Annotated in this window: 96 protein-coding genes and 1 pseudogene; 40 read left to right on the top strand and 57 right to left on the bottom strand. The window is 56.4% G+C overall.

All coding sequences use genetic code 11. The features are described 5' to 3' along the window. From OUO13_RS20020 to OUO13_RS02220, 3 genes and pseudogenes are all read left to right on the top strand, one after another. A pseudogene (locus OUO13_RS20020) lies at positions 1-363 on the top strand (transposase); the annotation flags it as partial. A gap of 209 nt (positions 364-572) precedes the next feature. Then, positions 573-1,301: a pentapeptide repeat-containing protein gene (locus tag OUO13_RS02215; protein ID WP_283172212.1), complete on the top strand. Its 729-nt coding sequence runs from the start codon at positions 573-575 to the stop codon at positions 1,299-1,301. 38 nt (positions 1,302-1,339) lie between these two features. After that, positions 1,340-1,555 carry a hypothetical protein gene (locus tag OUO13_RS02220; protein ID WP_283172213.1) on the top strand — a complete coding sequence of 72 codons (216 nt, stop codon included), beginning with the start codon at positions 1,340-1,342 and terminating at the stop codon, positions 1,553-1,555. 744 nt (positions 1,556-2,299) lie between these two features. Here the strand turns inward: OUO13_RS02220 and OUO13_RS02225 are convergent. The 4 genes from OUO13_RS02225 to ppsA all read right to left on the bottom strand — a co-directional run bounded on the left by OUO13_RS02225 (position 2,300) and on the right by ppsA (position 8,102). Then, complete coding sequence (locus OUO13_RS02225; protein WP_283172214.1) at positions 2,300-3,223, bottom strand: NAD(P)-dependent oxidoreductase; 924 nt, start codon at positions 3,221-3,223, stop codon at positions 2,300-2,302. Between the two features lie 584 nt (positions 3,224-3,807). Further along, a complete protein-coding gene (gene rraA, locus OUO13_RS02230; protein WP_283172215.1) occupies positions 3,808-4,302 on the bottom strand; it encodes a ribonuclease E activity regulator RraA in 495 nt (164 codons plus the stop codon). 129 nt (positions 4,303-4,431) lie between these two features. After that, positions 4,432-5,541 carry an alpha/beta hydrolase gene (locus tag OUO13_RS02235; RefSeq protein ID WP_283172216.1) on the bottom strand — a complete coding sequence of 370 codons (1,110 nt, stop codon included), beginning with the start codon at positions 5,539-5,541 and terminating at the stop codon, positions 4,432-4,434. Positions 5,542-5,732: 191 nt separating this feature from the next. Then, the gene (gene ppsA, locus OUO13_RS02240) at positions 5,733-8,102 is read right to left on the bottom strand and encodes a phosphoenolpyruvate synthase (RefSeq protein WP_283172217.1); all 2,370 of its coding nucleotides are present in this window, start codon (positions 8,100-8,102) and stop codon (positions 5,733-5,735) included. A 201-nt stretch (positions 8,103-8,303) separates the two neighbouring features. Here ppsA and ppsR point away from each other — a divergent pair, with 201 nt between their 5' ends. Then, the gene (gene ppsR, locus OUO13_RS02245) at positions 8,304-9,119 is read left to right on the top strand and encodes a posphoenolpyruvate synthetase regulatory kinase/phosphorylase PpsR (protein WP_283172218.1); all 816 of its coding nucleotides are present in this window, start codon (positions 8,304-8,306) and stop codon (positions 9,117-9,119) included. Positions 9,120-9,987: 868 nt separating this feature from the next. On the opposite strand, the gene OUO13_RS02250 is transcribed toward ppsR, so the two are convergent. The 6 genes from OUO13_RS02250 to OUO13_RS02275 all read right to left on the bottom strand — a co-directional run bounded on the left by OUO13_RS02250 (position 9,988) and on the right by OUO13_RS02275 (position 16,175). Continuing rightward, on the bottom strand, positions 9,988-10,338 hold the full coding sequence (locus tag OUO13_RS02250) for a RidA family protein (RefSeq protein ID WP_283172219.1): 351 nt from the start codon (positions 10,336-10,338) through the stop codon (positions 9,988-9,990). 122 nt (positions 10,339-10,460) lie between these two features. Continuing rightward, positions 10,461-11,396 (bottom strand): metallophosphoesterase, encoded by a 936-nt coding sequence (locus OUO13_RS02255; RefSeq protein WP_283172220.1) that lies wholly within the window; start codon positions 11,394-11,396, stop codon positions 10,461-10,463. Then, entirely contained in the window at positions 11,393-11,677 is a 285-nt protein-coding gene (locus OUO13_RS02260; RefSeq protein ID WP_283172221.1) for a TMEM134/230 family protein, read from the bottom strand. The genes OUO13_RS02255 and OUO13_RS02260 overlap by 4 nt, the downstream gene beginning before the upstream one ends. Positions 11,678-11,794: 117 nt before the next feature. Next, positions 11,795-12,841, bottom strand: a complete 1,047-nt coding sequence (locus OUO13_RS02265; RefSeq protein ID WP_283172222.1) for a DctP family TRAP transporter solute-binding subunit — start codon at positions 12,839-12,841, stop codon at positions 11,795-11,797. A gap of 711 nt (positions 12,842-13,552) precedes the next feature. Continuing rightward, on the bottom strand, positions 13,553-15,085 hold the full coding sequence (locus tag OUO13_RS02270; protein WP_283172223.1) for a GTPase family protein: 1,533 nt from the start codon (positions 15,083-15,085) through the stop codon (positions 13,553-13,555). Next, positions 15,069-16,175: a YcjF family protein gene (locus OUO13_RS02275; protein ID WP_283172224.1), complete on the bottom strand. Its 1,107-nt coding sequence runs from the start codon at positions 16,173-16,175 to the stop codon at positions 15,069-15,071. The genes OUO13_RS02270 and OUO13_RS02275 overlap by 17 nt, the downstream gene beginning before the upstream one ends. A gap of 245 nt (positions 16,176-16,420) precedes the next feature. On the opposite strand from OUO13_RS02275, the gene OUO13_RS02280 reads away from it, so the two are divergent. From OUO13_RS02280 to fdhA, 3 genes are all read left to right on the top strand, one after another. After that, positions 16,421-17,197 carry an alpha/beta fold hydrolase gene (locus OUO13_RS02280; RefSeq protein WP_283172225.1) on the top strand — a complete coding sequence of 259 codons (777 nt, stop codon included), beginning with the start codon at positions 16,421-16,423 and terminating at the stop codon, positions 17,195-17,197. Between the two features lie 157 nt (positions 17,198-17,354). Next, entirely contained in the window at positions 17,355-18,263 is a 909-nt protein-coding gene (locus OUO13_RS02285) for a DMT family transporter (RefSeq protein ID WP_283172226.1), read from the top strand. A gap of 527 nt (positions 18,264-18,790) precedes the next feature. Next, positions 18,791-19,984 carry a formaldehyde dehydrogenase, glutathione-independent gene (fdhA, locus tag OUO13_RS02290; RefSeq protein WP_283172227.1) on the top strand — a complete coding sequence of 398 codons (1,194 nt, stop codon included), beginning with the start codon at positions 18,791-18,793 and terminating at the stop codon, positions 19,982-19,984. A 154-nt stretch (positions 19,985-20,138) separates the two neighbouring features. Here fdhA and OUO13_RS02295 read toward each other — a convergent pair whose 3' ends face one another. The 3 genes from OUO13_RS02295 to OUO13_RS02305 all read right to left on the bottom strand — a co-directional run bounded on the left by OUO13_RS02295 (position 20,139) and on the right by OUO13_RS02305 (position 22,660). Beyond that, on the bottom strand, positions 20,139-20,384 hold the full coding sequence (locus tag OUO13_RS02295; RefSeq protein ID WP_283172228.1) for a hypothetical protein: 246 nt from the start codon (positions 20,382-20,384) through the stop codon (positions 20,139-20,141). A gap of 345 nt (positions 20,385-20,729) precedes the next feature. Then, positions 20,730-22,118 (bottom strand): TRAP transporter large permease, encoded by a 1,389-nt coding sequence (locus OUO13_RS02300; RefSeq protein WP_283172229.1) that lies wholly within the window; start codon positions 22,116-22,118, stop codon positions 20,730-20,732. Continuing rightward, complete coding sequence (locus OUO13_RS02305; RefSeq protein WP_283172230.1) at positions 22,118-22,660, bottom strand: TRAP transporter small permease; 543 nt, start codon at positions 22,658-22,660, stop codon at positions 22,118-22,120. Before OUO13_RS02305 ends, OUO13_RS02300 begins: the two co-directional genes overlap by 1 nt. A 926-nt stretch (positions 22,661-23,586) precedes the next feature. Here OUO13_RS02305 and OUO13_RS02310 point away from each other — a divergent pair. Genes OUO13_RS02310 through OUO13_RS02325 form a run of 4 tightly spaced genes read left to right on the top strand, consistent with a single transcriptional unit; the run spans position 23,587 to position 28,215 of the window. Next, positions 23,587-24,081, top strand: a complete 495-nt coding sequence (locus OUO13_RS02310; protein ID WP_283172231.1) for a (2Fe-2S)-binding protein — start codon at positions 23,587-23,589, stop codon at positions 24,079-24,081. Next, positions 24,078-26,510: a xanthine dehydrogenase family protein molybdopterin-binding subunit gene (locus tag OUO13_RS02315; RefSeq protein ID WP_283172232.1), complete on the top strand. Its 2,433-nt coding sequence runs from the start codon at positions 24,078-24,080 to the stop codon at positions 26,508-26,510. Before OUO13_RS02310 ends, OUO13_RS02315 begins: the two co-directional genes overlap by 4 nt. Positions 26,511-26,522: 12 nt before the next feature. Next, complete coding sequence (locus OUO13_RS02320) at positions 26,523-27,578, top strand: XdhC family protein (RefSeq protein WP_283172233.1); 1,056 nt, start codon at positions 26,523-26,525, stop codon at positions 27,576-27,578. After that, positions 27,568-28,215: a nucleotidyltransferase family protein gene (locus OUO13_RS02325; RefSeq protein ID WP_283172234.1), complete on the top strand. Its 648-nt coding sequence runs from the start codon at positions 27,568-27,570 to the stop codon at positions 28,213-28,215. Before OUO13_RS02320 ends, OUO13_RS02325 begins: the two co-directional genes overlap by 11 nt. A 427-nt stretch (positions 28,216-28,642) precedes the next feature. Here OUO13_RS02325 and OUO13_RS02330 read toward each other — a convergent pair whose 3' ends face one another. From OUO13_RS02330 to OUO13_RS02370, 9 genes are all read right to left on the bottom strand, one after another. After that, positions 28,643-28,840, bottom strand: a complete 198-nt coding sequence (locus OUO13_RS02330; protein ID WP_283172235.1) for a hypothetical protein — start codon at positions 28,838-28,840, stop codon at positions 28,643-28,645. Continuing rightward, complete coding sequence (locus OUO13_RS02335; protein WP_283172236.1) at positions 28,813-29,343, bottom strand: c-type cytochrome; 531 nt, start codon at positions 29,341-29,343, stop codon at positions 28,813-28,815. Before OUO13_RS02335 ends, OUO13_RS02330 begins: the two co-directional genes overlap by 28 nt. 138 nt (positions 29,344-29,481) lie before the next feature. Then, a complete protein-coding gene (locus tag OUO13_RS02340; RefSeq protein WP_283172237.1) occupies positions 29,482-30,054 on the bottom strand; it encodes a BLUF domain-containing protein in 573 nt (190 codons plus the stop codon). Positions 30,055-30,628: 574 nt separating this feature from the next. Beyond that, entirely contained in the window at positions 30,629-32,056 is a 1,428-nt protein-coding gene (locus OUO13_RS02345) for an ATP-binding protein (RefSeq protein ID WP_283172305.1), read from the bottom strand. A gap of 5 nt (positions 32,057-32,061) precedes the next feature. Beyond that, positions 32,062-32,724: a response regulator gene (locus tag OUO13_RS02350; protein WP_283172238.1), complete on the bottom strand. Its 663-nt coding sequence runs from the start codon at positions 32,722-32,724 to the stop codon at positions 32,062-32,064. After that, positions 32,721-33,653 (bottom strand): FAD:protein FMN transferase, encoded by a 933-nt coding sequence (locus tag OUO13_RS02355; protein ID WP_283172239.1) that lies wholly within the window; start codon positions 33,651-33,653, stop codon positions 32,721-32,723. Before OUO13_RS02355 ends, OUO13_RS02350 begins: the two co-directional genes overlap by 4 nt. Before the next feature lie 37 nt (positions 33,654-33,690). Further along, positions 33,691-35,175 carry a DUF3570 domain-containing protein gene (locus OUO13_RS02360; protein ID WP_283172240.1) on the bottom strand — a complete coding sequence of 495 codons (1,485 nt, stop codon included), beginning with the start codon at positions 35,173-35,175 and terminating at the stop codon, positions 33,691-33,693. Continuing rightward, positions 35,166-35,387, bottom strand: a complete 222-nt coding sequence (locus OUO13_RS02365) for a DUF4266 domain-containing protein (RefSeq protein WP_283172241.1) — start codon at positions 35,385-35,387, stop codon at positions 35,166-35,168. Before OUO13_RS02365 ends, OUO13_RS02360 begins: the two co-directional genes overlap by 10 nt. Then, positions 35,387-35,836: a TlpA disulfide reductase family protein gene (locus OUO13_RS02370; RefSeq protein ID WP_283172242.1), complete on the bottom strand. Its 450-nt coding sequence runs from the start codon at positions 35,834-35,836 to the stop codon at positions 35,387-35,389. Before OUO13_RS02370 ends, OUO13_RS02365 begins: the two co-directional genes overlap by 1 nt. A gap of 137 nt (positions 35,837-35,973) precedes the next feature. Between OUO13_RS02370 and dsbD the strand changes: the two genes are divergently transcribed. Then, positions 35,974-37,797: a protein-disulfide reductase DsbD gene (gene dsbD, locus OUO13_RS02375; RefSeq protein WP_283172243.1), complete on the top strand. Its 1,824-nt coding sequence runs from the start codon at positions 35,974-35,976 to the stop codon at positions 37,795-37,797. A 37-nt stretch (positions 37,798-37,834) separates the two neighbouring features. Here the strand turns inward: dsbD and pap are convergent, their stop codons facing one another. Further along, positions 37,835-39,328: a polyphosphate:AMP phosphotransferase gene (gene pap, locus OUO13_RS02380; RefSeq protein WP_283172244.1), complete on the bottom strand. Its 1,494-nt coding sequence runs from the start codon at positions 39,326-39,328 to the stop codon at positions 37,835-37,837. A gap of 104 nt (positions 39,329-39,432) precedes the next feature. Further along, complete coding sequence (locus OUO13_RS02385; RefSeq protein ID WP_283172245.1) at positions 39,433-40,578, bottom strand: MFS transporter; 1,146 nt, start codon at positions 40,576-40,578, stop codon at positions 39,433-39,435. Positions 40,579-40,730: 152 nt separating this feature from the next. On the opposite strand from OUO13_RS02385, the gene OUO13_RS02390 reads away from it, so the two are divergent. Further along, the gene (locus OUO13_RS02390; protein ID WP_283172246.1) at positions 40,731-40,970 is read left to right on the top strand and encodes a hypothetical protein; all 240 of its coding nucleotides are present in this window, start codon (positions 40,731-40,733) and stop codon (positions 40,968-40,970) included. A gap of 162 nt (positions 40,971-41,132) precedes the next feature. Here OUO13_RS02390 and OUO13_RS02395 read toward each other — a convergent pair whose 3' ends face one another. Then, positions 41,133-41,369 (bottom strand): GrxA family glutaredoxin, encoded by a 237-nt coding sequence (locus OUO13_RS02395; RefSeq protein ID WP_283172247.1) that lies wholly within the window; start codon positions 41,367-41,369, stop codon positions 41,133-41,135. 332 nt (positions 41,370-41,701) lie between these two features. Between OUO13_RS02395 and OUO13_RS02400 the strand changes: the two genes are divergently transcribed. The 6 genes from OUO13_RS02400 (at position 41,702) to OUO13_RS02425 (ending at position 52,671) form a co-directional block, all read left to right on the top strand. Further along, positions 41,702-42,736 (top strand): efflux RND transporter periplasmic adaptor subunit, encoded by a 1,035-nt coding sequence (locus OUO13_RS02400; protein ID WP_283172248.1) that lies wholly within the window; start codon positions 41,702-41,704, stop codon positions 42,734-42,736. A gap of 2 nt (positions 42,737-42,738) precedes the next feature. Then, positions 42,739-45,951 carry an efflux RND transporter permease subunit gene (locus OUO13_RS02405; RefSeq protein ID WP_283172249.1) on the top strand — a complete coding sequence of 1,071 codons (3,213 nt, stop codon included), beginning with the start codon at positions 42,739-42,741 and terminating at the stop codon, positions 45,949-45,951. A 256-nt stretch (positions 45,952-46,207) separates the two neighbouring features. Continuing rightward, the gene (locus OUO13_RS02410) at positions 46,208-47,221 is read left to right on the top strand and encodes a hypothetical protein (RefSeq protein ID WP_283172250.1); all 1,014 of its coding nucleotides are present in this window, start codon (positions 46,208-46,210) and stop codon (positions 47,219-47,221) included. Positions 47,222-47,629: 408 nt separating this feature from the next. Beyond that, positions 47,630-48,124 carry a MarR family winged helix-turn-helix transcriptional regulator gene (locus tag OUO13_RS02415; RefSeq protein WP_283172251.1) on the top strand — a complete coding sequence of 165 codons (495 nt, stop codon included), beginning with the start codon at positions 47,630-47,632 and terminating at the stop codon, positions 48,122-48,124. A 303-nt stretch (positions 48,125-48,427) separates the two neighbouring features. After that, positions 48,428-49,522 carry an efflux RND transporter periplasmic adaptor subunit gene (locus OUO13_RS02420; RefSeq protein ID WP_283172252.1) on the top strand — a complete coding sequence of 365 codons (1,095 nt, stop codon included), beginning with the start codon at positions 48,428-48,430 and terminating at the stop codon, positions 49,520-49,522. Positions 49,523-49,524: 2 nt separating this feature from the next. After that, positions 49,525-52,671 (top strand): efflux RND transporter permease subunit, encoded by a 3,147-nt coding sequence (locus OUO13_RS02425; RefSeq protein ID WP_283172253.1) that lies wholly within the window; start codon positions 49,525-49,527, stop codon positions 52,669-52,671. An 828-nt stretch (positions 52,672-53,499) separates the two neighbouring features. Here the strand turns inward: OUO13_RS02425 and OUO13_RS02430 are convergent. The 8 genes from OUO13_RS02430 to OUO13_RS02465 all read right to left on the bottom strand — a co-directional run bounded on the left by OUO13_RS02430 (position 53,500) and on the right by OUO13_RS02465 (position 62,714). Continuing rightward, on the bottom strand, positions 53,500-54,300 hold the full coding sequence (locus tag OUO13_RS02430) for a cyclase family protein (protein ID WP_283172254.1): 801 nt from the start codon (positions 54,298-54,300) through the stop codon (positions 53,500-53,502). A gap of 81 nt (positions 54,301-54,381) precedes the next feature. Beyond that, positions 54,382-55,602 (bottom strand): MFS transporter, encoded by a 1,221-nt coding sequence (locus OUO13_RS02435; RefSeq protein WP_283172255.1) that lies wholly within the window; start codon positions 55,600-55,602, stop codon positions 54,382-54,384. Positions 55,603-55,613: 11 nt separating this feature from the next. After that, positions 55,614-56,744, bottom strand: coding sequence for an FAD-dependent oxidoreductase (locus OUO13_RS02440; protein WP_283172256.1), 1,131 nt, complete (start codon positions 56,742-56,744; stop codon positions 55,614-55,616). Between the two features lie 83 nt (positions 56,745-56,827). Beyond that, positions 56,828-57,226, bottom strand: coding sequence for a Rieske (2Fe-2S) protein (locus tag OUO13_RS02445; protein ID WP_283172257.1), 399 nt, complete (start codon positions 57,224-57,226; stop codon positions 56,828-56,830). Between the two features lie 3 nt (positions 57,227-57,229). Next, on the bottom strand, positions 57,230-58,186 hold the full coding sequence (locus OUO13_RS02450; protein ID WP_283172258.1) for a VOC family protein: 957 nt from the start codon (positions 58,184-58,186) through the stop codon (positions 57,230-57,232). A 14-nt stretch (positions 58,187-58,200) separates the two neighbouring features. Continuing rightward, positions 58,201-59,370, bottom strand: coding sequence for an alpha/beta hydrolase family protein (locus tag OUO13_RS02455; protein ID WP_283172259.1), 1,170 nt, complete (start codon positions 59,368-59,370; stop codon positions 58,201-58,203). A gap of 79 nt (positions 59,371-59,449) precedes the next feature. Continuing rightward, a complete protein-coding gene (locus tag OUO13_RS02460; RefSeq protein WP_283172260.1) occupies positions 59,450-60,805 on the bottom strand; it encodes a DUF1329 domain-containing protein in 1,356 nt (451 codons plus the stop codon). A gap of 67 nt (positions 60,806-60,872) precedes the next feature. After that, entirely contained in the window at positions 60,873-62,714 is a 1,842-nt protein-coding gene (locus OUO13_RS02465) for a DUF1302 domain-containing protein (RefSeq protein ID WP_283172261.1), read from the bottom strand. Positions 62,715-62,955: 241 nt separating this feature from the next. Between OUO13_RS02465 and OUO13_RS02470 the strand changes: the two genes are divergently transcribed. The 4 genes from OUO13_RS02470 (at position 62,956) to OUO13_RS02485 (ending at position 65,407) form a co-directional block, all read left to right on the top strand. Next, complete coding sequence (locus OUO13_RS02470; RefSeq protein WP_283172262.1) at positions 62,956-63,876, top strand: LysR family transcriptional regulator; 921 nt, start codon at positions 62,956-62,958, stop codon at positions 63,874-63,876. 765 nt (positions 63,877-64,641) lie between these two features. After that, entirely contained in the window at positions 64,642-64,863 is a 222-nt protein-coding gene (locus OUO13_RS02475; RefSeq protein WP_283172263.1) for a TA system antitoxin ParD family protein, read from the top strand. Continuing rightward, on the top strand, positions 64,856-65,146 hold the full coding sequence (locus tag OUO13_RS02480; protein WP_283172264.1) for a type II toxin-antitoxin system RelE/ParE family toxin: 291 nt from the start codon (positions 64,856-64,858) through the stop codon (positions 65,144-65,146). Before OUO13_RS02475 ends, OUO13_RS02480 begins: the two co-directional genes overlap by 8 nt. An 81-nt stretch (positions 65,147-65,227) precedes the next feature. After that, the gene (locus OUO13_RS02485) at positions 65,228-65,407 is read left to right on the top strand and encodes a hypothetical protein (protein WP_428982311.1); all 180 of its coding nucleotides are present in this window, start codon (positions 65,228-65,230) and stop codon (positions 65,405-65,407) included. A gap of 101 nt (positions 65,408-65,508) precedes the next feature. Here OUO13_RS02485 and OUO13_RS02490 read toward each other — a convergent pair whose 3' ends face one another. Beyond that, a complete protein-coding gene (locus OUO13_RS02490; RefSeq protein ID WP_283172265.1) occupies positions 65,509-66,036 on the bottom strand; it encodes a hypothetical protein in 528 nt (175 codons plus the stop codon). Between the two features lie 411 nt (positions 66,037-66,447). On the opposite strand from OUO13_RS02490, the gene OUO13_RS02495 reads away from it, so the two are divergent. Beyond that, positions 66,448-66,702: a type II toxin-antitoxin system Phd/YefM family antitoxin gene (locus tag OUO13_RS02495; protein WP_283172266.1), complete on the top strand. Its 255-nt coding sequence runs from the start codon at positions 66,448-66,450 to the stop codon at positions 66,700-66,702. After that, a complete protein-coding gene (locus tag OUO13_RS02500; RefSeq protein ID WP_283172267.1) occupies positions 66,695-66,961 on the top strand; it encodes a Txe/YoeB family addiction module toxin in 267 nt (88 codons plus the stop codon). The genes OUO13_RS02495 and OUO13_RS02500 overlap by 8 nt, the downstream gene beginning before the upstream one ends. Positions 66,962-67,054: 93 nt before the next feature. Here the strand turns inward: OUO13_RS02500 and OUO13_RS02505 are convergent, their stop codons facing one another. Further along, positions 67,055-68,272, bottom strand: a complete 1,218-nt coding sequence (locus tag OUO13_RS02505) for an MFS transporter (protein WP_283172268.1) — start codon at positions 68,270-68,272, stop codon at positions 67,055-67,057. A 122-nt stretch (positions 68,273-68,394) separates the two neighbouring features. On the opposite strand from OUO13_RS02505, the gene OUO13_RS02510 reads away from it, so the two are divergent. The 3 genes from OUO13_RS02510 (at position 68,395) to OUO13_RS02520 (ending at position 70,461) form a co-directional block, all read left to right on the top strand. After that, a complete protein-coding gene (locus tag OUO13_RS02510; RefSeq protein ID WP_283172269.1) occupies positions 68,395-69,258 on the top strand; it encodes a LysR family transcriptional regulator in 864 nt (287 codons plus the stop codon). After that, entirely contained in the window at positions 69,248-69,568 is a 321-nt protein-coding gene (locus OUO13_RS02515) for a hypothetical protein (protein ID WP_283172270.1), read from the top strand. The genes OUO13_RS02510 and OUO13_RS02515 overlap by 11 nt, the downstream gene beginning before the upstream one ends. A 164-nt stretch (positions 69,569-69,732) precedes the next feature. Then, a complete protein-coding gene (locus OUO13_RS02520) occupies positions 69,733-70,461 on the top strand; it encodes a suppressor of fused domain protein (RefSeq protein ID WP_283172271.1) in 729 nt (242 codons plus the stop codon). 64 nt (positions 70,462-70,525) lie between these two features. On the opposite strand, the gene OUO13_RS02525 is transcribed toward OUO13_RS02520, so the two are convergent. Continuing rightward, positions 70,526-71,020 carry a DUF1294 domain-containing protein gene (locus OUO13_RS02525; protein WP_283172272.1) on the bottom strand — a complete coding sequence of 165 codons (495 nt, stop codon included), beginning with the start codon at positions 71,018-71,020 and terminating at the stop codon, positions 70,526-70,528. A gap of 214 nt (positions 71,021-71,234) precedes the next feature. On the opposite strand from OUO13_RS02525, the gene OUO13_RS02530 reads away from it, so the two are divergent. After that, positions 71,235-71,996, top strand: coding sequence for an SDR family NAD(P)-dependent oxidoreductase (locus OUO13_RS02530; RefSeq protein WP_283172273.1), 762 nt, complete (start codon positions 71,235-71,237; stop codon positions 71,994-71,996). A gap of 24 nt (positions 71,997-72,020) precedes the next feature. On the opposite strand, the gene OUO13_RS02535 is transcribed toward OUO13_RS02530, so the two are convergent. Both OUO13_RS02535 and OUO13_RS02540 read right to left on the bottom strand, forming a co-directional pair. After that, positions 72,021-73,916 carry a B12-binding domain-containing radical SAM protein gene (locus OUO13_RS02535; protein ID WP_283172274.1) on the bottom strand — a complete coding sequence of 632 codons (1,896 nt, stop codon included), beginning with the start codon at positions 73,914-73,916 and terminating at the stop codon, positions 72,021-72,023. Between the two features lie 159 nt (positions 73,917-74,075). Beyond that, on the bottom strand, positions 74,076-76,976 hold the full coding sequence (locus tag OUO13_RS02540; protein WP_283172275.1) for a DUF2339 domain-containing protein: 2,901 nt from the start codon (positions 76,974-76,976) through the stop codon (positions 74,076-74,078). A gap of 617 nt (positions 76,977-77,593) precedes the next feature. Between OUO13_RS02540 and OUO13_RS02545 the strand changes: the two genes are divergently transcribed. Beyond that, a complete protein-coding gene (locus OUO13_RS02545) occupies positions 77,594-77,992 on the top strand; it encodes a rhodanese-like domain-containing protein (RefSeq protein WP_283172276.1) in 399 nt (132 codons plus the stop codon). A gap of 438 nt (positions 77,993-78,430) precedes the next feature. On the opposite strand, the gene OUO13_RS02550 is transcribed toward OUO13_RS02545, so the two are convergent. Beyond that, positions 78,431-79,171, bottom strand: coding sequence for an NUDIX domain-containing protein (locus OUO13_RS02550; protein ID WP_283172277.1), 741 nt, complete (start codon positions 79,169-79,171; stop codon positions 78,431-78,433). Between the two features lie 158 nt (positions 79,172-79,329). On the opposite strand from OUO13_RS02550, the gene OUO13_RS02555 reads away from it, so the two are divergent. The 3 genes from OUO13_RS02555 (at position 79,330) to OUO13_RS02565 (ending at position 84,108) form a co-directional block, all read left to right on the top strand. Further along, positions 79,330-80,397 (top strand): bifunctional nicotinamide-nucleotide adenylyltransferase/Nudix hydroxylase, encoded by a 1,068-nt coding sequence (locus OUO13_RS02555; protein ID WP_283172278.1) that lies wholly within the window; start codon positions 79,330-79,332, stop codon positions 80,395-80,397. A 789-nt stretch (positions 80,398-81,186) separates the two neighbouring features. Then, the gene (locus OUO13_RS02560) at positions 81,187-82,569 is read left to right on the top strand and encodes a nicotinate phosphoribosyltransferase (protein WP_283172279.1); all 1,383 of its coding nucleotides are present in this window, start codon (positions 81,187-81,189) and stop codon (positions 82,567-82,569) included. A gap of 288 nt (positions 82,570-82,857) precedes the next feature. Further along, positions 82,858-84,108, top strand: a complete 1,251-nt coding sequence (locus OUO13_RS02565) for a dicarboxylate/amino acid:cation symporter (RefSeq protein WP_283172280.1) — start codon at positions 82,858-82,860, stop codon at positions 84,106-84,108. A 61-nt stretch (positions 84,109-84,169) separates the two neighbouring features. Here the strand turns inward: OUO13_RS02565 and OUO13_RS02570 are convergent, their stop codons facing one another. The 4 genes from OUO13_RS02570 to OUO13_RS02585 form a co-directional block, all read right to left on the bottom strand. Next, on the bottom strand, positions 84,170-84,691 hold the full coding sequence (locus tag OUO13_RS02570) for a hypothetical protein (RefSeq protein WP_283172281.1): 522 nt from the start codon (positions 84,689-84,691) through the stop codon (positions 84,170-84,172). 100 nt (positions 84,692-84,791) lie between these two features. Continuing rightward, positions 84,792-85,454, bottom strand: a complete 663-nt coding sequence (locus OUO13_RS02575) for a hypothetical protein (protein WP_283172282.1) — start codon at positions 85,452-85,454, stop codon at positions 84,792-84,794. Positions 85,455-86,588: 1,134 nt separating this feature from the next. Further along, positions 86,589-87,491: a methylenetetrahydrofolate reductase gene (locus OUO13_RS02580; RefSeq protein ID WP_283172283.1), complete on the bottom strand. Its 903-nt coding sequence runs from the start codon at positions 87,489-87,491 to the stop codon at positions 86,589-86,591. 128 nt (positions 87,492-87,619) lie between these two features. Beyond that, complete coding sequence (locus tag OUO13_RS02585; RefSeq protein WP_283172284.1) at positions 87,620-88,423, bottom strand: AraC family transcriptional regulator; 804 nt, start codon at positions 88,421-88,423, stop codon at positions 87,620-87,622. A gap of 115 nt (positions 88,424-88,538) precedes the next feature. Here OUO13_RS02585 and OUO13_RS02590 point away from each other — a divergent pair, with 115 nt between their 5' ends. After that, positions 88,539-89,732 carry a YbfB/YjiJ family MFS transporter gene (locus OUO13_RS02590; protein WP_283172285.1) on the top strand — a complete coding sequence of 398 codons (1,194 nt, stop codon included), beginning with the start codon at positions 88,539-88,541 and terminating at the stop codon, positions 89,730-89,732. A gap of 514 nt (positions 89,733-90,246) precedes the next feature. Here the strand turns inward: OUO13_RS02590 and OUO13_RS02595 are convergent. Both OUO13_RS02595 and OUO13_RS02600 read right to left on the bottom strand, forming a co-directional pair. Further along, positions 90,247-90,987, bottom strand: a complete 741-nt coding sequence (locus tag OUO13_RS02595; protein WP_283172286.1) for a carbonic anhydrase — start codon at positions 90,985-90,987, stop codon at positions 90,247-90,249. Between the two features lie 235 nt (positions 90,988-91,222). After that, a complete protein-coding gene (locus OUO13_RS02600; protein ID WP_283172287.1) occupies positions 91,223-92,374 on the bottom strand; it encodes a hypothetical protein in 1,152 nt (383 codons plus the stop codon). A gap of 114 nt (positions 92,375-92,488) precedes the next feature. On the opposite strand from OUO13_RS02600, the gene OUO13_RS02605 reads away from it, so the two are divergent. Beyond that, positions 92,489-92,905: a VOC family protein gene (locus tag OUO13_RS02605; protein WP_283172288.1), complete on the top strand. Its 417-nt coding sequence runs from the start codon at positions 92,489-92,491 to the stop codon at positions 92,903-92,905. A gap of 6 nt (positions 92,906-92,911) precedes the next feature. Here the strand turns inward: OUO13_RS02605 and OUO13_RS02610 are convergent, their stop codons facing one another. Beyond that, positions 92,912-93,808, bottom strand: a complete 897-nt coding sequence (locus tag OUO13_RS02610) for a LysR family transcriptional regulator (RefSeq protein ID WP_283172289.1) — start codon at positions 93,806-93,808, stop codon at positions 92,912-92,914. Between the two features lie 301 nt (positions 93,809-94,109). Between OUO13_RS02610 and OUO13_RS02615 the strand changes: the two genes are divergently transcribed. Next, positions 94,110-94,649 carry an SEL1-like repeat protein gene (locus OUO13_RS02615; RefSeq protein ID WP_283172290.1) on the top strand — a complete coding sequence of 180 codons (540 nt, stop codon included), beginning with the start codon at positions 94,110-94,112 and terminating at the stop codon, positions 94,647-94,649. A 149-nt stretch (positions 94,650-94,798) separates the two neighbouring features. Here the strand turns inward: OUO13_RS02615 and OUO13_RS02620 are convergent, their stop codons facing one another. Next, positions 94,799-95,284, bottom strand: coding sequence for a GNAT family N-acetyltransferase (locus tag OUO13_RS02620; RefSeq protein WP_283172291.1), 486 nt, complete (start codon positions 95,282-95,284; stop codon positions 94,799-94,801). A 227-nt stretch (positions 95,285-95,511) separates the two neighbouring features. Here OUO13_RS02620 and OUO13_RS02625 point away from each other — a divergent pair, with 227 nt between their 5' ends. After that, positions 95,512-96,867 (top strand): extracellular catalytic domain type 2 short-chain-length polyhydroxyalkanoate depolymerase, encoded by a 1,356-nt coding sequence (locus OUO13_RS02625; protein ID WP_283172292.1) that lies wholly within the window; start codon positions 95,512-95,514, stop codon positions 96,865-96,867. Further along, positions 96,807-97,112 (top strand): hypothetical protein, encoded by a 306-nt coding sequence (locus OUO13_RS02630; RefSeq protein ID WP_283172293.1) that lies wholly within the window; start codon positions 96,807-96,809, stop codon positions 97,110-97,112. Before OUO13_RS02625 ends, OUO13_RS02630 begins: the two co-directional genes overlap by 61 nt. A 31-nt stretch (positions 97,113-97,143) precedes the next feature. On the opposite strand, the gene OUO13_RS02635 is transcribed toward OUO13_RS02630, so the two are convergent. Continuing rightward, positions 97,144-97,794, bottom strand: coding sequence for a nucleoside/nucleotide kinase family protein (locus tag OUO13_RS02635; protein WP_283172294.1), 651 nt, complete (start codon positions 97,792-97,794; stop codon positions 97,144-97,146). Positions 97,795-97,985: 191 nt separating this feature from the next. On the opposite strand from OUO13_RS02635, the gene yegD reads away from it, so the two are divergent. Further along, positions 97,986-99,350, top strand: coding sequence for a molecular chaperone (yegD, locus tag OUO13_RS02640; RefSeq protein WP_283172295.1), 1,365 nt, complete (start codon positions 97,986-97,988; stop codon positions 99,348-99,350). Between the two features lie 70 nt (positions 99,351-99,420). Here yegD and OUO13_RS02645 read toward each other — a convergent pair whose 3' ends face one another. The 4 genes from OUO13_RS02645 to OUO13_RS02660 all read right to left on the bottom strand — a co-directional run bounded on the left by OUO13_RS02645 (position 99,421) and on the right by OUO13_RS02660 (position 101,696). Then, entirely contained in the window at positions 99,421-99,783 is a 363-nt protein-coding gene (locus tag OUO13_RS02645) for an AzlD domain-containing protein (protein WP_283172296.1), read from the bottom strand. Further along, positions 99,780-100,523, bottom strand: coding sequence for an AzlC family ABC transporter permease (locus OUO13_RS02650; protein ID WP_428982312.1), 744 nt, complete (start codon positions 100,521-100,523; stop codon positions 99,780-99,782). The genes OUO13_RS02645 and OUO13_RS02650 overlap by 4 nt, the downstream gene beginning before the upstream one ends. Positions 100,524-100,528: 5 nt before the next feature. Continuing rightward, the gene (locus OUO13_RS02655; protein WP_283172298.1) at positions 100,529-101,077 is read right to left on the bottom strand and encodes a helix-turn-helix domain-containing protein; all 549 of its coding nucleotides are present in this window, start codon (positions 101,075-101,077) and stop codon (positions 100,529-100,531) included. 241 nt (positions 101,078-101,318) lie between these two features. Next, positions 101,319-101,696, bottom strand: coding sequence for a hypothetical protein (locus OUO13_RS02660; RefSeq protein WP_283172299.1), 378 nt, complete (start codon positions 101,694-101,696; stop codon positions 101,319-101,321). Between the two features lie 445 nt (positions 101,697-102,141). On the opposite strand from OUO13_RS02660, the gene OUO13_RS02665 reads away from it, so the two are divergent. Further along, a complete protein-coding gene (locus tag OUO13_RS02665; protein ID WP_283172300.1) occupies positions 102,142-103,155 on the top strand; it encodes an IS110 family RNA-guided transposase in 1,014 nt (337 codons plus the stop codon). 460 nt (positions 103,156-103,615) lie between these two features. On the opposite strand, the gene OUO13_RS02670 is transcribed toward OUO13_RS02665, so the two are convergent. From OUO13_RS02670 to OUO13_RS20025, 5 genes are all read right to left on the bottom strand, one after another. Further along, a complete protein-coding gene (locus OUO13_RS02670; RefSeq protein WP_283172301.1) occupies positions 103,616-103,942 on the bottom strand; it encodes a hypothetical protein in 327 nt (108 codons plus the stop codon). Positions 103,943-104,071: 129 nt separating this feature from the next. After that, on the bottom strand, positions 104,072-104,551 hold the full coding sequence (locus tag OUO13_RS02675; RefSeq protein WP_283172302.1) for a DUF6714 family protein: 480 nt from the start codon (positions 104,549-104,551) through the stop codon (positions 104,072-104,074). A 90-nt stretch (positions 104,552-104,641) separates the two neighbouring features. Continuing rightward, on the bottom strand, positions 104,642-105,358 hold the full coding sequence (locus OUO13_RS02680) for a DUF429 domain-containing protein (RefSeq protein WP_283172303.1): 717 nt from the start codon (positions 105,356-105,358) through the stop codon (positions 104,642-104,644). Positions 105,359-105,448: 90 nt separating this feature from the next. After that, complete coding sequence (locus tag OUO13_RS02685) at positions 105,449-105,973, bottom strand: hypothetical protein (RefSeq protein ID WP_283172304.1); 525 nt, start codon at positions 105,971-105,973, stop codon at positions 105,449-105,451. A 5-nt stretch (positions 105,974-105,978) separates the two neighbouring features. After that, a complete protein-coding gene (locus OUO13_RS20025) occupies positions 105,979-106,062 on the bottom strand; it encodes a hypothetical protein (protein WP_428982302.1) in 84 nt (27 codons plus the stop codon). Positions 106,063-106,068 lie beyond the last annotated feature (6 nt).

Genomic DNA, 106,068 nt, shown 5'->3' on the forward strand with positions numbered 1-106,068 from the left:
GAAATCGAACGGCCTTCTTTACCGGAAAATTGTCGGACTGCCGGATCTGCCCGATCAAGGACAAATGCATGGTCAACCCGGAATCAGCCAATCACAGAAAAGGCTCCGGCAGACAGGTCTCATTCTAGGTTTATAGTGCCACGCCGACCTACACCGACTGGATGAAAGCCCGAATCGACAGTGACGAAGGCAAGAGAATCTACAGCCATCGGATGTCGACGGTGGAACCGGTGTTTGCCAACCTGGAACACAATAAAGGCTTGAAGCGGTTCGGTCTGCGGGGTAAAANAGAAGGTACAAGCTCAATGGCAGTTATATGCCATGGTACACAATATTGAGAAACTGATACCTCAGATCAGGTGATCAAAGGAAATATCAGGATAAGGAGGTCAAATATGCAGTTGTATCGTGAATTATCCATTTTCGGTTGTTTCGATTGTTTCGATTTTTTTGAGCGAAGCTGTGGTTGCTGATTTTCAATGGCTTTGGGATATGAAGGAAATATCCGCTCCGAAAATAGTTTTTCTACAGTCTCGTTAGCCGCAATAGAGTTCTATGCACCAAGGAGAAACATGACTAGAAATTCAAATCCTCTTCGCTATAGCTATATATCGAAAGATGCATCAAAAGCAAATTTTCAAAATAAAAACTTTAATAAAACAGAGAGTTACAATTCCAAGTTCATTGAAACCAAGTTTGTTAACACTTCATTCGTAGGATCCAAGTTTAAATTTTGCAATATGAGTCAGGCCATATTTGATGACTGCTTAATTCAAGGGGCTTTGTTCAGGAAATGCATCTTGTCTGGAGCTCGATTTAATCGCTGCATCATTATTTCAACTCAGTTTGATCGTACGAAACTGAGGGGTTGCGTGATAGAAAATTCAATAGTTTTGTCTTCACCACTCGGAGATGGATTTAGTAAAAACAATCTAATTTCGACTGAGGTCATTCAAGGTTATTATCCAGAGACCGGGTTTAGTGAAGAGCTTTTGCATCGTGCTGAGTTATTGAGAAACAATCAGTTTATTAACAGATCATCCGTATTGCACCGCAAGAAAGGCAGGCTAAATACTATTTCCTTAAAGTGGCTCGCTGATGAATTCGGCGAGTCATTTTTAATACAAAACCTTCCGTTATTGGAAAGCCTTGTTGTTAAGGATTTCCATACTTTGAGCTACCTAAAAGTGATATTGCATAAGCTAAGCCTTAGTGATAGTGTTGTTCAACCCGGCCCACTACAGCATAGAAAATACCTACGTGAGCATGCAGAGACTTGTCTACGGACCGACGCGGGTTGAACGTCAATGCGCTTATAATGTTTGTGGAGGTGATGCCTATGGTGTTGGATTTTATGACAGTTGCAGCATTTGTTTTACTTTGTGCCTATAAACTTGGACTAACTCTCCTTTCTATGTCTGCTAGTGTGGTTGCCAGCCCAAAATATAGTAAATTCCTGCAAGAATCGGCTAACAAGTCAAAGCACTCGGACTTGATAAAGCTGTCACCTTTTTTGTTCCAAAAAATCCGCCAACTTCACCAAGCCGGTGTTTGAGGCGTTGAAGCTGTAGAAAAACCCCACTCAACCGCCTCTCTGCGGTAAAATCCTTGGCAGCCGCGAGGGCGCGATATGCCAAGGCACAAACATTACGATTACAACCAGACTTCGATGGCGCTGATCAATTTTGAAGAACAAATTCAGCTAGGTACATTCGAGTATGCCCTGCATCACTTGATATCAGATCGGCTGGATTTACCCCCTCTCGATGACTCGTACTGCAATGATGGCAAGTCCGGTGGGTGATCTTGCCCCGCTTTAACAGCCCGACCAGGGACAAGGACCCCAAGAGGGCATGCAGCCCGGCAAATTAACAAGCCGAGTGTAAAAACCGCTGCATTCCAACGCAGGAGCATTGGAACGAGATAAAAATTTATCCATCCACACCGAGTTCACCCAGCGTAGCTGGCTACAGAATGCCCATCTGGGCGAGCCGGTATGAGCCGCAACGGCCGACCCGGCCGGGGCATGGATGCCCCGCCAGCTCAGTTGGCACAGGGATGTGCCATCTGAGCGGGGTCGAATAGCCGTTGTCGGTGAATACCGGAGATACGAGCCCAGTCGGGCAAAAGCAGGGGGAGGCCCGCCCGGCCGGGGGACAAGGTCCCCCAAGAGGGCATGCAGCCTGGCAAATTAACAAGCCGAGTGTAAAAACCGCTGCATTCCAACGCAGGAGCGTTGGAACGAGATAGACGCCAGACGCCGGACTCAGATCCGATCGCGGATCGCCAGGCCAATCATTCAGCTCGCCAGCAGGCGATCTATATTGGCCGCTGTCAGCTCAATAATCCGCTGCCGCGCCTGCGGAGAAATCCAGGCATTGTGCGGTGTCACCATCAAATTCAGCCCCTGCCCAAGGGCATCCAGCAGTGCATGCCCCTGCACCGGCGGCTCTTCCGGCAACACATCCACCGCCAGGCCACCCAGACGACCATCACGCAGCGCCTGCAGGCAGGCCACTTCATCGATAATGCCGCCACGGGCGCAGTTCACCACCAGACAGCCAGGGCGAATCTGTTGCAGGCGTTCGGCATTGAGCAAATGACGGGTATCGGCGTTCAGCGGACAGTGAAAACTCAGCACATCCGCATGGGGCAGCAACTGATCCAGGGTTGGGCGGTCATCCTGCTCGGCACCCGGCCGGGCACAGAAACTGACTTCCATACCAAAGGCGCTGGCCAGTTTTGCCACGGCACTGCCCAATACTCCGGACCCTACCATCACCAGACGTTTGCCCAGCAACTCGGTGGTGGAATGATTAAGCAAACAGAAAAACGGGCTTTGTTGCCAGGCACCGTGCTGAAGATCGTGCTGATAAGCAGGCAGCCGCGCGGCCAATGCCAGCATCAACATCAAGGTATGCTGGGCCACCGAGGCGGTGCCGTAGTTCAGCACATTCATAACCGGCAGCCCCAGTGCGCGGGCGGCATCCATATCAACGTTATTGGTGCCGGTCGCCAGAATCAGAATGCCTCGGCGATTCACCATCACCTGTGCTGGTATTTTCACCTTGTTGGTAATGATCAGGTCAGCATCACCAAGATGCTCATCCAGCTGCTCCGGGCTGGTGGTGCCATACACCCGCAGCTCACTGACGCGGCTGCGAATGGGCTCCAGATCAATGCCATCGCCCATGGTGTCGAGATCCAGCAAAACCGCTTTCATGCCTGTATTCCTTGCCAATAAAAACGCCATGATAGCGCCCGGCACGGGCTGAATGGAAATCGAAAGAAAGGATAAAAAGGCAATAAAGACAAGTTAAAACTTTATAGAAAAAGATTTAAATAATCACTCTAATCATTTGATAAAAAACAAAAACTGGATTTATTTAAACCCGATCAGTTAAGGGATTCTCAACACTGAGGACATCATGATCATCTCCAGCCAAAGCCTGATCATCGATTGCTGAATTTGCCCAGCGCAGCTGGCTGCACCATGCCCATCTGGGCGAGCCGGGATTCACCGCAATGGCCGACCCGGCCGGGGCATGGATGCCCCGCCAGCTCAGTTGGCACAGGGATGTGCCATCTGAGCGGGGTCGAATAGCCATTGTCGGGGAATTCCGGAGAAACGAGCCCAGTCGGGCAAAAGCAGGGGGAGGCCCGCCCGGCCGGGGGACAAGGTCCCCCAGGAGGGCAAACAACCTGGCCAATTAACAATCGCTGCAGATCGAGCGACTGCTACTTAACCGATCAACATCAGGGCATAAGCCGTTTTTTGTTCAGAGCAGTCAATGCGTCAACACGCAATCACTCTTCTGGCATTTCCAGAGCCTGAGGAGACACGATGATGCCGTTGTTGTCGGCATAAACGTAGTGACCTGGCTTGAACACCACACCACCGAATTTCACATCCACGTTGATATCACCGATACCACGCTTGTCGGTTTTCAGCGGGTTGGTACCCAGCGCCTGTACACCCAGTTCGGTTTCCATGATCACGTCAACGTCACGAATGCAGCCGTAAACGATGATGCCTTCCCAGCCGTTTTTCTCGGCTTTTTCAGCCAGCATGTCACCCAGCAGGGCGTGGCGCATGGAGCCGCCGCCATCAACCACCATCACTTTGCCAGTACCGTTGGTGTCCACCAGCTCTTTGACCTTGGAGTTGTCTTCGTGGCACTTCACGGTAACGATTTCACCACCGAAAGAGTCGATACCGCCGTAGTTGCTGAACATAGGTTCAACCACTTGCACCAGCTCCGGGTAGGCATCACAAAGATCAGGGGTAACGTATTTGGTCATGGTTTTTGGCCTTTTATGTGAGTTTGGGGCGGTTATAAAACATCTGGTCAGACCACACCACCCCACTTTAGACCAGCATGCCCCCTGCTTTGGCCAGTCAGGCCATTCGGGGGCAACGCCGACGTACGCTCAGTCGGCAAATTCCGTGACGATCTGACAGGCTTTTAACCACACCAGCAGACGTGGCCAGATTTCCTGCTGGGCAACATCACCGTTCACCAGCGCGTTGCTGTCGAGGTCAGAACCAAACACCAGATGCTCACGCAAGGCTGAGGCGGCGCTACCCGCTTCAGAATCCATAACGGGCAACTCCGCTGCGTCCTCGACGTCGTCGGTGCCATTCTCCGCTTCCGCCATGTTCTCTTCGGCAGCATCGGCAGTAACACTCGGGCCCGCGGCATCACTGGCGAGGCTGCCATACAGATCAAAGAAACGCTGGCAGGCGTCGGCCGGAGCCAACTCGTCAGCGGCACCGGAAATCATCAGCAGCGGCAAACGAGCAGAACGCCAGCCTGGCAGCAACAGGCGTTTTTGCTCACGCAGCTGCCATTTGCCGAACAGGCCCTGACGACGCAGGTATTCGTTGACCACACCCACCGGTTCGTTTTCCGGGCCTTTGCCGGCTTTTTCGCCGTCAATTTCGCCTTTGATTTTCATCATGGTACGCAGACTGACGCCACTGAGTGGCAGCCACATAAACCACTGACGTTTGAGCACCTGGGTGCCAAACAACACGGTGCCCGCGCAGTTATCAGGGGTCAGCAGACTGGCGGCCACCGCCGTTGCCAGCGCCAGACCACCCAGCGAATGCCCCAGCCACAGCGGTTTACGACCGGTCTGCTCCTGCACAAATGCGTTCACTGCCGGAATGTCGTAACAGGCGCATGCCTCGGCAGTGTTCTGCTGGTATTCCTTGTTGCGTGGTGAATAACCATGGCCACGCATTTCCATCAGCCAGACATCAAATCCCTGATCAACCAGCCAACCGGCCAGCCCCTCGCCTTGCAAACCCAACCACTGATTCCGGTTCTGGAAGGCACCGTGCACCAGCACTAGCGGTTGACGGGAACCCGGTGCAGGCTGGGCCTGACCAAATCCCGGACTCAGGTGCGAAACCGCAATCTGCACCGTCTTGTCACGGTCAGTATTGTGTTTGACGAGGTAAATATCGTCCGCGTATTGCCCCAGACTTTCGGCACGGGCCAACGTAACGGGAAACAGCTCACTGCTGCTTTTCATGAACAACGACTCCAGGCCAAAAACCGGCCTTTATATTCTCTCGGGGTTTTTCAGATGCTGGACACAGGGTGTAAGCAGAGCCTGTGCAATAGACAAGTCAGTCCAGTGATGACGACATGTGAACTGGCGCGCAGTGTACAAGAAGATACCCGGCGGGGGGCAGCCCCCGCCGGTATCAGGATGACAGTTTTTTAGTGGGCTTTGTCAGCGAGGAAGAACCAGGTATCCATCACCGAATCCGGGTTGAGGGAGACGCTGTCGATGCCGTGTTCCATCAGCCAACGGGCGAAGTCTGGATGGTCCGATGGGCCCTGGCCACAGATACCAATGTACTTGCCCTGCTTCTTGCACGCCTGAATAGCGTTCTCCAGCAGGATCTTGATCGCCGGGTTACGCTCGTCAAACAGGTGGGCAATGATGCCGGAATCACGGTCCAGGCCCAGGGTCAGCTGGGTCAGGTCGTTGGAACCAACCGAGAAACCATCAAAGAACTCGAGGAACTGGTCGGCCAGAATGGCGTTGGCTGGCAGCTCACACATCATGATCAGGCGCAGGCCATTTTTGCCACGTTCCAGACCATTTTCCTTGAGCAGACCAATCACCTGCTCCGCTTCGCCGAGGGTACGCACAAACGGCACCATGATCTCGACGTTGGTGAAGCCCATTTCATCACGCACCTTGCGCATGGCACGGCATTCCAGCTCGAAGCAGTCGCGGAAGTTCTTGGAGATGTAACGGGAGGCACCGCGGAAACCCAGCATCGGGTTTTCTTCTTCCGGCTCGTACAAACGGCCGCCAATCAGGTTGGCGTATTCGTTGGATTTGAAGTCGGACAGACGGGTAATCACGCGTTTTGGCCAGAACGCCGCCGCCAGCGTGGCGATGCCTTCCACCAGTTTTTCCACGTAGAAATCCACCGGACCAGCGTAACCGGCAATACGGCGTTCGATGGTAGGTTTCAGCTCTTCTGGCAGATGATCAAAGTTCAGCAGGGCTTTTGGATGCACACCGATCATACGGTTGATCACAAACTCCAGACGGGCAAGGCCCACACCTTCGTTCGGCAGCGCCTGGAAGTCGAAGGCACGATCCGGGTTGCCAACGTTCATCATGATCTTGAACGGCAGATCCGGCATGGAATCAACGCTGTTGGTGCGAATATCAAAGTCGAGCGCACCTTCGTAGACGTAACCGGTATCCCCTTCCGCACAGGACACGGTCACTTCCTGACCATCCTTGAGGGTTTCGGTCGCGTCTTCACAACCAACCACCGCCGGAATACCCAGTTCGCGCGCAATAATTGCGGCGTGACAGGTACGACCACCACGGTTGGTCACAATCGCGGCGGAACGCTTCATCACCGGTTCCCAGTCCGGGTCGGTCATATCCGCTACCAGCACGTCGCCTTCCTGCACCTGATCCATCTGGTCGATGTCGTGCACGATACGAACACGGCCCTTGCCAATGCGGTGGCCAATACTGCGGCCTTCGGCCAGCACTGTACCGGTTTCCTTCAGCAGGTAACGCTCCATAACGGTTTTGGAGGCACGGCTTTTTACGGTTTCCGGACGCGCTTGTACGATGTAAAGCTTGCCGTCGTCACCGTCTTTGGCCCATTCGATATCCATCGGACGGCCATAGTGTTCTTCGATGATCAGCGCCTGACGCGCCAGGTGCGCCACTTCGTCATCGGTAATGGAAAATTTCAGGCGATCGGCACGATCCACGCGCTGGGTTTCGACCGAACGGCCCACGGCGGCCGATTCGGAGTACACCATCTTGATGGCTTTGGCACCGAGGTTACGACGCAGAATCGCCGGGCGATCGGCGCGCAGGTTGTTCTTGTGAACGTAGAATTCATCCGGGTTTACAGCACCCTGAACCACGGTTTCACCCAGACCGTAAGAGGCGGTAACAAACACCACCTGATCAAAACCGGACTCGGTATCAATACTGAACATCACACCGCTGGAGGCAGTTTCACTGCGCACCATACGCTGTACACCAGCGGACAGTGCAATTTTGCTGTGATCAAAACCCTGATGCACACGGTAGGCAATGGCACGATCGTTAAACAGGGACGCGAACACATCACGAATGGCGTGCAGAACGTTTTCGATGCCAACAATATTCAGGTGGGTTTCCTGCTGACCCGCAAAGGAAGCATCCGGCAGGTCTTCTGCGGTGGCCGAAGAGCGCACGGCTACGGCCATACGTTCATTGCCTTCCTGCAGGCGCGCAAAGGCTTCGCGAACCGCGGCTTCCAGCGCTGGCGGCAGTGGTGCATCCAGAATCCAGCGACGAATGGCGCTACCGGTATCGGCCAGCAACCGCACGTCATCAACATCCAGGCCTTCGAGTACATCGTTAATACGTTCGGCCAGTCCTTCGTGGGACAGGAATTCACGATAAGCATCGGCTGTGGTGGCGAAACCGCCGGGCACAGTGACTCCGGTGCTGGCCAGGTGGCTGATCATTTCGCCGAGAGAGGCATTCTTGCCGCCAACGCGTTCTACGTCAGCCATCCCGACCTGATCAAACCAAAGTACATAGTCAGTCAATGTTGTTCTCCTGTACCATCACTCGTTCTGTTATTTGCCGCAATTTCGGCCAGCAGGTGAAAAAGTCCAACCCGGACTAACCTGAAACTGGCTGCGGACTGAATCCGCCCGATCGCTCTGAGGGGGCCCGTAATACCGGCGCCCGGTATGTCCCGGACCAGGCGCGGCGTAATACTAAGTGCAGGTTTACCAAATTTCCATATGAAGCGATACGCCTACTTTATCTCTGATGGCACCGGCATCACGGCTGAAATGCTGGGGAACAGCCTGCTTGCCCAGTTCGAATCCATTGAGTTTGAGCGGGTCACCTACCCGTACGTCGACTCGGCAGAGAAAGCCCGCAAGGTGGTGGAAGAAATAAACCGCAACTCAGCCGATGAAGCGGTAGCGATTATTTTCGACACCATCATCAATAAAAGTATTCGCGCTATTATGGACGACGCAATCGGTTTGAAAATTGACATTTTCGGGGCATTTCTCGATCCAATGGAAAAAGCCCTGAGGGTGGAATCGTCCTACAGCGTGGGTAAATCCCACTCTGCCAAGGATACCGGCTACCTGAATCGTATCGAATCCATCAACTTTGCCCTCGCCAACGACGACGGCGGGCGTAATCGTCACTATAAAGAAGCGGATGTGATTCTGGTGGGCGTATCGCGCTGCGGTAAAACCCCGACCTGCCTGTATCTGGCGATGCAGTTTGGGATCAAAGCGGCCAACTATCCGCTGACCGAAGACGATATGGAAAGCATGAACCTGCCCGCCGCACTGGCACCGTATCGCAAGAAACTGTTCGGCCTCACCATCGACCCCGACCGCCTCGCCGCCATTCGCAACGAACGCCGCGCCAACAGCCGGTATGCGTCATTGAAGCAGTGTTACCACGAAGTTGATGAAGTTGAGCAGCTGTACCAGCGCGAACAGATCCCGTTTATCAGCACCACCGACCGCTCAATCGAAGAAATCTCAACCCGCATCATGGCCGAAACCGGCCTGCACCGCCGAATGCGTTCCTGAGCAGGCCGCCTGATGTCGGGCGTCGGGCGTCGGGCGTCGGGCGTCGGGCGCGATTTTTTGTGGGCATAAATGCCCACCCTACAACAGAGCATCTATTTACATCGATTTAACCCACCGAAGGTGGCCGCCCAATGCCCATCTGGGCGAGCCGGGATTCACCGCAACGGCCGACCCGGCCGGGGCATGGATGCCCCGCCAGACCCGTTGGCACAGGGATGTGCCATCGGGTCGGGGTCGAAAAGCCGTTGTCGGGGAAGACAGGGTAAACGAGCCCAGTCGGGCAAAAGCAGGGGGAGGCCCGCCCGGCCGGGGGACAAGGTCCCCCAAGAGGGCAAGCAGCCTGGCCAATTAACAAGCCGAGCTGGCGTCGGACGTCGGGCGTCGGGCGTCGGGCGTCGGGCGTCGGGCGTCGGGCGTCGGGCGTCGGGCGTCGGGCGTCGGGCGTCGGGCGCGATTTTTGTGGGCATAAATGCCCACGCTACAACAGAGCATCTATTTACACCGATTTAACCCACCAAAGGTGGCCGCCCAATGCCCATCTGGGCGAGCCGGGATTCACCGCAACGGCCGACCCGGCCGGGGCATGGATGCCCCGCAAGGCCCGTTGGCACAGGGATGTGCCATCGGGTCGGGGTCGAAAAGCCGTTGTCGGTGAATACCGGAGAAACGAGCCCAGCAGGGCTAAGCAGGAGGAGGCCCGCCCGGCCGGGGGACAAGGTCCCCCAAGAGGGCAAGCAGCCTGGCCAATTAACAAGCCGAGCTGGCGTCTGGCGTCTGGCAAGCAGCTTCTCATCAGAAGCCAGCCGCCAGCACAAACAAAAACGCATGCCGAAGCATGCGTTTTTTACCATCACAGCGCCAGAACGAATCAACCTTTAACCGCCGCCACAAACGCAATTTCCACCAGCCAGGATGGATCAGCCAGCTCAACACGAACACAGGCACGGCTTGGCGCACACCCTTCTGGCAGCCAGGCATCCCACACTTCATTAAAGGCCGCCAGATTGGCGAAGTTGGTGATATAGATGGTGGCAGACAACAGGCTGCGCTTGTCAGTACCGGCCCGAGCCAGCGTCGCTTCAGCCTGCGCCAGAATCTGGCGTGCCTGGGCGGCCATATCCGCTGCGTCACCTTCCGGCACTTCCACAAAATGGGCAATACCGTTGTAGATGGTGACGTCAGACCAGCGAACTTGCGGGTTGATACGTTCAATATTCATACAAGAATGTTTCCGAATTTCGTAAATACAAGGCAATTGTAACAGTGCGGCACGGAGCGTCCGGCCCCGCTGCGTCAACGTCATGGTTGGTTACGACCAACGCAATGGCGCACCGGTCAGCATCAGACAAAAGCAGGCACCCGATTCCAGCCCACAAGGCGTGCAGGCCCGCCGTCAGTTACTTCAACCGTGGCCCCCACCAACTGGCCACCGGCGGCCACGCTGTAATCCAGACACCAGGCATGCGCATGAGTTTCCGGCTCACGGAAATGGCGCTGCCAATAATGACCAAAAAACAGCGGCACATCATCGTGATATTCAAACTCGGCCGCCGCCGTCAGGACTTCACTCATATCATGCCCATGCAACAAGGCTGGCGGCACGGCAAACGCTCCCGGCGACCCCTTGGCCAGTTTCCACCAGTTGATACGGGCGCGGGTACGGCGCTTGCCATCCTTGTCTTCAAAAAAGACATCGGCTGGCAATTGGGTTTCCGGGCCTTTTAACAACACCTCAATGGCATCGTAGATCAGCCCTTTTTCGCCATATGCCAGTAACACATCGTCATTCAGTCGCTCTGAAGTTAACCAAGGCTCCAGCAACTGCATGGATGGCTGATGCCAGCAGGCATGAATCACCCGCAAGGCGCCGGTATCCAACCACAATGGCAAGGTACGGAAGAAATCCAGCGCCTCGGCATGGGCTGCCGAACCAAACGGAAAGGCCGCCAGAAAGGCTTCATGCTGGTGGCGATTGACGTCGTTGTGTGGACGTACAAACCCACCACCCGCTTTGGGCTTGGCAAAACACAATGCGTTAAATTCGTGATTGCCCATCACCACCACCGCATCGCCACCATCGCGCATGGCACGCACCAGCTCCAGCACGCGCCGTTGCTGCGGGCCACGATCAATCAGGTCGCCCACCAACAGCAACTGGTGGCCGTCCTGGCGGTATCCCCGACCATGCGGCTGATACCCCATCTGTTCCAGCAAACGCTCCAGCGCGTCGGCATGGCCATGGATATCCCCCACAATGTCGAAGTAGCGGTGAGTCATTTGCGGTTGTTCCAGATACGCGCTACCGCGCGATCAGTGCCCAACGTTGCCACCACCACGCAGCAAAGTCCTGCGAGGGTAAAGACAACGCCCGGCATCAGGCTGGCAAGCAGACCGGCATAAATCGCCACCAGCACACAACCGGTTGCCAGTACCAGAAACAGCAGGCCAACCACCATCAGAATCTTGCGGAACGAGGGTTTGTATTCATAAGGGCCGTTGCCGCTATCCAGCGAGTTCAGCAAAGGAGCAAACAACGAACGGAGAGGATTGTTTTTCACATCGATTCCAGTCAGGCAAATTTGATCATGCCTGTACCTTAACGCGTTGATTCAAAAGGGCCAACAGGATTTGACCGGATTACCCGACGACCTTGCGCCGGGCAATCCGCAGAGCACTTATGGTTTGTTGTTGGATGCCAGTGCAGCATCAATCAGGTCCTGACCAATCACACCGGAAAACTGCTTCCAGACAGGACGCATGGCCTGTACCCATTGCATACGCTGGGACGGTGTCAGGGTCATCACATTGGTTTCACCACTGGCAACAATACGCTCACGGTCCTGGGCGTTTTCTTCCGCCGCCTTCTGGTTACCCCACTCGATGGCTTCATTCAGGGCAGCTTCCAGTTCCGAACGCATGGCGGTTGGCAATTTATCCCAGAACGCGGTGGAGGTAATCACCATGTAATCCAGCACACCGTGGTTGGTTTCGGTGATATGCGATTGCACCCGGAAAAAATGGGTTGTGTAGTTGTTGGACCAGGTATTTTCCTGGCCATCAATTTTTTTGGTTTCCAGCAGATTGAACACTTCACCGAATGGATACTTCTCAGCACGTGCACCAATCACATTAAACTGCGCATCCAGAACATCCGAACTCATGATGCGGAACTTCAGACCCGCGGCATCCGCTGGCTGCAGCAGCGGCTGGTTGGCTGACAGCTGTTTCATACCGTTGTGCAGATAACCCAGACCACGAATACCGTGACCTGCCAGGCTATCGAGCAAGCCACGACCGGCCGGGCCATGCTGAAAGCGGTCTACCGCGCCCATGTCATCAAACAGGAATGGCAGGTCGTATACCTGCAGACTGGATGTGTATTTGGTGAATTTGGAAACCGCCGGTGCAGCCATTTCCAGATCACCTTTCAGGATGGCATCCACCACCTGATCGTCTTCATACATCATGGCGCGTGGATAAACCTTTACCACCACCTGACCAGGTAAACGTTTTTCCGCCAGTTCCTTGAACTTCAGAGCCATCTGCCCCTTAGGCGCCTTGCCGGAAACAATGTGGGAGAAACGGATAACAACAGGCTTGGCGGCTTCATCGGCTTGTGCCGGTAAAACCAGACAGACACTGGTCAGAACCAGGGCAGACATACCGACAATAGCGAGTTTGGACAGGCGCGAGCAGCAGGATTTGACGGTTGCAATGAACATTGCAGGCTCTCCTCAAGGGATCGTTATTATTGTTTCCACCGGATGCACAAGATCATGACAATCGGATGGTCAGTTTCTATCGCAATAATCACGCCATTCTGAACACTTCTTCGGAAGTACAGCCAGATACGACCTTTAACAATAGTAAAACTGTTTTAAAAACATACCCTTGTGAGACTTATCCTGCCCGCATGACACATTGATTACAAAAGCCTCAAAAAACTGTAAATGAGTGTTTTATTATCCATTGCTAAATTATAAAAGGGTGCAAATCCACCCATAGACAAATTTCAGCCACTTTACAATTCCGGCATACGCCTATGCCGATCAGTGAAGCAACACACAGCTTTCCTTCTACACGATCTGCACGGCTTGTTAATTTGCCAGGCTGCTTGCCCTCTTGGGGGACCTTGTCCCCCGGCCGGGCGGGCCTCCCCCTGCTTTTGCCCGACTGGGCTCGTTTTCCCGGTTTTCACCGACAACGGCGTTTCGACCCCGGCCCGATGGCACATCCCTGTGCCAACGGGCCTTGCGGGGCATCCATGCCCCGGCCGGGTCGGCCGTTGCGGTGAATCCCGGCTCGCCCAGATGGGCCTTGAGCAGCCAGCTACGCTGGGCACATTCGGTGGTTGATGAGCAGGGGATGGCTGATAGCCACACAACAGGAGACGCACTCTGATGCCGACTGCTGCTTAACGGATCGACATCACGTCAAACGTCCGGTTTTTTCAATAACCGGAACAGGCTGCGCGTTCCACTGACCACCCGTCCCAGTTGCTCTCCCAGCGATGCATTACCCGCCGCCAGTCGGCGCTGGTTGAGCTGGGTATTGATTCCCTCACGGAAGCCCTGATCCAGTTGTATTTCCAGCGCTTCCAGATTCCAGTGTTCAGCACCCGCCGCCGTAACCAATGGCAGTATCACATCCGGCTCCAGCAGCTCGCGGTTGTAGTCCATGGCTTCCTGAATTTTCTGAATCTGCGGATGATTCGCCTGTTCAGCACCAACCGCTGCTTGCCACTGCCCACGGGCAAACAAACGATCGACCTGATTCAACACCACAATCAGCTGCGGACGTTTACGCGCCTGGTTTTGCGGGCAGGCATACCAGTCATCCAGCTGTTTACGAAAAGCCACGTCGGCTTCCCGGGCCGGCTGATTGGCGCGCAACACCCACACCAGAATATGCGCATGAGTCACCTCTTCCAGCAGTTGTTGCTGGCGTTGCGCCTCCTGAGTCAAACCGGGCAGATCCACCAGCTGCATAACGCCAGTGCCATCCAGCGCCCATTCATAGGCCAGCACATCACGAGTGGCTGGCAGCGGGCTGGTTTCAGCCACCACATCCCCCAATAAGGCATTCACCAGGCTCGATTTGCCCGCACTGGTTTGTCCCAGCACCACCACCCGCACCGGCTCAGGGGCAATGGCAGATGCAACTGCTGGCAATGTCGCGGTAGGTAATTCCTCATCCGCGAACCGGAAACGGCCGCTATAAAGGTCAATCGCCACTGCGGCGACATCCAGCAACAAGGCTTGTTTCAGACGCAATTGCAGGCGTTCGTTCACATCACCCAGCACTTTGGCTAACAGCTGGCCCCGTAACTCACTCAACCAGCCAGCGGGTGTGGTCACACGTGCCAGCCGCCAGGTGTTCCAGAGCCAGCCACCAACCTTGCCAGCCTGGCCAAAACGATCCCGATTGACCACGCCACCCCGAATCACCGCACAGGAAAGGTGTTCAATCCCCGGCACATTGGCTAGCAGCAGACGTCGATAACGACGACTGACTTCTTCACTCATGCGCAACAGTTCCGGTACGGAAAACCCCCACTCGCTTTTGCCGTACAGACGTGCCGCCGACGCCACCAGCTGCCAACCATGCTCCTGCAGATCTTCCCATTCACCGGCCGTCGCCAGACGCTCATCAATTTCAGCCTTGAGTGCCTCATAGGCCTGTTGTTCACGCTGCCCCCAATCGGCTGGTGGCTCAACCAGCGGCACAACACCATCAAGACGACTGCCATTGGGAGCCCTCTGGCGTTTGTCCTGATGTTCAAGCCACCACCACAAGGGCAACAGCAGCAGGGTTACAGCGGCCACCGCAATCGCCAGCGGCAACCAGTACTGGTCGCGAATTACCAGCCACAAGCCAAAACCGGCCAGCACCAATACCGGTAATAAAAACAGCAGGGCTGCCAGCAACCAGCGTCTGGCCAGCCCTGTTTCAGTGGGTGTTGTCATGATCGGTTACTCGTTTGATGGAACGGAAAGCCTCGCGGTACAGCGCCTGAATATCGGCATCCTGCACCGGTTGGCCATGCTGGCGCTGATAGAGGTAATAACAGGCAACACGACCGATGGCGTAGGTGCTGGCAAATGACAGCGCCGCCGAGGTCGCAGCACCCACCGTCTGGCCGTACACCGGAATCAGCTTGCCCAACTGGCGCGCGCCGAGGCTGCCCAGATACTGCATGCTGAAACCCGCGCCCAGCGTACCCACAAACTCCGCCAGCTGCTGTCGGCTCCAGCCAGAACCGTAATAACTGGCGAGGCGATACAGCATCCGCCCCTGCACCGCCGGAACCGCGACCAGCCCCAGAGCGGGCAAGGCGTCAGCAGCACCGGCGCTACCGGCATACCAGAGAATTTCGCGGCGATACTGCAAAAACTGCTGTTCTTCACGGCTGCCCTGCTGTTGTTGCTGCACCACCAGACTGACCATCGGCAACAGCTTGCACAGCGCGTCCACCAGCGGCTCATAACCCTCAAACAGGTTGGAGTCCGGTACAAAATCCACCGCCACAGATTCAAACGGAGCGGGCCACAGCGCCGCCAATTGCTGACGTTGTAATGTTTGCAAGGCATCACGCTCGGCGGGGTCATACTGCCCGGAGCAGGTTTGCACCAATAACAGCTCTTTGATGGTGCCATCCGCACGAATCTGCCGCAGGGCATCCAGCACCGCCTGCTGGTCGGTTTCACCGGTATTCATCACCACCAGCAGGGCATGACTGCCCTTGCCGAGGCTGGCGATATCCTCCGCAGCGGAATAACCGGCCTCTGCCAGACCACGGGTATCGAGAAAACGCAGCAAAGGTTGCTGCAGGGGAAAATCGTAAACACTGGACGATTGGGTACAGGGGCGAAAGCCGTTACCAATCTCGGCCCGGCTGTCGCCGGTTAACACCTGAATCAGGGTCGATTTGCCCGCCCCGGTTTTTCCCAGCAGCCACAATGTGGGTAATTGTTGTGCCCACGCCGCCCCGGCCTCGGCTACCTGCGGTGCTTCTTCGGGGTTCAGAAAACGGTAAACACGATCCAGCCAGCCCATACATCACCTTTTTGTTCACCCCGCCGACATTCACCAGACACTGGTGAACCCCGCAAGGTTCAGATATCCATCATTGCCGGAAGTATTGCCCAGCGGCAGGCAGCAGAGCCAGCATTCTGGCAACAGTGTGACCCGGCCAATCGACCAATCGCTACTGGCTTACCCAGCCCCAACCGGATTATTGTTGCCGACCGATCACAAACATCCCGGTGGTTGTTAATTCCATTTCACAAGCAGGACGCCCTATGAATCCCTATATTGACGTGGTTGGTCAGGGCCAGCCGATGATTCTGGTACACGGTTCGTTTGCCACCACCTCCACCTGGAAAGGCATGGTGAAACAACTGGCAGAACATCACCTGTGTATTCTGGTGAAATTGCCCGGCCATGGTGGCAGCCCGGATATTACCGACACCAGCAATGCCAATGTCGAAACCGAACTGGCCATTATCGAACAGGCGTGGCGCGACTATGCCAACGGTGAACCCGTGCATCTGGTCGGGCATTCCTTTGGTGGCGTTGTTGCACTGGCACTGGCGCTCAAGGGTTCTGTTCCGATTCGCCAGCTCACCCTGTTTGAACCGGTAGCCGCCTGGTTATTGCCACAAGTGGAGGATCATTTTGCTTATCAGCAGGTGATGGATTTTGTCGCCGATTACCAGGATGCACTGGAACGCAACGAACCGCGTGCTGCAGGCCGTGTGGTGGATTTCTGGGGCGTACAAGGCAGCTTTGCGACCTTGCCGGAACACATTCAGGACAGCCTCGCACCACTGATTCCACACAACCTGCGCCACTGGAAAATCTGCCAGAACGTGCCCTGGGGCGTGCGCGAAATCCGTCAGCTGGCCATGCCGGTCCAACTGATCTGTGGTGGCGACTCCAACCCGGTAACCCACCGGATCGCCGAGCATATTGCGCGTCTGGCACCCAACGGCAGCAAACAGCAGGTCGCGGGTGCCAGCCATATGCTGGTAACCAGTCACGCCAATGAATGTGTTGCCGCCATGATGGCCGACTGAACAGGCGTCACGTTCGCCTCCCCCATCCCTCCGCGTTAACCACTCCGACAGCCCTTTCGCAGGCTGTCGGATTCAATGTCACTTTTGTCGCAGCCTAAACCATTCTCATTTCATAAACAGGCTAGCGTGGCACACCTTCCCTGCACTGAGGTGTGCTGTGACGACCAAACATTACTGGACGGGTGTTTCGCTGGTGGTTGGCTCGGCGGTGATCTGGAGTACCGCTGGCTTGTTTATCCGGATTGCCGATGTTGATGTCTGGACGCTGGTGTTCTGGCGCTCAGCATTTGCGGCTCTTGCCATGGGCGCGGTAGTCGCCTGGCAACAGCGAAATCGTCGACAACGAGCAGCCCGTTCTCCGCAGCTGGCACTGCAGTATCGGCCGTTGCGATTTGGCAAACCGGAGCTGTTATCCACCATCAGCTCCTGCGCAGCCTCGGTGTTTTATGTGTTTGCGCTGGAATGGACCAGCGTCGGCAACGTCATGACGGTATACGCCAGCCTGCCGTTTCTGGCCGGGCTATTTGCATTCCTGTGGCTGAAAGAAGCCGTCAGCCAACGCTTTCTGCTGGCCGGTCTGCTGGCGTTAATCGGCGTATCCATCGCCATGGGCGGCTCGGTCAGTACCGAGGATACCCTTGGCTATCTGGCGGCACTGGCCATGACGGGTTCATTTGCCATCCAGCTGGTACTGGCGCGCCGTTATCGTGAACTCAACACCACCTTCTGCACCCTCACCGGTGCGCTGTTCTCCCTGCCCATCGCCCTGCCCTTTATGCCGCTGGAAATACCGTCGGCACAGGCACTGTTTGGCTGCGCCATGTACGGCATTTTCAGCACCGGCGTGGGGTATCTGCTGATTCTGGCAGGCAGCCGGATTATCGGTTCAGCCGAAAGTGGCCTGATTTCCATGCTCGACGTGGTGCTGGCACCCATCTGGGTGTGGTGGTTGCTGAATGAACAGACCAGCGCCCAGACCATGATTGGCGGCAGCCTGGTATTGCTCGGAGTGTTCTGGTTCCTAGGAGGCAATATGCAGCGTCAGCATCAGACACAGGTTCAGTAACGGCCAGCAAATCCGCAACGCCGATCAGTCGGCGTTCTTACGCGTAGTTCCCACATCGGATGGCGGCATAATCGGCACAGCATGTTAATTGGCACAACCGTATGCCCTCTTGGGGGACCTTGTCCCCCGGCCGGGCGGGCCTCCCCCTGCTTAGCCCGACTGGGCTCGTATCTCCGGTATTCACCGACAACGGCGTTTCGACCCCGGCCCGATGGGCATGGTGCAGCCAGCTACGCTGGGCAACGTCAGCAATCCACGATGAAGCTACTGCTCGGAGAATGAATCACACACGTAGTTTGATGACAGCACCTCCCACACCCACCACGCACAACCCCGCAGCCACTCTGGCTCGATATGTCATTCACGACATTTTCGTAAAAGTCTTTATCAACCAAACCCGGATTTTGGTCATCTGGAGGTCTTTTTCTGGCAAGTCGCCTCCAGGCAAGGGGCGTACGTTGTTATTTGGCCAGTTTGTAAGGCCGATCTTCGCGCAATAACAACAAAACAAGTCTGGAGTAACATCTATGAGCGCTACTAACCGCGGTGTGGTCTATAAGGGCCCGGGTGAAGTTGCTGTTGAATCCATCGCATTCCCGGAACTGACACTGGGCAACCGCAAGTGCGACCACGGTGTCATCCTGAAGGTGATCACCACCAACATCTGTGGCTCCGACCAACACATGGTGCGTGGCCGTACTACCGCACCGTCCGGTCTGGTGCTGGGTCACGAAATCACTGGCCAGATCATCGAATGTGGTCGTGACGTCGAATTCCTGAAGGTCGGCGATTTTGTTTCCGTACCGTTCAACATTGCCTGTGGCCGCTGCCGCAACTGCAAAGAAGGCAAAACCGGTATCTGTCTGAACGTAAACCCTGCCCGTCCGGGTGCCGCTTACGGCTACGTGGACATGGGTGGCTGGGTAGGTGGTCAGGCCGAATACGTCATGGTGCCGTACGCCGACTTCAACCTGCTGAAATTCCCGGATGCTGACCAAGCGCTGGAAAAAATCCGCGACCTGACCCTGCTCTCCGACATTCTGCCAACCGGTTTCCACGGCTGTGTGACCGCCGGTGTAGGCCCAGGCTCTACCGTGTACATCGCCGGTGCGGGCCCGGTTGGTCTGGCTGCTGCTGCGTCTGCACAACTGCTGGGTGCTGCTTGTGTGATCGTTGGCGACATGATCCAGTCCCGTCTGGACCAGGCACGCAGCTTCGGCTGTGAAACCATCAACCTGAAAGAAGATGGTGATATCGAAGACAAACTGGAACAGATCCTCGGCGAACGCGAAGTGGATTGTTTCGTAGACTGCGTAGGTTTCGAAGCTCACGCCTGTGGTTGCAACTCTCACGTTGAAGCCCCGGCTACCGTTCTGAACTCCGCCATGTCCATCACCCGCGCCGGTGGTCAGATTGGTATTCCAGGTCTGTACGTGACTGAAGATCCGGGTGCCGTCGACGACGCCGCCAAGAAAGGTGCTCTGAGCATGCGTTTCGGTCTGGGCTGGGCGAAATCCCACTCTTTCCACACTGGTCAGTGCCCGGTAATGAAGTACCACCGTCAGCTGATGCAGGCGATCCTGTTCAACAAGATCAAGATTGCTGATGCGGTTAACGTACAGGTGATCAGCCTGGACGAAGCCCCACAAGGCTACGCAGATTTCGACGGCGGCGCCGCCAAGAAGTTTGTGATCGACCCACACAGTGCTGTAACAGCCTGACACTCAGGCGTTTGCTGGTAACAGCAATCAGGATTTATTCCCGAACCCGGTTCGGGGATAAATCCCCTCACTCCCGAATTTCTGACAGTCGTTTCAACCATTCTGCACCGACAGGGCTCGTGCAGCCCGAACAACCGCACACCAATAACCCACTTTATATCTGAAACCCGTACAGCTGATTCGGGTAATACCGGCAGTCGACCTCCACACCATCCACCACCATTCCCACCAGAATATTCGAGTAACTCTCGACGATGGCTCGGCCGACCAGATCGGTATGAACCTCTGGCAACAGGCAACGATGCCCACCTTCGAAATAGACGCCTTGCAGGGTAACGCCCTTGATATCCCGACCGTGGCAATCCACCACATGGAAATAAAAACTGTGTTCTTCGCGCATCCAGCTCCCCCCTGTTCCAGCCCGACCGTTGCAGGCACTCCTGTAAACTGTAGCGGATTGGCAGGCAGGAACCGGATTTCGCAGAGTATCACCGACGCTTATTCGACGTGAGTGATATCCGCTGCGCTCATATTCACAATACCGTTAAGAGCTGAATAATCGCAGGATGATTGCCACATCAGGATCTGACTCCGGCATCACAGCAACAACCGCTGTCGCCAGATAACAGGCACAAAAAAGCCCGGCGAACCGGGCAAAAAAACCACTGTGAAAAAACCACCAATCACAGCAGAACGGAAGTGGCTGCGCGGGCATTGCGCAGCCGGGCCTCGAACAGGAGAGGTATCAGAGAGATTCCAGGTAGTTCGGCAGAGCCAGAGACAGTTCTGGAATAAAGGTAATGAACATCAGGCACACCAGCATCAGCAGCAGCCATGGGGCACAGGCTTTAACCGCCCAGCCAATGCTCTTGCCGGTGATACCCGCTGTTACGAACAGGTTCAGACCAACCGGCGGAGTCAGCATACCCAGCTCCATGTTCACCACCATGATGATACCCAGGTGAATCGGGTCGATACCCAGCTGGGTAGCGATTGGCAGCAGGATTGGCGCCATGATCAGGATGATGCCGGACGGCTCCATGAAGTTACCGGCCATCAGCAGCAGAATGTTCATCACAATCAGGAAGCCCCAGGCTGGCAGGCCCCACTCAGTAATGGTGTGTGCCAGGAAGTGCGGAATCTGTTCAGTGGTCAGTACGTGAGCGAACAGCATGGCGTTAGCAATGATGAACAGCAGAGTGATACTCACACGGGCAGAATCCTTGATCACCGCAGTAATTTCAGGGTGCGCAACCGACTTGATGATACCCACTGGCAGAATCACCAGGTTACGAACAGTGGCAGCCACCAGAGACTCGCCTTCTTTACGCCAAGGCTGATCTTTCAGAGGACCAATGTCACGGTAACCCCACAGCGCCACCAGGTAAGCGTACACAGCCGCCACCGCAGCAGATTCAGTTGGCGATGCGATACCACCGTAAATAGAACCCAGAACCAGAACAATCAGCAGCAGACCGCCAGAAGCGCTGAACGCGTTACGGGCAATAGTGCCCCAACCGGCAAACGGTTCGGCAGGCAGGTTCTTGCGACGGGCCACAATGTAAATGGTGATCATCAGGATCAGACCAATCAGGATGCCAGGCACAAAACCGGCCATGAACATACGGCTGGCCGATACTTCAGTGGCAGCAGAGTAAACCAGCATCACGATCGATGGAGGAATCAGAATACCCAGAGTACCGGCAGTTGATACCGCACCGGCCGCAAATGACAACGGGTAACCCGCACGCACCATACCCAGCAGCACGATAGAACCTACCGCCGCAACCGTGGCCGGAGAAGAACCGGAAACCGCTGCGAACAGCATACAGGCCATTACCGATGCCATCGCCAGACCACCACGTACGTGGCCGATAGACGCATTGGCGAACTCGATCATACGACGCGCCACACCACCACCGGACAGGAAGGCAGAGGACACAATAAAGAACGGAATCGCCAGCAGGGTGTAGTGCTGGGAAGCCGCTTCAAACAGCTTCAGGGAGATCGATGCCATGGAGTCGTTGGTGAACAACAGAATGGCTGTGATCGATGAAAAGCCCAGAGCAATAGCGATCGGCAAACCGAGCGCCATGCAGATCAGAAGCAGACTGAAAAGGGTAAGTGCGGCCATTATGCTTTGTCTCCGGCGCTGAGGTTGCTGTCGTCGTCATTGTCAGAGAATTGGGATTCCTGATGTTCGTGGAAACCATCGGCTTCGCCTTTCCATACTTGCCAGGCCAGTTCCAGCAAACGCAACACCAGCAGACCAAAACCCACCAGCAGACCGGATACCACCACCCATTTGGGCACCGGCACATCGTCCAGCTTGATACCAATCATGTGCAGTTTGCTCACGTATACCCATGAGCTTTGCAGGAACAGACCGCAGTACACCAGAGCTACACCAATTGACAGCAGCACAACCCACTTGCGGGTATTGGGAGAAAATTTGTCGATCAGAGCATCCACACAAATGTGGGCTTTTTCACGCACGTTCCAGGCACAACCCAGCATCACAAACCAGCCGGACATAATGATGATCACATCCTGCGACCAATGCAGACCCATGTTGAATCCGAAGCGGAGCACCACTTCAAGAAACACCATCAGAGTAATGGCAACCAGAAGGCCGCCTATCAAGATATCTTCCAGACGATTCAGGAACTTCATCATCTGATCTCCTTTTATTGTTATGACCAGATTGGCCGAGGGGAACGAATGAGCTCTATCTAGCAAGGTGAATGCCAACTGATTAACAATTTTCACAAACAGCTGAAATTTCCTCAGCTTAAACATGAAAATTCTTTTTAAATCAGCCAGATACAAGAATTCAGAACGATAGAAATCGAAACTACGGCAAGCGCCGGAGCCAGGCGATCACGGATTGAGTATAGATTTGAGAAGAGACCGGGAAGCGTTCCACCCGGAAAAAAGGACGAATGGGCGGAAATCCACCCATTCCACCACCAAGCACCGGCGCACTCCGGAAATTGGTGGTCTGAATACCCTGCGGAGGGATAAAACCAGGATTAATCAGGGGGTATGACCGGAGCTTTTCAAAAAAGTGCGGAAATATTTCACTAATTTTTCCAACACCAATGATTAGACCAGATTTTTATGGCCGTATATGTCCCATAGCCATCCGGATATCCATAAAACGATCTATGCGAGGAGTAACAATCCCCCCGTTTTACTGCTCCAACTCTCCGCGGATCAAACATGAACAGGGATCGTTCTGACCTATGGGGGGTGGTCCCCCCAACCCGACATAGGCACTGTGTAGTGGTCAACTATTTCCGTACCAGCCGACCCTCCTCCCCCTGTTTCGATTCATGAACCTCATGAATCGTACTGATCACCTGACGGGCATATTCATAACCGTTACTGCGCTGCAAAAATCATCCCCGGTGCCCGTGCTTTCCCGCCCGCCCGCTGGTGCAAATCACCACCGTAGGCGGCGTTTGGACAAGTGCCCACTCTGGCAAGGCGTGAAACGCCATTCAGGAACAGCTGGATCACCAGCCGGTCGACTCTGGGTAACCCCGCGGTTGCCATGAGCCTGGCCATTCTTCCAACAACAGCCAAATCAGGATTCCATCATGATGTCACTGACCATTAACGGCGAACCCGTTGCGCTGGATGCCGCCGCCGATACCCCGCTTTTGTGGGTGCTGCGCGACTACCTCAACCTCACCGGAACCCGCTTCGGCTGCGGGATGGCGATGTGTGGCGCCTGTACCGTGCATATCGATGGCAACCCGGTGCGCTCATGTCTGACACCGGTATCGATGGCGCTGGGCAAGTCGATTTCCACCATTGAAGGCATGGCGAACGACCCGATTGGCCAGCAGGTTCAACAGGCCTGGATGGACGAAGCCGTGGCCCAGTGTGGTTACTGCCAGAGTGGTCAGATCATGAGTGCCGTGGCGCTGCTGAAGACCAGCCCGAACCCGGATGACGCCACCATCGACAGTTTTATGAGCGGCAATATTTGCCGTTGTGGCACCTATCCACGCATTCGCAAGGCGATTCATCGCGCCGCCGGGCAGCTGAATGCCCAACAGAACAGTCTGTTCACGGAGGTAAAAGCATGAAGCCAATGAATCCTTCCGCCGATTTTTCCGGCCTGCAAACCCAGGCTCAGAGCCAATCCGAAGACGCCAGCGAAAACAGCCCGATGCTGCTGGCCAACGTCAGCCGTCGTGGTTTCCTGCGCGGACTGGGTGCCGTCGGTGCGCTGGTACTGGCCGCCCGCTGGGATTTTGCCAGTGCCGAAGAAGCCGCCAAATACGGTGCCGACGCCATGCCTAACGGCTGGGTCGATAATCCGACCGTGTTTATCAGCATTGCCACCGACGGCACCGTCACCATCGTTAACCACCGTGGTGAAATGGGTCAGGGCATCCGCACCAGCGTAGTGATGGTGATGGCCGATGAAATGGGCGCATCCTGGTCACGAGTACAGGTCGAACAGGCCACCGCCAACGAAGAAAAATACGGCAACCAGAACACCGACGGCTCACGCTCCATGCGCCACTGGTTCGGGCCACTGCGCCGCGCCGGTGCGGCCGCCCGTACCATGCTGGAACAGGCCGCCGCCCAACACTGGCAGGTGCCAGTCGCCGAATGTGTGGTCACCGTGCACGAAGTGCTGCACAAACCATCGGGCCGCAAGGCCGGGTTTGGTGAGCTGGCAAGCATTGCTGCCGGTCTGGCGGTGCCAGCCCGCGAACAATTGCGCCTGAAAACCCCACAAGAGTGGCGTTACATCATGCGTGATCCGCAGCAGTTTCCAGCCACACAGGATGCTTCTGCACCATCACCACAGGCCAACCATGCCGCGCAGCCACTGGCCATCGACGGCTGGGACATTGTCTCCGGCAAAGCCCTGTATGCCGCCGACGTACACTGGGACGACATGCTCTACGCCGTGATTGCACGCCCGCCATCGTACGGTGCCGCCGTCAAAACCTACGATGCCAGCAAGGCCCTGCTGGTGCCGGGTGTGGTACAGGTGATTGCCCTCAACACCGCCACCCAACCATCCGCATTTGAGCCACTGGGCGGTATCGCGGTACTGGCCAGCAATACCTGGGCCGCGATTCAGGGGCGTAATGCCCTCAGCATCGAATGGGACTTCGGCCCCGCCGGTGCCAACGCCGCTTATGATTCGGTCACCTACCGGGCCGAACTGGAAAAACGTGCCGAACAACCGGGCGTCGTCGCCCGTTCCGTCGGCGATTTCGGCAAGGCCAAATCCTCGGCTGCTCAGGCGCTGACCGTTAACTACTACGCACCGCATATGGCACAAGCGCCGATGGAGCCCATGGCCGCCGCCGTGCGTATCGTTAATGGCAAAGCCGAGGTCTGGACCTCTATCCAGAACCCGCAACTGGCCAAAATGGGCGTCGCCAAACGTCTCGGCCTTGATCCGGCCAACGTCACGGTCTCCTGTGGCCTGATGGGCGGCGGCTTCGGACGCAAAGCCAAACCCGATTACGTGTTTGAAGCGGCCGACCTCAGCAAAGCCATGAACGGCCGTCCAGTCCGGGTGCAATGGACCCGTGAAGACGACCTCCACCACAGCTACTTCCATACCGTCGCCCTCGAACACCTGTCCGCCACACTGGATAACCACGGCAAGGTCAGCGGCTGGTTGCACCGTTCACTGGCGGCCAGTATTTCGTCGGTATTTGCGCCGAATGCCGATCACCAGTCAGCACTGGAACTGGCACAAGGCATTCGCAACATGCCGTTTGCCATCCCCAATATCCAGCAGGAATCCGGCGCCGCCGAAGGCCATGTGCGGATTGGCTGGTTCCGCTCGGTGTACAACATTCCCCATGCCTTTGCGATTCAGAGTTTTGTTGCAGAACTGGCCTATCTGGCCAAACGTGACCACAAGGACTTCTTGCTGGAGCTGCTGGGGCGCCCGCGCAAGATCGACCCTCGCACCCAGCAAGAAGCCTGGAACTACGGCGAAAACCCCGAGCTGTACCCGATTGATACCGGCCGTTACCGCGACGTGATAGAGCGCGCCACCCGCGAAGCGGGCTGGGGTAAAACCCTGCCAGCCGGACGTGGCCTGGGCCTCGCGGTGCACCACAGCTTTGTGTCGTACTGCGCGATTGTCGCCGAGGTAGAAGTCACCAGCAGCGGCACGGTGATTGTGCATCGCATGGATGTGGCGTTTGACTGCGGCCCGCAGATCAACCCCGACCGCGTGCGCTCCCAGCTCGAAGGTGCCTGTGTCATGGGCACCGGTATCGCCCTGATGACCCAGATTACCGCCAAAGATGGCCGTATCCAGCAGGACAACTTCCACCAGTATCTGGTGCCGCGTATCAACGAAGCCCCACGGGAAATTCACATTCATGCGGTGAACAACCATCTGGAAGTGCCCATGGGTGGTGTCGGTGAACCGGGCTTGCCGCCGGTAGCTCCGGCCATTTGTAATGCGATTTTTGCCGCCACCGGCAAACGTATTCGCACCCTGCCGATTGGCGACCAGCTCAAAGGCTAAACGGAGGCGCTTATGCAACATCTGGATCAACAGGTAGTGCAGCAGGCCCTCGACTGGTTACAGCAGGGCCAGACTGTCTGGCTCTGCACCGTGTTGTCGACCTTCGGGTCGTCACCTCGGGAACCGGGAGCCATGATGGTGGCGCGCGCCGACGGTCAGCATGTCGGCTCGTTATCGGGCGGCTGTGTCGAAGACGACTTTCTCGAACGCCTGCAACAGGGCGAATTCCACCAGAGCATGTGGCTAGAGCGTTACGGCGACAACCGCGATGCCCAACGCCCGCAAGTGCAATTGCCCTGCGGCGGTATTCTCGAAGTGCTGGTCGAACGCCTGCAGCCCGATACCCCGGCATTGCTATCTACCGCCGAACCGGCCTGCCCGGTTTACAGCACCGATGCAGCCACCCTCGCCGCCGCCCGCAGCGCCCGGCAACAGCTGCAACACTTGCTGGCAGCCTTACAAGGCCAGTATTGCCTGCTGCGCGAAATCGACCTCAACAACCAACAGCAACAGCTGTTGCCAGCACCCGCCGAGTCTGGCCCCAGAGTCAGCCTTGCACACGGCCGCTGGCAAATCCGGGTTGGCCCCACCACCCGCCTGATTATTGCCGGGCTATCAAGTGTGGCACGCCACTGCGCGCAATTTGCGGTCACCCTCGGTTACGAAGTCATCGTTTGTGAACCGCGCGAAGAAGAGTACCGGGAGTTCGCCATACCCGGCGTGCGCCTCGAACGGGTAATGCCCTCGGCGTTTATTCACCGCCCCGGCAACAGCCACGCCCAGACCGCCATCGTCGCCATGACCCACGACCCGCGTATCGACGATCTGGCCATGATCGAAGCCGTCAAAACCAGCGCCTTCTATATAGGGGTGATGGGCTCGCGCCGCACCTCCGATGCCCGCGCCGCCCGCCTGTTGCGCAGCGGCGGCCTCAGCACCGACCAGATCGAACGTATACATATGCCGATTGGCCTGGCACTGGGCAGCAAAACCCCGGCCGAAATCGCCCTCGCCATTCTGGCCGACGTACTGCGCTGCCAACGAGGAGTCAAACGCGATGCCATTTGATAACCCCGCGCACGATCTGCACCCGCCACAGAGCAACGGCACACTGGCCATGGTCATGGCGGCCGGTTATTCACAGCGCTTCGGCGATCAGGACAAACGGCAAGCCACACTCGCCAACGGCGAAGCCTTGCTTACCACCACCCTGCAACGCCTGCTGCCGGAATTTGAACAACCACGCCATACCAGCATGGCGGTCGTCATTCGCCCCGACGACCGCCGCCTCGACCTTGGTATTCCGAAAAACTGCCATGTATTACGCGCCTGGAACGCCGAACTCGGCCTCGGCGCCAGCATCGCCGACGGCATCGCCCAGATCGCCATCGACCCACGCTGGAGCCATATCCACAGCCTCGCGATATTTCTCGGCGACATGCCCAACATCCACCCCACCAGCATCCAGCAACTGATCGCCCACGCCAGCCCACAACACATCATCCGCCCCTTCTACCAGAACCAACCCGGCCACCCCGTTATCATCGGCCGCGAATTCTGGGGCGAACTCGCCGCCTCCCCCGGCGAAGACAGCGCCCGCCGGGTGATACAACGCAACCAGCAACACCTGATACGCCTGCATCTCGAAGACCCCGGCGTTATCGACGACATCGACACCCAGGAAGACTGGCAAAGGCATCGATAGACGTCTGACGTCGGACGTCGGGCGTCGGGCGTCGGGCGTCGGGCGTCGGGCGTCGGGCGTCGGGCGTCGGGCGTCGGGCGTCGGGCGTCGGGTGCCCAGTATTTGTGGGAGGGAATTTATTCCCGAAACAGCATCGCGAATAAATTCGCGTCCACAACACACAACATCGGATTTACCCAGCGCAGCTGGCTGCCGAATGCCCATTGGGCGAGCCGGGATTCACACCACGGCCCGACCCGGCCGGGGCATGGATGCCCCGCTAGCCCAGTCGGCACAGGGATGTGCCGTCTGGGCGGGGTCGATCAGGCCGTAGGTGTGAATTCCGGGAATACGAGCCCAGCAGGGCTAAGCAGGGGACGGCCGCCCGGCCGGGGGACAAGGTCCCCCGGGCAGGGCAAGTAGCTTTGCGCCGGAAGCTGGACGTCGATCAAGTAAAAAACGCAGCATTCCCACGTGGAACGTGGGAACGAGAAAGAGTGGCCGCCAGATCCGATCGCGGCCCGGCCAGACGCCAGACGCCAGACGCCAGACGCCAGACGCCAGACGCCAGACGCCAGACGCCAGACGCCAGACGCCAGACGCCAGACGCCAGTCGAATTAATCTTTCTTGAAACGCTTGTGGCAACTGCTGCAGGTAGAACCTGCCACCTGATACAAATCAGCAACCGACATCGATTGCAGCTGGCTGTCGGTCATATCCGCCACGCGCAATTTGGCAATATCAGCTTTGCTGAGGGTAGCTTTGCCAAGGCCGTTGCTGGCGTTGTTGTCCATGGCCTTGCCCACCCGCTCCATATCGTTGGCCCATTGGCTGAAGGTTTTCCAGTCTTCCCGCACCAGCGGTTTGGCTTCGCTCGGTTTGGTGAATGTGCCTTCCGGATACAAAGTCAGCATATGTTCGCCGGAGGCTTTGACCAGGCGTTGGGCCTGGGCTTTGACGGTGTCGGCGTTGTAATCGGTTGAGCCCGCCACGATGGGTTTCAGTTCCTTCATGGCGGCTTTCATATCTTTCATTTCGTGCATGCGGTCGTGCACCACTCCGGTGGCACCGCCGTGGGCAAATGCCAGGGCCGGAACCAGCAAGGCGGCCAGTAACCAGCCTGCGCGACGTGCCTGTAATTTTTTCATTTCGGTTCTCCTGTGGGCCAAAAACGTCCCGCTCTGACAACAGCAATCGCGGAAACTGGGGCAATACTAAAGCCCCGAGCCTGAACCGTGGCTGAAAAATTCCGGAAAAATCGCCGGAGCGACAATTAACCGCGGACGTTATGCCGATTTACGCAGGCCGAGGCCACTGAGTACCCGTTTGAACACGCCACCACTCTGAGTGCTGCCCTGACTGCTGCTGGCGGGTTGAGCGGCCACTTGCGGGCGGTCAACCGGCTCTTCTCGTATACCGGGCAGGTCAAAGTTCATGGGCATTCGCAGCTGGTGAAAGAACATAACCAGTTCATCAACCATGCGCTCGCTGAAGCGGAATGGGTTAAACACGGGCATGTCTTGCTGGCGCAGGAATTCGCGGACTTCTTTTTCAGCCGGTACAAACTTCATCGACCAGTCTTCGAACAGGCGGCTGGATGCCGGGCCCTGTTTCAGGATGGTAGGAAAGCGATGGCGGCTGTCGAGGCAGATTTTCTGGTAGGTAGCCTCAACGACGTCTTTTTCGCCTTCGAGGCATTGGAAAAAGAAACCGTCGCCGTAGAACAGTACCCCACCAATACCCAGGCGGGTGTTATTGCGGCGCGATTGCATCAGGATGCTGCCGACCACGGGGTCGATAGCGCCTTCCTTGAGGGCATTGGATTGGCTGGCGTATACCAGGCGGTAAAGTGTGCTCATGGGTCGTCTCCCTTGTAGTGCTACAGTAGTTATACAAGAGTTATTCAAAATTTTCCATTTTGCACAAGAAAATATCTATTCCAGAAGTTAACAGAATCAATCAGTTATTGATGATTATGTTTGTACAAGGTTTTAGCAACCCGAAGTGGAGTTCTTGTACAGGATATGTCGGACGTCTGAGGTCTGGCGTCGACCGGGCCGCGTTCGGATCGGGCGAACAGCATCCACCAGCACACCGATTTCACCCAGCGCAGCTGGCTGCTCAATGCCCATTGGGCGAGCCGGGACTCACCGCAACGGCCGACCCGGCCGGGGCATGGATGCCCCGCCAGACCCGTTGGCACAGGGATGTGCCATCGGGTCGGGGTCGATCAGCCGTTGTCGGTGAATTTCGGAAAAACGAGCCCAGTCGGGCTAAGCAGGGGGAGGCCCGCCCGGCCGGGGGACAAGGTCTCCCAAGAGGGCAAGCAACGTAGCAAGTTAACAAGCGGAGTAGCCGCCAGACGCCAGATCCGATCGCGGCCCGGCCAGACGCCAGACGTCGGCCTGGCAAATTAACCAGCCGTGCAGATTGTCACTCGCCGGGGTTAGCGGTGCCGACTTTGGGGAACCAGAGGATAGCACTGAGGCCTTGGCCAGGTTGGCTGCTGAGTTCCAGTTCACCACCTAAGGCTTCCATGATTTTCTGGATGATCGACAAACCGAGGCCTGCGCCACCGCCGTCCTGACGGCCATTACGGAAGAAAGGTTCGGTCAGGCGGGCGAGGCTTTCGGCGTCAACGCCAGGGCCGTGGTCGCGGACTTCCAGACCAATCATGCCCATACGACGAAAGCCACCGTCACGCAGCTGCACCTGCAGCTGACCACCGCCGTACAACATGCCATTACACAGCAGGTTGCGAATGGCGATGCCCAGTAACACCGGGTTGATATTGACCGGGGCGCTGAACTGGTCGAGATCGATTTCCAGCTCACCACCATCATCCAGAACGCGGCTGTAGTGCTCCACCAGCACCCGCCTGACGGTTTCAGCCAGATCGAGGGTTTGCGGTTTCAGGTTTTCGACTGCAACCCCGGCCGCCCCCCGCTCCAACCGCGCCAGTAACAACAGTTGCTCAACGATATGGCCACCACGCTGGATACCGGCCATCAGGCCATCGAGCAGATGGCCAGCGCCCTGCTCCGTTGCCAACCGTTGCAGTTGCTGGGCTTCCAGCTGCATCACGGCCAGTGGCGTGCGTAACTCATGAGCGGCGTCTGCAACAAACCGGCGCTCGCGTTCAATGCCGTCGGTCAGGCGTTCAAACAGATGGTTAAGGCTGTGGATCACCGGTTGCAACTCCGGCGGTTCGGGTCGCAGCTCCACCGGTTGCAGGTTGTCGAGAGTACGCTGACGCAAGCGCTCGCTCAGTTGCTCCAGCGGGCGCAGGCCCGACTCAATCGCCGAGGCCAGCATCACGGTGGCCAGCACCAGTGCCAGTAAACCGCTAACCAGCATGATGCCAAACAGGGATTCGTTGATTTCGTCGCGAGCGTCGGGGATTTCCGCCACCATCAGCCAGGCGTCCATTTCCGGGATTTCAGCCACAAATACATCCCAGCGCCCTTGCTGGTAATCCATACGGAACATGCCTGCTTGTAACGGAGCCAGGGCGTGATCGGGGCTTTGTGGCGAGCGGAATAACATACGGCTGCCGTCACGGCTCCAGAGCTGTAACAGCATTTTCTTTTCATAGTGCTGAATGTTGTCGGAGACCTGATCGAGATCGGCAAACAGGTTATCGAGGCCCGCGTCGAGATGGTTGCCACCAGCGTCGTGTAATTTGAGGATCAGGGTTTTTAACATGCGGGTAGAGGTCACCAGCTGGGCGTCGAACACCTCGTCGACTTCGTGGCGAACGATAAAACTGCTGAAACCGCTGTTAAACAGCAACGCGAACAACAGGGTTAACAGCAGCGTGCGCCATAACTGGCGGCGAATTGATGGCGGCCCCGACCACATACGTTTCAAAGCGCGTCTCCGAGCCGATAACCAAGGCCGCGCACGGTGGTAATAACCCGGTTATCGAGCTTTTTGCGCAGATGGTGCACATGTACTTCCACCGTGTTGCTGCCGATGTCGTCGTCCCAGCCGTACAGGCTTTCTTCCAGTTGCTGACGGGTAAAAATCTGGCCGGGGCGTTTTACCAGCACTTCCAGCAGCATGAATTCTCGCCGCGACAGGCTGATCGCCTTGCCAGCAAAGCGCACGATACCGGTAGCCGGTTCCAGACTCAGCGCACCGTGGCTCAGTGTGGTAGCCGCCTGAGTGGTGCGTCGGCGGCCAAGGGCCCGAATGCGGGCACTGAGCTCTTCCAGATCAAAGGGTTTGAGCAGGTAATCGTCGGCACCAGCATCCAGCCCACGCACGCGGTCGTCGAGGCTGTCGCGGGCAGTCAGAATCAGCACCGGCAGCACCTGCCCGGCCCGCCGCGCTTCGGTGAGGATGCTCATGCCGTCCTTGCCGGGCAAACCGAGATCAAGAATCAGCAGGTCGTACGCCCCGCCGGGCAAACGCTGGTTGACCTTGTCACCCCGATTTTCCCAATCCACCGTGTGGTAGTCCTTTTCGAGGGCGGCCTTGAGGCTGGCCCCCAGCATGGCATCGTCTTCCACCAGCAGGATTTTCATCGCTTCAGAATCCAGTAACGGGTCTGTTGTTGGCCCAGAAAGGCATCAGCGTCAGCCCCCATTAACGACGCCAGGGTCGCCAGCATTCCGGCCTGGGTACAGGTCGGAGCGGCGACGGTGACCGAATCCGGGGCGTTGGGAACCGGCCAGCCGCTGCGCGGATCGAGGATATGACTGTAGCGAACGCCGTCTTTTTCAAGATAGCGGAAACGATCACCACTGGTGGCCAGCGCCCCCTGCGCCAGTTCCATCAGTACCGGTTCGGCATTGGCCGGATGTTCAATGGCTACCCGCCAGGCCTGACCGTTGGCACGCGGGCCACTGGCCAGCAAATCGCCACCAAAGTTGACCAGCACGCTGATCCGGTCGGGATTGTGATCGGCCTGTTGTAACAGCGCCATCACCCGGTCGACGGCGTATTCCTTGCCGATGCCTCCAAGATCCAGCTCCATCCCAACTGGCAGGCAGATCACCGGCGCTCGATCGGCGCTGGCGCGCCATAACACGCGCTGCCAGCCAATCAGCGGCAGCAACTCATGAATACGGGAGGGTTGTGGCAGACGGTCGGAACCATCAAAGGTCCAGACCTTGCGCAGCACTCCGGACGTAATGTCGAAACGGCCTTCCGACATCTGGAATAACTGCTCGGCAAAATCCAGCAGACGCGCGGTTTCATCATCAACCTCAAACGCTTGTCCGGCATGCGCCTGAATCTGGTGGATGATGCTGTCGGCGCGGTAACGGGAAAAACGCGCTTCAATACGCTGGGCTTCGGCACGCGCCAGCAAGCCCAGTTCCAGCGCCAGCCGTGGATCACGGGTGTCCAGCAGCAACTCACACGGGCAAGCCATGGCCGGGAACACGACCCGGAAATAGTCATCCAGTTCGGCCAGTTCCAGCCTTGTGTTTATGGCGTTGCCCTTGCCCATGCGAGTTTCCTTTTTGGTTGTTGCCACCAGCAGCGGATTACCAGGTGAGACTGTAACGGGCTTGCAGCCACCAGGCATCGGTGCCGGCAAACTGGTCTTGCCCATACAGGTCGGAACCCACCGGAACATCCACCGTACGGTTATCACTGAACTGACGATAACGGTTTAACGCAAGGCTGAACTCATTACCCGTTTCAAAGGTATAACCAACTTTCATGCCGGTGGTGATGGCATGGAACGCCGCCAGTCGGGCATCCGACGAAGCGTAATCAATGTGATGGGTTAACGAGCTGCCGTTCACATCAACATCGACTCCGTCTTGCAGGAACGGACGATAAAAATCCGCCGCCGTTTGCTGGTAGTGGCGTACTCCGGGTTCAACGAACCAGCCGCTGTGGCCCAGCTGCCAGTGGTAGTCCAGATCGAAGGTGTTGGACTGAATCCCCCAGTCGTCGCTCATGTAACGCCAGGCGATATCCACCGAATCGTCGTTAAACACCGCCACCTTGTTTTGCCAGTAGGTGTACCACTTCTGGCGCTGTTCCGGGCGTTGTTCAAACAGATACACGTAGGAACTGCTATCGGTGGCATCGGTAATCAGGTTGCCATCGCGGGCTACGGTCAGAATCTTGTACGGATCCGACTGGTAACCGCTGGCATTGCTGAGGCCAAGGTTAAAGCGGGTAACCCAGCGGCGGTTCATGATCTGGCTGACACTCAGCATCACGTCCTGCACGTTTTTGGTTTTTTCAGCGCCGTCGGTTGTATGGTCGGTGTAACGGCTCAGCCCCACCGGCGCACCGCCGTGCGGATTGATGTAGTCGAATTCGAGGTTAACCCCGAGTGATACCGTGGTGTTTTTCTGGTTGAACTCGCGCCCGATCGCGCCGTTCATGCTCACTGAAGTGAAATCGCTTTCGACCGAAAAACCACCACCTGCCGACGCCAGCCATTTGTCGGCCGGTTTACCCGACCAACCGGCGGCGACCACGTAACGGTTGTCCATAAAGGATGGATCGAGTGGACGTTCCCCCGCTCGGGCAGTGTAACTGCCAGAGCTGCCGCCCTCATCGTCGTCATCCTCGTCTTCCCGCTCGCGTTCACCACCGCCGCCCGAGGCACCGGCCGCCGATGGCGAGGTAAAGGTCTGGGCGCGATTGGCCGCCATTGCACCATTGGGCGAGGCACCACTGAGGCTGTCGTATACCAGATGCAGGCTGATCTGGTTGTCTTCATCCAGCTGTTTGCTGAAGTTCAGCTCCGGCTCCACCGCCAGTACCTTGGAACCGTCTTCCTTGTAGATCAGCACACCGGAGTCCACTTTCCATGGCTCGGCAGCCTCGGAGTTATGGCCCAGCAAACTGGCCGTGGCGAGGGCCAACTGGCCAATAATCGGCACCAGCGGGCGTTTGTTGCCGCTATTCTGGCTGGCACCGTGACGGGCGTTGGCACTATGGTCAGCGCCTGAATATTCGGATTCTGACGGCAGAGCCACGTCAGACACAGATTGAATCAGTTGCATCCGCAGCCACCTCCGCCAAAACCACGCCCACCAGAGCTGGCTTCCTTACTGAAATAGATATGGTCTTCAAACCCGGCCTGAATCGGATCACCGTCCAGCTGCATTTGTGGCTTGGCCAGCAAATCACGCTCCCAGGGTTTGACGGCGGTGCAGCCGCCCAGCAGCAGGCTGCCCGCCAGCACCAGCGCGCCGATGCGCATCAATGCCTTCATTATTTTTCCTCCAGCAGCTGGCGGATTTCCTGTTCGTAACCCTGGCTGCGATCGTTATGGAAACCGAGATGACTGAAACGGGCATTGCCCTGACGGTCGATGATCACGCTGGTCGGCATGGTTTCGACCTTGAAGTAGGTGGCCAACTCGCCTTTGGGGTCGGTTTCGATACGGAAACCAACCGGGAATTTTTTCAGGAACGCCTGCGCCAGCGCAGGTTCCTGATCGAGGTTCACCGCAATCACTTCGAGGCCCTGGTCCTTGTAGTGTTGGTGCATTTTTTCCATCCACGGGAAAGATTCACGGCACGGCCCACACCAGGACGCCCAGAAATCCAGATATACCACCTTGCCCTTTAACTGGTCGAAGTCGATTTCAGCGCGCGCCGGGCTGGCGGCAAACATCAACAGCAGTAACGGCACCTGAATAAGCAGCCAGACTCGTTTCATAACGGTTTCTCGTTGTTAGACATGTCACCACTCTAGGCAGGCTTGCTTAACGCATCCTTAAGGATGACTTAAGAAAGCCTTAAGTCTGGGCAGCCACCATGGTTGCCATATTCCCGTTACGGTCGAGAGCGCCTGTGATGCCTGTGATGCCTGTTTACCTGTTTGCCCTGCTCAGCCTGCTGTTGTCGTTTACCCAATCCGCCAGTGCCGGGTTGCCCTCTCTGGCCAATATGGAAACCAAAGGCAGTTTCCTGCCGGTGGAACAGGCCTTCAAACCCCGTGTTGAACGGGTGGATGACCATTGGGCAGTGCATTTTGATATCGCCGAAGGCTATTACCTGTACCAGCAGCGCGCATTTACCACGCCCCAGCTGGATGAAACCCATCTGCAGTTTGTGCAGACGCCCTCCACCAAGATGGATAAAAACTTCGGCCAGGTAGCGATTTTTCATGACCAGCTGGATCTGCGCCTGATCATCCCGGCCAACCAGCCGCTGACTCTCACTTATCAGGGATGTTCAGAGCAGCAGCTGTGTTATCCGCCCCAAACCCTGACCATCCAGAGTGCCAGCGCAACAACCGATACCACCCCTGCGGCAGCGGCCAGCAGCGCCAACAGCCCCGTATCCGGCGGGTTTGATTCCGGCCGTTTTGCCGCCGACAGCCTGGGTTCTGGCTCCCACAGCCTGTTGTGGGTACTGCTGAGTTTCCTCGGCCTCGGTTTTGGCCTGTCGTTAACCCCCTGCGTGTTCCCGATGGTGCCGATTCTGGCCAGTATCATTGCCGGTCAAAGCAGCAAGTCGATGAGTGCAGGCCGTGGTTTTGCTCTGTCGCTGTCGTACGTTGTGGGTATGGCCAGTTCCTACGCCATGATTGGTGCGCTGGTCGCCGCCTTCGGAGCCAAGGTAAATATGGCCGCCATCACCCAGACACCGCTGGTGATTGGCCTGTCGGCCCTGCTGTTTGTGGTGCTGGCGCTGTCGATGTTCGGGCTGTTTGAAATCCAGCTGCCTGCGGCCATTCGCAACCGCCTCTACAGCTGGTCACAACAGCAACAAGGCGGCCAGTTTATGGGCAGTTACCTGATGGGCTTTTTCTCGGCCCTGGTTGTCTCGCCCTGTGTGTCGGCACCACTGGCGGGCGCACTGATTTACCTGAGCACCACCGGTGATGTACTGACCGGTGCCAGCGCCCTCTTTGCACTGGGTATGGGTATGGGCATTCCGCTGCTGCTGATTGGTGTCAGTGGTGGTCGCCTGTTGCCAAAATCCGGCAACTGGATGCTGGTGATCCGTTCGGCATTCGGCGTCGCCCTGCTGGGTGTGGCGGTTTTCCTGATGATTCGCATCATTGGTAACGGCCCGGCGATGGCGCTGGCCGGTGTATTGGCACTGGGCGTTGCAGTGTTCCTGAAAGTACTCGAACGCCCAACCACCAACCCGGAACGCCTGGCACGTACACTCGGCATCGCCGCACTGGTGATTGGTATCCTGTGGCTGGTGGGCGCCGCCCGTGGCAGCGAAAACTGGCTACAACCACTGGCCGACCCAACCGTTAACCGCCGTGAAGCCGTGACCCCATCGAACGATACTTACACCTCGCCCGTGGCACTGATGCAGGCCATTCAGAACAGCAGCGACAACCGCCCGGTACTGGTGGATGTATGGGCAACCTGGTGCGCCAGCTGCCGCGAAATGGACGAATTGCTGAAATCCGGAGCCGTCACCCCGGCTCTGGGGCAATACCGGTTACTGCGGCTGGATATCAGCCGCAGCACACCGGACCAGCTCAAACTGCTGACCGAACTGGGCGTGTTCGGCCCGCCAGCCCTGCAGATGTACAACCGCAACGGCGACATCCTCGCCCCCGCCCTGCAGGGATTACCGGAAACCGATGGCCTGGTGCAGTGGTTAAACAGCCAGGGCAAAGTACTGCCGAAAGGGTTGTCGGAGTTGAAGTAATGGTGGAAAAACAAGGGGATCCGTTCACAAGCCTGGCTTACTCCCCTTTCCCCAACCGCTTCTCCAGCGCCTCACACCAGGCCTTGATCGCCTTGATCCGCGCATAACGCTTATCGTTGGCCTCAATCAGCGTCCAGGGCGCAAACTCCGTGCTGGTACGCTCCACCATATCGTTCACCGCCTGCTCATAGGCAGGCCAGCGTTCACGGTTACGGTAATCTTCCTCGGTGATCTTGTACTGCTTGTAGGGAATGGCTTCACGCTCGCGGAAACGTTTCAGCTGCTCGTCCGGGTCAATGTGCAGCCAGTACTTCATCAGCACCGCACCTTGTTCCTGCAGCTGCTCTTCGAAGTCGTTGATTTCGCCATACGCGCGCATCCACTCGGCGGGTGTGGCAAAACCTTCCACCCGCTCCACCAGCACCCGGCCGTACCAGCTGCGATCGTAAATGGTGATCTTGCCGGCGCGCGGTACATGGCGCCAGAAACGCCATAAATAATGGTGCGCCCGCTCCTCGTCAGTCGGGGCGGCAATCGGAATAATCTGGTAATGACGAGCGTCGAGGGCTGGCACCATACGGCGGATCAGCCCGCCTTTGCCTGCAGCGTCCCAGCCTTCCAGTACCAGTACCGATGAAATTTTCTTGCTGGCAGCTTCGCGGGTCAGAACATTCAGTCGCCCCTGCCAATGCTCCAGTTCTTCTTCGTAGGTTTTTTTGCTGAGGTGCACACTGAGATCGAGATGGTTCAGCAAGGTGCGTGGACGCTCCGGCAGATGCAAAGACGGCGGCATGGCAGGAGCCGCCACAGCAGCCGTACTGGCCTGATGCAAACGTCGCTGCACCGCTTCCAGAATATGCTGGCCGATGCAGATATCGCGGTAATGGCGGTCGGTGCTTTCCACAATAATCCAGGGAGCTTCCGCTGTGCTGGTTTCGCGCAGCGTGCGTTCGGCGACCTTGCGATATTTATCCCAGGTTTTCAGATGCTGGCGATCCTGCTCGGACACCCGCCAGGCGGTAGCCGGATCAGATTCGAGTTTTTGCAGACGTTTTTTCTGTTCGTCACGGGACAGATGCAACCAGAATTTGAGAATCAGGGCACCGTCGGCCACCAGCTCACGTTCAAAGTTGTTGACCCGTTGCAAACTGGCATCCAGGCCACCGTCATCCAGTTTGTCTTCCATCCGCAAACCAATCGGATGGCTGTACCAGGAACCGACAAACAAGCCGATCCGACCTCGGGCTGGCAAGGCTCGCCAGTAGCGCCAGAACAACGGCCGCTGACGCTCGCCTTCGCTGGGTTCATCAAAAGCAAAGGCGCGCATGTAGCGTGGGTCGAGCCACTCGTTAAGACGATTAAGCATCTCGCCCTTGCCAGCGCCATCGCCACCCGACAGCAACACAATCACCGGGAAGTCAGCCTGTTTGAGCGACTCCTGCATCATCAGCAGTTGCGCCCGCAAATCCGGCACCTTCTTGTCGTATTCCTTGCCAGACAACTTGTGGCCCAGCTCTGCTACCTCAAACATGCGCACTCCCGCGATCAAATCCGGAGTTCACTATAGTCCAGATTCGCCATAGAGACACAAACCGGGATCAAGCTGGGCCGTCATCGTGCAGCAACAGTGGCCAATCAGACCCGAACCCGCAACGACAACAGGGTCGCCAGCGCAATCAGGGTGGCAATGGCATACAGCGCCACCGGCAATGAAAAATACTGCGCCAGCTGACCAACGCTGGCTGGCCCGGCCAACACGCCGATGTAGCCAAGGGTGGACACCGCCGGCACCGCAATCGACTGTGGCATCAGGGTCTGCTTGCCGGTTGCCGAGAACATGATCGGCACAATGTTGGAACAGCCAATCCCCACCAGCGCATACCCCACCAATGCCATCACCGGACCTGGCGCGGATACCGCCAGAAACAGGCCGCCACTGGCCACCAGCCCACCCAGTGTCAGTACCGGACGCGCCCCCACCCGACGAATCAGCTGATCACCGGTCAGACGACCCAGCGTCATGGTGACGGAAAAACAGAACAGCCCCAGCGCTGCGTTGGAATGCGAGGTGTGTTGATACTCAGTGAGGTACACACCACTCCAGTCGAGCACCGTGCCTTCCGCCAGAAACAGCGCAAAACAGATCAAGCCAATCAGCAACACCGGCCCGCGTGGAATCGCAAACGCCGGACCCTCTTTCGGGCTGGCGAACGGCAGTAAACCACCCCGGGCATACCAGAGTGTTCCCACCACCAGCAATGCCACCAGTACACAGGACTGGCTGGCCGTAACCTTGAGGTTCAGCAAAAACGCCATGATACCGGCACCAAAGATGCCACCTAGGCTGTAAAAGCCATGAAATCCCGACATCAGATTGGTGCCAGCACGTTTTTCGACCAGGATGGCCTGAATATTCATCACACAATCAGCGGCACCCAGGCCAAAACCGGATAACAACAGCAACAGCATGAGTTCGGTGGAATTGCTGGCCCACGGCAACAGCAGCACCACCAGCGAAAACAGGGCACCCGCCACCAGAATAATGCGACGACAGCCGAATTTCGGAGCCAGTGCTCCGGAAATCGGCATCGACAAAATGGCTCCGGTGCCGAGGCACAACAGCAGCCAGCCCAGCGTGCCATCACTGATACCGGTGTTGCGTTTGATCAGCGGAATAATCGCCGCCCAGGTAGCCACCGCCAGCCCCGAACAGAAAAACACGGCACGGGTAGAAAACACTTCTAGCGGATTTGCGGCGTTTTCCGCCAATACATCGGACATAGGTTCTTACAGCCCCTTGGAAGGCACAGACGGGCCATCCCATACGGCCCGTTTCATCAGTCTGCTGATAGCGTTAACAAGCCACATTTATGTGACAAATCATATTGTTATGATCACCACCACAATGGGTTAAAACCAGCAGGAGCAGGTTTATGACGGAAGAAGGCGAAAAACGCATCATCGGATTACTGGAAAACATTGTTGCCAACCAGCAGATCTGGCTCAGCCGTCAGGCCGAGGCGTTGGAGTTACAAAAATCGCAAATGCTCAAGGCCGAACAGATCACCAACCGCGCTGAAAAACTGCAGACCAGCAGTATCAAAATCGTGCGCTGGCTGTTCGGATTTTTGCTGATTGTTGTGGCGGCGTGGGTGATGTCGTTGATGTTCTGATTTCAGAAGGCATCCGGAACGGATTGTTGTGGTGAGGACTGAAGACTTGTCTGCCCGCTTTTGCGCAACACGGGCAGACGCTTGCCCGTCCCCAAACACAGCAGCCAGAAAACAAAAAAGCCCGCGACTGCGGGCAAATCACGCCTGTGACGAACAGGAAATTCAGCGTGCCCCAACACGAGCAGCAAAGTCGGTGTAACCACCGATATATTCAGAGCCAATCAGAATCTGCGGCACCGTGTACACCGGACGTCCCAGCGTAGACTGCAAGTCAGCCTTGCTGATGCCTTCAGCAATCATGTCGATGTAACGGAATTCAAAACCACGGCGTTCACACAGGTCACGTGCCATTCGGCAATAACCGCAGTTGTCGCGGCCATAAATAGTCACTTTTTGCATTTGCCGATCCCCTTACCTAACTACTCATAGTCTATTTCGATAGGTTTTGGGTGATAAATCAAAATTGGCTATTCGGCCGATAGCCTGAACGACCGTAATCCATCGCGCCCCGACCCACGTCAGACCCGACCAACGGCAAACATGGCAGGTTATGGTCAGGATCAATGAATACCTGATAGCAGCGGTCAGAATGCCGAAGGTAGAAATGACACAGGCCAACAATCCTGAGCATCGCCGGTTGATTTTAAAATATTAGTATATTCTAATGCAGTTATATTCAACTGCCGCCACACAGCGGCCTGTCTGTTGAGCACGATACCGAGGACACCATCATGACTTTCACCCGCAAACTGCTGTCCCGCGCTCTGGGCATCGGAGCCCTGCTGGCCACTCTGCCAGCGCTGGCTGTGGATACCCAGACCCTGCAAACCGCCATGGTTCCCCAGTATTACAATCTGGAGGCAACACTGGAGGCGGTGAATGAAAGCACGATTTCCGCCCAAACCAGCGGCACCGTCAAAGCCGTCCATTACGACATCAACGACCGCGTTGAAGCGGGCGCACTGCTGATTGAAATCGACAACAGCCAGCAGCAGGCGGCGTTGTCACAGGCCGAAGCCAATCTCGCCCAGGCGCAAGCCGCTGATGGTGACGCTCAGGCCAACCTCAACCGCGTCAGCCGACTGGTCAAACAGGGCAGCCTGTCACAGGGTGATCTCGACAGTGCCCAGGCGCGTGCCAAAAGCAGCGCCGCTGCGGTAAAAGCCGGTGAAGCCAGTGTCCGTCAGGCCCGAGAACAACTGGGGTATACCCGGGTAACGGCGCCCTACTCCGGTATCGTCAAGGCACGTCTGATCCAGATGGGTGAAATGGTCGCCCCCGGCACCCCACTGATGACCGGTATGGCGTTGCAGCCGCTGCGCGCGGTTGCGGATGTGCCACAACGGGTTGCCCGCGAATACAAAAGTGCCGATCAGGTTCAGGTTGCCCTCGACCAGCAGCTGATCAGCCCCGACAAGGTAGTGCTGTTCCCGTACGCAGATGCCAGCCACCACAGCCTGCGCTTGCGTGCAGAATTACCCGCTGCCGCTTCCGCCGGTTTTTATCCGGGTATGTGGGCCAGTGTGCGTCTGCAAACCGGTGAACGCGAAGCCATTATGGTGCCTGCCGACGCAGTGCTGCAGCGCTCGGAAGTCAGCGCCGTTTACGTCAAAACCAACGGTGTACTGAAACTGCGCCAGGTGCGCACTGGCAACCGTCAGGACCAGCAGGTCGAGATTCTGGCGGGCCTGAGCGCCGGTGATGAAATCGCTACCAACGCCCTCGCCGCACTGGCAGAACTGGGCAGCCAGAAACAGGAGCAATAATCATGGCTCTGGGTATTTCCGGAAAAACCGCACAAACCTTCCAGAACTCGGCGATCACTCCGCTGCTGGCGCTGGTGGGTCTGCTGCTGGGCTTCTTTGCGGTGATGATCACGCCCAAGGAAGAAGAACCACAGATCGACGTGACCTTTGCCAACGTGTTTATCGGATATCCGGGTGCCAGCGCCCGTGAAGTTGAACAACTGGTGGCGATTCCGGCCGAACAGGTACTGTCGGAAATCAAAGGTGTGGACGACGTTTACTCCATCAGCCAGCCCGGACAGGCCATTCTGACCGTCGCCTTCAAGGTGGGGATTCCGCGCGAAACCGCGATTCTGAACCTGTACAACCAGGTCTACAGCAACAAGGACTGGTTTCCACAGAATCTGGGCGTAATGGAGCCGGTGATCAAACCGATGGGCATTGATGATGTGCCGATCATGAGCGTCACCCTGTCATCCAAAGACACCAACGTTTCCGCATCCGATCTCACCGCGGTTGGCCACGCGCTGGAAACCGAACTCAAGCGTATTCCCGGCACCCGTGACATCTACAGCATTGGTGAACATTCCTCGACCTTGCAGGTAGACCTCGATCCTGCCCGTATGAACGGTCACAGTCTGGCCTTTGACGACGTGCGCAACGCGCTGGCCAGCGCCAACGCCGGTGGTTACCGCTTGCCAGTGGTGCAGAACAATCAGGTGATTCAGGTTCAGGCCGGTGCATTCCTGCAATCCACCGCTGATCTCGGCCAACTGATTGTCGGCAAAAGCAACGGTGGTCTGGTGTATCTGGCCGACGTCGCCGACATCCGTATGCTCGCCGATAACCCCGACCAGTACGTGATGCATCAGGCACTGGGCGACAGCGCTGCCCATCCAGCGGTTACCCTGGCGATTGCCAAACAGCCGGGTGAAAACGCCATCGACATTACCCAGGCCATTGAAAAACGTCTGGCTGAACTGCACGAACGCCTGATCCCTGACAACATCGACGCCACCATCACCCGTGACTACGGTGTTACCGCCAAAGACAAGTCCGACAAGCTGATCGCCAAGCTGCTGTTTGCCACCACCGCGGTGGTGATTCTGGTACTGGCGACCATGAGCTGGCGCGAGGCCATTATTGTGGGCGGTGCCATTTTTATTACCCTCGCCATCACCCTGTTTGCCAGCTGGGTATGGGGCTTCACCCTCAACCGGGTATCCCTGTTTGCGCTGATTTTTTCCATCGGCATTCTGGTCGACGACGCCATTGTGGTGGTCGAAAACATCCACCGGCACCTGCATATGGGCGGCAAAAAGCTGATTGAAGCCATTCCGGTCGCCGTGGACGAAGTCGGTGGACCAACCATTCTGGCTACTTTCACCGTGATTGCCGCGCTGATGCCAATGGCCTTTGTATCCGGCCTGATGGGCCCGTACATGAGCCCGATTCCGATCAACGCCTCCACCGGTATGCTGATCTCTCTGGTGGTCGCCTTTGTGGTAACCCCTTGGCTGTCATACAAGCTGCTGAAGCGTCATATGCCGACTGGCAACCAGAACCACAACGAAGAACACCCGGAACAGGGCAAACTGTACCGCCTGTTTGCCGGCCTGATGAACCCGTTCCTGCTGGGGGCTCAGGCCACCAAAAAACGCGTGTTCCTGTTCCTGGGGATTACCGGCCTGATTGGTGTCGCCGTTGCCCTGCCGGTGTTCGAGCTGGTGGTTCTGAAGATGCTGCCTTTCGACAACAAATCGGAGTTTCAGGTAGTGGTGGATATGCCGGAAGGTACTCCGGTTGAACAAACCCTGATGGTGCTGGAAGCCGTCTCTGACGAGCTGATGAAAGTACCGGAAATCCGCGACGTGCAGCTGTACGCCGGTACGGCGGCGCCGATCAACTTCAACGGTCTGGTGCGCCAGTATTACCTGCGCAAGCTGCCGAATCAGGGCGACATTCAGGTCAACCTGGTCGACAAACACCATCGTGATCGCAAGAGCCACGAGATTGCCCTGTCGGTACGGGAACCACTGCAAGCGATTGGCAAAAAACTCAATGCCAACGTCAAGGTCGTGGAAGTGCCACCGGGCCCGCCGGTCATGGCACCAATCGTGGCTGAGGTGTATGGCCCGGATTACGACCAACAGATCGCCGCCGCCAAACAGCTGCGCCAGTTGTTCGAGCAAACCCCGGACATCGTTGACGTGGACGATTACATCGAAGCCGATCAGGAAAAATGGCTGATCAGCATCGACCGTCAGCGTGCCGCCATGCTGGGTGTGGCGCAGGCCAGTATTGTGCAGGCCATTAACACCGCGCTGGGTGGTGAAGATGTGTCGTACCTGCGCAGCGACAGCGCCAAGTACCCGGTGCCGATTCGTCTGGAGCTGAACGAAGGTGACAAGGTTAGCCTGAACCAGTTGCTGGTAATGAAAGTGCGCTCGGCCAACGGTGATCTGGTGGCGCTGGCCGACCTGGTGACCATCGAGAAAAGCACCATCGACAAAACCATCTACCGCAAGAACCTGCAGCCGGTGGTATTTGTAACCGCCGATATGGCTGGCCATCTCGACAGCCCGCTGTATGGCCTGTTCGGCATGTCGTTTGCCATGCCAGAAAGTGGCCTCAACTGGGAGCAATGGTTTATCCAGCAACCAGGGCTGAGTGACAGTATCAGCATGAAATGGGACGGTGAATGGCAGATTACCTACGAAACCTTCCGCGATATGGGTATCGCCTACGGCGTCGGTATGATCCTGATTTACCTGCTGGTGGTCGCTCAGTTCCGCAGTTATCTGGTGCCGCTGATTATCATGGCACCGATTCCGCTGACCGTGATTGGTGTGATGCCAGGCCACGCCCTGCTCGGTAGCCAGTTCACCGCTACATCGATGATTGGCATGATCGCCCTGGCGGGGATTATTGTGCGCAACTCGATTCTGCTGGTGGATTTTATCAACCAGAAGCTGGGTGAAGGTCTGAAGTTTGAAGCTGCTGTGGTACTGGCCGCCGCCGTGCGGGCCCGCCCGATTGTGTTAACCGCCGTGGCCGCCATGATCGGAGCGTTTTTTATCCTCGACGACCCGATCTTCAATGGCCTCGCGATCTCGCTGATCTTCGGCATCATGATCTCCACCCTGCTGACGCTGGTGGTGATCCCGCTGCTGTACTTCTCACTGATGCCAAAAAACCTCGGTGAGAAAATTCGCGGCGAAATCGTCGAGGATTAAGATCAGGTACAAGCTGGCCGACTGTTGCCAAAGCCCGGTTGCTCCGACAGGAGGCCGGGCTTTTTTCATGCACGTTTATCAACAATACATGAGCGTTAGAGGCTCATATAAAAGCCAATAAATCGGAATTCAGACCAGTAGAGTCCAACTTGCCAACACCTTGCAATTACTGACACTTCCCGACGATTTTCCCCTCAAGAATCCATTACCTCACGCCGTTAGCAGCCACACCGGGGTTGCCAACAGGAGAGGCACCATGACCAGCATCAACTCGATTTATGTCAGTAACCCTCGCGCCAACGGCGAATATGCGGGAAGCAACACCAGCATCACCGATCAGGAAAAAGAAAGCGTCAGTGACGCCAAGCGGGTAGCCGTCACCCAGGTCGAAGATGTTGTCACTCTCTCGCCCCAGGCCATTGAGCAGATGAACACCGAATTGCAGGCGCGTAACGACCAGCAACCAGGCGATCACAGCAGCCAGCCTGATGGTTCATCAAACGGCATCAGTGTCGGCAGCGGCAGCGCAACTCCCGACACCTATAGCCCGCCGTCGGTAAATGCCAATGACCGCGTCACTGAACGAGCATCCGAACGCCCTGCCCCGTTGCAACAGAATCAGGTACGCCAGACAGGCACGAGCAGTGATATATCCGACAGCAACCCGACTCAAAACACCGACAGTACCGCGCTGTTAACGAATAGCAGTGCTCAGGCCAGCAGCGGCGGTGATAACGACGGTGATGCGGATGACATCGGTGGCAACAGCACAGTGAATCTGGCCACCAATATCGATGGCGATGACGATAGCAGCACCAGCCAGACAGCGTCCGCCCCGACATCAGCAGATACAACCACCAGCACCAGCTCTGCCAGCTCAACCACCACCACAACGAATAACAGCAGCGATACCAGCACTTCATTCACCTCGGATAGTGACGATAACGACAGCTCTGAAGAATCGGATAGCGCTGCTGGCAGTGCTCCGGCAGGAGCTGGAAAAGCGGGTGGCCCGGGTGGCGCAGGCGGAGCCAGCAGCAGTGACGACGCCACAACACTGGAGCAACAAATCGCCGAGCTGGAAAAACAGATCAAGGTAGCGGAAGCCGAGCTTGAGAAACTGGCTGCAAAAGCCAAAGACGACGACAGTGCGGTCGCCCAGATGCAGGCCAAGCAGATGGAAGTAGCGCAGCTGCAAGGCCAACTGATTGAGCTGCAACAGCAGCAACTGGCATCACTTAGCGCCAGTAGCAGCCAGGGACACTTTTAATAACGCTGCACAAAACGATGGCGCCATCGACCAACAGTTTCTGCAGCCACTCCGAACCACTCACCAATTTCCTTTTCTGGAAGGCCTTCTGTGCTTGGGAATACTCGAGGAGGCCTTTACCGACTATTGTTTACCAGGACTACTCTAAATTACGCAGTCTGCCGAGCCTCTTCCAAACAACAAAGCAACACAGAGCCGTAATAAACCTGGACGTCACTGATCGCAACAAACATGCCGGATTAAACCGCTTTCTCAGAGGGTTCAAAGGTATTTTTCATGACTCAACTCAGTATTGAAGGCCAAAGCACTAATTAACGAGCAAAACAATAGTAGTTTGACACTACAGTAGCATCGCCAACCGGTACAATTGTTGCAAAAATTACGCACTTAATCAGAGAACTGCATTTTATGTCCGCCGAAGATGAAAACCGACAGCGACTCACACAAGCACTGGACCTGAACCGCTATGTCCCGGCGCAAATCACCTTGTTGTCCAATAAGCTATCTGCCGGGGCATCTGCTTGTTACCGCAAACACTTTGGCGTTGGCATTGTTGAATGGCGCTTGCTGTCTTTGCTCGCCATTGAGACGCCGCTGTCAGCTCATCGCATGTGCCAGAGCATAGGACTCGACAAATCCGCTGTAAGCAGGGCATTAAGATCAATGGAAAATCAAGGCTATATACAGTCAAATCCCGATCCAGACGACGCACGCCGAGTGACCATTCATATGATGCCTACCGGCCAGGCCATTCACGACCGCATCCTGCAAGTGGCTATCAAACGCGAAGAGCTTCTGCTAGCGGATTTCTCCGATTCTGAACTGGAAACTCTGTTACAACTGCTGCAGAAAATGAATAACCGAGTAGAAACTGTAAATAGCTATTACCCCAAACAGACCTGAACCCTCACCCTGATCCGTTGCCCGATCATCATGCGTACCTGATCTCAGGCACACTGAGGGCACGTCCAAATCAACTATTCAGCTATCCAGGCCTCCCCAGGAACACTCCGAAAACTCTGCACAGCCCGCCCTTCGGGGCTTTGCACAAGTGCTGCAACCCGTGTGTTATTGATCAATTACACCATAACACCCACAAATTCATACGCTCGTATGAATTTTCACAGTAAAGTGGCAAATGTATCAACCTTAGACGACCAACAAGCTTCTATTATTACCCTCCACTGACTGACGTTCGGAGTCGCCATGCAAGCCAAACTACTGACCAGTGCCATTACACTGCTCTGTCTGATCCAGCTCAATGGCTGCCGGGAAGAAACCCCGCAGACAACGGTTGCCAATGAACCGCGTCCGGCCCTGATTTATCAGTTGCCTGATGCCAGTTCAGGGCAACTGCGCAGTTTTCCGGCCAGAGTAGATGCCGCCAATGAAGCGGTGTTGTCATTCCGGGTCGCTGGTAATCTGTCAGAGTTACCCGTTAAAGCCGGTCAGGCCGTCAAGCAGGGGGATGTTCTGGCTCGCCTCGACAACCATGATTACCAGCTGCAACTGGACGACCGTCAGGCCCGTTTCCAGTTGGCCGACAGCCAGTTCAAACGCATTAACGACCTGTATAACCAGCGTCAGATTTCCCGAGCACAGTTTGATCAGGCCCAGGCCGACCTCAATATCAGCCGTGCCGCCCTCGATAGTGCCCTCAGCAGCCTGAAATACACCCGTCTGAGCGCACCCTTTGACGGCACCGTTGCGGAAGTTATGGTCGACAATCACCAGACCATTGCGGCTGGCAGCCCAGTACTCACCCTGCAAACCCGGGATCAACTGGTGGTGCGCATTCAGCTGCCGGAACAATTGATGGCACGCCTTGGTGAGCAAAGCCGTCCGTATCAACCAGAAGTCGAGTTTGAAGCCCTGCCCGGCCAACGTTTCAAAACCACCTATCAATCCCACAACACCAAAGCCGATGCCGCCACTGGCAGCTATCTGGTGGAATTGAGGATGCAACGCCCGGCCGAGCTGAACCTGCTGCCGGGTATGTCTGCGACCGTTTTTGCCGATATCGACGAAGCCACCGGTGCCCACCACATGGTCCCGGTTGTGCCGCCGCAGGCAGTATTCCAGAGCAGCGATCAAACGGCAGGTTCCAGCAATGCCAGCGTGTGGCTGCTGGATGACCAGAATCGTCTGCAGGCACGGGAAGTCAGCACTGGCCAGCTCACCGATGCCGGACTGGAAATCACCAGTGGCTTACAAGCCGGTGACCGCATTCTGGCCGCCGGAGTGCATCAGGCCCAGGCCGGGATGACGGTAAAGCCATGGACTCGTGAGCGGGGGCTGTAAGCATGAGCGCCATCCAGCCACCGTCAAACCATCACTCGACGCCCAACCATCAACCAGCATCGAACAACCCGCCACCGGGCAATAACGAAGCTACCTGGTTTATCACCAACAAAACCACCAGCTGGTTAACCCTGCTGATCCTGCTGATTGGTGGGCTGATTGCCTACATGCAACTGGGACGCCTGGAAGACCCACCGTTCACCATCAAGGAAGCCATGGTGGTGGTGTATTACCCCGGCGCCAGCCCGGCCCAGGTCGAGGAAGAAGTGACAGCCCGTCTGGAAGATGCCATCCAGTCGTTGGCCTATGTCGACGACGTCGACTCCATTTCCCGCGCGGGTATGTCGCAGATTCATCTGAAAATCAAAACCGGCTACCGCTCCAGCCAGCTGCCACAAATCTGGGATGAACTGCGCCGCAAGGTCAACGACAAAGCCAGCTCTTTGCCGACAGGAACCAGCGCACCGGTCGTGCTCGACAACTTTGGTGATGTGTATGGCATGTTGCTGGCTGTCAGCGGTGAAGGCTTCAGTTATCCGCAACTGAACGACTATGCCGAATACCTGAAACGCGAGCTGGTAACCGCCGACGGTGTATCGAGCATCGACATTGCTGGCGACCAGAACGAAGTGGTGTTTATCACCATCAGCCGCGAGCAACTCAACAACCTCGGCATCCCCCTCACCCGTCTGTACAGCCTGTTGCAAAGTCGCAACGCGGTGGTGGCCGCTGGCAGCCTGCGCACGGGTGACGAGCAAATTCGTATTTATCCGTTTGGCGAATTCACCAGTGTTGAAGAACTGGGTGATCTGTTGATCAGCCAGCCCGGTTCTGATCGCCTGATCCGCCTGCGCGATATAGCCACCGTTAGCCGGGGTGTCAGTGATAACCCGACCCACTTCACCGGTTTTAACGGCCAACCCGCCTTGCATCTGGGTATCGCCTTCCGTCCGGGTGTCAACGTGGTCGAAGCCGGTGCCGCCCTGCGCCGCCAGATTGCCGCCCTCGACAGCACCCGACCACTGGGTATGGAGTTGCACACCATCTACGACCAGCCCGCCGAAGTCGCACAAAGCTCCGATGGTTTTATTCTCAACCTGGCGCTGTCGGTACTGATTGTGATCGCGGTGTTGCTGGTGTTTATGGGCTTGCGGCCGGGGCTGATTATTGGTGCCATCCTGTTGCTGACCATTCTCGGCACCCTGATCGTTATGAAAGCGCTGGCCATCGACCTGCACCGGATCTCGCTAGGTGCGCTGATTATTGCCCTCGGCATGCTGGTGGATAACGCTCTGGTGATTACCGAAGGCATCATGATTGGCCTGCAACGCGGCCAGTCGCGCTTGTATGCCGCCTGGGCGATTGTGCATCAGACTCGCTGGCCATTATTGGGCGCTACCGTGATTGCCATCGTTGCCTTTGCACCGATTGGCCTGTCGCCGGATGACGTCGGCGAGTTTGTGGGATCGCTGTTTTATGTGCTGCTGATATCCCTGCTGATCAGCTGGTTTACCGCCCTGACCCTGACGCCATTCCTGTGTGATCTGCTGTTAAAAGCGCCCGTACCAACGACCAACAGCGCCAACCACACGGAAGCCGACCCTTACGCCGGTGTTTTGTATCAGGCTTACAAAACCCTGTTGCAAACCATGTTGCACCACCGGGTACTCACCAGCATCCTGATGATCGTGCTGCTGGGCGCCGCCGTGCTGGGCTTCACTCAAGTAAAACAGTCGTTTTTCCCACCATCCAACACCCCGATGTTTCTGGTGGATCTGTGGTTGCCAGAAGGCACCGACCTGCAAGCGACCCGTCGTCAGGCGGAACAGCTGGAGCACTGGTATCAGAACCAGAGCGGTGTGGAATACACCTCATCCAGCAGCGGTCGCGGCGACCTGCGTTTTATGCTGACCTACGCCGTCGAGAAGGAATACGCCGCCTACGCGCAGGTGATGGTGCGCGCCGACAGCCTCGATTCAATTCCGCCGCTGATTCGGGCCGGGCGTGAATACGGCCAAAACAATATGGCCGATGCCCAGCTGATTTTCCGTCGCCTGCAGATTGGCCCCGGCACCCCCGCCAAGATCGAAGCCCGTTTCTCAGGCCCCGATCCACAAGAACTGCGACGTCTGGCCAACGAAGCCGAAGCCATCCTGCATGCCGATACCGCCGCCGATAACATCCGCCATAACTGGCGGCAACGGGTCAAGGTGATTCGTCCGCACCTGAACGAGGAAAACGCCCGCCGCGCCGGTGTCACCCGTGAAGACCTCGACAACCTGCTGCAACTCACCTATTCCGGCCGCACCGTCGGTGTGTATCGGGAAGGCACCCACCAGCTGGGTATCGTCTTGCGGCTGCCGGAACATCAGCGCTCCGACATCGACGGCCTCTCCGGACTGCAAATCTGGAGCCCGGTTTACAACCGCTATATTCCGCTGCAGCAAGTGGTCGAACAGGTCGATGTGGTGTTTGAAGACCCGCTGGTATTGCGCCTGAACCGCAAACGCACCCTGCAGGTATTAGCCGACCCAGCACTGGATTCCGGTCAGACCGCCGACGAACTGTTCCGGCGCGTACGCCCGCAGATTGAAGCCATTGCCCTGCCCGCCGGGTATCAGCTCGAATGGGGCGGCGAATATGAATCCTCGCGCAAAGCACAGGCCAACGTATTCGCCAGCCTGCCGATGGGCTATCTGCTGATGTTTGTTATCACCATCCTGCTGTTTAACGAAGTGCGCAGCGCACTGGTGATCTGGGCCTGTGTGCCACTGGCGATTATTGGCGTCAGCGCCGGCATGTTGCTGCTGAGGGCCGAATTCGGCTTTATGGCACTGCTCGGATTCCTGAGCCTGTCGGGCATGATCGTCAAAAACGGCATCGTCCTGGTCGACCAGATCCGGCTGGAAGAACAGACCGGCAAACCGGGCTACCAGGCCCTGTGTGACGCCGCCGTCAGCCGCCTCCGACCGGTATCCATGGCCGCCCTCACCACCATCCTCGGCATGTTACCCCTGCTGATCGACCCGTTCTTCAGCGCCATGGCCGTGGTAATCACCTTCGGACTGGGCTTCGCCACCGTACTGACACTGGGAGTTGTACCCGTGCTCTATAGCTTCACCCACCGAATACAAGTGCAACGGAACTGAGCTGAGTCGGACGTCGGGCGTCGGGCGTCGGGCGTCGGGCGTCGGGCGTCGGGCGCAATTGTTACTAAAAGTAGGCTGGTGCACAGCGAAGCGTGCCCAGCATCAGCGATACGCCGAAATGCCATCGCGGCCAACGGCCGACTCCTACAAGAAAACGCAGTTTTACCCACCAAAGGTGGCCGCCAAATGCCCATCTGGGCGAGCCGGGATTCACCGCAACGGCCGACCCAGCCGGGGCATGGATGCCCCGCCAGGCCGGGGGACAAGGTCCCCCAAGAGAGCAAGCGGCTGTGCCAATTAACAAACCGAGTAGCCGCCAGAAGTCGGACGTCGGACGTCGGACGTCGGACGTCGGACGTCGGACGCAACAGCATCCACCAACACACCGCTTAAACCCAGCGCAGCTGGCTGCCCAACTGCCCATCTGGGCGAGCCGGGATTCACCGCAACGGCCGACCCGGCCGGGGCATGGATGCCCCGCCAGGCCAGTTGGTACAGGGATGTACCATCTGGCCGGGGTCGAAACGCCGTTGTCGGTGAATACCGGATAAACGAGCCCAGTCGGGCTAAGCAGGGGGAGGCCCGCCCGGCCGGGGGACAAGGTCCCCCACGAGGGCAAGCAGCCAGGCCAATTAACAAGCCGAGTAGCCGTCTGAAGTCTGAAGTCTGAAGTCTGAAGTCTGAAGTCTGAAGTCTGAAGTCTGAAGTCTGAAGTCTGAAGTCTGAAGTCTGAAGTCTGAAGTCTGAAGTCTGAAGTCTGAAGTCTGAAGTCTGAAGTCGGACGCATGAAGTCAGACGTCGGACGTCGGAGCCTATCGAGGTTAACCCTTAATCCTCAATAATCGCCACCGCACGGGTCCAGCCCGCTGATGCGGCGCGGATCTTGTGCGGGAAGCAGCTGACCATAAAGCCAGTTGCTGGCAATGCCTCAAGGTTATGCATTTTTTCCAGATGGCAGTAACCAATATGGCGTCCGGCTTTGTGGCCTTCCCAGATCAGCGATTTATCGCCAGTCTCCGCGACTTTTTTGGCCGTGTAGGAAAACGGCGCGTCCCAGCTCCAGGCGTCGATACCGGTCAGGCGCACACCACGATCCAGCAGATACATGGTGGCTTCGTAACCCATACCACAACCGGTATTCACAAAGTCCGGCTGGCCGTAACGACTGCCCGCACGAGTATTGACCAGCACAATATCCAGTGGCTGCAGTTCGTGGCCGATGCGTTTCAGCTCAGCTTCAACATCAGCAGCGGTGGCTACATATCCATCCGGGAAGTGACGGAAATCGAGTTTTACACCCGGCTGAAAGCACCATTCCAGCGGCACTTCGTCGATGGTCATGGATGGGCGTTTCTCCCCCAGCAGCTCATCCTGGGTGGAGTGAAAGTGCCACGGCGCATCCAGGTGAGTGCCACTGTGCGTGGTCAGGGTTACCCACTCGGCAGCCGCCGCTTCACCATCCGGAAAATCTTCTTCTTTGGTGCCGGGCAGCATGGCCAGAAACTCATGCAGGGTGTCGGCGTGTTTCTGGTAGGTGATTTTCGGTGCCAGTGGTGGTGGGTCTGACAACACGTCGTTTTCGAGGAAAATCGACAGATCGATAAAACGGCGATTCGGGTTGCGCTTCATAAGAGTGTCCTTTGATGACGGAATGTTGTTATTGGAGTTGTTCTCAAACGTGTGACGATCAAACGGCGGGGCAAACCCCATTCAGTGCGACGAGCGCGGCACAACAGCAGCACGGTTATCCGTTGCCCACTGCAGCCGCAGGAAACAACCGAATGCCAGTACCGCCACCATGGCCACCATCAGACCCAGCCCCTGATAACCACTGGCGTCTACCAGCACGCCGGCCAGCAATGGGCCAATGGCCGAGCCAATCATCAACATCGCCGGAGTCGCCGCCAGCGCCCGACCACTGGTGTCGAGACGGGCGATCAGGCCAAACAGGAAGGTATGGGTAAAAATCATCACCCCTACCCACACCACCGCCGCGAAGGCGAATAACCACAGGCTCTGCACCTGGGTAACCGCCAATGCCAGCAGCAGTTGGCACACCGGGCCCGCCAGTAGCACTCGTCCGGCCGCCAGACGTTTTTCCAGCAAGGCCGCCAGCACCGGAGGCACCAGATTAAACAGCCCTACCCCGATCAGAATGCTGGTAACGGTTTGCAGGCCGTAACCGCGGTCCATGCCAATACGTTCAACAAAACTGAACAACATGGCGTTGGCGAGGGACATACAACCGATACCCAACATGCCCATCCACACCACTTTCGGAATCGGTGCTTTCAGCTGGGTCGACGTCGGTGCCGACGAATCCGCCTGATTTTCCGCAACAGACTGTGACTGACCGAGCCACATCAGCGCGGCGACAGCAGCGGTAAAGGTCGCCAATGCAAACAGCACAAACAGCGTTGCGGCACCGGCTTTTTCAACAATCACCGGGCCGCTGCCCAGCACCAGAATGCCGAACAACCCCAGCGCCAGACCGGCCATGGCAAATACCCGGTGCGGATTGGCGCTGCGGCCCATCAGGCCATGCACACAAGAAAGTGCCGTACCTGCGCCGATACCACCTAACGCGTGTAACAGCGCCATCAAGACGTAGGTTTGCACCAGAAACAGCGAGGCGAATGCCAGAGTTGCCAGCGCAAAACCACCAACAATGACCCGTTGTGCGGGCCAGCGCCCAAATCGCGGTGCCAGTACCAGACTGGCCATTACCTGACCGGCGAGAAACAGGGTTACCAGCAGTCCGGCTTGCGCCGGTGCCAGCCCCATCGAACCGATCAAGGCAGCGCCAACCCACACAGGCAGGGCTACCAGATCCAGCATGCCGGCGCAGTGAGCAATCAACAGTGCTGCCGTTGCTCCCCGCCCCCGTGCTTCGGCACTTGCGGTGCGGATGTTGTGCGGAGAATGGCTCATCGCGTTTCTCCTCAGATAGGTTGGGCCAGTGCTGCCATTGAAGCCGCCATGATGCGGGCATGTTCGGCCTTGTCGCCGCCGTTGATCTCGATATGACACAGACGCTCGGAGTTCTTCACCACCAGCTCACAACGGGACCAGCGACGCTGATGGAACGCGTCCAGCGCTGATTGCAGATCGGTGGCGTTCACCAGCTCCTGCGCCAGCACCATGCCACTCTCGATACCAATACCGGCACCGGAAGCCAGATGCGGCGTGGTTGCCGCCACCGTGTCACCAATCATCACCAGACGTCCGCGGTTCCAAGGCGTAGGCACCAGCAGATTACCCAGCGGGCGATAGTCGATATTGGCACCCGGCTGATACAGATGCGGAATCATGGATTGCAGCAGCGGGTCCGGGAACGGACGCAGCAGTCCGGCACAAACATCAGCCCAGGTAGAAGGCTCAATAAACTCATGGGTTGGGCGGTCTTCGGTAATAAACAGATACATCTGGGTCGCCGATACCGGGTTCACGCCAATCTTGATGTGTTCAGCGGTCCAGATGGTCGGACGTTCGATATGCGCCGGACGCGGCAACACCGCACGCCAGACGCCCTGCCCGATGTATTGCGGTGGTACAACTTCCGGGAAGAAACGACCACGCAGCTGCGAGTGCACACCATCTGCGCCCACCACCAGGTCGTAAACACGCTGTTCACCATCTTCGAAGGTAACGCGCACGCCGTTATCCAGCAGTTCCAGATCCTGATAACTGCTGCCCAGACGCACATTCACGCCCGCCGCCAGCGTGGCCTCGGACAGAATCTTCGCCAGCACCGGGCGCAAAATGCCACCACCACCCGCTACATCCGAGCCAACCGGTTGCGGGGTTGGCAAACGGGCAATGTGCTGGCCAGTCGGGGTATACAGATCCACCCCGCTCGATACCCAGCCCTGTTCGCGGAACTGTTCGTACAGGCCCATTTGCTGCAGTGCACGCAGGGTCGAACCGTTGATGGAGATACCGGCACCCAGTGGACACCAGTCTGGATCGATCTCGATCAGATCCACCGCAATACCGGCTTTTTGCAGACAAATAGCGGCGGTCATACCGGAAAAGCCACCACCAATAACCAGAACGTTGCTGACGACACTCATGTTGGGTTCTCTCTTATTCTTGTTCGTGAAGCCTGTTGGCTTGTAAATGAGCCTGTTGGCTTGTGTATTCAGACGCCACCGGATTAACCGGCGACGGCTGCCCTGATACGTAACCGGATTTCACCGGCCTCTTCATAAAGCCCTGGCACCGCGGTCAGATGCCCGCCCTGACACGGCCCCTGTACACACAAACCGGTATCCGGTTCGAACAGGGCACCATGAGCGTGGCAGCACACATGGCTGCCACTGGCATTCAGGTAGGCATCCTTGCGCCATGCCATGGGCGAGCCCGGAATATGCGGGCAGCTGTTGAGCCAGCCGTACAGTTGGCCCTGATGGCGCACCACAAACATCACATCGGAATCACCGCCAGAGCGGTTATTGGCACTGCGATCCAGCCGCGCCGGACGCGGATCAAAACCGCGCGATTGCCCTTCGGCGATGTCACTGCTGGCCGCCAGGCGCACAAAGTCGGCTGTCATGGCTCAGCCCTCGTAGTCGCCGTTGACCGGAGCACCTGGGCCCGGGAACCAGCGCTGGCGATAACCCAGCAGGAAGGCTTGCGAGGCATCAGCGCTGATCGGTGCTTCACGGGCACTCCATTCGAGATCGAACATATCCATGTCGGCGTCCATTTCAACGTGGCAGGCAAACGGGCTGTTGAAGTACCAGAACCAGTTGGAACCAAACACGTGACGACCCGGGCCCCAGAACGCCTGATAACCTTTTTCGATAAAGTTATGGCCGTTCTGGATCACTTCGGTCGGGCCACCAAAGTGGAAAGTGAAGTGTTCAACACCGGTCATAAAGGCCGGAGCGCCAATCAGGAAATGGGTGTGGTGATCGAGACAGCCCGGTGGCTGCAGGAATGGGCCAACACCGATGAAACGGTCGGTGCAACGGAAGCCCAGACGCTCCACATAAAAGGCTTCGGCCTTGGCCACATCCGGAACGAAATAGACGATGTGCGACAGGGTGCGCGGCTGGATACGAGCCTTGCTGTTGTTCACCGCCAGACTGTTGATCGGACGTTGCACGGCCGCACCCGGTGCGTTGGAGATTTCACCGGCCAGATCCAGCGGGCGACGTACGGTGAGCTGGAAGCCCAGCATAAAACCGGTGTCGTCAAGGGCTTCAATCGAACCGTCATCCAGCACTTTCACCTCGCGGTCCTTGCCCAGTTCTTCGGCAATCGCGCTCAGGGTATCGGTATCGGCGACCCCGAAAATGGTCTTGCGCAACATACAACCGGCGGTTGGTGCGGCAGGCAGGCTCGGATTATCGGCACGGAACAGCACCACCGAGGTGCCGTCCAGCGCTTCATAACAACCGCTGTTGTCATCTTCAGCAACGGTTTCCAGACCATAATCACGCAGGTACTGGCGGCAGGCTTCCAGATCCGGAACACCAAACACCAGGCTGTCGAGTCCAATAATTTTCATCGTCACAGGCTCCTTCAGGTACGTTCGGCGGCAACACGGCCACCCAGGGTTTCAGCCACCCAGTCGGCAATGTAGTGACCGGCGTTGATGCTGTTATCGAAGCTGGAGTGCTGCACTCCACCTTCACGGTCGGTAAAAATCTTGAGTTCGCGTTTCGGGCTGTTCACCAGCTGTTCGTAGGTGCGCTCTGCCCACTTGAGGGGAATTTGCGAGTCTTTCTGGCCGTGGGTAACCAGGAATGGCACGCGGATTTTTTCCACCACACCATCGAGGTGCACGTTCTCGGCGATCTGCATGAATTCATCGATATTGGTGGCACCCCAGACCCAGCAAACGTGGTTCCAGTAATGTGGCACCGGGAAATCGCCTTCTTTTTGCAGACGTTTTTTCTGAACATCGCGCCAGTCGTGGTTCGCGCCCCACACCACGCCACAGGCGAAACGAGGCTCAAACGCCACCGCACGTGGGCAGTAATAACCGCCCAGCGACACGCCCTCACAGCCGATACGGCTCGGGTCAACATCGGCGCGGGTTTCGAGGTAATCCACCACCTTGCTGGCCCAGTGCTCGGTATCAAAACGGGCATGCAAACCTTGCAGACGCAGGGCTTCGCCGGTGCCCGGCTGATCCACCACCAGCGAGGCAATACCGCGCTTGGCCAGCCAGGCTGGCAGGCCCACCATGTATTTCATTTCCTTGGTGGAATCGAGGCCGTTGACCTGTACCAGTACCGGAGCCGGGCCACCGCCCCCTTCCGCGGGTACAAACAGCGCCGACAGGTGTTTGCCTTCGTATGGAATTTCCACGCGCTGGCAGGCTTCGCCACCCAGTTCCAGACCACGGGCAAAGGTGTCGAGGAAACGCTGATACAGTTCCAGACGCCCGGCCGAACCGTGCGCCTGCAGGCGTTCGCAGGTCAGCAGATAACTGGCCGCACGCTTGTACTTTTCACCGGCCGACAGCAGACGGCCTTTTTCCTCGTCTTCTAGCGCCAGCTCACACAGCTTGTTGGCCATGTTCGACCAGGTTTCGCGGAAAGCACGGGTACCTTCGGCATCCGGCTGACGGGCCGCTTCCTGCAGCGGCGCGCACATTTCTTCGATTTCGCCAATGCGGGCGCCCATCTCGATGGCAAGATCCACCGACAGGTTCCAGACATAGTTGGTTGGGAAATAACGGAACATGTTGTTCTCCGTTGGTTGTCAGAAATTCGGGTTCAGGACCAGACGCCAGACGCCAGACGCCAGACGCCAGACGCTCACATCAGCGCACTCCTTCGCCAGCCAGAGCGGCCGGGGTGAACACGCGGTCCGGGTAACGAGGAACTTGTGGGTACTGCTCGGCCTTGCTGTTGTAGAGGTTGGCCACAAACGCACTGCCGGACAGCAGGTCGTTCATGCCAAACGCGCCGAGGATGGTTCCCGGAAACTCAGGTGCCACAAACGGTTGTGACCAGATAGTGCGCCACAGGGCGCCCTTGGCATCCCAGCGGTCAGCCAGCACACAACCCCAGGTGTCTTCATCGCAGTAATAACGACCGCGTGGAGACTGGTGACGCTCACCGTTGCGCAGAGTGGCTTCCACCACCCACACGCGGTGGCGTTCCCAACGCATGAAGTCCGGGTTCAGGTGATGTTTATCCAGCACCTCAGCGTCGGTTTTTGGCTGCAGCAGACGGTTGTTGTTGTACGGAATCAGCATTTCCTGCTTGCCCACCAGCTTCCAGTCGAAGCGGCTGAGGCGACCGTTAAAGGTTTCGATTTCGTCGAAAAACATCACCCCGGCGGTAGATGGTGTTGGGGTGTCGCAGCAAGGGTTCGGCAGCTTGCGAACCCGACGCTGACCGGTCAGATACACCCAGGCACGGGAGCTGGTATCGAGGGCTTCGCGCCCCACCACGGCTTCACCGGCACGGATCGGCGGGCCCTGGTTGATCATGCGCACCATCCAGTATTCGCCGCCGCTTTTCTCGAACTCCTCCAGCGAGCTGTCTTCGAAGTAATACGGCATCTGCTGGTCAGCCACGCCATCGGTGGCCAGCACCTGATCACCGGAGTTGGTCAGCTGATACTGGGTGAGCGGCATCTGCCAGGAAGTACCACGCCAGCGCAGTACGTGGTTCTGCATCACCTCGGCACCGTTTTGTGGAATCGGGAACGGGATACCACCAAAGGCACCGGTCACCTTGTCACCCTCCATGCGGGCGCGGGTGGCATTGGCCTTGGTGTTGTCGTACACCCACTGTGGTGCCGCCGCAGTACGGTGGGTCGGGTACACATCAATACGGAAAGAATCCGGATAACGTTCCAGCATGGCACGGGTGCCTTCGGTCAGAACGTCGGCGTATTGGGCCATGTTGGCAGCAGTAACGCTGTAAAGAGGCTTTTCGTTGGCGTAAGGATCGGCACGACGACCACCCGCCGCATCACCGGCAATCGGGGTGGTAAAGCCGCCGTTCCAGGCCGGAATAGAGCCATCCGCATTGCCGGCTTTTTCGGCACCCAGCGGGGTCAGACTGGTACCCAGACGGGCCGCTTCAGTGGCATTTACCGCCGCCAGGGACGAGCTGACCGGGACCACTGCCAGAATGGCAGCAGCCAGAACCAGAGGTTTGAACATGTTTGTTCTCCGCGAATATTGTTGTTATTGAAGGAGCATCAGAAACAGCACATAAAAAAACAGGACGTCAGAAGGTACGACGCACCGTTAGCGCCACGTAGTCGCGGTCCGCCAGCGGATTGCCATCCGAGAACTCCGCATCACCGCCGGTTTGCAGCGGTGCGTAGTCCACAAACGGTTCAGCCTTGCCGAGGTAATGGGTGTAGTTCAGACCCATATTCCAGACGTTCAGGTACAGGGCATTCAGACCCGCCGTGACGGAACCTGCGCCTTTCGGGTCCCAGACGGTGACGGAGGAGTTACCGTTGATGCCATAACGCATCCCCACCGGCAGGCTGAGATCCACCCCGGCCAGCACCTGACGCCAGGATGGGCTGTACACAAACTGCAGCGCGGAAGCACCGCGGGTCACCGCGTGATCGACCTGTTCATCCGGGTCGTTGTAGGTCAGCACCCGGTTCCAGGCCAACTCACCCACCAGCGACGACTCTTGCGCCAGCCAGTTCGGGCCAAAACTCGCCAGCCACGACAGGTTCAGGTGTGCCGTGCGGCCACGGGCCATTTCCGGACGAGGGGCCAGACCTTCGGCATAAATAATGTTGTGGTTACGCAGCGGCATGTTGTTACGCACCGACGCCTCAACCGCCATGTTCACCACATCGAAGGTCTGGCTGGCACTGACACCAAAGGTGGTGATGTTTTCCGGGAAGGTGAAGAACCAGCGGCTGTTGGTTGGGTCCATCACGTTCAGCGCGCCATGCAGCTGGCCGGACTTGTCGTGATAACGGGCAAAGTAGAAACCGAGGTCGGTGTCTTCCAGCAACCAGCGCAGTTGCAGACCGTATTGGCCGCTATCTCGTGGTTTTTCGCTGTCTCCCGCAAGTAACACGTAAGGCGATTCAAACAGCTCAGTCTGGCTCGAACCCCAGGTCAGGTTACTGCTGGAGAAATAGGAACCCGCCGGTGGCAGACGGTCTTCTTCCCAACCAAACTGCACATAACCACCCAGCGATACATCAGCATCGAGCTGATACTGGGCCGACAGCTGGTTCACCGGACGAATGATTTCCTTGAACTGGGCATTGGGAGACGACACCAGCTTGTTGATATCGATCGGACCCTGAGCACGGGCGATGCCGTTATCACCAAAGAACAGGCTTTCGCCGTATTGCAGGGCATGACGACCCAGACGCGCACTCAGACGGCCTTCATCACCCACATCCCAGGCACCAAACACAAAGGCATCGAGGATTTCCTTGTCACCACCAGCCAGACGCTGGGCCTGATCGGGAAATTCGTTGACCGGACTCTGGCTGTTGGCGCTGTCTTCGGCATCAGAATCCTGCTGGTAAGCGGCGTCGTACCAAGCGGCACCGGACACCCGCAGGCCCATATCCCCCCGATACACCACATCCAGTTCCGACAGCAGATCGACCCGTTTCGACACAATGCCAGCATTGCGGAAGTTGTCGTCACCAGCGTTGAAGTTCTGGGCTTGCGGGAAGGCCGAGGCAGGCACACCCGGCACAATCAGACGGTAAGAGTCCACCAGACGTGGATCAGCATCCTCCAGGCGATACAGCACACTGCCTTTCAGAGTGTTATCAAAACGCACCGACACATCACTACTGCCAGTATCAATGGCCATGGCCTCAGAGCGTGGTGTAACCAGCACCGACGCCACCATCAGAAACGGCAGCAACGCAGGCACGGCCAGCAAACCGCGAGCACGACCGCCAGATACCGGCAACGACCAACCGGCAGGCAGATCACGATGATTCAGGCGGCTACCTGACCCGCCGTGCACACGGGCCAGAACAGACATTGTTCGGGAAGACGATTCAGAACCAGGAAGGGTCGAGCCAGGTGAGCCGTAAGCGGCTCCATACTGCTGAGCGGATGAATTCATGGACGCATTCTCGTGCTGATGGACTGTTGTTATTTTTGTAATCACCGCCGTAGCCGTGATGTCCATTTCAATATGCGTGAGCCTGAAACCGGCCAGTTAGTTAAATATTTCCATGCGAGGTATGGATAACCTTCATACCTCCGGCGCGCCATCTCTGTTAAATTGATAGCTCATAGGACACCGGGTTTAACATCGGGTCCGTCATACACCTCATCACAATAAAAAAAATCGAGGGTGACTTATGCGCTTCAAAGGGCTCGACCTCAACTTGTTGGTGGCGCTCGACGCCATGCTGGAAGAACGCAACATCAGCCGTGCGGCAGAACGCCTGTTTCTGACCCAATCGGCCATGAGTAACGCACTGTCGCGCCTGCGCGAGCACTTCAACGACAAACTGCTGCTGCAGTCTGGCCGCTCGCTGGAACTGACACCCCGCGCCCAAATGCTGGCGGGAGCCGTCAAAGACGTGCTGATGCGAATTGACTCCACCATCACCACCGCACCGGAATTTATACCGGCGGAATCCAACCGCACTTTCCGTTTGTACGTATCGGAATACACCACCGAAGTGCTGATGCCACACCTGCTCCAGCTATGCTGGGCAGAATCGCAGAGCATCGGTTTTGAACTCTTGCCCCAGATCGAAGACCCGGAACGTATGTTAGCCAGCGGCGAAGCCGACCTGCTGGTATTCCCCACCCCATATGTCGATGCGGTAAATCCGTCGGAGCCCCTTTACGACGATGACTACGTGTGTGTGGTCTGGGAAGGCAATCGCAACGTGGGCGCCGAACTGACGCTGGAACAGTACCTGGAAACCCCACACGTCATCGTCACCCGCCCCAACCACCAGAAAACCATGTTTGAAGGCTGGTTCCTGGAGCGTTACGGCGTTGCCCGCAACGTCGGCGTTATCACCTCCAACCTCGCCGCCCCCTGCAAACTGGTAATCGGCACCGGCCGCATCGCCACCGTGCACTCCCGCATCGCCAAACGTGCCGCCGAAACCCTGCCCATCCGACTGCTACCGCCACCACTCGATATCCCACCCATCCAGCAAGCCATGCAATGGCACGAATACCGCGACAACGACCCCGGCCTGCAATGGCTGTTAGGCAAGGTACGGCAAGCCGCCACCATGATGGATCAGAGATTGGGGTAACGGGCAAGGGGTACACAGGTATCACCATAGAAGCGTAGAAGCGTAGAAGCGTAGAAGCGTAGAAGCGTAGAAGCGTAGAAGCGTAGAAGCGTAGAAGCGTAGAAGCGTAGAAGCGTAGAAGCGTAGAAGCGTAGAAGCGTAGAAGCGTAGAAGCGTAGAAGCGTAGAAGCGTAGAAGCGTAGAAGCGTAGAAGCGTAGAAGCGTAGAAGCGTAGAAGCGTAGAAGCGTAGAAGCGTAGAAGCGTAGAAGCGTAGAAGCGTAGAAGCGTAGAAGCGTAGAAGCGTAGAAGCGTAGAAGCGTAGAAGCGTAGAAGCGTAGAAGCGTAGAAGCGTAGAAGCGTAGAAGCGTAGAAGCGTAGAAGCGTAGAAGCGTAGAAGCGTAGAAGCGTAGAAGCGTAGAAGCGTAGAAGCGTAGAAGCGTAGAAGCGTAGAAGCGTAGAAGCGTAGAAGCGTAGAAGCGTAGAAGCGTAGAAGCGTAGAAGCGTAGAAGCGTAGAAGCGTAGAAGCGTAGAAGCGTAGAAGCGTAGAAGCGTAGAAGCGTAGAAGCGTAGAAGCGTAGAAGCGTAGAAGCGTAGAAGCGTAGAAGCGTAGAAGCGTAGAAGCGTAGAAGCGTAGAAGCGTAGAAGCGTAGAAGCGTAGAAGCGTAGAAGCGTAGAAGCGTAGAAGCGTAATTTTGATCCTGATAGCCCCTACCAAACTGATGCAAATTGCATCATGTGTGGCACAGCGCTACACTCGACGAAACACGAACTCACAGGTAATCACCATGGCAACAACGAGCGTACGACTGGATCAGGGCCTTATTGATAAGGCCACCATTATGGCAAAAGCCTTAAACCGCACCTTGCCCAAGCAGATTGAGCACTGGGCCAAAATTGGTGAAATGATGGAAGACAATCCGGACTTGCCCTACGAATTTGTAAAACAAGCAATCATCGCACAGGCCGAAAAAGAAGCCGGAAAGCTGGAGACGTACGACTTTGGTTAAGGCCGCCTGCGTTTTACAAACCCCAACCTTCAGAAAGGCCGTCAAGAAACTGAATTCAGATCAGAAAAAGGATCTGGACGATGCAGTCAGAACCTTGATTGAAGAGCCATTACTCGGTGAGCAGAAGAAAGGCGATTTATCGTTTCTGCGAGTGTACAAGTTCAAAATGAGCAAACAGCTGACCCTGCTGGGATACAGCTTCATCGATGGCACCCTGACGCTTGAGCTCATGGCGCTCGGCACACACGAGAACTTCTACCGCGATGTAAAACGCGGGTTATAAGTTCTTTCTTGCCAACACAATCCACATACAGGACTCATGCCTGGCTATTGGTCAGAACAGCACCTGGCGGCAACCCGATTATTGATTGACGCCCTCCGCAAATTACTGGATGCCAGTAATGCTGTCGCCTTTCCCGTTGTGATTGTGGATGCCAAAGATGGCGCTCAACCGTTTTACGAAAAGTACGGTTTTACCGTATTCCAGCATGCAGAAAATCGGCTATTTATTACCATCGCCGATATTCGCGCCAGTTTGGGGTGAGGCCGCAAGCAGAGACGCAGATCACTGGGTTATCTGGCACCCATCCACATGGAATGGAGCCAAAAGGCACAACCTGATTGACGTCGTGATCCCCATATTGACTATGAGGATAGCTTGAATTTTTCCAAAACTTTTGCAGCTATTTTTCCTTGCCCGGCGATGGTATTTTCCGAATGTAGCACCGGAGATATCTCATCGTCCGGCTCCCACATCCCCCAACTGTCTTTAGCAGCGTCATACTCTAATTGGCTACTGCACAGGTATTCATCAAAAATTTTTGCATCGGATCTGTTCAAATATAGCTTCAGTTTATAACCAACTGAATGAAGCTCTTTAACAAGCCGCATGATCTCTTCTTCAGCTTCGCGAAGCCCAAGCCCTGACATGGAAAATCGTTCTTCGCATTCACTTTTCATATAATGATCAGCAATAAAATTTATGCGCGAGACGGTTTCAAAAAATAGCTCTTTAGCCCACAGCTCTTTATCCCATCGCCACTCTCTACGTTTTAATTGAAAAGGAAAAAATGAGTTTGTTAACCAAGCCCCTACCACTACGCCAAGAAGCGGTAGCCCCATGAAAGGAAGAAGATAGGCTGTAAAAAATTCCAAGAAATTATCCAAAGTCATGATTTCCTACTCGTAGCACTCCCTGCCATCATTTCTATCACCTCAAACACATGGTCAGCAGATTGGAGCAACTTTAGTGGGTATAATTTATACCCGGTTTCACGGTATATCAGGCACGCAAAGCAAGTAATTGCCAGACATCAACATCCCTCATTTCAAACCTTGGCGCTATCAGCCTCAGCCTCAGCCGCAACGGGCAAACTACCCGATCACAACAGGCAGCGTATTCATTCAAATACCCAAATGCCGGTTATTTGTCCAAAGTTGGAAGCATCCTTTCTGGCCCGAGCACCGTCAGCGCACTCTCAGACAGGTGCAAGATAAACAAACGCCATCCAACATGTACCGTTACCTGTACATCTCATCATTTTAAAACTACACTTGTCCGGTAAACAGTACAGGTAAACTACGATGCGAGTCGTCTCTTTTACAGAAGCCAGGAACAGTCTGAAAGCGGTGCTGGATGCCGTGGTGAATGACGCCGATACCACCATTATCACCCGACGCGATGCGGAGGATGCCGTGGTTATGTCGCTGGATCACTACAACAGCCTGATGGAAACCGTACACCTGCTGCGCTCGCCAGCCAATGCAGAGCGCTTGAATCAATCCATTGCTCAGTTCAAGGCAGGCAAAACAACGCAACGGGATCTGGTCGATGAGTAATCGGCTACTGTCCTGGACAGACATTGCCTGGGATGACTACTTGTACTGGCAAACCCAGGACAAAAAGACGCTGAAACGAATCAATAAACTCATCACCGATGTCAAACGCGCACCGTTTGAAGGTATCGGCAAACCGGAACCGCTTCGGGAGAATCTGGCCGGTTTCTGGTCACGTCGTATCGACGACACCAATCGATTGGTATATGCCGTCGACGACAGCGCTATCACGATTATTGCGTGCCGTTATCACTACGATTAAACCAGTAAGTAACTCACAAAATCGTTTCTGACAGGCCATTCATTCTGGATTCCTGAACGGCCCATCCACACCTGACAAGTCAACGTTTCACCATCAGGCTCCGGCTGGCGTTAGTGTACGTTCGGTGCTGTAAATAACCAGCGCCATTACCACCAGTATCAGGCTACCCACGGCGATCAGCTGGTACAGCCCACTCAGGTTGCCGGTGATTTGCTGAATGGCGCCGGCTAGCAGATTGCCGGAAGCCCCTCCCGCCCCAAATGCAACCATGCCCAAGCCGCTGATTTGCATGGCTGCTTTTGGCGAGTAGTGGTTGCCAACCCAACTGCCGATGACACCCCAAATCGGAAAGTACATCAGGCCATAACCCAACCCGGCCAGTAATGCCGCATTTGCCGGTGCGATGATCAACCCGAACATGCCAAGAGCAAACAGCAGCGTCATCAGCAACAAGGCAACCGCGTGCCCTTTGTGGTCAGCCAGTTTGCCCATGAGCAACCCGGATACCATTCCGGTCAGCCCTATCACCGTCCAGGTGTACCCCCCCAGATCAGCGGGCAAGGATTGTTCGGCAAACCAGGTATTTAGCCAGGTGGAGAAGGGGATGGTGGTGAGGCCAACCATAAACAACAGCCAGAATGCCCAGGCTGACGTACGCTCACACAAGACACTGAGCAATAAACGCCGCATGGGTAACGCGTCTGAAACCTGAGCACTACTCAGGGAATCCGACCGGGATTGCCCCTCAACAACGGCGGTTGCCGCCATTACCCGACGCAGCATCAACCAGGTCAGCAGCATACACATGCCGCCCGACAGCCCCGCCACCAGCCAACCCGCACGCCACCCCAGCCAAGGCACAATCACCAGAATCAGTAACCCGTTAATACTGTAACCCCATGCGGTGCCACTGGCGGCAATCGATAAACCGGTCGCCCGGCGTTGCGGTTGGCCATAACGACCAGATAGCTCAACGATAGCGCCCCAGCTGATGGCAGCCGTGAATGCCATAACCGCCAGCATCGCCAGGATGACCTCCGGTGCCTGTACCCACATCATCGAAAACAAGAGTGTTGTGGTAACGGCGGCGGTTGCTAACAGCACGGTGCCGCTATTGAGGCGGTGCATCATCGCCCCCAACAGCACAGCGCCCGACAAATAGGCAATCTGGGTCAGTGCACCAGCGCTGGCAAGGTGCCAATGGCTGAAGTTCACATCCCCCTGCATCAGCGGAACCATGGCCACAAAGAGAAAAAGGCCAAAACCATGGCTGATGATCTGGTTGATGGCAAACGTGGGTGTCATGGGCATAAACGCCTCCAGATTTCCGATTATTCGAATACACTACTTAACAACCCATACTGACGGGTTGTTTAATGGCCATAAATCGATAATTATTCAAATCTTCGTTCAACAAAATTGAAGGAATGCCTATGCGCGATTTGCCGATCTCCCTGCTGAGGACCTTCCTTCGGGTGGCGGATACCGCCAACCTCACCGAAGCAGCGCGCCAGCTGCACAAAGCACCGTCTACGGTGAGCATGCAACTCACTCGTCTGGAGGATCTGGTCGGACATCCGGTGCTGGAGCGCGGTCAATATGGCGTTCGCCTGACCAGCTCAGGCCAGCATCTGCTTAATCACGCCCAGCAACTGCTAAATCTGCACGACCAGATTGTGGGGGCACTGAAAAGCCCTCACCCGATTGGCAAAGTCCGGCTGGGAACCCACGACCAATACGCCAGCCGTACCCTGGCACCGATTCTGAAAGCCTTTGTGCAACGTTATCCGGATGCTGAGCTGGAGGTATTTTGTGACCATCGACCCGACCGGCTGGTGGATATGCTGGAGGGCGGCAAGCTGGATCTGGCATTGGTCGAAATGCTGGCGGGCACTGAGGGCGGTGTGCGACTCAAAAAGGATGATCTCGTCTGGGTGAGTGCCCATGAATATGAATACCCGACAGAGTCACCACTACCGTTGGCGGTATTTGATGAAGGCTGTTATCACCGTCGTTATGCCTGCCGGGCGCTCGACCGCGCCGACATTCCCTGGCGGATTGCCTTTACCAGCCAAAGCCGCGCCGGGGTTCTGGCTGCAGTCCGGGCCGGTATCGCGGTGGGAATCATTCCACGCCATACCGTCGAGCAGGATCTTCAGATTATCAGCACCGCCCTGCCATTATTACCCGATACCGAGATAGCCCTGTTCAGCGCCGCCCGCTTGAACGAAGTATCCGCCAGGCTCCAGCAAACGATCCTCGACAGCCAGCAGTTCGGAGAAAACCGTGAACGATGACCAGAAGCAGCCACGCTCAACCGCTCCGATCACCCTCTCTGCCCGTCTGGTGTGTCTGCTGATTACGGTGGTAACCATGGCGTTGGGGATCTGGACGATCATCGATGAATACGCGCCAGGACGTGCGACCCGCTTTGGTCAGACCGAGGCCATCACCGGCCCGGATACCGCGGGGTTCGGAATGATTCTGATGTTGCTCGGCTGTATGCCGCTGCTGGTTTTCTGCCGCAACGCACAGCAAGTCGCCTGGTTGGGTTCTGCACTGGGCGTGGCGCTGTTGGCGGTGATTTTTACAACCATCTATCTTTGATACATCCATTCAGCCGCTATTTCATATCACACCGAAACCGCGTCACATTCTGCCATTCTGACCGCATTCGATGCTCTGCCGCTCTGGCACAATCCGCTTATTAATCGCTCATATTGCCGTTCCGGCAGACATTGCCCCACAGAATCATAAGACAAGGAAGAAACATGACGACGGATAACAAGGTTGTGTCCATGGCAGGAACTCCGATCCTGACGTACCCGCAAGGCGAGCAGGCATGGCAAGTAGCCGCGGAAGAACTCTGCCTGGAAGAAATCTCGAATCATATCGAACGCCATATTGGCCCGATCAAAATGGTGTTCCACGAGATTATTTCCGACACCGTGCATATTGATGTTCACCACGTTGCGCCCAGCGACGAACGTCCATTCCATACCCTGATCACCTCGGGCATGAGCGACTTGCCTATGCAGGTACCAGACGGAGCACCGTCCAGCGGTTATATGGAATTGATGATCACCCTGCCCGCCGACTGGCAAATTTCGCAGGAAGCGTTTGAAGACGAACGCTGGTACTGGCCGGTCCGCGAACTCAAGTTTCTGGCGCGTTTCCCGCACAAGTTCAATACCTGGCTGGGCTGGGGCCACACCATTCCCAATGGTGATCCGGCAGAGCCGTTTGCCAACAACACAGCGCTGGCAGGCGTAATTTTGCTGCCGCCGATTTCAACGCCCGAAGCGTTCTGGGAGCTGCCAATCGACGCCAGTAAAAGCATTCAGTTCTTCAGCATCGTGCCGCTGTTCAAAGAGGAAATGGACCTGAAACTGCACAAGGGCAGCGATGCACTGCTCGATCGTTTCGATCAGCACAATATTGGTGAAGTGATTGATATCGGCCGCAAAAACGTCGCCCGAAAACGCTTCGGACTGTTCTGATCCAAACCCTGATGAACTAGCCCTGATGAACTAGCCCTGATGAACTAGCCCTGAAGCATAGTGCTCAGCTAGCGATCATAGCTCTGATCTGCTGGCCGTAAGGCGATACCACATAGCCGAGTGCAGCGATATTCAGCACCACCGTGCCCCAGAACACCCGTCGGAACGATTCCTTGCTGGTTTTGTGACGAAACAGCTGCTGGGCGATCAGAGCGCCCGGCCAGCCACCCAATAATGCCAGATTGTGCAGGGTGGCTTCGGGTGTACGGCGACTGCCATTCTGAGCGGAATGTTTGTCGATAAAATACAGAGCAAACAACGCCAGGCTGGCACCCGCATAGGTATACAACACCAGCATGGGCAACCAGCCCAACAGCGCCAGAACCGCTACCAGCCCGATAAAACCACCCGCGACCAGCAACGCCGTAAACGCCGGATGAGTACGTGCACCACCCCGATTCCCACTGTTTTTCACAGAAGAACGATTTTCAGAAGAACGCTGGCTTGCTGGACGGCTGGATGTTTTGCGAGGGTTACTGGATACAGATTTTACGGTCATGAAGGTGCCGGTCTGAAAAAGTGAAGACAGAACCCAGACGTACAACAACGCAGCTGAGATTCCAAAGCGTGCATCGTGGTTGAGACTCCGCTCAAACACCAGTGTATTTGCCAGGAATTCTCAAATACTCACCACTTATTCGTCATATTGCCACGAACGGCCGTTACAATAGCCGCCTCCCTATTTGCCATCACCCAACCATCGGAGTCTTTTCGTGCGCCCTTATTATGGAAAACAGGTCTGGATTATTGGTGCCAGCAGCGGTATCGGCGAAGCACTGGCACGTGAACTGGCCGCTCAGGGAGCACGACTGGTGTTATCCGCACGACGCCAGGACAAGCTGGACGATCTGAACGAAAGCCTCGGTGGTGGGCACCGGGTGTTCCCGCTGGATGCGGGTAATCCGCAATCACTGGTTGAAGCGGTGGCCGCCATTGAAGCCGCGGGAGAAACCCTGCACAGCATGATTTTTATGGCGGCGTATTACTCAGTCGATCAGCGCCACGGCAAGGACATCGCGTTCATCAACCGCATTATTTCGGTGAATCTTGGTGGTGCCTTTAACGCCGTACACGCGGTGACAGGGCTGTTCAAGCGTCAGCGTTTCGGCCAGATCGCCTTGTGTGCATCGGTCGCCGGTTATCGCGGCTTGCCTTACGGACAACCTTACTGCGCCACCAAGGCCGCCCTGATCAACTACGCGGAAAGCCTGAAAATCGAACTGGAAGACGACGGTATCGACGTCAAGGTGATCAATCCGGGGTTTGTCAAAACCCCGCTCACCGACAAGAACAAGTTCACCATGCCAATGATCATTCCGGCTGAGGAAGCCGCCCGGATTCTCGCCGACGAGCTGCTGAGCAAACGCTTTGAAATCCATTTTCCAAAGCGTTTTACCTGGCTGATGAAGGTGATTGATGTGTTACCACGCTGGGCCTATTTCCCGCTGGCGCGGTTTATGAAAAAGGCCCAGTAGAAACCGATTAAGCACGTGCGCCCCTCAGGCTTCACGGAAGAATACGGTTGCTCCCGAAGCCAACTGTTTGGCAGCGGCTTTTTCGGCCTGTTCTTTTACGCCACGGGTCTGCTGGTACATATCGAGGTTTTCGTAGTCTTCAACCGCTACCGGGGTAATGGCTTCATCACGGTAGGTGGTGCGATCAGGGCTTTTCCAGATACGGTTGGCTTCACTTAACAAGCGCTGGTTGGCGCGGGCAATGGTGTACACCGTGTTAACCAGACGCCACGCCATTTTCGGATAAAACAACAGCGGGTTTTCAATCGGCAAGCCAGGGCGACGTTCCAGCCGCGCCACATAACGGATCAGCCCCATATCGTAGGAACGAATGCCCGTCACCTTGCTGACCACACCAAATGCGGTCAGCAGGCGGGTCAGGGTCACCTTTTTGTTACTGCCAATCGCAAACGCCCGTCGAATCACCGTCACCATATGATCCGGGGTGTAATAACGATCCCACACCGCCTTGTAGAGACGATCCAGCTCGTCATCGGTCATTTTGGGGTGGTGAGTCACGCGGTGCGACAGGTCATACCGATTAAGGTCCGGGTCCATCCACTCACCGCTATCGGTCATCTGTTTATGGTCCATGGAGCCCGGCAGCGGGGTCAGAATCGAAGGATTCAGAATATCAATTGGCAGTTCACGCTTGATGATGTCGATGTCACGCAGCACCGAATCGTAGGTATCGTTCGGAAAACCGATGATATAGGCACCCCAGATCACCACCGGATAACGTTTCCACTCCAGCAGCATCTTGCGGTAATCGGTGATCTTGTTCTGGCGTTTCTGGATGGTTTTGAGGTTGTCGGCGTTGATGTTCTCAAGGCCGATAAACACCTGCTCAACCCCGGCGGCATAGGCCTTGTCGATAAAGCCCGGCAACCGGTGCGCCTGGGTATCCACCTGGATCAGGAAACGCAGGCGAATCCCTTCTTCCTTGCGGAGTTTGATCAGGCGATCAAACAGCGCTTCCCAGTTCTTGTTGCGGGCAAAGTCGTCGTCGGTGATAAATACCCGCTCATGGCCATTGGCCCAGGCCTGACGCGCCAGCGCTTCGAGATCATCCGCAGTGCGGGAACGACTGGTTCTGCCTTGCACGTTGATAATGCAACAGAACGAACAATGAAACGGGCAACCACGGCCAAGGTCGATGGTGCTGATATTGCCGAAGTTGCGTTTCACCAGCACATCCGGCAACACCGGGCGCGGCTGGTCTTCCAGCGTCACCATTTCCTTGCAGTAGTCGTACAGCGGTTTGAGCGAACGCGCCCAGGCGTCTTTGACGATGATGTCAAAACGTCCGGATTCAGCTTCACCAGCAAACAGGGAAATCCCCAGCTGCTGAGCTTCTTCCAGCTCCGGCGTCAATCGCCCCAGCACACTCAGCACACCACTGACGTGAAAGCCGCCAATACAGACCTGCACCCCACGTTTGGCGAACCGACGCGACACATCCATGGCACGGGGAAACTGGTTACTCTGCACACCCGCCATACACACCAGCATACGCTGACCGGCGCTTTCGACGCGTTCGATCAGCTCATCGATATTGAGGATGTCACAGGCTTCGTCGAAGGCCGATACGCGAATTTCCACCTCGCCACCGAGAATCCGCCGCGCAGCGGCATCCAGTGCCAGTCCGTTGAGGCAGGCCAGCGAATTGGATGGAATGGAGGAGCGAACCCACTGAATCGGATAACCATCGTCGTCGTAACGGGTGGGTTTGATCAGTAACAGGTGGAACACCTGATGATGGGGAGAAGCCGCTGGGCGCGTATCAATACGGCCATTGGCGGAGCCGGTGTTCAGGCGAAACACCTTGCTGAAATCGCTGATTTGCTGAAAAAAGCCCGCCCGACTGTTCTTGTTATTCATCTCCACTTCCTTGCGACGACTCAGGTAAGAATGATCACAAGTTAACCAGACTTTGTGAAAATTCCATCTGTGTCGCCACAAGAATTCGGGCCAACGGTAGCCCGCAGACAGCGTTCACCGGTTTTTAATCGCCACTGCGGACGTTCCGTCCGCCGCTGATTATCCAGCGGCGGAGTTATCAGCAGAGTCTTCAACCCGTTCCGCTGGCACGCCACCCAGTCGCTGATGCAACCAGGCCAACGCCAGCAGCGCCAGACCCAGGCCCATAAACGACGCCACTCGCCAGAGGCCGGTCAGGCCTGCCATATCAATCAGGAACAGCTTGGCGACCACCAGCAGCAACAAGGCCATACCAGCACGATACAAACCACGGCGCTGAACCCAGCTGCCGAGCACCAATGCCGCCGCCGCCATCAGCAGCCACACCACCGAATAGGTGTACAACTCACCATCCGAGGTGGAATGACTGAGGCTGACCGTACCATTCCACAGATGGCGAATTTCCAGTGACACAAACCACCAGAGATTCAGCCCGGCGGCCATCAAGGCGGTGCGGCCATGCGGCTTCGGCAGCACTCGGGCCAGCATCAGCATGATGACCGTCGGCACACCGTAACTGAGCAACAGCAGGTTGAGGATTGCTGTGTCACCAATCGGTGCGTAACTCCACAGCGGGTTTTCCGCCAGCATCAGCACAAACAGATACACCGCACTGGCAGCCGCCAGATGCAAGGTGCCAAGCCATTGATAGAACCGTGGCATATTGCTTGGCTGACCGGCACGCCAGAAATAGATAACAGCCGCAAAGCCCCAGATACCGACATCGAGACTGGCTTCGGTAAAACCGAAACCGTAGTGGAACACATCACCGTCATACAGCCAGTAACGTACTTCGGTTGCCAGGGTCAGCACCAGCAACTGCGCTGCCCCACCCTGCAACCACGGCTGCATCCGGGTTTCGGCACGCAGTACCCAGGCTGCCAGCGCGGTACAGACGGTGGCACCACCATAAGTCCAGAGCGACCAATGCGTGCTGCTGTCGTAGGTCAACAACCACGGATTCAGGGTCAGACGCGCCAGCACCAGCAACAGTACCGCCCGAATCACCCAGGCCAGCAGCGGAATGTCATAACGCTGATGCAGCCAGGCCAACGACACCAGTTGTGCGGCCAATGCCAGCGTCAGGGTAGCTTCGCTGAGCCAGATCACAGCGGTCAGCGCATACGCCATATGACCGGCGCTGATCAGAATCACACAGATCAGGGCCCGAGCACGCCCCACCGCTTCGCGCTCACCCAGCCACAGGTAACCGGAACCCAACACCAATGCAGCCAGCCCCCAGGCCAGATCGTGGCGGAAGTCCGGGAAAATGTAATAACTCACCGCCAGCAACAGCAGAGGTGTTGCAGCACCCAGGGCAGTCCAGAACGCCGGATAGGCCACACCAGCCCGCAGCAGCCAGACACACACCGGTACAAACAACGCCAGCAGAACAACAAAACGGCTGGCCAATGCGGTCTGGGTGTCGACATCCACAAAGGTCAGCAACAGCTGATCGCCAACCTCGGTTAACAGCGGATACACCGCCGCCGCCACCATTAATGGCAACATCAAGGCTGGCAGCGGGTTGAACTCGGCACGGCGACTGGCAATCAGTAGCAGCAACGCAGGCAGACCCAGCCAGGTGATATAACTGGCCGTCGCGACATGCTCCACCATCAAGGTGATGGTTTGCGCCCCCATAATCAGCAGCAAGGCGGGATACACCGGCCAGTCAGAAGCGTTGCGTCGGAACGCCTTCAGCCGCGACCACCAGCCAGCGTTTTGAACAGCGCCCGTCGCCAGCGCATCATCGAGATCTTCTTCGCTGTAGTCGGTGTCGTCGTGATAATCACTGCGCGCCAACAACAGCCAGTCGAACCGCGGCACCGCCAGCAACAGGTAGGCCAGCACCAGCAAATACAGTGAACGCACACCGTCATCCGGTGTGACATCAAAGGTAAAGACCCACCACACCAGACTGCCCAGAATCACACCGTTCAACAGCCAGCGCCGCTGCACATAGGCCAGCAGCCACAACGAGAACAGGGTCAGAATACTGATATACACCAGTGCGGCGGCGATGTTGCCGGAACCGGTATTCACCAGCACCGGCACCAGATACCCACCCAACATGCCCAGCGCTGCCAGAATAGGCCCTTGTTTGAGAGCCAGTGCCATGGTCGCAAACGACACCAGCGCCATCGCGGCAAACACCAGCGTGGGCGATGTATCGGGTATTAACCGGAACGCGGCTAACAGAGCGGAATACAGAATGATGCTGGCGCCACCGGCCAACGAAGCAAACACCGGGTTCTGACCCTTGTTACGACGCAGCCATTCCGCCGCACCGTGCAAGCCAACCCCGGCCAGCAACGACAACAGAACACGCGCTTCAGGCCCCAGCAGACCCTGTTCGATGGAGTAACGCACCATAAACACACCGGCGAGACCCACACAGATGCCACCCAGCCAGATCATCCAATGCTGACGGAAATTGTCGGCCAGACGGTCGAGCAGACCCGGCTCCTGCGGTTCAAATGCATATGGCGAACGTTTGGGTGGTTGCTGTGCCGAGTCCGCTTGGGCTGCCGAACGCTGAGCACCCGGAGGTGCATTCCAGAGAGCAGAATTGTCGTCTGACTGCCGCGCCTGTTCCGCCACCGGAATTGGCCCTCTCGGCATGTCATCAGCACGGATGCTGTAACCCGCTTCGGTCACGCGCTCGATGTTATCGTCGCGTTCAACCCGGGCGGCGATATCGTCCACTGCAAAACCGGGTTCAGGATCAACGGCGACAGCAGCCGGATTCACCGACCGGCTTTCACCGTCAGGCTGACTGGTCGCCACCGTATACGGAGCCGGTTTGGCCAGCGGACGCGCGCCTTCACGCATTTGCCGTTCCAGCAAGTCCACTCGCTCTTGCAGGCTTTTCACTTTGAAAAAAGCAATAAAGCCCATAATCGACGCCACCAGAATAAATAGTGGCAATAACACCAGCAGCGGAATCAGTTCATCCATCTACACCACCCCGGAAACAGGAAAGAATCGACGCGCTGTTGTTGTCGGGATCGCGCGCCAGCCCGCCATTGAACGGGATTCATTTTCGAAACAGAAGCATCAGCCCTGGAACAAGGCCCACTGTAGCCAATTTTTCATCCAGAATGCCGATTAGCTCTCAGAGCATTGTTGATAAAACAGTCGTCAGATATCCATAGACTCCCAAAGCGGCCAATAACCCCATATACGGCAGCTTCCGTATCTGAAAGGGTTTTTATCAATAAAAACTGCGGTATGGTTCTGGCATCGGCAAGGCTTACCAATTGTTAGGGACACTCTGAATAACTCTGCACAGCTCTGCGCGAGCGCTGCAGCGCGTGTGAGCAAGGCGACGAACGCAGCGAAATGACAAGTCCTTTTCAAGTTCGTCAACACCGCTCAAATGCGCTGCAGCCCGCGCCCTTCGGGGCTTTCGGGATGGCGATGACTCGGTGTCGCCGGTTTTTGACGTAGCCCGCTATGCCATCAAACCGGCTTCGTGATTCATCGCCATCCCGATAAGCCAGAGCGGGCACCGAGTTATTCAGAGGGTCCCTAGCTGCGTATTCAAAAATCAACTCGTACTACAAGGACTTACGATGGATCAGGTTGCTTTTTACCAAGCCAAACTGGCATACGAAACCGACTCATGGGATCTTTACGATGCCCTGCAGCGTGGCGAAGGTGTGGTGGTAGTGGACGCCCGTTCGCCCACCGCGTACAGCACCGAACACATTCCCGGAGCCATCAATTTTCCGCATCGCACCATGAATCCGGAAACCACCGCGCACATGGATAAATCCCTGCTGTATGTCACCTACTGTGATGGCATCGGCTGTAATGCCTCCACCAAAGGCGCACTCAAACTGTCAGAGCTGGGCTTCCGGGTAAAAGAATTACTCGGCGGCCTCGACTGGTGGCGTCGCGATGGTTATCCAACCGCCGGAGCCAACGCCCACTGCAGCACCGACGCACCCACCGGAGACTGTGGCTGTTAACAGACGGGCGTCGGGCGTCGTGTCCGATCTTGTGGGCATAAATGCCCACACTACAACAGAGCATCTATTTGCACCGATTTAACCCAGCGCAGCTGGCTGCAGTTAATTGCCCATCTGGGCGAGCCGGGATTCACCGCAACGGCCGACCCGGCCGGGGCATGGATGCCCCGCCAGACCCGTTGGCACAGGGATGTGCCAACGGGTCGGGGGCGAAACGCCGTTGTCGGGGAATACCGGGGAAACGAGCCCAGTCGGGCAAAAGCAGGGGGAGGCCCGCCCGGCCGGGGGACAAGGTCCCCAAGAGGGCAAGCGGCCTGGCCAATTAACAAGCCGAGTAGCAGCCAGATCCGATCGCAGCCCAGCCAGACGCCAGACGCCAGACGCCAGACGCCAGACGCCAGACGCCAGACGCCAGACGCCAGACGCCAGACAAAAAAATTACTCCACCCCGCTTTCCCCAAACACCCGCACAAACAGATGCTGCTCCGAACCCGGCGCTGGCACATACAACGCCGCTGGCCTGCCCTTACCGCCTGCCGGAATCCCGATACCAACCTCCTGCAACAAATCCGCATTCAGAATCCGGCGGCGAAAGGATTTTTTCTCCAACTCACTGCCCAGCAATAACTCAAATGCCTGCTGCAACTGACTGAGCGAAAACGGCTGCTGCAACACATGCAAAGGCAACACGGTATAAGCCGTCTTGTTTTTCAGACGCGCCCGCGCCAGCTCCACCAACTCGCGGTGATCAAACGCCAGCGCCAGGTTTTCGAGTTCATCCAGCGCCCACCAGCGGGCATCCACCACCGATTCCATAAACTCAGTCGTCGGAGCATAAGGAATCAGCGCCATATACAGGGTGGTTACCGACCAGCCACGCGGATCGCGTGTGGCGTTGCCAACGGTTTCAACCTGCTCCAGCAAGGGCGCATTCACGCCGGTTTTGGCCAGCAACTTGCGCCGCGCGGTAGCGGCAATATCGGCATCCGCACTCAAATCCACATAACCGCCGGGTAGCGCCCAGTGGTTCACAAACGGGTGTTCGGCGCGTTGCACCAGCAGGATTTTCAGTACACCGTCGTGCAGCGTAAAGATGGCCACATCCACCGAAAACAGCGGACGTGGATAATGTTCAGGCCGATAGGCCGCCAGATATTCCTGTTCGGTTTGAATGGTCATAACAGCGTGGTGGTCCTGATGAGACGTGGTCGTTATAAAAATGGCAGCCGGTTTGACAATAGTGGCTTTACGCCAATAATATTCAGCCAGCGATTGAAACACAATCACTCCGGCTGGATCGACCGACCGGATATCCCCCACGGCAAGGAGCTTGCTGTATGCAGCGTGAATTTGATTTTGCAGTGTTTATCGGGCGTTTTCAGCCATTCCACAGCGGTCACCTCAAGGTGGTACAAACCGGACTGGCCCAGGCTGACCAGCTGATTATCCTGATCGGTTCGGCCTGGCAGGCGCGTAACCCGCACAATCCCTGGAACCACAGCGAACGCGAACAGATGATTCGCGCCAACCTGTCGGCGGAAGATAATCAACGCCTGATCTGCCTGCCGTTAATGGACGTTCCGTACAACGATGAACTCTGGGTTCGTAACGTGCAGACCACCGTATCGGGACTGGTCACTGCCCACTACACCACCCCGCACAAACCGGCACGCATCGCCCTGATTGGCCACCAGAAGGACCAGAGCGGTTTTTACCTGAACCTGTTTCCCCACTGGAAAAGTATCGGTGTCGATAACGTACGCAATATCAGCGCCACCCCGATTCGTGAACAGTTTTTCAGCCCCGCCCCGGCCGACAGCAACCATGGTCTGGAGCCGTATCGCGATCAGAATATTCTGCCCGCCGGTACACTCGACTGGTTGCAGCAATTTGCCGCAACGTCATCCGGCTACCCGCAGATTTGTGAAGAAATAGCCTTCGTAAAACGCTATCGCCAGGCCTGGGAAGCCGCGCCCTACGCACCAACCTTCGTCACCGTGGATGCCGTGTTAATCCAGTCCGGCCATATCCTGCTGGTGGAACGTAAAGCCAATCCCGGCAAGGGGTTATGGGCATTACCGGGTGGCTTTGTGGATCAAAACGAACGCCTGCTCGACGCCTGCCTGCGCGAATTACGCGAGGAAACCCGCCTGAAAGTGCCAGCCCCTGTATTAAAAGGCTCGATCAAACGCCAGAACGTCTACGACGACCCGTTCCGCTCCGCCCGAGGCCGCACCATCACCCACGCCTTTTACATCGAACTGGAACCGAATCAGACCCTGCCCAAAGTAAAAGGCAGCGACGACGCCCGCCAGGCACGCTGGGTACCGCTGGGCGACATCCGCCCGCAAGACATGTTTGAAGACCACTACTCCATTATTCAGGACATGCTCGGCAGCCACTGAATCACGTCGGGTGTCGGGCGTCGGACGTCGGACGTCGGACGTCGGACGTCGGACGTCGGACGTCGGACGTCGGGCGTCGGGCGTCGGGCGTCGGGCGTCGGGTCCGATCTTGTGGGCATAAATGCCCACACTACAACAGAGCATCTATTCACACCGATTTAACCCACCGAAGGTGGCTACCAATTGCCCATCTGGGCGAGCCGGGATTCACCGCAACGGCCGACCCGGCCGGGGCATGGATGCCCCGCAAGGCCCGTTGGCACAGGGATGTGCCATCGGGCCGGGGTCGAAACGCCGTTGTCGGTGAAAACCGGAGGCACGAGCCCAGTCGGGCAAAAGCAGGGGGNAGGCACGAGCCCAGTCGGGCAAAAGCAGGGGGAGGCCCGCCCGGCCGGGGGACAAGGTCCCCCAAGAGGGCAAGCAGCCTGGCCAGACGAACAGTATCAATCAACACGGCCTTCACCCAGCGCAGCTGGCTACGGAATGCCCATCCGGGCGAGCCGGAATTCACCGCAACGGCCGACCCGGCCGGGGCAAGCAGCCTGGCTAATTAACAAACCGAGCAGCTTGTTCTGCCATCCGATGCGGAAACAAAGAGTAAAAATACCAACGGATGCCTAACCAATCGGCACTATGAACCAGTTCCGGATTTTTTGATTGCCAACATAGTGGCACTAAGCCACTATGTAACCACAGACAACGGGAACCGTTATCTGACATGCAAGGCAACACCCAACGCAGCGCCGGACAGACCAGCGCTGTTATGCCCACGACAGGAGGAACTCCGTCATGCTCAACCTGATTCTGAATACCGATTCCTACAAAACCTCCCACTACTGCCAGTACCCGACCGGCACCCAGTACGTATCCAGTTACATCGAATCCCGCGGTGGCGAATTTGCCGACACCCTGGTGTTCGGGCTGCAAGCCTTTATCCGCCAGTATCTGTGCCGTCCGATCAGCATGGATGACATCAACGAAGCCGATGCCATCCTCAGCGCCCACGGCGTACCGTTTAATCGCGCCGGTTGGGAATACATTCTGAACAGCCACAAAGGCTTTCTGCCGATCGAAATTCAGGCAGTAGCCGAAGGCACCCTGCTGCCCACTGGCAACGTGATGGTTCAGGTGATCAACACCGATCCGGCCTGTGCCTGGCTTACCAGTTATGTTGAAACCGCGCTGTTGCGCGCCATCTGGTACCCAACCACCGTTGCCACCCTGTCGTACCAATGCAAACAGGTGATTGGCCGTTATCTGCAAAAAACCGCCAACAACCTCGACGGCTTGCCATTCAAACTGCACGATTTTGGCGCTCGTGGTGCCAGCTCGGAAGAAACCGCAGCCCTGGGCGGCGCTGCGCACCTGATCAACTTTATGGGCACCGACACCCTCTCCGGGATTGTGGCAGCACGGCGTTATTACAGAGCCAATATGCCGGGTTTTTCGATTCCGGCGGCGGAACACAGCACCATCACCAGCTGGGGCAAAAACGGCGAGTCCGCCGCCTACGCCAATATGCTGCAACAGTTCGGAGGCGCCGGACGACTCGTTGCGGTGGTTAGTGATTCCTACGATCTCTGGAATGCCATCAACCGCATCTGGGGTGACGAATTAAAAGAACAGGTCGAAACCATGGGCGGCACCCTGGTGGTACGCCCCGACTCCGGCAACCCGCTGGAAGTTGTGCCACAAGCACTGGAAAACCTGATGGACAAGTTCGGCTATCACACCAACAGCAAGGGCTACCGGGTATTACCCGACTGCATCCGCCTGATTCAGGGCGACGGTGTCAGCCTGCGTTCCATCGAAGCCATATTGGCCGCACTGGAAGCACGAGGCATCAGTGCCGACAACCTTGCGTTTGGTATGGGCGGTGAATTACTGCAGAAAGTGAACCGCGACACCCAGAAATTCGCCATGAAAGCCTCAGCGATTTGTGTGCAGGGCGAATGGCGCGACATCAGTAAAGACCCGATAACCGACCCCGGTAAACGCTCCAAACGCGGCCGTCTGGCGCTGATCCGCAGCAACGGTCAGTACCAGACCATTCGCGAAGACCAGCTCGGCCTGCAGCCCAACCTGCTGGTGCCGGTATTCCGCAACGGCGAATTACTGGTGCAATACTCGTTTGACGAGATCCGCGCCCGCGCCGGGCGCCAGGCCATTTAACCGCTTCACTGAACACCAGACCTGAACACCAGCCTCAAACCGCGCAGTCCCATCCGCCGATGGGACTGCGTTTTTTAAGCCAGCCAACCCGCCACCACCTGCATACCTCCCGAACACCTCACCCCCAGACACCCCATAACCGCAACACTGCGATCCATCCATACCCGCCGGATTGGCGATATTGGTCGCGGCCAGTCCGGCCCAACGCTGGCAAAAGCGGTATAAGATGGCTCAAAGTCACCTGCATGGGCCTGTTTGGGCCCATTTATTTCACAGGGAGAATCCAACGTGACAACCACAACCAGGCAATCATTCTGGCCAGGGCTGAACCTGCAGATCCTCATCGCTGCGGTGCTGGGTCTGGCGCTGGGCTATTGGCTGAACGGCGTCGACCCGCAAGCGGCCAGCCGCGTCAACATTCTCTACGGTGCCGGGCTGATCGCCACACTGTTTATCGACCTGCTGAAGATGGTGCTGATTCCACTGGTGTTTACCTCCATTGTGGTCGGTGTCGCCAGCCTGCAAGCACACCAGCAAGCAGGCAAGGTCTGGAAAATCACCCTCGGCTTTTTTGTGCTGACCAGCGCCATCGCCATGTTGCTGGCACTGGTCGCCACGGGCATCGTGCGCCCCGGTGACGGCATGGGGCTGGATCTGTTCAAGGACAGCATGCAGAACTTCAAGGCCACCAGCATGCCGGGCACCGAGATTCTGGCGGGCTTTCTGCACAGCCTGTTTATGAACCCGATCACCGCCCTCGCGGAAGGCAAAATCCTGCCGGTAGTGATGTTTGCGTTATTCCTGGGAGTGGCGCTGGTACAAGCCGGAGGCCGTCATCCTCGGGTGATTGAACTGTTACAAGAACTGCTCGACCTGCTGATGCGTATGATCGGCTGGATCATGAAACTCGCCCCGCTGGGGATTCTGGCCTTGCTGGTACGGTTAATGGCGACCCAGAACATGGATCTGCTGGCCACCATGGCGACCTTTATTGTGCTGGTATTTGCCATCACCATCGCCCACGGCGCGGTGGTACTGCCAGGCCTGATGTGGATGTTCACCCGCCGATCACCGCTGTGGTTATGGCGTGGTGCGCGCCCGGCGCTGATCACCGCTTTCGCCACCAGCTCAAGCTCCGCCACCCTGCCGATCAGCCTGCAATGTGCGGAACAGAACCTTGGTGTACGCAAGGAGATCGCCGGATTTGTGCTGCCGCTGGGCGCGACCATGAACATGGACGGCACCGCCCTGTATGAAGCCTCCGCCGCCCTGTTTATCGCCTACCTGATGGGCCTCGACCTCTCGGTCGGCCAGCAACTGATTGTGATGGCTACCGCCATGGTCGCTTCCATGGGCGCACCCGGCATCCCGAGTGCAGGCATGGTCACCATGGTGATGGTGCTGCAATCCGTTGGCCTGCCCGCCGAAGCCATCGCCATCCTGCTGCCCATCGACCGTATCCTCGACACCATCCGTACCGCAGTTAACGTTGAAGGCGATATTGTCGCCAGCGTGGTAGTGAATCACCGAATGGGGTAACAGAAACGACAGAGCCTCCAATGGAGGCTCTGACAACATCAACGTTGCAGCAACAAAATACTCAGTCAGCCACTGCCGACCGATTGATCACAATCTGCTCGAATTTCAGATGGTGCATAAACTCCCGGAAAATCAGCAACTGCGCATAAAACGTCGGAGATACATCGGTTTCATCGGCGCGCGGCGGCCGCCCCACGGCAATTTCGGCGTAACGCCCGAACAGACGCTCCAGCGTATCCCGCCCCAGACGAATTTGCGGCTCATCCGGGCAACCACACAGCAGCGCAATCCTGCGAATAAAACCCACCTCGGTCACCAACTCGGCATTCAGCGCCGGAATCCGCTTCACCACTTTTTCGATCTCGTCCTCGATGTAATTGATCGCGTATTCGATGTCATCGTAGTTCGGTGGCGTATGACGGAAATAACGACTGGCGACCAACTCATAACCCACCGGCAACGAAATCGAAAGGCCATCAGCCTCCAAGTGAAACAACGACGTGGTCTGGTCAATGGTCAGGAAGACCGGCAGTAACGACGGCTGAACGCTGGAGCTTACGGGGGTATCGACCGGGAGTGGCATATGGAATCCTCTGGCACATGGCAACGTGCACTGGCAGACAGCGAATGCCCTTTATTGTCCGCTAAAACCGACGAGCAAAACACTCGGCCGCATCATGCTCCTACGCCCGGATCAGAATAACCAGCAGGCAAACCAGTGGAAATACAGCCCCTGCCGTTGCAACCGCGACTGCCATGGTTCGGCGAGTACCGGAGCCTATCCGACGACGCCAGAACGCGATGGCGGCAGCCAACCATGCTGCGGGCGAGGAATAAAAAAGAAACGCGATCATATTCCAACCCCGGCCCCAGCTTTCACCAGAGGGCTGCAGAAACAGCAACGCCACATAGAGCAGAGCGACCACAAGCGTTGCAGCCAGTAACCAGATATCCCTCATACCCTTCTCTCTACTCGGCACTGCCGCATCACCTGTTTTATCCGGGCAGCGGTTATGGAAAAAACATTGAGCAGCGGCGTGAAGTTGGCTAACCGGTGTTGTAAAGGTGTCGGGAATTAACTCGATCGGGATAAAAAACCAGCGAATATGCGGATTTTCTTGTTCCAGTCGAGTCCAGACTTCCGGTGTCTCGACCATAAAACAGACGGTGTCACCATCAAAAACATCATGCACATAACGAATGGCAAGACGCTCTCCACACAGGCCCTGTAACGCCATCAGCATGGCATGCTGGGCAGATACCGAATCACCGGTTTGTAATGGAACCATCTGCACGCCATCAGAAAGCGTCTTTTCGCCAGCACAGCTCAGCAATTGCAGATTCAACGGCAGGCGAAAATCAGAAGCCGCCGCCCGAAAAGCGCACAAAACATCGTTTTCTGCGTCACGCCAGTCGACGGTTATACAGTGAGAGTAATCCGACAGTGCATCTACCGGAAACTCGCGGCTGTCAGTGCTGATAATTTGCCGATACAAATCCATATGGGGCCTTTATTGTTTTATAACCGAGACTTCAACACGGCAACCAAACTAACACCGATTTCACCCAGCGCAGCTGGCTGCACAATGCTCATCTGGACGAGCCAGGATTCACCGCAACGGCCAACCCAGCCGGGGCAAACAGCCTCTCGACAGCAGCCGGACGTCGTATGACGCCTTCGGCTTTTACGACCTACATACAGCACCCAAACTAACACCGATTTCGCCCAGCGCAGCTGGCTGCACAATGCTCATCTGGACGAGCCAGGATTCACCGCAAAGGCCGATCCAGCCGGGGCATGGAGCCCCGCAAGGCCCGTTGGCACAGGGATGTGCCATCGGGCCGGGGTCGAAACGCCGTTGTCGGTGAAAACCGGATAAACGAGCCCAGCCGGGCAAAAGCAGGGGGAGGCCCGCCCGGCCGGGGGACAAGGTCCCACAAGAGGGCAAGCAGCCTGGCCAATTAACAAGCCGAGTATCCGCCAGACGCAAGATCCGATCGCGGCCCGGCCAGATGCCAGATGCCAGATGCCAGATGCCAGATGCCAGACGCCAGACGCCAGACGCCAGACGCCAGACGCCAGACGCCAGACGTACAGTATCCATCCACACCGGCTTTGCCCACCGAAGGTGGCTACAAAATGCCCATCTGGGCGAGCCGGGATTCACCGCAACGGCCGACCCAGCCGGGGCATGGATGCCCCGCAAGGCCCGTTGGCACAAGGACGTGCCATCGGGCCGGGGTCGAATAGCCGTTTGTCGGTGAATACCGGAAACACGAGCCCAGTCGGGCAAAAGCAGGGGGAGGCCCGCCCGGCCGGGGGACAAGGTCCCACAAGAGGGCAAGCAGCCTGGCCAATTAACAAGCCGAGTATCCGCCAGACGAACAGTATCTGTTAACACCGGATTTCCCCAGCGCAGCTGGCTGCCCAATGCCCATCTGGGCGAGTAGGGTCCACCGTACCGGTAAACCCGCCCGGCTCAGCTCACCCGGTTCAGCAGTTCAATCGAGGCTTCGACTTCCACTTTGCGCACGGCAACACTTTCAATATTGCAGCCCACCGGAATGCCTTTTTCGTTGGCGAATGCCAGCAGTTCGCGGTAGTTCTTTTCGGAGTAGTTTACCGATTGCTGGAGGATGTCGTGGGCGTTGACCAGCTCGTTTTCCAGCCAGCGCGGGATGCTGATGCCCAGCCACTTCATAAAGTCGAGGGTTTGAATGGAGCCACACGGGGTGAGGGTAAAAATCACCGGGGCCAGAGGGATGCCCTGTTCCTTGCCGTAGTAGTAATAGTCCGACAGAAAATCGAGGGATGCCTGCAGGTCGTAGACGCCTTGGGATACAAAAAACGAGCAACCCTGGTTCATTTTTTCGAACACACGCAGGTGTTCATCCCCCTTGGCGCGATGACGTTCCGGGATGGTGACACCACCAATCAGCAGTTCCGGGCGCACCCGACGCTTGAGGGCGTAGGCTTCATCCATGCTCATGGTTACCGGTTGCTCACGGGAGGCGGCCCCCACAAACACGGTCATGTTGTTATCGGCATCGGCGTCTTGCAGGAAACGGGTCAGATCGGCTTCGCTGTATTTGCCTGCCGCCCGATAGATAACCTTCGGAACATCAAGACCGGCCAGCTGCTGGCGACTGTAGTCGAACGCGTCAAGGGTCTGGATGTACGGGAATGGACGCTTTTCAGCGGTACGTGCCGCTTCGTCCTGGATGTCGTACAGAATCAGGCCGTCAATCGGCAGATTGTCCAGACGCGCTTTTTGCAGCGCCGCGATTTCTTCTACGCGTTGCGGGTCGGTACCTTTTTTCGGCGGTACGATTCCGTACAGCACGATGCCGCTTTCACGATTCCGGATTTTATTTGCCAGCATGTCGTTTCCGATTTTTCTTGTCTGTTTGCGTCAAACCGACATGGTATCCGAGCCCGAGCGACATCTCACCTGCTTTAAAGCTGCTACCGGTATCGCCACCCTGTCGATGGGGTTGTGAAGGTTTACCCTCAGGATTCCGGATGCCCACCACGGCCACGCCATTGGCTCGGCGTGCTGCCGGTCTGCTGATGGAACATATGGGTAAACGCCGACACTGTGTTATAGCCCAGCTCCAGCGCCACGGCAGTGACACTCTGACCGTTGGCCAGCCATTCCAGCGCCAGAAACAGCCGCAGCCGGTAACGCCACTCACGGAAAGTAATGCCGGTTTCCCGCTCAAAACGGCGGCTGAGCGTACGCGCCGATGCACCGAGCTGGTTGCCCCAGTCATCGAGGCTGCGCTCATCGGCCGGGCTTTGAAACAGCGCCTCACACAGGCGCAGTAACATGGGGGTTTGTGGCCACGGCAAATGAAAGTCGAGGCATGGCAAACGTTGCAGATGGGCCAGCAATACCTGACTGATCTGACGGCTGTACGGTTGTTGCAGATGCGGGTCGTGCAGGCGCTCGAACTCCAGCACCAGCTCGCGCAACAGGGGTGTTACCTGCAACTGGGTACCAACGCCTGGCAGATCAGCAGCGGCATCGCTCGCGACATACAGGTTACGGAACGACGCACCATGCATGGCCCCCACCGTGTGCGGCATTCCGGCGGGCACCCAGATGGCATGTTCGGGGCTGATCACGTACCAGCAGTCGCCGACCGTAACCACCATGGTGCCCGCAGTGGCGTACACAAACTGATGCCAATCGTGGGTGTGTACCGGGAACATCTCACGCTCGGCCAGTTCCTGTGAGCGCAGGTATACCGGTGCCGGTAAGGTACGAATATCGGGTACTTCAATGCGCTGCCACTGGCGCGACGACAACATAAATACCTCCAATGCCTTGGCGCTGTCGTTTCATCGACACTGGTTGGCCGTGTATCGACAGAGTTAACAATCGGGTCAGGCTACCATAAAAGCACTTTCCACTACGGAGTGATTCATGACGGTTGCCCTCCCCCTGCCAACAACCTCTGCCGACCGCCTGCGGGTGATTTGCGCCGGTATCTGCGCGCTGATCCTCAGTGTGGGTCTGGCCCGATTTGCTTATACCCCGATGTTACCGGTGATGCGCGATGAAGCCGGTCTGACCGCCGTTGCCGGTGGCTGGCTGGCCACCTTCAACTATGTGGGTTATATCGCCGGAGCCTTGTTGGCGGCATCCATCAGCAACCTCAAACACAAGTTTGTGATCTACCGGGCGGGCCTGCTGATCGCCCTGTTCAGCACCGCCGCCATGGGCCTGACCCAGGATGCCGTGCTCTGGACTTTACTGCGGCTGGTATCCGGATTTTCCAGCACCGCCGGGCTGTTGCTGGCATCCGGGCTGATTCTGAACTGGCTGATCCGTCACGGTTACAAGCCGGAACTGGGCCTGCACTTCACCGGTATGGGGTTAGGGATTGTGGTGTCCGGTGTAGCAGCGGGCACCATGGCCGGCCAGTTGGCCTGGGATCAACAATGGCTGGTGCTGGGCGCTTTGGGGCTGCTGTTTTTTATTCCGGCCTGGTGCTGGCTGCCCGAGCCACAACCGATGAACAGCCACCAGCAACAGACACGCCCAGCGGTTGCGGCACCGCCCGCACGCTGGATGTGGCTGATGATTGCCGCCTATTTTTGCGCCGGTTTTGGTTACGTGATCAGCGCCACCTTTATTGTGGCGATTCTGGAAGACCTGCCGATGTTAACCGGCAAAGGTGGTTGGGTATGGGTGATTGTGGGTGTGGCGGCACTGCCGTCGTCATTCCTGTGGGATCGCATCAACCGCGCCCTCGGCGACTTCCCGACCCTGCTGCTGGCTTACGGCCTGCAAATTGTGTCGATGGCGCTGCCGCTGCTGAGTGACGGTGTGGCCTGGAACCTGTTAAGCGCGGTGTTATACGGCGGCACCTTTGTGGGTATCGTCAGCCTGACCCTGACCCTGATTGGCCGCCAGTTCCCGGATAATCCGGCCAAGGCGATGGCGCGCCTGACCATCAGTTATGGAATTTCGCAGGTAGCCGCCCCGGCCATTGCCGGATACATCGCCGCAGCGACCGGCAGTTACCTAGGCTCGTTGTTAATGGCCGGAGTGATGATGGTGCTGGGCATGTTTCTGTTGGTGCTGTTATGGCGCGGCCCACAAGCCAGCGCGTGAAACGGTTTTTCGATATTGGCTTGCATGATCAGCATCCGGAATAAAACTGCGAGTTCGGGCTCCGAGTTCCAACCTGGCCCAGCGCAGCTGGCTGCCCAATGCCCATCTGGGCGAGCCGGGATTCCGCGTTGCACTGTTGCGTTATATCGGCGACTTGGTAACTGGATACACCGCTGCCCTCTTGGGGGACCTTGTCCCCCGGCCGGGCGGGCCTCCCCCTGCTTTTGCCCGACTGGGCTCGTTTTCCCGGTCTTCACCGACAACGGCGTTTCGACCCCGGCCCGATGGCACATCCCTGTGCCAACGGGCCTTGCGGGGCATCCATGCCCCGGCCGGGTCGGCCGTTACGGTGAATTCCGGCTCGCCCAGATGGGCATTGGGTAGCCAGCTACGCTGGGCCAACTCAGCGCTCGATGATTTGACTGAGGGAACCAGGGCGCACTGTCGTATTCCTGATGCCAGACATGCTCAAATCCATAAAACGCTGTTTTATTCTTCATAACACTGCTGGACGTTAACGAATCAACACCCGTGCATTCAGCGGTTGTACCGGACGGTTATTGGCATGATGCACAGCCGCCGTAAACTGTTTCAGCTGTTCAGGCGACGCTGTTACCACTCCTTTTAACACCATCCAGTTCACCCCTTCCGAACAAGGTGGCGTGGTGAGCGAGCCAGAGAACTGATAGTAGTCGCGGTTATCCGGCAGCATACGCGCGGCATTCAATGTACCGGTCAGGGCTTCTGGTTCAGAAGCTTCCATCGGCAGCTGGTCCCAGGCAATTTGCAGAGTGTCATTCATCTCACCTTCGCGGAACATCACCCCTACCACCGCCAGATTGCCGTCGGCATCGGCATGCACAAAGTGGCCCTCCATCGGGAAGGACTCACCATTAATGGTGTTTTCACTCGGGGCATGGAAGTGGAACTGTTTCAGTTCGTACTTGTGGCCGTTCACCTCAATCGAGCTGCCCGGCAGGTAATTCACCTGCACCGTGTGGCCGTTGTTCAGAACAGTATCGCCACGGGTTACGTAGTTAAAGGTAATCGGCGGCAGCTCGGCATCCACTCCACCGCTGATGTCCACCGGCGACTGGTTTTTACCCACTTTACAGGCCGTGTAAGCGGCATCCAGATCGCCCCAGTGCTCAGGGCCTTCCGCACCTTCGTATTCCCAGTGAGCACCAGCCCCCAACACCACAGGCACACCGGCAAATGCCATCACAGCACCCGCTAACAGGATTTTTTTATACATATTGGTTATCCAGATAAGTCAGGAATGAAGCCCGTTTGCAGCCCAATCGAATGAGGCTGCAACGCCCATGCTTCAAGCCTAGCCAGTGTCAGAAAAACGGCGGATCTGATGCAGGAAAGACAGTCAAAACTCTCAAAATGGCGCGTAACAACAGGCCGTAGTCGTTATCAGCGTTGACCGGTATTGGTCCCCTTTAACACCCGACACGCAACCGCTGACAAGCAGAGAGGGAACCTCAACGTTGGGCGGCAACCTCCAGCAAGTCGGCATCCAGCTCCCAACGCTGCATACGCTCCGACCATTCGGCCATGTCTTTGACAACAAACCGGCGCGAATCCCCGGAACGTTGTAGCTGCCACTGGCCACCAATACGCAACTCGGCATTGTTACTGCGAATCAGAAGCCCGGCAAAACCCGGAGCCAATGAACGTGTCAGCACCGGTTGGCTACTTTCTGGCGGAAGAAACGCAAGCGTAATGGGATCGCGGGAGCGATTACGAACAAACAGAGGATATGAACCAACGGGCTCCAGCTCCATACCGGCCAGATTATTGGCCGCAGGATGGTTCAGAGTACGGGTGCCGACGGTAATGGCAGGCATCACCGGCACGGCAGAACGCGGTGTCGAGTGATCCGGCGCCGCCACAATCATCGGTAATACGGCCTCCATCACCGCCAATTCCGCATGATTGGCCTGTGGTTTTTTGGGTACTGAGGTAAATGCTGGCATCGTCGCTGCGGCGACTTTCCCGGTACCGGTTGCGGGCAAGACACTGGTGGTCGGAGCAGCAACGGCAGACAACAATGCCTGCTGTCGCGACTGTTCATCCACTCTCTGGCGGGTCTGCTGCATCTGCTGCTGAATGCGTGAAAGATCGGCCTGCAGACGCGAAATCTGTTCCTGTTGCCGCTGTAACTGCTCTTGTTGCTGTTGCTGGCTCTGACGTTGATCAACCAGCGCTTGCAGGTTCTCCTGCACCTCCTGAGGATCGACCTTGAGGCAGGCGCGAAGATCCATAAATTGGCCATCCCAGTGTTCTTCCATCACCCGGATACTGGCCACCCCTGCCGCAACCTGCTCAATGTCCTCGCTGGCAAAATGAGCGCCATTCGCGTACTGCCGACTCTGGAATACCTGCACCACATGCACACCAATCTCCGCCAGCAAGAGGGCACTGACTTCGGCCATCGCCGCCTTACGGCTGCTGATCTTGCTATCGGCATCGGACGCCCGATAGCGATGTGAGCGTTCATACGCCACCAGCCCAACGGGATCACCTGCCTCAGCACGACAAGCTGCAGCGGCGGCGACCGACGACGGCAAACACCCCCACCCGAGGACAGCCACCAGCGTTTTAGCCAAAATACGCACAGCTATTGCTCTCACAACAACATTCCCTGTCGGACAATCACGCAGTGATGGTATCAGCCTCTGACAGCCCCCGCCAGAATGTTAACCAGTTCACCAAATTGAGCAGAACATCAATATCAGGAGTCCAGCATGAAACCACGTATTACCCTGATCACACTCGGTGTCAGTGATCTGCAAACCTCTCTGCGCTTTTATCGGGATGGGCTTGGCTTCCCCACCGATGGGATTATTGGTCAGGAATTTGAGTACGGTGCGGTGGTGTTTATCGACCTGCAACCCGGTTTGCGGCTGGCACTGTGGCCACGAACCAGTATTGCCCATGACACCGGCCTGGCGCTGGGCGAACCCTGCCCGACCGGACTGACCATCGGCCACAATGTGGATTCAAAAACGGAGGTAGATGCGGTTATGGAGCGTGCACAAAATGCCGGAGCGAACCTTCTGAAATCCGCTCACGACACCTTCTGGGGAGGATATTCCGGCTACTTTCAGGACCCGGACGGCCACGTATGGGAAGTGGTGTGGAATCCGGCCTGGGCCAACTGACGCTGGTCAGGCCGGTTCAAAACGCAGGCGATCAATCACCAGTCGCAGTGCGGAGCTGACATTACGACGCCCGGAATAACACAGGTGAAACCCTTCAAACGGCTGACACCAGTCGGCCAATACCCGGCGCAAGGTGCCGGACTGGATATCTTCCAGCACCTCCGGTTCGGTCACAAAACAGATGCCGTGACCTTCGCGCGCCGCCTGAATACACAACTCGCTATCGTTAAAAATAAACGGGCCATTCACCTTCTTGACGATGGACTCGCCGTTTTTATCGAACTCCCAGTCATAGGCCGACGCCCGTGCGCTGAAGCGCATGGCCAGGCACAAATGCTGGTCGAGATCCGTCGGGTGGGTCGGCACGCCGTGTTTGCGGAAATACTCGGGGGATGCCACCGCCGCCATACTGATATCGGGGCCAATCCGCACCGCAATCATATCGGGGCTGATAAACTCGCGCAGACGCACACCGGCATCAAAACGGTCTTCGGTCAGATCCATCAGACGGCTTTCGGTGTTCAGTTCAATCTGCACTTCCGGGTAATCCCGCACCAGCTGCGACAACACCGGCCATAACACCGCCTTGGCAGCCGTTTTACTGGCCGCCAGCCTCACCAGACCGCGCGGGGCATCGCCCATCAGGCGCAATTCTTCGATACGGGCAGTGATTTGGCCAAAACCGGGTTTCAGCGCCGCCAACAGCTTTTCACCAGCGTCGGTGGTACTCACCCGCCGCGAGGTACGGTTCAACAGCTTGACGCCAATCGAGTCTTCCATACGGCGAATGGCATGGCTGACCGCCGACTGTGATACCCCCAGACGCACCGCAGCCCGCGTAAAATTGCACTCTTCTGCCACGGTCATAAACACCGCCAGATCACTGAGATCTTCGCGCTTCATCAACTCTCTCACAGGGGATAAATGAATCAGGATTCTGAATACCGCATTTTAACCGCCACTCGATGGCCAAATACCGCCGTATTGATGCACCCGGTTCATTGCTGGCATGAACAACAGACCTTGTGCTGTCGAATTCGGGATGGAGAATCCAGGCTGGCCAATCCGGGCTGTTGAATCCTGACGATCAAACATTGCAGAAAAATATTCCTGCTCACCATCAAGTCTGACAGAGATCTGACAATTCGCTCGACACCACGGGGTAATCTGCCTGCAACCATCCACGCATCAGGCGATGAACTCCATGAACAGCTTCAAACACCTGTTAGCCAGCGTTTTACTGATAATGCCCCTGAGCCTGCTGGCCGAAACCAGCACGGCCAGTACCAGCGTTGACGACGATCAGAACCCTGATATCGACTACAGCGTCAGCGAGCTCAGCTATGAAAACTACGTACATTCCAGCAAACGCATCAAATGCCTGTACGGTTACGCCGCCGAAAAAACCGGCGATCACAAGGCCGCCATGGCGATTTTTAACGACTGCATCAGCCGCTGGCACGACGTGTACTCCATGATCTGGCTGGCACAAATGTACGAAGCTGGGGTCAGCATGCCGCGCGATCTCAAGCGCTCCACCGAACTGATGGGCATGGGCGCAGAAGATGCAGAAATCGGCGGTTACGCCGCCCTCGCCCGTTACCACTACGGCGTCGCGCTGTACGAAGGCAAAGGTATCCAAAGCAATCCCGAACAGGCCATTCACTGGCTCAAACGTGCCAACGCTGAAGGCGTTCCGGAAGCCGGGGAATACCTGCACAAACTGGGGCTGGCAGCGGAATAGACGCCACCAGTTTCCGCACCCGCCAGATCAGGACTTAAATTTGGGAGACCTGGTCTTCAAGGGATACTCTGAATACTTTCACCGCCTCGGTAGCATGGATACGAGAAACACCGTCTGGCCGGGCCGCGATCGGATCTGGCGTCTTAAAATCACACCACCGCAGCGCGGTTATCCAACAAAAAATTCAACAACATCGCCGGTTGCTGGCGATGATCCTGACGCGGCTCCATCCCGGTCAAACGAAACCCCAGACTGTGGTACAGATACAACCCGGCCGTGTTGTGGTTAAAACAGCTCAACGCCAGCAACTGCGCACCGTGCTGGCGATACGCCACCCCCACCATATGCCGAATCAGAAACGCCGCCACACCGGCACGGCGATAATCGGCATCCACCATCAGATTGCCCATGGTGCAGCCCTGACTCCCCCACTTGTCGAAGTTGGCGAATCCGGCGACACGCCCGGCAATTTCCACCACAGTGGAATCCGAACGGGCAGCAATCGCCGCCTCCAGCGTTGACGGAGTTAACGGAAACTCCTGAGCAGCAGGAAACGCATAAAACAATTCTTCGCGGGTAGAGGGAATGGCACAGATAGCGGGAATATCTTCCGCTGTCACCGGGCGACACAACATACGAACTCACTCCTTGGGCCTGATGGGGTCAGGATTTTGTTATTGGATTTATGCCGCCACTCTACTCTGCCTGTGGCCGGATAACAGCCCTGATGTCGTTAAGGGCAAATACCACCTCGCGGGCCGTCAACTTCTACCCGGCTCACAAAATCTGACACTCTCTGTCGGCTTCAGGCACAATCCCGGCACCTGTTTCCGCCCGGCTGGTTCTGACACGGAGGTTCAACATGCCCAAGCCCGTTTTTCGCCTGCTGCCAGCTTCGGCTGTAAGCCCTTTACTGCGAACCGGGCTATTGCTGTTGTCGGTGCTGATCACCACCACCCCGCTACAGGCCGACTCACAACCGCTCAACTCGCCCAGTGCACTCCCCGCCCTTAATATCGACCTGAACCAGACCTCGGTGTCCGGGATTTCATCCGGCGGCTTTATGGCAGTCCAGTTGCATGCAGCCCACGCCAGCCAGATTGTGGGAGTGGGGGTATTTGCCGGTGGCCCGTATCAATGCGCGGGCATCGGCAACCAGCTGACCGGTGTGGGCATGGCGCTGAATGTCTGTATGAGTGGTGAAGCCGACGCCGAGGCATCGTTACAACGACTGGCCGATGCCTATCGTAATCACCTGATAGATGATCCGCAGGAACAACGCGGTGACCGCGTCTGGCTGTATTCCGGTTATAACGACGGTGTCGTGAAACAACCCACCATGGATGCGCTCGACCAGTATTACCAGCAGCTGACGTTACCGGGGCTGGTGTATTACAAGTCGAATGAGGATGCCGGGCACGCCCAGATTGTCGATAACCCGCAAGCCCAGGACTGCCTGCTGAACGGCGGCGATTTTATCAATAACTGCGCGTACGACGGTGCCGGACTGCTGTTGCAGCATATTTACGGCAGCCTGAAACCGCGCGCCAAGGGCGCATTAAAAGGTCATATTCTGGCGTTTGATCAGAACCAGTGGGCCAGCAGCGACGCCGGAATGGCGGCCACGGCCTATCTGTTTGTGCCCGCCGATTGCGAACACGGTGAAGTCTGTCGTTTGCACATTGCCTTTCACGGTTGCCTGCAAAACGCCGAAACCATTCAGGACCGTTTTTACCGCTCGGCGGGTTACAACGCCTGGGCCGACAGCAACCGTCTGGTGGTGCTGTACCCGCAAACCACCAACAGCAACGGCGTGCGTTTTAATCCCAAAGGTTGCTGGGACTGGTGGGGTTACAGCGACCCGCTGGCGCTACAAGCCGACTACGCCAGCCGCAACAGCCCACAAATCCGGGCGGTCTGGAATATGGCCGGCCAGCTGGCGAGCGCGTTCAAGGCACAACCTGCACCTGCCGAATCGTCGTCAGCGGCCGAGTTGCCCTTAACCGCCGCCGACAACAGCGACCGCATGATTGCCCTGCACTGGCCACCCCCCCAAACGGCCGCTACAACCTGTACCGCTCCCATTCGGCCAATGGCCCGTTTGAGCGCCTCAACGGCGACCAACCACTGCAAAATGGCAGCTTTTCTGACCGTGGTTTGCAACCCCGCAGTCGATATTTCTACAAGCTGGAACAACTCGATTCCAGTCAGGCGGTGATCGCCACCAGCACCACCGTCAGCCGCACCACCGGCGCACCACCCGCCATTTGTGACCCCTGGTTTGGCACCATCAACGAACACCTGATGACCGGGCGCGCCTACAACAGTTACCTGACCTGGTCGGTACGCGTCACCGGCTCGGACGAGCGTCTGGGCGACCTGTGGGGCGATGGCGATACGGCGGTCACACTGCAACGTACGGCTGCCGGGCATTACCGGGTTGGCAACTGCCCGGCCAACTGACCTGATCCGGGCCAGCCGTCAGGTTTCATAGTCAGGCCAGCAGGGCATCCACCACCGCCTGCGACCAGCGAATATCCGCGCGTGGCCGCGATTGCTGCAGAATCAGCGCCGCATTCAGGCCATCGTTGCTATCCACCCGCTGGCGGGCAATCTCGGCACTCATGCCAAGGCTGCAATGGCGCTGAAACACCCGCTGATTGCTGACCGCCAGATCGATATCCAGCAGCCAGGTTTCATCAAATACCTCGTCCTTCAGACGCGCCCACGGCAGTTCCTGCAGCAGCAGATAATTGCCTTCTACCAGCACCAGTTTCCGGTTCGGCAACAACGGGTACATTCCCTCAACCGGATCACCTTCGGCGTGATCAAAACCGGGAAACAGCCCCTGCCCTGACTGCCGCGCCGCCAGCAGCTCCTGCACACAGCGCTCAGCATCAAAGGTAAACGGCGCGCCCCGACGGCTATAAGCCCAGTCAGAATCCGGCATCTGATCCAGTTGCTGGCGATAATAGTGATAACCATCCATCGGCAGCACCAGCAGATCGTCGCCCAGCTGTTGCTGCAACCAGCTCGCCAACGTGCTTTTACCACTGCCGGGAGCACCCACCAGACCAATCCAGTATTGCTGTCCCGGCGCCAGACTCTGCAGCTGTTGATTCAAACGACTCAGCGGATTTTCCACACCCGGCTCCCTATTCCAAAAGCGCAACCTGCGCCCGACCAAAACGCGCAGACTACGCCAAGGCACTCACCCGCTCCAGCCTGACGGCAACACCAATCCAGCGTCGTTTTGCCAGACACTGAACAAACTGTTATCGGTCATATTACTGTGATACCTTGCGCGGCTTTTTTGCAGGGGCTGACGAGGCAATCATGATCTGCGGTTTTGACTACGGCACTTCCAACTGCGCCATGGGCGTACCCGACCACAACGGCGTGCGGTTACTGGCAGTGGATGGCGACAAGAACTTCATGCCTTCGGCGCTGTACTCCATGGCCCGCGAACTGATCTGCGAGCAGGTCGGCAAACAGCTGCCAGAAGGTGCTGCCCGGGATGAGTTTGTGACCAGCCGTCGTGGCCAGCTGCAACTGGCACAACGCGCGCGCCGCGAGCACGATATTGAAGCCGACGAAACCGTGATGTTTGTGGGCCAGCAGGCGTTTGGTCACTACTTCGCTGATCCGGAGTTCGGTTATTTCGTCAAATCCCCGAAGTCGTTCCTCGGTGCCAGCGGTCTGCGCCCGGAGTTTGTGCACTTCTTTGAAGACATCGTCACCGCGATGATGCAAACCATCAAACAACGCGCCGAACGTTCCCTGGGACAGAGCCTGACTCGCACGGTGATTGGCCGTCCGGTGAACTTCCAGGGCAGCAACAGTGAACAGAGCAACCGTCAGGCACTGGCGATTCTGACCACTGCCGCCCGCCGTGCCGGTTACACCGATGTTGAGTTCCAGTACGAACCGATTGCCGCCGGTCTGAGCTTTGAACAGCAACTGACCGAAAACCGCACCGTGCTGGTCGTGGATATTGGTGGCGGTACCAGCGACTGCGCCATGGTGCGAATGGGCCCGGATCATCGCGGCAAAGCCGAACGCAGCGCCGACTTCCTTGGCCACACCGGTGAACGTGTCGGCGGTAACGACCTTGATATCCAGCTGGCTGGCCGCCAACTGATGCCACTGTTTGGTATGACCGCGCCGTTAAAAAGCGGCAAACCCATGCCAACCAAAACCTTTCTGGACGCCGTCAGCACCAACGATGTCAGCGCCCTGACCCGCTTCAGCAGCCTCGAAACCGGCTTGTATCTGGAACAGCTGCAACGCGACTGCCTGCAGCCAGAGGTGATAGGCCGCCTGATCCGTTTGCGTAACAATAAACAGAACCAGCAGCTGGTGAAGTTCGCCGAAGAAGCCAAAATCGCCCTGTCGGATGCCGACAGCACGCGCGTTACCCTCGATTTTGTTGAAAAAGGCCTCGGCACCGACATTCTGCGCAGCGAGCTGGAAGCCAGTATCGAACGCCCGCTAACCCGCATCACCGAGCTGATGAGTGAAGCAGTACAACAGGCTGGCACCCGCCCCGACCTGATCTTTGTCACCGGCGGTAGCGCCCGTTCACCGATCATCCGTGAAGCGGTCGCCCGCACCCTCGGTGACGTGCAATTGCTCGACGGCGACCACTTCGGCAGCGTGGTGTCGGGCCTCACCGAATGGGCACGCCAGATTTACCGCTAAAAACGTCTGCAACACCGCATCCAGCGGCATTAAACCTGCCAGACCTTGCCTGAACAACCGCCAGCGGTTGTCAGGCAAACACCACTTTCACCAGACCAAACACCAGCACCCCGGCCAACGTCGGAAGCCCCATGGAGCGGGTCTTGCGCCAGACCAGCAGGGTTGCCAGCAATCCTGCCGCGGTTGCCATCCACGACAGCGTGCTCAGCTGCATCGGCACCACCGATGTCCCAAACATGGCGGCGATCATGCCCGGCCCCATCACCGTTAACCAATCCGGTGTACTGGCGCTGACGTCACTGTTTTCATGCCGCGCCAGCTTGTATTGCATCCACACATGCGGAACCAGACGCAGCAGATAGGTGCCAACGGCAATACTGATCAGGGTTAGCCAGATCTCGGTACTCATATCGTTGTTCATATCGGTATTCATGAGGAAGCCTGTGCCGATTGGGAAGCCTGCGCGGAACGGGCCGGTTTGAGCGCGTAAAACACCATAGCTCCGGCCATGGCGGCCAGCGGAATTGCCACATTCGGATAACCACACAACTTCACCACCAAAGCCAACACCGCAGCGGTTGCAATGGCAGCGGTCCACATGCGGTTATTACAGCGCGGCAACACCAGCACCAGAAACAGCGCAGGCAACGCAAACGGCAAAACATCGTTAATCAACGGCCAGCGTTGGGTCAGTTCCTCACCGGCGATGGCACCAATCGCAGTACCACCAATCCAGCTGAACCAGGCCACCAATGCAGCACTGGTGTACCAAGCCATGCGCTGATCTTTGGCCATGGCTGGCATCCGGCTGTGCGACAGCGCAAATACCTGATCCGTCAGGCCATGCATTAGCGGTATCCAGCGTTTGTCATTGCCGAGATACACCGCCAGATTGGGGGCATACAACACATGGCGGGCGTTAATCAGCAAGGTCATGATAACCACCAGCCACAGCGGCGAACCCGCCGCGACCATGGCTACAAACAGAAACTGGGAGGCACCGGCGTAGATAATGGTGGAGATCAGAATGGTTTCCAGCACCCCAAAACCGGATTGAATTGCGATCAACCCAAACGAAATCGCAATGGGGATATAAGCGCCCAACAGCGGCAAGGCATCCTTGATACCCTGCAACCAGGCCGCTGGCTGCGCTCCTGCACGAGTGCTGCTCATATTGCTCATATGATGTGACTCGCCAGGTTTTCCCGCGTTGTTTTGGGATACGTCACCACCACCACCATGGTCGCCCACAGCTCACCGGTTCGATAACTGTGTGGCTGCGAGGCATCAAAGCTGAAGGTATCGCCAGCGCGCAGCGTTTTGGGGGCGTTGGTGTTACCGGCCAACACCTCACCACTGATCATGGTGACCGACTCAACCGTGCCTTCAAAGTGCGGCTCGGATTCGCGCAGGCTGTGTGGAGCGCACGACATCCAGTAGACATCCACCCGCGGATTATCGTTGCCCTGATCAATCAAACGCACCTGAACACCGTTTTCGCCCAAGGCAATGTCGGCCCGCGCAATCAGGTCACCAAACGGCACCTTCAACTGCATGGCCAAACGCCAGATGGTCTCAATGGTGGGATTCCCCTCACCCTGCTCGATGCGGGACAGATTAGACTTGGCGATACCGGCATCGTTGGCCAGCTGAGACAGCGACAGCCCCCTGCTCACCCGCAACGACTGCAGGTTCTGGCCAAGGGTGGCAAAGTTGGGTTTATCCATGAAATAGCCTTCCAGCTGTTCTATATATCGAACGTTCTATATATAGAACAACTGAAAGTCAACCGTCAGAGCAAAGCGGTCGCCCGGTGGGATTCAGCTCCTGGCCGCCCACTGTTGGTTTTAAGATGAAAAAATCATCGGACAACTATGCTGACACAGCGGGACCGGCTGCTAAAATTCGGTAAAGAGCGCAGCGACCATATTTTGGTGCACCGTAGCTTGGTCCGCATGCTGCAACTTGTTATGTGCGCACACCCTTTAAGAAATATACGCTTTTGTAATCGCCAAAAAACAACGACATTGAGAAGTAGTCATTTGATCGTTCCGAGTTTGGCAAGAGGACCTCTCCATCACGATATCCATCTTTAAAAGATGCGTACCAATGTATAGCGTAGCATCCAAACAAGCCGCAATCATCACCGCACATGGTTTGATATGCTTTACCTGTAAAAGCAGCAGCCGCCCCTTTCTGATAGACACGGCCTTCTCGATACTCTAATTCGTCGTCATAGTCGATCGCGACACTCATCTTGGCACGACAGTAAGCCAGATCTACAACGGGAATCAAAACAATCAAAAACACAAAGAGAAGAAATAATTTCGCTAGCTTTCTAACCATCTAATTAATCCACAATTTAGTTCTCAAAGATCCGAAGATAGTGTCGCAATAGCACATAACGTGTCGCAGGTAAAAACCGAACGCCACGTATTCGTAGGCAGTAAAGCGCCCTGGTTCGACATTACATACAACTGAGCCAGCGCCGACTACCGTTCGACAAGTAACCAACCCGGAGAACCGCTAACAATGAGCGGAAAAAATCCGGGAGGGTTACACAAATGGACTGCGACTTCCTGTACCTGAACATCTTCTTCCATGCTCATCTCAACGGCTGATCGCTTGAATTCCAGCGAGTACTGCGTTGTCTTTCTCTGGTTCTTGCAGGCTGGCATTGGGCACCTTCTGTAACGTCAAAAGGTGATGAGATGGACGCTCCCCATATGATCCAGCGTCAAAAGCGCTAAGGTTTTGTTACGAGCAAAACGTCAATATGAGGAGCATCCACATGAACGATATTAGTACCATCGCTATCGATCTTGCAAAGTCAGTTTTTCAGATCTGTATTGTCTCCGGGCACAACAAGGTATCAAAGCAATTGCGGCTCAGCCGAGAAAAATTCAGGCAATTCATACTTGAGCAAGCACCGTCGAGAGTCGTCATGGAAGCCTGTTATTCCTCCCATTACTGGGCCAGGTTATTCCAGCAAAATGGTCATCAGGTTTTGTTAGTTCCTGCCCAGCATGTCACGCCATTTGTGCGGGGTAACAAGAACGATCAGAACGATGCTCTGGCCATTTATGAAGCATCCATGAGACCGAACATTCGGTTTGTGCCGATCAAGTCATTGGGTCAACAGGATGTTCAGAGCTTGCATCGAATGCGCGAGCGGTTGGTCAAGGATCGCACGGCATTGTGTAACCAGATGCGTGGTCTGCTGACGGACTACGGTTATATTTTTCCAATCGGGATAAGCGCGGTGCTCAAAGGGTTGCGCGAGATACTGGAGCAAGGTGAACTGTCTGGCATGATGCAGTCCGAGTTGAACTGGACGTTGATTGAATACGATCTGTTATCGCGTCGTATCAATCACATAAACGAAGACTTAAAGCGTTATGGAGAGCAGGACCAGCAATGCCAGAACCTGATTTCCATTCCCGGTATTGGGGCTCATATTGCTACCGCTATCAAAAGTACGGTGGGCAATGCAGAGGTCTTTCATAACAGTCGGGATTTTGCGGCGTGGACAGGGCTAACACCAAGGCAAAAGGCCAGTGGTCATAAGTCGGTGATGTCAGGGGTCACCAAACGTGGTGATGCTTATCTGCGAAAACTACTGGTGCAGGCAGCACGGCATACATTGCGCTGGGCCAAGCGAAATGAAAACACGAATCTGGCGCGCTGGATGATAGACATCGTCCAGCGTCGCGGATTACACAAGGGCGTTGTCGCCATTGCGCATAAACTGGCACGGATTATCTGGAGCGTTTTGACACGTCAAACGGTCTTTAATCCGGCCTGAAAAGCAAGAACTCATCGGGTAGTCGTTGTTTGATGATGTAACGGGGCAATCCGTCCCTGGTAGAGCCTGAAACGGACACGATCGGCGTAGCCAGATCGAGTGGGTGTTAAAGGTGCCAGGGTTCGGATTTCATCAGGGCTGCGGGAATAGATCCCGAACAGAAGCCGGATATATGTCAGAACTGCCACTGTCATCGCAACGAACAAATGATGGTTAACAGGAAATAAATCAGGGGCATATGGCAGGTGTCAGGGCCAAGTCATCCTTGACACCGGGGAAGCGTCTATATATGTCCGTTAAAACGGGGGAAGATCAGAGGTCACGTGTACGCACTTGTTATGCGCTATTTTCCGTACCATCTACGTTCAGGTTCTTGACCAAGCTGCCACTCCACATAATCTTTTGGCGGGCGATCTATATCAATTACATGCTCTGTAGAAAAAGGAATTTCAGCGGCTTGTTAACTGTATAGCTCTTCATGCAACTCTACCCCCACAGATACGATATCCCAGGGCGTCAACTTTGGGAAAGGTATCTGTATCACAGCACTGAACTTAGGGTCAGAACAATCGATATCAAAAGCTAATAGCTTACCGTCTTGATCTATCATTTTACCAACATATGTATCTCCTGAATCAGGAAAAATCTCGATCAGGATTGACCCTTGGATATCTACCCCTAGCTTTTCTAGCTCTCTATATATGCCATCAGGAGAGAACTCTAGATTATGAAATCTACAATTAAGCTCTTTGATGCTTTTCCTTGCCCGCTCTAGCTTCATGCTCATGTACACGTACCCAACGGCAGTTTGTAAGTTGTGGTTTTGTGGGTTACTTTTGCGCAGCAAAACCACAAAGCCGCGACTTAAGTTCTGTCCAGCGCACGTAGCGCTGTGCTTCAGCGATTTGTTAGGCGCCTAATCATTTTCTTCAGACCAAAAGCCTATCAATGCATTTACAATGTCAATGCTAGAGAAACCTTCGGGGTCTAAATTAAACATGTAATTCAATAGTTCCCTTATAGATGCCCTTTGTTCAGCGTTCAATAATAAAAATTGCGATTCACGATACCCAGACAAATGAGCAAGGCAAAAATCTATACCAAAATCGTACTCGCCTTTTAATTCGGCAACTAGAAATGCGGGGAGATGAAACCGCATTCCTTCAGCGTCAAAGAAACTAAGGCTACTATTGCATTTATTTAGATCTGCAATAGATATTAAGCGCCAATCTTGTTTTTCATCGCTCAATCTTGATTCTTGCTGCTCTGCTTCTGATTTGTAATCATCAATTGCTTGAGCTTGAAATAAGCCAACTCCATTTCCGAGTACAACGCTATCAAATACACTTGTTATTACCTTAATTATCTCATCAGATTTAAGGTCTTCATTTTTCATATTTCCCGACTCGGTACAATGTAGTTTTGTATTCACACCTAACTTTTACTAAAATGGCGGCACGCAGTGCCGTACACTTTCAAGTTTTTGTTATACGCACATTCCTTGCGGAACCCACACATAACCATTTTGTTTGTCACCAAAAAGACGACCGGATTTTTTTAGCTGATACAAGCCAGCAATATAAAGACAGATAATTGAATCAAGTACATCCTCATTAGTTTTGATTGATTTACCAATTAGCTTATTTATATATGCTTCATCAAGGTGTTTCTCAAACTGCTTGGGTATTATGAATTTTAATATTTCACTCTCAGAGAGCGATTTGATCAGATCCGCAAGCTTGACTTGGCCAAGGATTTTGACTGCTTTTTTGCCTTTTTTGTATTTTAGTCTCTCAGGTAAACCAAATATTTCGATCAATGATGGGTGAGGATAGCATTCAATGATCCATTTGTTCGTGTCTAGATGAGAGAAACCTTGAGCAATCAGTGCATTTGCAAAATTTACTGATAAAGCATCAGGGTATAAATTTAAGTTCGATGTATGACATGAAGCACCTCTTGAACCATACATTGAACCAATTTTCTTTTCACACTCGCGTTGACCAGAAGCATTGTTGATTATCAAGGGTGCATCAATTGCAATACCACACGCATTTGCACTTATGTTCATAATATCACGAATACCAATACAAGCCGGATATAGTTCAGAAAGATGAAGAACATTTTGTTCAAGATTACCAACTGCTATAGCGGAAGGGTTCTTTTCTCCATGCCACGCCAGATCTATACCCGCAAGTTCCATTAATTTCTCCAGTGCGTATAACGTCTGACATAACCGGCTGGCTGGAAGCAGGCGAAGCCCACTGTAAACCAGTCCGTGTTGATGGAATTGTTAGCGAGCATTGTTTTCACTGAGACTTCCACAGATCGTTTGCGCCGATTTAACATCTCGCTCGTGGTCCAGATAGATTGCCATCTGCACATGTCCAGTGTCTCCAAAGGCAAAACAATAATAAGCAGGTACAGCCCCTTGCTCATTCCCCTCTCTAAGGCGATAGGTGAGACGAAGGATGTGGTCTGTCTTGGATGTTTGTATGTCAAATGCCTTGGGTGAAATATCGTCGCGAGTAGCCTTTAGACGAACATCAGCATTTTCGTTTTTGTCGTTTCCCCATGCTGCGATCCACAATGTCACCCCTGGCCGCCAAATAACAAGGTCGCCGTCTTCAATGCGGCGGTTGAACTTTTCGGGAAGCGTTACCGACCACTCTTTGGTCATTTGGTATCGCCCCTCAATAACAGGAAAGTCGGGGTGCAGCATTTTTGCTCCATGTGAGAATGGGGTTAGAACTAAAAGCCCCACAAACAGGGCAAGCCCGCGTAGTTTGGTGATCTTGCCCCGCTTTTGCGGACACATTTGTATTATCCATTCTTCGCCTCATACTCTAGCGGACTAAGATAACCCAGACCAGAGTGCAGGCGTGATCGGTTGTAGAAGCCATCAATGTAATC

Source organism: Parathalassolituus penaei (genome assembly GCF_026626885.1).
GTDB classification, from domain to species: Bacteria; Pseudomonadota; Gammaproteobacteria; order Pseudomonadales; family Oceanobacteraceae; genus Oceanobacter; species Oceanobacter penaei.

Coding starts and splice junctions, on each gene's coding strand:
- OUO13_RS02215 (WP_283172212.1), top strand. CDS start 573: ATGACTAGAAATTCAAATCCTCTTCGCTATAGCTATATATCGAAAGAT.
- OUO13_RS02220 (WP_283172213.1), top strand. CDS start 1,340: ATGGTGTTGGATTTTATGACAGTTGCAGCATTTGTTTTACTTTGTGCC.
- OUO13_RS02225 (WP_283172214.1), bottom strand. CDS start 3,223: ATGAAAGCGGTTTTGCTGGATCTCGACACCATGGGCGATGGCATTGAT.
- rraA (WP_283172215.1), bottom strand. CDS start 4,302: ATGACCAAATACGTTACCCCTGATCTTTGTGATGCCTACCCGGAGCTG.
- OUO13_RS02235 (WP_283172216.1), bottom strand. CDS start 5,541: ATGAAAAGCAGCAGTGAGCTGTTTCCCGTTACGTTGGCCCGTGCCGAA.
- ppsR (WP_283172218.1), top strand. CDS start 8,304: ATGAAGCGATACGCCTACTTTATCTCTGATGGCACCGGCATCACGGCT.
- OUO13_RS02250 (WP_283172219.1), bottom strand. CDS start 10,338: ATGAATATTGAACGTATCAACCCGCAAGTTCGCTGGTCTGACGTCACC.
- OUO13_RS02255 (WP_283172220.1), bottom strand. CDS start 11,396: ATGACTCACCGCTACTTCGACATTGTGGGGGATATCCATGGCCATGCC.
- OUO13_RS02265 (WP_283172222.1), bottom strand. CDS start 12,841: ATGTTCATTGCAACCGTCAAATCCTGCTGCTCGCGCCTGTCCAAACTC.
- OUO13_RS02270 (WP_283172223.1), bottom strand. CDS start 15,085: ATGACAACACCCACTGAAACAGGGCTGGCCAGACGCTGGTTGCTGGCA.
- OUO13_RS02275 (WP_283172224.1), bottom strand. CDS start 16,175: ATGGGCTGGCTGGATCGTGTTTACCGTTTTCTGAACCCCGAAGAAGCA.
- OUO13_RS02280 (WP_283172225.1), top strand. CDS start 16,421: ATGAATCCCTATATTGACGTGGTTGGTCAGGGCCAGCCGATGATTCTG.
- fdhA (WP_283172227.1), top strand. CDS start 18,791: ATGAGCGCTACTAACCGCGGTGTGGTCTATAAGGGCCCGGGTGAAGTT.
- OUO13_RS02295 (WP_283172228.1), bottom strand. CDS start 20,384: ATGCGCGAAGAACACAGTTTTTATTTCCATGTGGTGGATTGCCACGGT.
- OUO13_RS02300 (WP_283172229.1), bottom strand. CDS start 22,118: ATGGCCGCACTTACCCTTTTCAGTCTGCTTCTGATCTGCATGGCGCTC.
- OUO13_RS02305 (WP_283172230.1), bottom strand. CDS start 22,660: ATGATGAAGTTCCTGAATCGTCTGGAAGATATCTTGATAGGCGGCCTT.
- OUO13_RS02310 (WP_283172231.1), top strand. CDS start 23,587: ATGATGTCACTGACCATTAACGGCGAACCCGTTGCGCTGGATGCCGCC.
- OUO13_RS02315 (WP_283172232.1), top strand. CDS start 24,078: ATGAAGCCAATGAATCCTTCCGCCGATTTTTCCGGCCTGCAAACCCAG.
- OUO13_RS02320 (WP_283172233.1), top strand. CDS start 26,523: ATGCAACATCTGGATCAACAGGTAGTGCAGCAGGCCCTCGACTGGTTA.
- OUO13_RS02325 (WP_283172234.1), top strand. CDS start 27,568: ATGCCATTTGATAACCCCGCGCACGATCTGCACCCGCCACAGAGCAAC.
- OUO13_RS02335 (WP_283172236.1), bottom strand. CDS start 29,343: ATGAAAAAATTACAGGCACGTCGCGCAGGCTGGTTACTGGCCGCCTTG.
- OUO13_RS02340 (WP_283172237.1), bottom strand. CDS start 30,054: ATGAGCACACTTTACCGCCTGGTATACGCCAGCCAATCCAATGCCCTC.
- OUO13_RS02345 (WP_283172305.1), bottom strand. CDS start 32,056: ATGTGGTCGGGGCCGCCATCAATTCGCCGCCAGTTATGGCGCACGCTG.
- OUO13_RS02350 (WP_283172238.1), bottom strand. CDS start 32,724: ATGAAAATCCTGCTGGTGGAAGACGATGCCATGCTGGGGGCCAGCCTC.
- OUO13_RS02355 (WP_283172239.1), bottom strand. CDS start 33,653: ATGGGCAAGGGCAACGCCATAAACACAAGGCTGGAACTGGCCGAACTG.
- OUO13_RS02360 (WP_283172240.1), bottom strand. CDS start 35,175: ATGCAACTGATTCAATCTGTGTCTGACGTGGCTCTGCCGTCAGAATCC.
- OUO13_RS02365 (WP_283172241.1), bottom strand. CDS start 35,387: ATGAAGGCATTGATGCGCATCGGCGCGCTGGTGCTGGCGGGCAGCCTG.
- OUO13_RS02370 (WP_283172242.1), bottom strand. CDS start 35,836: ATGAAACGAGTCTGGCTGCTTATTCAGGTGCCGTTACTGCTGTTGATG.
- dsbD (WP_283172243.1), top strand. CDS start 35,974: ATGCCTGTGATGCCTGTTTACCTGTTTGCCCTGCTCAGCCTGCTGTTG.
- pap (WP_283172244.1), bottom strand. CDS start 39,328: ATGTTTGAGGTAGCAGAGCTGGGCCACAAGTTGTCTGGCAAGGAATAC.
- OUO13_RS02385 (WP_283172245.1), bottom strand. CDS start 40,578: ATGTCCGATGTATTGGCGGAAAACGCCGCAAATCCGCTAGAAGTGTTT.
- OUO13_RS02390 (WP_283172246.1), top strand. CDS start 40,731: ATGACGGAAGAAGGCGAAAAACGCATCATCGGATTACTGGAAAACATT.
- OUO13_RS02395 (WP_283172247.1), bottom strand. CDS start 41,369: ATGCAAAAAGTGACTATTTATGGCCGCGACAACTGCGGTTATTGCCGA.
- OUO13_RS02400 (WP_283172248.1), top strand. CDS start 41,702: ATGACTTTCACCCGCAAACTGCTGTCCCGCGCTCTGGGCATCGGAGCC.
- OUO13_RS02405 (WP_283172249.1), top strand. CDS start 42,739: ATGGCTCTGGGTATTTCCGGAAAAACCGCACAAACCTTCCAGAACTCG.
- OUO13_RS02410 (WP_283172250.1), top strand. CDS start 46,208: ATGACCAGCATCAACTCGATTTATGTCAGTAACCCTCGCGCCAACGGC.
- OUO13_RS02415 (WP_283172251.1), top strand. CDS start 47,630: ATGTCCGCCGAAGATGAAAACCGACAGCGACTCACACAAGCACTGGAC.
- OUO13_RS02420 (WP_283172252.1), top strand. CDS start 48,428: ATGCAAGCCAAACTACTGACCAGTGCCATTACACTGCTCTGTCTGATC.
- OUO13_RS02425 (WP_283172253.1), top strand. CDS start 49,525: ATGAGCGCCATCCAGCCACCGTCAAACCATCACTCGACGCCCAACCAT.
- OUO13_RS02430 (WP_283172254.1), bottom strand. CDS start 54,300: ATGAAGCGCAACCCGAATCGCCGTTTTATCGATCTGTCGATTTTCCTC.
- OUO13_RS02435 (WP_283172255.1), bottom strand. CDS start 55,602: ATGAGCCATTCTCCGCACAACATCCGCACCGCAAGTGCCGAAGCACGG.
- OUO13_RS02440 (WP_283172256.1), bottom strand. CDS start 56,744: ATGAGTGTCGTCAGCAACGTTCTGGTTATTGGTGGTGGCTTTTCCGGT.
- OUO13_RS02445 (WP_283172257.1), bottom strand. CDS start 57,226: ATGACAGCCGACTTTGTGCGCCTGGCGGCCAGCAGTGACATCGCCGAA.
- OUO13_RS02450 (WP_283172258.1), bottom strand. CDS start 58,186: ATGAAAATTATTGGACTCGACAGCCTGGTGTTTGGTGTTCCGGATCTG.
- OUO13_RS02455 (WP_283172259.1), bottom strand. CDS start 59,370: ATGTTCCGTTATTTCCCAACCAACTATGTCTGGAACCTGTCGGTGGAT.
- OUO13_RS02460 (WP_283172260.1), bottom strand. CDS start 60,805: ATGTTCAAACCTCTGGTTCTGGCTGCTGCCATTCTGGCAGTGGTCCCG.
- OUO13_RS02465 (WP_283172261.1), bottom strand. CDS start 62,714: ATGAATTCATCCGCTCAGCAGTATGGAGCCGCTTACGGCTCACCTGGC.
- OUO13_RS02470 (WP_283172262.1), top strand. CDS start 62,956: ATGCGCTTCAAAGGGCTCGACCTCAACTTGTTGGTGGCGCTCGACGCC.
- OUO13_RS02475 (WP_283172263.1), top strand. CDS start 64,642: ATGGCAACAACGAGCGTACGACTGGATCAGGGCCTTATTGATAAGGCC.
- OUO13_RS02490 (WP_283172265.1), bottom strand. CDS start 66,036: ATGACTTTGGATAATTTCTTGGAATTTTTTACAGCCTATCTTCTTCCT.
- OUO13_RS02495 (WP_283172266.1), top strand. CDS start 66,448: ATGCGAGTCGTCTCTTTTACAGAAGCCAGGAACAGTCTGAAAGCGGTG.
- OUO13_RS02500 (WP_283172267.1), top strand. CDS start 66,695: ATGAGTAATCGGCTACTGTCCTGGACAGACATTGCCTGGGATGACTAC.
- OUO13_RS02505 (WP_283172268.1), bottom strand. CDS start 68,272: ATGCCCATGACACCCACGTTTGCCATCAACCAGATCATCAGCCATGGT.
- OUO13_RS02510 (WP_283172269.1), top strand. CDS start 68,395: ATGCGCGATTTGCCGATCTCCCTGCTGAGGACCTTCCTTCGGGTGGCG.
- OUO13_RS02520 (WP_283172271.1), top strand. CDS start 69,733: ATGACGACGGATAACAAGGTTGTGTCCATGGCAGGAACTCCGATCCTG.
- OUO13_RS02525 (WP_283172272.1), bottom strand. CDS start 71,020: ATGACCGTAAAATCTGTATCCAGTAACCCTCGCAAAACATCCAGCCGT.
- OUO13_RS02535 (WP_283172274.1), bottom strand. CDS start 73,916: ATGAATAACAAGAACAGTCGGGCGGGCTTTTTTCAGCAAATCAGCGAT.
- OUO13_RS02540 (WP_283172275.1), bottom strand. CDS start 76,976: ATGGATGAACTGATTCCGCTGCTGGTGTTATTGCCACTATTTATTCTG.
- OUO13_RS02545 (WP_283172276.1), top strand. CDS start 77,594: ATGGATCAGGTTGCTTTTTACCAAGCCAAACTGGCATACGAAACCGAC.
- OUO13_RS02550 (WP_283172277.1), bottom strand. CDS start 79,171: ATGACCATTCAAACCGAACAGGAATATCTGGCGGCCTATCGGCCTGAA.
- OUO13_RS02555 (WP_283172278.1), top strand. CDS start 79,330: ATGCAGCGTGAATTTGATTTTGCAGTGTTTATCGGGCGTTTTCAGCCA.
- OUO13_RS02560 (WP_283172279.1), top strand. CDS start 81,187: ATGCTCAACCTGATTCTGAATACCGATTCCTACAAAACCTCCCACTAC.
- OUO13_RS02570 (WP_283172281.1), bottom strand. CDS start 84,691: ATGCCACTCCCGGTCGATACCCCCGTAAGCTCCAGCGTTCAGCCGTCG.
- OUO13_RS02580 (WP_283172283.1), bottom strand. CDS start 87,491: ATGCTGGCAAATAAAATCCGGAATCGTGAAAGCGGCATCGTGCTGTAC.
- OUO13_RS02585 (WP_283172284.1), bottom strand. CDS start 88,423: ATGTTGTCGTCGCGCCAGTGGCAGCGCATTGAAGTACCCGATATTCGT.
- OUO13_RS02590 (WP_283172285.1), top strand. CDS start 88,539: ATGACGGTTGCCCTCCCCCTGCCAACAACCTCTGCCGACCGCCTGCGG.
- OUO13_RS02595 (WP_283172286.1), bottom strand. CDS start 90,987: ATGTATAAAAAAATCCTGTTAGCGGGTGCTGTGATGGCATTTGCCGGT.
- OUO13_RS02605 (WP_283172288.1), top strand. CDS start 92,489: ATGAAACCACGTATTACCCTGATCACACTCGGTGTCAGTGATCTGCAA.
- OUO13_RS02610 (WP_283172289.1), bottom strand. CDS start 93,808: ATGAAGCGCGAAGATCTCAGTGATCTGGCGGTGTTTATGACCGTGGCA.
- OUO13_RS02615 (WP_283172290.1), top strand. CDS start 94,110: ATGAACAGCTTCAAACACCTGTTAGCCAGCGTTTTACTGATAATGCCC.
- OUO13_RS02620 (WP_283172291.1), bottom strand. CDS start 95,284: ATGTTGTGTCGCCCGGTGACAGCGGAAGATATTCCCGCTATCTGTGCC.
- OUO13_RS02625 (WP_283172292.1), top strand. CDS start 95,512: ATGCCCAAGCCCGTTTTTCGCCTGCTGCCAGCTTCGGCTGTAAGCCCT.
- yegD (WP_283172295.1), top strand. CDS start 97,986: ATGATCTGCGGTTTTGACTACGGCACTTCCAACTGCGCCATGGGCGTA.
- OUO13_RS02645 (WP_283172296.1), bottom strand. CDS start 99,783: ATGAATACCGATATGAACAACGATATGAGTACCGAGATCTGGCTAACC.
- OUO13_RS02650 (WP_428982312.1), bottom strand. CDS start 100,523: ATGAGCAGCACTCGTGCAGGAGCGCAGCCAGCGGCCTGGTTGCAGGGT.
- OUO13_RS02655 (WP_283172298.1), bottom strand. CDS start 101,077: ATGGATAAACCCAACTTTGCCACCCTTGGCCAGAACCTGCAGTCGTTG.
- OUO13_RS02660 (WP_283172299.1), bottom strand. CDS start 101,696: ATGGTTAGAAAGCTAGCGAAATTATTTCTTCTCTTTGTGTTTTTGATT.
- OUO13_RS02665 (WP_283172300.1), top strand. CDS start 102,142: ATGAACGATATTAGTACCATCGCTATCGATCTTGCAAAGTCAGTTTTT.
- OUO13_RS02670 (WP_283172301.1), bottom strand. CDS start 103,942: ATGAGCATGAAGCTAGAGCGGGCAAGGAAAAGCATCAAAGAGCTTAAT.
- OUO13_RS02675 (WP_283172302.1), bottom strand. CDS start 104,551: ATGAAAAATGAAGACCTTAAATCTGATGAGATAATTAAGGTAATAACA.
- OUO13_RS02680 (WP_283172303.1), bottom strand. CDS start 105,358: ATGGAACTTGCGGGTATAGATCTGGCGTGGCATGGAGAAAAGAACCCT.
- OUO13_RS02685 (WP_283172304.1), bottom strand. CDS start 105,973: ATGTGTCCGCAAAAGCGGGGCAAGATCACCAAACTACGCGGGCTTGCC.